Genomic DNA, 115,343 nt, shown 5'->3' on the forward strand with positions numbered 1-115,343 from the left:
GGCGAACACCTTCTCGACCAGCACGTTGGCGCCGAGCAGGAAGGAGAACACCATGCTGAGCGTGGTGATGACCGGCAGCATCGCGTTACGGAAGGCATAGGTGACGATCACCTTGCCGGGCGACAGGCCGCTGGCGCGCGCGGTGCGGACGAAATCGGAGGCCAGCACCGCCAGCATCGAGGCGCGCGTCATGCGCGCGATCGGCGCCAGCGAGAAGATCGCGAGCGTCACCGCCGGCAGGATCAGCTGGCTCAGCGCCGAGCGGAACGCCTCGAAGTCGCGCGCGATCAGCGTGTCGATGAGATAGAAGCCGGTGACCGTCGGCGGTGCGCTATAGAACACATCGAGCCGGCCGAGCGGCGCCGGCGCCCAGCCAAGCCGGAAATAGAACACGTAGACCAGCACGAGCCCGGTGAAGAACACCGGCAACGAGACGCCGGCCGTCGTGGTGATGCGGCAGAGATGGTCGATCCAGGAGCCCGGCCGCGTCGCCGCCAGCACGCCGAGCGGGATCGCGATCACGATCGAGACGACGAGGCCAAGCAGAGTGAGCTCGGCCGATGCCGGCAGGCGATTGCGCAGTTCGGCGGCGACCGGCTGCCCGGTGGTCAGCGAGGTGCCGAGATCGCCATGGGCGAGATCGTTGCTGTAGCGGACGAACTGCTCGATCAGCGGCTTGTCGAAGCCGAGCTTCTTCCTGATCTGGTCGACCGCCTCCTTGGTTGCCGCAGGCCCTGCAAAATACGCCGCGGGATCGCCCGGCAGCGCGCGCGTCAAGAGGAACGTCACGATCACAACCCCGATCAGGGACGGGATCGCGAACAGCAACCGCTTGCCGATCAGGGTCAGCATGGGCCGCTCCTGACGTGAGCGAAAGCCGCAACGGGACTGGCAGGGCTCCCTCTCCCCTTGCGGGAGAGGGTTGGGGAGAGGGGTGCTGCTTGCTCCATTGCGAGATGGAATCGAGCTTGCGCTGAGCCGCCTGCGACGTGGCGAAATCGGTTGGCGCGATCTCGCTTGGTTTCGTCCTTACGAATATGTGGCTTACCCCTCTCCCCAACCCTCCCCCGCAAGGGGGGAGGGAGCCAGAGAGACGTGCTCACCTCACCTGCATACGCCGATACACCGCCAATCATCTCCATACAGCCTCACCCCTTCGCCATGGCGCGGTAGTCGAGGCGGCGGTGGAACCAGTATTGGTAGCCCGAGATGTTCTTCTGCATCGCGACGTTGACGAAGGGCTGATAGAGCGGGATGCGCGGGATGTCCGCGTAGGCGAGATCGACGAAGCCCTTGACGTCGGAATCGTAGGCCGCGGTGTCGCCGGCTGCGGCAGCGGTGCGCGCGCCGTCGATGAGCCTGTCCATCTCCGGCGACTTGTAGCTCATGGTGTTGAAGACGGAATTGTTGCCGTGATAGCACCAGTAGAAGAAGTACTCGGGGTAATCGAGCCAGCCCGAGAACACGTTGGTGAACAGCGGCATTTCTTTCTTGTTCAGCTCGGTGCGCCAGTTGGCGCCGGGCACCTTGTTGATCGTGGCCTTGATGCCGAGCTGCGCGAGACTCTCCTGCACCAGCACGCAGAGCGGCTCATTGACGCCAGCAAAATTCAGGTCGAACGAGATCGTGGTCTCGAAGCCGTTGGCGTAGCCGGCCTCGGCGAGCAGCGCCTTGGCTTTCTCCATGTCGGTGTCGTATTTCGTCGGCTGCGGCCAGGCGACCTCGGTCGGCTTGTCCTTTGCTGCGCCGAACATCGGGTTGGCGAGGCCGAACAGCACCGCATCCATGATCTTCTGATACGGCATCGCGTAGGCCATCGCCTGCCGCACCTTGGGATTGTCGAACGGCGGCTTGGTCACGTTCATGCCGATATACTGGATGCCGTTGGAGAACGGCAGCGAGACCACGTTGAGCTTGCCATTCGCCTTCATCTCCTGGAAGTCCTTGAACGGCAGTTCGTAGGAGATATCGGCATCGCCGCGCTCGAGCAGCGCCCGCCGGTTGCCGGCCTGCGGCACCATGCGCCAGATCACGCGCTTGATCTTCGGCAAGGGACCGCAGACCCAATCGTCGTTGCGCTCCATGATCACTTCGGTGCCGGCGGTCCATTTGGTCACCTTGTAGGCGCCGGAGCCCGCGGTCTGCTGCTTGGTGAATTCGAGCCCCCACGGATCCTTTTCGCTGGCGTTCTTCTTCACCAGCTCGGAGTTGACGACGCAGGGCACGATCACGGCGAGATCGGGGATCGTCAGCCTGTCCTTCCTGAGGAAGTCGACGCGCACCGTCGTATCGTCGATGACGACGAACTGCTCGGGCTTGGTCAGCGAGCCCGCGCTCATCTGGAAGGTCGGGAAGCCGCCGACCGAGACGGCGCGGTCGAGCGACCATTTGACGTCCTTCGCCGTGACCGGCGCGCCGTCGTGGAATTTGGCGTTCTTGCGCAGCTTGAAGGTGACCGACATGTCGTCGATCTTCATGTCCTCGGCGAGTTCACCCTTGAACTTGTCGCGGTCGTAATAAGGCACCCCGCCCGGACCGCTCTTCATCTCGTGGCTGATCAGCCGGTCGTAGCAATTCCACGACACCTCATAACCGGGCACGTTGGTGCCGATACCGTGGATATCGAGATTGTTCGGACCGCCCTCGGAGACGATCAGCAGCGTCTCAGAGCGCGCGTCGGCCTTGGCCGGCGACCAGATCGCGGGCGCGGTCGGCGCCAGCGCCCCCGCTGCCAGTCCGGACACCGATTTGAGGAAATCGCGACGCTTCATGTGATGCTCCAAATGCCTTTTTGGAAAATGGCTTTGGAACAGGGATCGCAAGGTTTGTGCCAACCCTTAACGGAATCTTATTCCGAATTAAGCAATTGAAATTCAAGGCAAAACATTGCACTGGCAGCAAAGTCCGGCCAAGCACGTTGCATACAAAGGCAGACAGTTTGCCCAATATGAGTGCAAACGACAGGTGCTGCTCGCCTTTTCGTGCAACCAGCGACCAGGCGTCACTAGCTGGGACGCGGACTCATTAAGGCGTAGCCACAGGCGGTGCGAGCGCGAGCTGTCAGTGGCGTGGCGGTTAGGGGGGCCATCCCGTTTCACCTGTGAACGCTTGCAGGCGAACCTTCCCCCGGCCCTCCAGTGGCGTCAGTCATGCCGAGCTGGGGAGCCGCTCTCCGCCAGGCGATCCAGCCAACTACTATCGATAGTGCCGCTACGACAAGCGGCGCCACCCCGTGCCCGTATTCGCCGTGGAGTGTGACGGTCGCGAGCGCCGCCAACATCACGGCGCAGCCGAGCGCCGAGCCCCACAGCCGCGTCCGTGCCCGCGCCAGCAGAACGGCGGTCGTGAGTTCCAGCGATCCGGTTACGAAATGGAACCAGTACGGGTATCCCCACCGCAGATATTCTTCGTAGATAGACCCAGGGGCGAAGATGTTGCTGAGCGATCCCACAACGAAGAAAGCTGCAAGCGCCAAGGCCGAGACTAGGCGCCAGGAAATCTTTGACATTTGTCCATCCTTTTCTGATTAGGGCGTCGCGGAGAGACGGCCGGCTCGCGACGCATTCATTCCGAAGGAGATGCGAATTTCCGGAACAGGTCCGAAAGTCGCATCTCATCGCTGATCCGCGGACCTAAGCCGTGGCGGCCTTCTGGGCCGCTGCGAAGACATCGCGGGGAAGCGTTGTGCCGGCGACGCGCTCCGTGCCCGCTACGCCGACGTCCATCCAGCCCGCGTTGACGGCGTCGAACATCGCTTCAGCCGGTCCGGTTTGGCCCTTCGGGATGCCGAACTGCTCGAATGCTGCCGGCCACTCCGCCCGCGGGACAGCGAAGGCGTGGACTTCGCGCTGCATGACATCGCCCAGTTGCGCTGCGACTTCATCCGCGCTGACCATCGAACCAAGTTCGATGGCGCGATGCTCCGACCACGCCGGCCCGGTCAGCAGCGTCGCCACCTCGGCACCGATGTCGTTCGTCGCGACCATGGTCGATTTCCGGTTGGTCGGGTTGTAGTAGACGGGGAGCGTGCCGCCCTTGGCGACGTGCAGGCCGTAAAGGAAGTTCTCGAAAAACCCGCCGGCGCGCACGAAGGCGGTCGGCGATGTCAGTTTGCGAAAGCCTTGCTCCAGCAACGACAGGGCCGTGATCATCCCCAGCCCGCTGGTTCTGTTCGCCCCCATTGACGAGAGCCCGACGACTCGCGGCGGCGGGGCCTTGGTCAGCGCCTCGACATAGTTCGCGATGACGCCCTTGGCTTCCTTGAAGTCCGGCGAGGGGGCCCAGACGGCCGGCAACATTACAAACGCGCCGTCGACGCCCTTGAGCGCCCGCTCGATGGCGGCCGTGTCGTTCCAGTCGCCGTCCACCAGTTCCACGCCCTGGTCCGTCCAGCTTGCCGCCTTCCCGCGGTCGCGAACCAGCGCGCGCACTTTCTTACCTTGCGCCAACAGATGCCTGGCCGTTGCGCCGCCGACTTTTCCTGTAATTCCAGTGACTAGAAACATGCGTATTCTCCGGGTGCTCAATGGCCTATATTCTAGGGTAGGTCTCACATAGAGACCGCAGACCTGCACCGTAAGGAGGCAGTTTTTTGTAACCAGGAGAGAAAAAGGGGACCGGCATGAGCGACGCATTGAGCGCGATCGAGCGATTCAGCCGATATCAATCGGACGACGCCCAGTCAGTAGAGCCCGTGCATTGCCCGGTGCGCGACGTGCTCGACTGCATCGGCGACAAGTGGAGCATACTCATGATCATGACCCTCGCGACGCGACCGCAGCGCTTCGGCGAGCTTCGCCGAGCCATCCGCGACATCTCGAAGCGCATGCTCACACAGACGCTGCGCGACTTGGAGCGCGACGGACTTATCACCCGCCATGTCTTTCCGACCAAGCCGCCGGGCGTTGAATATCGCCTTTCCCCGCTAGGCCAATCCCTGCTGGACCCGATGGCGAGCCTCATCGATTGGGCCGACCGTCGCTATTCGGATATCCATGCTGCGCGCGTCCGCTTTGACGAAGCCCCCTGTGATGTCCCGCGTTAGTGATGTGAAACAGAAGTTCACATCATCGCGTGTGTGAGGTTTGGCGGCGTGCTTCCGATGCAGATACCAGCAGCCGGTTCGTTAGCTGTTGCCGAGAATGGATGTCGGCATTCGTTACGGTGATGGCCGCTGGCGGAACCTCAAGTCTACCCTCCTGCTGCACGACGAGTCAGAACTGACGGCGATCCCGGAATTGCGGCGTTCAATAATAGTCCGGCCAGATCAACTGCTGAAGCTGCACGAAATCGTCGACCCGATTCGGCCACCCCTCGATGCAGATGTGCCGGAGCGGATCGCTGGCCCAGTGCAGCATCAGCAGCGCCATCAGCCGCCGCTTCAGCGCGAATGTCACGTCCGCACGCGCGATGCCAAAGCCGTCGAACAGGCTGCGCACAAGCCGCGGATGGCCGGCGGCCATGAAGGCGCTGGGACCGAGCAGATCGTACTCGCCCCACCCGGTCCGGACATCGCCGAAGTCGAACAGGCCGGCGACGTGCCAGCCGTCGGCCCGGCGCTCCAGCAGGAAATTCTCCGGGATGTACTCGCCGGTCAGGATCACCGGCGGCGCCTCCATCGGGATCAGCTCAGTGGCGTCCCGCAGCAAATCGTCGAGCCCGGCGAGGAATTTCGCCGGCAGGCCGAGCCGCTCGTGCCGCGCCCGGCACTGCGCGATCTGCCCGCGCATGAAGGCCTCCCAGCGCGGCTCGATCGCAAGCAGGCGGCCGGGCGGCACGCGCTGTACTTCGGCAATCACGGCGCCGATCTCGGCGAGCACGCGCTCCCGCTCGGCCTCCGACAGCGACGGCCACACCTCCGAGCCGACGGTGCCGGACAGGCGGGTGATGACGAGATACGGCCAGCCGTCACGCTCGCCCTCCGCGACCAGGTCGGGAATCGGAAAGCCGAGCCGTCCGCGCAATTCCGCCAGCGCGCCGCGTTCGGAGACGAATTGCGGGCGCAGAAACGGTGGAAACAGTTTCAGGATCAGTTCACCATCGAGCCCGATAACGAGATTGGTGCCGGTCGAGAACACATGCGGGGTAGCGCACGACAGCCCATGGCCGTCGGCAATATCGCGCGCGACCGGCAGCCAGCGCGACGTGTCGCTGCGCCAGGCGCGGTAGGTGTCGTAGGTGGTCAGGGATGGAAGGGATATCATTTCAAGGAATCTCGTAGCCCAATCTCTCCCCGTCATCCCGGCGCAAAGGCTTCGCCTTTGTCGCTGGAGGTGCGAGCGGAGCGAGCCTCGGGATGACGGAATTGGTTTGCGCACCTTGGTCAGTGTCATCACCCGCGAAGGCGGGTGATCCAGTATTCCAGAGACGCCAGTGATCGAACCGAGGGGCCGCGGCGTACTGGATCGCCCGGTCAAGCCGGGCGATGACAGCGGTGGATGAGGGCAAAGCCTCGCATTCTCTCAGGATGACGGAGAAGCAGTTGCGTCGCACATGCACCAACCTCACCGGTCCGGATTGGCGCGCTCGAACTGGCGCAGCAGGCGGTTGCCGCGTTCGACGGCGTTGTCCATCGCGGCCTGCGCCGTACGCTTGCCGGCGAACACCTGCTCGAGCTCCTCCTCGATCACATCGCGGATCAGGACGAACGAGCCGAGGCGGATGCCCTTCGAGTTGTCGGTCGGCGGCTTCAACGTGACCTCCTCGATCGACATCGAGGCGCCGGGATTGCGATCATAGAAGCCCTGCGCGCGGGTGAGATCGAACGCGGCGTGGGTGATCGGCAAGTAACCCGTGTTCTGGTGCCAGGCGGCCTGGACTTCCGGCCGCGACAGATAGGCGAAGAACTTCGCCACTCCGGCATATTCGGCGCGCGGCCGGTCGCGCAGCACCCACAGCGTCGCGCCGCCGATGATCGAGTTTTGCGGCGCGCCCTGCACGTCGGGATCGTACGGCATCATGCCGTAGCCGACCTCGAATTTTGAGTTGGCCCTGATGTCGGCTCGGGTGCCGGACGAGCCGATGAAGATGCCGCACTCGCCCTTCTGGAAGCGCGGCTCGGCCAACTGCCCGCGGCCGCTATAGTCGAAGGTCTTGTCGGCCTGCCACTGCGCGAGCTGCGCGATATGGCGCACCAGCAGCGGGTTGTTGAAGATCAGCTGCGCGTCGAGCCCGGAGAATCCGTTGGCCTTGGTCGCGATCGGCAGATTGTGGAAGGCGGAGAAATTCTCGACGTTGATCCAGGACGGCCACGACGTGGTCACCCCGCACATTGCGCCCGCGGCGCGCAGCCGCTTGGCCGCGATGCCGAGCTCTGGCCAGGTCCTCGGAGGCTGGCTCGGATCGAGCCCGGCCGAACGGAACATATCCTTGTTGTAGTAGAGGATCGGCGTCGAGGCGTTGAACGGAAACGACAGCATGTTGCCATCGACATCGGCATAGTAGCCGGCCACCGCGGGCAGATAGGCCGACGGCGCGAACGCTTCCGATTGATCGCGCATCAGCTCGAACACCGGATAGATCGCGCCGCGCGCCGCCATCATGGTTGCGGTGGCGATCTCGTTGACCTGAACGATCGCCGGCTGGCTGCGCGAGCGGAAGGCGAAGATCGCCGCGGTGACGGTTTCGGTGTAGTTGCCCTTGTAGACGGGCACGATCCGGTAGTCGGACTGCGAGGTGTTGAAATCGGCGGCGAGCTTCTCGAGCTGCTTGCCGAGCTCACCCGACATCGCGTGCCACCACATGATCTCGGTCGCAGCTTGCGCGGGCGATACAAGCAGAAGGGCCGCCACGGTGAGTTGCAGGAGTTTGAAAGCGAACTTCACGACGAGCTGTTCCTCGATGCCAGCGCGCAGTCATAAGGCGCCACAACCCCGGATTCAATCGACACCGCAGGTTGAACCGCGGATTTAACGTTTGGCCGATGGGCGAACCACCCACGTTCTGCTAGAAAGCATTGAACCTTTTCCTCCCGCCCTGGACACAAATCACAAGGGGAATTGTAGCCTGTGTACCGCCGCGCCGGCCTTTCGCGGACAATGATGCTTGCCGTCGCGCTGTTATGGACAGCGGTTTCGGCGAGCCTTTCTGCGCGCGAATTCCGCACGGCCGATACCCAGAATGAGGACTATCCGACCGTTCAGGCACTGAATTACATGGACCGCCTGATCGCCGAGCGGACCTCCGGCCGGCACCGCATCGTGGTCTTCCATTCCCGCCAGCTCGGCGAGGAAAAGGAGACGCTGGAACAGACCCGGGCCGGCGCCATCGATCTGAACCGGACCAACGTCGCGCTGATCGGAACCATGGTGCCATCGGTCAACGTGCTGGCGATGCCGTTCCTGTTTCGGTCGCTTGAGCACCTGCAACATGTGCTGGACGGACCGATCGGGACCGAGATCCTGAACAATTTCGAAGCCCATGGCTTCGTCGGATTGACCTTCTACGATTCCGGCGCCCGCTCGATCTACAACAGCGTCCGCCCGGTGCGCTCGCTCGACGACCTCAAGGGGCTGCGGCTGCGCGTGCAGCAATCCGAACAGATGTCGGACATGATCCGCGCTCTTGGCGCCCAGCCGGTCGAAATGCCCTACGGCCAGGTGCTGACCGGGCTCGCCAACCGGCTGATCGATGGCGCGGAGAACAACTGGCCGTCCTTCGTCACCACCGGCCACTACAAATACGCCGGCTACTACACCTTGACCCGGCACACCATGAGCCCGGAAGTGCTGGTGATGTCGCGCAAGGCCTGGGCCAGCCTCTCGCCGGACGAGCAGACCATCTTCCGCGATGCCGCGCAGCGCTCCAGCATCTATATGCGCGACAAGTGGCGGGAGCTCGAGGAGCGCTCGCGCAAGCAGGCGGAACTCGCGGGCGTCAAGGTCGTGACCGACTTCGACCGCAAGCCGTTCGAGGCGGCGATGGCCGGTATCTATGCCAGGGCCGAGCGCGATCCCGCTCTATCAGCGCTGATCGAACGCATCCGCAACATGGAGTAACCGGATCTTGGCTGCACCCAAACAGGACAGGAAGACACGGCGGCCGGCGGCCTTTGGGCCGCAGGGCCGTTTCCGTATCGTCCAGTTGCTGCGTGCGGTGCCGATCCGCTGGCGCATTCTTTCGATCGCGCTGCTCAACTCCGCGGTCGTGATCGTGCTCGCGGTGCTGATCTGGAACGGTTCGAAGGTGCTCGGCTCCGCCTGGGAGGATGTCCGCCAGGTGCGGGAATCCGACAAGATCCTGGCCAAGCTCGAAAGCGAGACCAGCCGGCTGCAGAACCTGATCCACCGCTACATCAACCAGCCGAGCCCGGACCTGTTCGCGGAAATCCTGCTGCTGCGCGAGGCCGTGCTCGGCACGCTGACGAACCGGGCCTCGACCGACCCGATGCTGTCGGGCTCGGTCGAGCAGCTGGAACGCGTCACCAGCCGCTTCCTCGACGGCTTCGGTGAATTGCGCACCTTGCAGACAAAGATCTCCAAGACCTATGACGAACAGGTGCTGACGCCGACCAAGGACATGGCCGGGCTCTATTCGATCATCGAGGGCGCGACCGGGCATCGCGACGCGCTGATCTGGCCCGCGCTCGGCAAGTCCCGCGAAGCGTTCACCTCGCTGCTGGTCGCCGCCAACGCCTACTACCTCTCGCTCGCCTCGTCGTCGGCCGAGGAGGCCCGCCGCAACATCGATACGATCGAGAAGACGATCCCCGTCATGACCGATATGGCCGAGAACGATTTGCAGCGCATGGCGCTGGCGCGGCTCAAGGTCAAGACCGCCGAGCTGCGCGACGGGCTCGGCAAGCTCAGCGAACAGCTCACCAACCGCACCGACCTGTTGCGCAACTCGATCGACGCCAGCCAGGCCGACGCGATCGGCGCGATCGACGATCTCTCGGTGAAGATGCGCCAGCGCGAGCAGAAGGCGCAGGAGACCTTCGACAGGACGCTGTCGTCGATTTCGCGCCGGGTGCTGTCGATTGCCGTGGTCTTCCTCGGCGTCATCATGTCGGCCGGCGTCATGATCGCACTGTCGATCCGGCTGCCGCTCGCGCAGATCATGGCCGCGATGCGCACGATCACCTCGGGCGATCTCGACCGGCCGGTGCAGGGCACCTCGGCCAGGGACGAGGTCGGCGCCATGGCGCGCGCGGTCGAGGTGTTCCGCGAAAACGCGATCGCCAAGCGCAAGACCGAGGACGAGCTGCGCACTGCCAAGGAGAAGGCCGAGAGCGCACTGCTCGAGCTCAATGCCGCGCAGCAGAACCTGATCGATGCCGAGCGCCTCGCCGCGCTCGGCGGCCTCGTGGCCGGCGTCGCCCACGAGGTCAACAACCCGATCGGCATCAGCCTGACGGTGGCCTCGAGCTTTGCCCGCCGCGCCGAGATGTTCGACAACGACCTGAAGACCGAGCCGCTGCGCCGCTCCAAGCTCGATGACTTCGTGCGCGCTTCGCGCGACGCTTCGCAGCAGTTGGTCTCCAACCTGCAGCGCGCCGGCGAACTGATCCAGTCGTTCAAGCAGGTCGCCGTCGACCGCTCGCATGCCGAGCGGCGCCAGTTCAGCCTCGGCGAATCGACCGACCAGATCGTGGCGAGCCTGCGGCCGGTCCTGAAGAAGGCCGCCATCGCGCTGTCCGTCGACGTGCCCGAGGGGCTCCTGATCGACGGCTATCCGGGCGCCTATGGGCAGATTTTAACCAATCTTTTCCTCAACGCCGTCAATCATGCCTTCGCCGACGGCCGCTCCGGCAACATCACGATCTCGGCACGCGGACGCGGCGCCGACGACGTCGAGATCATCTTCGCGGATAACGGGGCTGGCATGACGCCGGACGTGCAGCGGCAGGCGTTCGACCCCTTCTTTACGACGCGCCGCAACGAAGGTGGTACGGGCCTCGGCCTCCATATCGTCTATAACCTGGTCACCCAGCAGCTCGGCGGACGCATGATGCTGGAGTCAAGGGTAGGACAAGGCACCACTTTTCGCATTATCATGCCCAGGATCGCCAAGGGACAGCCCACGATCACTGACGCAGCAGCCGACGGAACCAGTCAATGGCCGAACAGGACGATGTCCTCCAACTGATCGACGATACCGAGAGCCCCCCGGAGGACTCGTCGGCCCGCAAATGGAAGATCGCCGTCATCGACGACGATCACGCCGTCCATGAAGGCACCCGTTTCGCGCTCAGCGACTACAATCTGAACGGTGCGACGCTGGAGATCCTCTCGGCCTACTCCGCGGCCGAAGGCCGCACGCTGATGCGGGACAACCCTGACATCGCAGCCGTGTTGCTCGACGTCATCATGGAGACCGACGTCGCCGGCCTCGAGCTCGTCGAGTACATCCGCAGCGAGATCAAGAACGAGACCGTCCGCATCATCCTGCGCACCGGCCAGCCCGGCCAGGCGCCGGAGCGGCGCGTCATCGTGCAGTACGACATCAACGACTACAAGGCGAAGACCGAGCTCACCGCCGACAAGCTGTTCACCTCGCTGACGGCGGCGCTGCGCAGCTACCAGCAGCTCGAGCGCATGGTGCAGACAAGGCGCGGCCTCGAGATCATCATCGACGCCGCCTCGACCCTGTACGATTTCAAGTCGATGCAACGTCTGGCCGAGGGCGTGCTGACCCAGCTCGCCTCGCTGCTCAATGTCGATTGCGCCGGGATCCTGGTGCTGCGCGACGACGGCAACGCAGCCGCATGCGATTTCTCGGTGTTGGCCTGCTCGGGCTGCTACAGCCGCTTCATCGGCACCACCTCGTCGAGGGCGCTCGATCCGGACCTGCGACACATGGTGGAGGCGGCATTCCAGCGCCGCAAGAACGAGTTCGCCGACCACCGCAGCGTGCTCTATTCGCGCACCGGCAGCGGCCGCGAGGTCGTGGTGCTGCTGCAGGCCGAGCGCCAGCTCTCCGACACCGACCGTGCGCTGGTCGAGATCTTCTCGAGCCGGCTGTCGATCGCGTTCGACAATGTGATCCTCTACCAGCAGCTGCACGAGGCCAACAGCCAGCTCGAGGACCGCGTCGCGCAGCGCACCCGCGCACTGATGCAGGCCAACCGGCGGCTGTCGGCGCAGTGGCTGCGGCTGCAGCGCGCCAACGGCTTCAAGAACGAGATCCTCGGCACCGTCGCCCACGATCTGAAGAATCCGCTCGGCGTGATCCTCGGCCGCACCGAGATGCTGACCGAACTGATCGGCGCCGGCTCGCCGAAGGAGAGCGTCACGTCGCAGGTCGAGCACATCCGGGATGCGACCAAGCGGCTGACCTCGATGGTCGACCACCTGATCTCGGATGCGATGGCCGATGCCTTCGACATCACCATTCGCCGCGAGCCGGTCGATGTCGCGGCCCTCGTCAACGAGGTCACCGAGGCCAATTTGCCCTCGGCCGTCAACAAGCAGCAGAGCATCTCGGTCTCGGGTCCGCAGCATTTCGTCACGATGTGCGACTCCGACCGGATCCGCGAGGCGATCGACAACCTCGTCAGCAACGCCATCAAATACTCGCCGATCGGCGGCAAGATCACGGTCTCGGTCAGCCACGAGGGCGAAGACACCGTGATCCGCATCTCCGACCAGGGCCCCGGCCTCAGCCCCGAGGATCTCGGGCGGCTGTTCGGCCGGTTCCAGCGGCTGTCGGCCAAGCCGACCGCGGGCGAGAGCTCGACCGGCCTCGGCCTCTCCATCGTCAAGCGCATCATCGACATGCATGGCGGCCATGTGACCGCTCAGAGCCCCGGTCCCGGACAGGGGTCGACCTTTACGGTTACACTGCCGGCGACAGAGACATCATGAACCAGAACCCGCATATCTTCATTGTCGACGACGAGGCGCCGGCCCGCGAGATGGTCGGCGATTACCTCAAGATGCACGGCTTTGGCGTGACGCTGTGCGATGGCGGCAAGAGCCTGCGCAAGGAGATCGAGAGCAGCACGCCCGATCTCGTGGTGCTGGACCTCAACATGCCCGAGGAGGACGGGCTCTCGATCATTCGCGACCTCAAGAGCAAGATCAACGTCCCCGTCATCATGCTGACAGCTACTGCCAGCCCGATCGACCGCGTGGTCGGGCTCGAGCTCGGCGCCGACGATTACGTGGCAAAACCCTGCGAATTGCGCGAGCTGATGGCGCGCATCCGCTCGGTGCTGCGGCGGAGCGGCCCCGCGAAGACCGCTGCGCCGGAGCCGGCCGGTGCAAAGGCCGAAAAGGAGCAATTGGTGCGGTTCGGCACCAAATGGCTCGATCTCGAGGCCCAGGCCTTGCGCGACGACGAAGGCAATGAGCACCCGCTGACGGCCTCCGAATTCGGCCTGCTGAAGGTGTTCGCGGCCAATCCGAAGCGGGTTCTGTCGCGCGAGCGGCTTTTGGAACTCGCCAATGCGCGCGACGCGGAAGCCTTCGACCGCGCCGTCGACCTCCGCATCATGCGGATCCGCCGCAAGATCGAATTCGATCCGACCAAGCCGTCGGTGATCCGGACCATCCGCGGCGGCGGCTACCTGTTCTCTCCGACCGGCGATAAGGCATAATCTATTCCGCAGCTGCCCCGACACCCTGAGGAGCCGCGAAGCGGCGTCTCGAAGGGTCGACGGCCACCAGTCGGGCCGTTCAGCCTTCGAGGCTCGCTCCGCTCGCACCTCAGGATGACGGGATGGCACCATCAAATCCATCGATTTGGCTGTGCGGCACGCCCAGAATCCACACAGCAAAGGCTGTCAATCCGCGCAAAAATCCCTAAGTTTCGGCCATGCCGAAAACAGCCTCCACAGACCCCGCCAAATCAGCCCCGAAGACCGCCCCCAAGCCCGTTGCCGCCGAGCCCGTTGCTACCAAGGCCGCGGCGAAGGGCGACCATGTCTTCCTGGTCGATGGTTCGGGCTACATCTTCCGCGCCTATCACGCGCTGCCGCCGCTGAACCGCAAGTCCGATGGGCTGCAGGTCAATGCCGTGCTTGGCTTCTGCAACATGCTCTGGAAGCTGCTGCGCGACATGCCGGAGGACAACCGGCCGACGCATCTGGCGATCGTGTTCGACAAGTCGGAGATCACCTTCCGCAACAAGCTCTATCCCGACTACAAGGCGCACCGGCCGCCGGCGCCGGACGATTTGATCCCGCAATTCGCGCTGATCCGCGAGGCCGTGCGCGCTTTCGACCTGCCGTGCCTCGAGCAGGTCGGCTTCGAGGCAGACGATCTGATCGCGACCTATGCGCGACTGGCGAGCGAGCGCGGCGCGACCACGACGATCGTATCTTCCGACAAGGATTTGATGCAGCTCGTCAACGACAAGGTCGTGATGTACGACACGATGAAGGATCGCCGCATCGGCCGCGACGAGGTGATCGAGAAATTCGGCGTGCCGCCGGAGAAGGTGGTCGAGGTGCAAGCGCTGGCCGGCGACTCCACCGACAACGTTCCCGGCGTGCCCGGCATCGGCATCAAGACCGCGGCGCAGCTGATCATCGAATATGGCGACCTCGATCAGCTGCTGTTCCGCGCCAGCGAGATCAAGCAGCCGAAGCGGCGCGAGGCGCTGCTCGAGAACGCCGAGAAGGCCCGCATCTCGCGCCAGCTCGTGCTCCTCGACGACAAGGTCGCGCTCGAGGTGCCGCTCGACGACCTTGCCGTGCACGAGCCCGACTCGCGCCGGCTGATCGCCTTCCTCAAGGCGATGGAGTTCTCCACCCTCACCCGCCGCGTCGGCGAATACGCGCAGATCGATCCCGCCAATGTCGATGCCGATCCCGGCAACAAGAGCGGCGCCAGCGTGTTCTCGCCGCTGCCGCCGTCGGACGTGACGCCTGCACCCGGAAACGGATCGGCGGCCGCACCTGCAACGTCAGTGTCGAAAGAGCGCGGCAAGCCGAGCGGCGCGCGCGACGACAAGAATTCCAGCCTGAAGGGCACGCCGGCCGCGCTGGCGGAGACCCGCGGCGAAGCGATCCGCAACACCGGCTTCGACCGCAAGGCGTATCACGCGATCGGCAGCCTCGATCAGCTCAAGACCTTCCTCGCCCGCGTGCCCGACACCGGCTATCTCGCGATCGAGGCGATGTCCGAATCGATCGACCCGATGCAGGGCGAGCTCTCCGGGCTCGCACTGGCGCTGGCGCCGAACGACGCCTGCTACGTGCCGTTCAGCCACCGCCAGCCCGGCGGCGGCGCAGGCCTGTTCGATGCGGGCCTCGCACCCGGCCAGATCAAGGCTGCCGACGCGCTTCAGGCGTTGAAGCCGCTGCTAGAGTCCGCTGGAATCCAGAAGGTCGGCTTCAACGTCAAGTTCACCTCGGTGATGCTGGCGCAGCACGGCATCACCTTGCGCAACATCGATGATGCGCAGCTGATGTCCTACGCGCTCGATGCCGGCCGCGGCTCGCATGCGCTCGAATCGCTCGCCGAGCGCTGGTTCGAGCATGCCGTCGTCAACTATGGCGGCCTCGTCGGCAGCGGCAAGGGCAAGCTGACCTTCGATCAGGTCACGATCGACAAGGCGACCGAATATGCGGCCGAGAGCGCCGATTTGATCCTGCGGCTGTGGCGGGTGCTGAAGCCGCGCCTCGTCGCCGAGCGGATGACGACGGTCTACGAGACGCTGGAGCGGCCGCTGGTGTCGGTGCTGGCGCGGATGGAGCGGCGCGGCATCTCGATCGACCGCCAGGTGCTGTCGCGGCTGTCGGGCGATTTCGCCCAGACCGCCGCGCGCGTCGAGGCCGAGATCCAGCAGATCGCGGGCGAGCCGGTCAATGTCGGCAGCCCGAAGCAGATCGGCGACATCATCTTCGGCAAGATGGGATTGCCCGGCGGCAGCAAGACCAAGACCGGCGCGTGGTCGACCACCGCGCAGGTGCTGGATGATCTCGCCGAGCAGGGCCACGAATTCCCGAGGAAGATTCTGGAGTGGCGCCAGGTCTCGAAGCTGAAATCGACCTATACCGACGCGCTGCCGACCTACGTCAATCCGCAGACCCATCGCGTGCACACCACCTACGCGCTGGCGGCGACCACGACGGGCCGGCTGTCGTCGAACGAGCCGAATTTGCAGAACATCCCGGTGCGCACCGAGGACGGCCGCAAGATCCGCCGCGCCTTCATCGCGACGCCGGGCCACAAGCTGGTGTCGGCCGACTATTCCCAGATTGAGCTGCGTCTGCTTGCCGAGATCGCCGACGTGCCGGTGCTGCGCCAGGCGTTCCGCGACGGGCTCGACATTCATGCCATGACCGCGTCTGAGATGTTCGGCGTGCCGATCAAGGACATGCCGAGCGAGGTGCGCCGCCGCGCCAAGGCGATCAACTTCGGCATCATCTACGGCATCTCGGCGTTCGGCCTCGCCAACCAGCTCAGCATCGCCCGCGAGGAAGCTTCGGCCTACATCAAGAAATATTTCGAGCGCTTCCCTGGCATCCGCGCCTACATGGACGAGACCAAGGATTTCTGCCGCCGCAATGGCTATGTGACGACGCTGTTCGGCCGCAAGTGCTATTACCCTGATATCAAGGCGTCCAACGCCTCGGTGCGCGCTTTCAACGAACGCGCCGCAATCAACGCCCGCCTGCAGGGTACCGCGGCCGACATCATCCGCCGCGCCATGATCCGGGTCGAGGGCGCGCTCGCCGAGAAGAAGCTCTCGGCGCAGATGCTGCTGCAGGTGCATGACGAATTGATCTTCGAGGTGCCCGACGGCGAAGTCGCGGCGACGCTGCCCGTCGTGCAAAAGGTGATGCAGGATGCGCCCTTCCCCGCGGTGATCCTGTCGCTGCCGCTGCAGGTCGACGCCCGCGCCGCCAACAATTGGGACGAGGCGCATTAGCTTTCTTGCCTCTCCCGCTTGCGGGGGAGGCCGACGCGCGCGAAGCGCGCGGCGGGTGGGGGCTCTCACCGCTGAAAGATTCTGCGCGGAGACACCCCCACCCCGCCCTCCCCCGCAAGCGGGAGAGGGAGCCCTCACACCATGTTCGCGGCTACATTGCTCCGAGAGCAATTCCAGCATGGCCGCGCGGCGGACGACACGCTAGACATGCGTGTATCCCCTCGCGAGAGCCATCATGCCCCACACATCCGCGTTGCTCGGCTTTGCGCTCGTCTGCCTCGGCATGGTGCTGACGCCGGGCCCGAACATGATGTACCTGATCTCGCGCTCGATCACGCAAGGCCCCGGGGCCGGCATCGTCTCGCTCGGCGGCGTCGCGCTCGGCTTCGTGTTCTACATGCTCTGCGCGGCGTTCGGCATCACCGCGCTGCTGTTTGCCATCCCCTATGACGCGCTGCGCTTTGCCGGCGCCGCCTATCTGCTCTGGCTGGCGTGGCAGGCGCTGAAGCCCGGCGGCCGCTCCCCATTCCAGGTCAAGACGCTGAAGGTCGATGGCCCGCGCAAGCTGTTCGCGATGGGCTTTGTCACCAATCTCTTGAACCCGAAGATCGCGATGCTTTATCTCGCGCTGCTGCCGCAGTTCATCGATCCCGCAGGCGGTAGCGTGCTGACGCAGTCGCTCGCGCTCGGCTCGATCCAGATCGTGATCAGCGTCAGCGTCAACGCGATGATCGCGCTCGCCGCCGGCTCGATCGCGGTGTTCCTCGGCACCCGCCCGACCTGGCTGCTGGTGCAGCGCTGGCTGATGGGCACGGTGCTCGCAGGGCTTGCGATGAAGATGGCGCTCGAGGCAAGGAGGGCGTGAGCTTCTTACCTCGCCCCGCCTGCGGGGAGAGGTCGGATCGCATCGTCAGATGCGATCCGGGTGAGGGGGACTCACCGCGAATTCAATTCTCACCGTCTTTGCGGCACCGCCCCTCACCCCAGCCCTCTCCCCGCAAGAGCGGGGCGAGGGAGAAGATCAATCCAGCTTCGCGTCCATGCCGCGCTTGGTGGCGGGGCGGGCCATCAGCGTCTCGTACCAGCGCTTGACGTTGGGGAAGTCGGCCAGATCGACCTTGTGGCGCGGATGGCGCCAGGCCCAGCCGAGGATGGCGAAATCGGCGACCGAGAGATCCCCGGCGACGAAGTCGCGGCCATCCAGCCGGCGGTCCAGCACGCCGTAGAGCCGCCGCGTCTCGGCCATGTAGCGCTTCAGGCCATAGGCGCGGTCCTGCTCGTTCTCCAGCGCGATGAAATGGTGCACCTGGCCCGGCATCGGGCCGAAACCGCCCATCTGCCACATCAGCCATTCATAGACCGGGATCCGCTCGGTGAGCGGCTTCGGCAGGAACTTGCCGGTCATCTCGCCGAGATAGAGCAGGATCGCGCCGGACTCGAAGATGCTGACACGCTTGCCGCCGGGTCCGTCGGGGTCCACGATCGCCGGGATCTTGTTGTTCGGGCTGATTTCGAGGAAGCCGGGCGCCATCTGCTCACCCTTGCCGATATTCACCGGGATCACCTTGTAGGGCAGGCCCATTTCCTCCAGCGCGACGGAGATCTTGCGGCCGTTGGGCGTGTTCCAGGTGTGCAGCTCGATGGTCATTTCCGCTTCCCATGCAAGTGTTTGGCGCTTGCTTTAGGGGGAACCCGTTGATGGCACAACCCGCGCTTTCCGCACACGGCTGCGCTGAAATGGCGGCGCGGGCACTGTTGACGGCGGGATTTACCCGCTGGAATGTGTTGGAGACCGCCGATAGATTGCCGGCCGCCGCAAACCCCCAAGAAGCCCCCAAAGGGAAAAAGCCTTGTCCAAATCAGCCTCCCGCGCCCGCCTCGCCGAGATCATCCGCAAGCGTTCGTTCGGCCGCGGCGAGATCACGTTGGCGTCGGGCCGCAAGAGCGACTTCTATTTCAACCTGAAGCCGACGATGCTCGATCCCGAAGGCGCAGCCCTGCTCGCCGAGCTCACCTATGAGGCGCTGAAGGACGACAAGCTCGATTTCGTCGGCGGGCTCGAGATGGGCGCGGTGCCGCTGGCCGGCGCCATCGCACAGCTCTCCTGGCTGAAGGGCCACCCGATCGCCGCCTTCTTCGTGCGCAAGAAGCCGAAAGAGCACGGCGCGCGGCTTGCCGTCGAAGGGCTGGCCAAGGGAGAGACCCTGGCGGGCAAGCGGATCGTGATCGTCGAGGACGTCACCACGACCGGCGGCTCGGCGCTGAAGGCCGTGGAAGCCGTGCGCGAGGCCGGCGGCGAGATCGCGCTGGTCTTCACCATGGTCGACCGCGAGGAAGGCGCCACCGAGACGTTTGCCGAAGCCGGACTGCAATTCCGCGCGCTGTACAAGGCCGGCGAATTCTTGAAGGGCTGACGGTTTCTCTCTTCTCCCTCGCCCCGCCCCTGCGGGGAGAGGGTTGGGGTGAGGGGCTGCTTCCACGAGCCGTGAACGTGGTGAGACCTGTACCCCCTCACCCGGATCGCATCTCGCGATGCGATCCGACCTCTCCCCGCAAGCGGGGCGAGGTAAAGAGAGGTTCGCGCAACCTCGCCTTCTTCCTGTGACGCCGTCACCCTCGATCAATCGCTCGTTTACCATCCCGCACTATGGTGAATCCGCCGGGGCTCCTTGTCGCCGCGGCGTAGTGCGTCGGGTGGAGTTGGCGTTGCGTACAGAGTTGAGTGATCGGCGCACGCGGTGCCGCGTGATGCTTGCCGCCGCGGCGTTTGCGGGTTCCGTCCTGGTCGTCCCCGCGCCCGTCTCGGCCGAAGGGCTGTTCGACTTGTTCTTCGGCGGTTCCCAGAAGCAACAGGGCCGGCAGGCCCCGCCGCAGGCCAATTTCTTCGCCGATCCGTTCGGCCTCAATCAGCAACAGGAACGGCAGACGTCCGCGCCCATCTCGGCACCGCGCGTGGCCGGTTCCGGACCCGCATATTGTGCGCGCAGCTGCGACGGCAAATATTTTCCGCTGACCATGCGCGGCAACGCAACGCCGGCCCAGCTTTGCCAGGCCTTCTGTCCGGCGAGCGCGACCAAGGTCTATTACGGCGGCCATATCGACAATGCCGCATCGACCACCGGCGAGCGCTACGCCGACAGTGAAAACGCCTTCGCCTATCGCAAGGCGCTGCGCGCCGACTGCACCTGCAACGGCCGCGACCCCGCCGGGCTTGCGCCGGTCGACCTCGCGCTCGATGCCTCGCTGCGCGCCGGCGACGTGATCGCGACCACCGATGGCCTCGTCGCCTATACCGGCGTGCGTGTCGGCAACGAGCAATCCTTCGACTTCACACCGATCGCCTCCTATCCCGGGCTGACTGCGGCGGTCCGCGCGCGGCTCGGCGAAATGAAGGTCGCTCCCGTCAGCGCCGAGCTCGCCGGCGACGCGCCGCTGCCGGAGACCAGCCGCGATGTCGCGCCGTCGGCGCCGTCGTCTGCTGTTCCTAAGATGACGACACCAAAGCCGGCGAGGCGCGCGGAAGTGAACTGATGGGCTAAGTCGTCATTCCGGGGCGATGCGACGCATCGAACCCGGAATGACGACGTTACAAATTGCTACCGCGCCACGATCACGCCGATCACGTTTGGCGCGGCCATGTATTTCTCCTCGATCGCGGCGCGCGCGGCCGCGCGGTTCTCCGGGTTGAGGATGCCGCGCTTCTCGGCGAGGATCATCCAGCAATAGCCCCACCAATCCGTCAGCATGCCGTGATCGTCGACCAGATCGTAACCGTGCTCGGCGGCGAAGATGCGCGCATGCGCTTCATCGAGCGCGTCGAGCCAGGCGTGATCCTCTGATGAGAACAACTCGTCGCCGAAATCATCGGTGGTGTAGCCCCAGATCGACATGCAGACCGCGTTGAACTCGCGATCGAGCTGGTCGTCGTCGATCGGCTGGCGTCGCGAGGCCTGGTGCAGCCGCGACAGCGACCGCGCGAAATCGGCAATCCGGGTCAGGGCGAATGGATCGAACGCGATGGTGGACATGTAGTCCTCGTGGAGACTGAGAGACCATAGATATTGTGTCGGCACAGGCACCGAATCACAATGATATATCAAAGACTTGCTAAAGTGTTCTTAATTCGTTCTGATGCCATCTTAGGCGTCGCCCCGGCGAAGGCCGGGGCCCATAACCACCGCGATCGGACATCTCACGTGATCGGTGCCCTGAAATGAATGCCGCAGCCTACTACGTTTACATTCTCGCGAGCCGCCGCCATGGGACGCTCTACATCGGCGTCAGCAACGATCTTTGCAATCGGCTGACGCTCCATCGTTCCGGACGCGGCTCACAATTCGTCAAGAAGTACGGGGTCACGCGACTGGTTTACGTAGAGGTCTACGCTTCACCACAGGAGGCGATTGCACGGGAAAAAGCGCTGAAGGAATGGCGCCGCGACTGGAAGCTTCGCCTGATCGAGCAAGATAATCCGGAGTGGAGCGACCTGTCCCATCTTCTCTGACGGCTGTGGTTATGGGCCCCGGCCTTCGCCGGGGCGACGAATTGCGGTGACTGCCGTTTCCTCATGAAAAAGCGGTCGCCATGCTCGCACGGCCCCCAAAAGCAATTCGGGCCGCCGACAAATGTCAGCGGCCCGTTGAAAATTGCTTCGGAATGAAATGCGTCGGAGCTTAAAAATGTGCCCGCCCCACGGGCGACAGGTTCGTTTGTAAAGAACTCGTTAAGTTCTGGGAATCCGTATCACCACGGTGTTCCCGACTGCGCGTGAAACGCCTTGCGCGCCGGCTTAATTCGCCGCCGACAGCAATTTGTCACCGCAAGCATTTGCGTAGAACTTGCCGCCGCATTGCTGCTTGATGGCGGAGCAGCGCGCGGCCGGCGAGGCGTTCTGCGCCACGCTGAAGCTGCAGCTCAGGCCGTCGGCGCTGCGGCCGAGTTTGCCTGCTGCGTAAGCCGCACTGGTCGCCGTGATGCACACCACGAGCAATGCTGCGGCCGCGATCTCGATCACGAGTCTCATCACGCATCCTCCGCCAAATTGCCGCAAGATTTAGGCTTTCATGGTCGATCGTAGCACCGGCAACGACGGTTCCGAAGGCCCCTAAATCGGCCCGGTCCTTGCATAAAATGTCGGCAGCGCTGTGCACGGCAACGTTTCGGGCGGTTTTGATTGCCATGCAACACGCGTATCATCGGGTTGGGGCATGATCCGGACATTATGATCGCATCATGATCCGGAAATCTGAACGGCAGGGATTGGGCGTTGCAGGAACAAACAAACTACCCGGCATTGAACCAGCCGATCGATGAGCTGGCGCTGACCGAGATCAAGGGCGCGATCCTGGCCAAGCTGCGGCTTGCGATCGGCAAGGACGCCACCGTTGCGACCAGGCGCGACTGGTACAAGGCCGCGACGCTGGCGCTGCGCGACCGCATCGTGCACCACTGGCTGACGGCCGAGAAGCAGAGCTACGACGCCGGCGCCAAGCGCGTCTATTATCTCTCGCTCGAGTTCCTGATCGGCCGGCTGTTCACCGACGCGCTGAACAATATGGGGCTGTTGCCGGTGTTCGCGGCCGCGCTCGGCGACCTCGGCGTCGACCTCTCGGAGCTGCGCAAATGCGAGCCGGATGCGGCGCTCGGCAATGGCGGCCTCGGACGGCTGGCGGCCTGCTTCATGGAGAGCATGGCGACGCTGGCGATCCCCGCGACCGGCTACGGCATCCGCTACGATTTCGGCCTGTTCCGCCAGATCATGAACCATGGCTGGCAGCAGGAATATCCCGACGAGTGGCTCGCCTTCGGCAATCCCTGGGAATTCCAGCGGCCCGAGGTGGTCTACAACGTCCACTTCGGCGGCCATGTCGAGCATGTCGATGACCGCGGCCGCGACCTCGCCACCTGGCACCCGGCGGAAACCGTCGAGGCGATGGCCTACGACACGCCGATCGTGGGTTGGCGCGGCCAGCACGTCAACGCGCTTCGGCTGTGGTCGGCGCATGCGCCCGATCCGCTCCAGCTCGATGTCTTCAACAGCGGCGACTACGTCTCGGCCAGCGCCGAGCAGGCGCGCGCCGAAGCGATCTGCAAATTCCTTTATCCGAACGACGAGAGCGCGGCGGGCCGCGAGCTGCGGCTGCGCCAGGAATATTTCTTCGTCTCGGCGTCGCTGCAGGATCTGGTGAAGCGGCAGCTCGCCTCCGACGGCGGCCTGCGCAGCCTCGCGCAGAAGGCCGCCGTGCAGCTCAACGACACCCATCCGAGTCTGGCGGTCACCGAGCTGATGCGCATCCTGGTCGACCTGCACAATTTCCGCTGGGACGAGGCCTGGAAGATCACGGTCGCGACGCTATCCTACACCAATCACACGCTGCTGCCGGAGGCGCTCGAGACCTGGCCGGTCGAATTGTTCGAGCGGCTGTTGCCGCGCCATCTCGAGATCATCTACCGCATCAACGTGGCGCATCTCGCGCTCGCCGAGGAACGCTTCCCCGGCGATATCGAGTATCGTGCCTCGGTGTCGCTGATCGACGAGCGGAGCGGCCGCCGCGTGCGCATGGGCCAGCTTGCTTTCGTCGGCTCGCACCGCATCAACGGCGTCTCGGCGATGCATTCCGACCTGATGAAGGAGACCGTGTTCCACGACCTCCATCATCTCTATCCGTCGCGCATCATCAACAAGACCAACGGCATCACCTTCCGCCGCTGGCTGATGCTGGCCAATCCGCGGCTGACCGCGCTGCTGCGCGAGACCTGCGGCGAGGCCGTGCTCGACGACTTCTCGCTGCTCGAACGGCTCGAGACCCATTCGAGCGACCTCGAATTCCAGAAGCGCTTCCGCGACGTCAAGCATCACAACAAGCTGGCGCTGGCGCGGCTGATCGGCGAGCGCAACAGCATCAAGGTCGACCCGTCGGCGCTGTTCGACGTGCAGATCAAGCGCATCCACGAATACAAGCGGCAGCTGCTCAACATCCTGGAGACCATCGCGCTGTACCACGCGATGAAGGACGAGCCGCAACGCGACTGGGTGCCGCGCGTAAAAATCTTCGCGGGCAAGGCGGCGGCGAGCTACCGCTACGCCAAGCTGATCATCAAGCTGATCAGCGACGTCGCCGAAATCGTCAACAACGATGCATCGCTCGGCGGCAAGCTGAAGGTCGTCTTCCTCGCCGACTACAATGTCAGCCTCGCCGAGGTGATCATCCCGGCCGCCGATCTCTCCGAGCAGATCTCGACCGCCGGCATGGAGGCCTCGGGCACCGGCAACATGAAGCTCGCGCTGAACGGCGCGCTGACCATCGGCACGCTCGACGGCGCCAATATCGAGATCCGCGACAATGTCGGCGAGGAAAACATCGCGATCTTCGGCCTCGAGGCCGGTGATGTCATGGTCCGCCGCAAGCAGGGATTGGACGCCAGCGACGCGATCAGCAACTCACCGCGGCTGGAGCGCGCGATCCGCGCCATCGAGAGCGGCGAGTTCTCGCCCGGCGATCCCGCCCGCTTCGCCTCGATCGGGCACGCGCTGCGCTACCTCGACCACTACATGGTCTCCGCCGATTTCGATTCCTACTACGACGCGCAACGCGGCATCGACGCCCGCTGGCGCGTGCCTTCCGCCTGGACCCGCGCTTCGATCCTCAACGTGGCGCGCATGGCGTGGTTCTCCTCCGACCGCACCATCCGCGAATATGCCGAGGATATCTGGCACGTGCCGGTGCATTCGACGGTCTTGCCGCAGCTTGGCGTTCAGCGCGAGGCGAAGGGCTAATCCCGCGACGCGGAAATCGATTACGTCCGGCGTCATTGAATTCGGCGTCCGTGCCGGGATATTGCATGTCGAGCGTCATTGCGAGCGTAGCGAAGCAATCCATCGCACCCCACATGCGGATCGATGGACTGCTTCATTGTTGCGCTCTTCGCAACGACGGAAGCGCTAGCCGTATTGAAAGATTTGCATGCTCACCAAGACCCCGCACCTGTTCGATGACGCCACTGCCGTGACCGCCGGCGACAGCCGCTGGCAGGGACGGACCAGCCCGGATTACTGGGCGTTCGTCGGCCCGTTCGGCGGCTGCACGGCGGCGACCATCCTGCGGGCGCTGATGCAGCACCCGCAGCGCGCGGGCGATCCGCTGGCACTGACGGTCAACTACTGCGCGCCGGTCGCCGAGGGCGCGTTCGATCTCGATGTCCGCCTGGTCAAAGCCAATCGTTCGAGCCAGCACTGGTCGGTCGAGATGACGCAGGGCGGCGGCGAGGTCGCGACGCTGGCGACCGCGGTGTTCGCCGAGCGCCGGCCCTCGTGGTCGCACCAGCCGGCCGACTTTCCCGGCGCGGGGCCGTTCGAGCAGCTCCGGTCCTATCCGAAGCTCGCGATGACCTGGGCCAACCAGTACGACTTCCGCTTCGCCGAGGGCGAGCCGAAGTTCAGCGGTAGCGCCGCGAAGGAACCGTCGAGCGCCTATTCCAAGATGTGGATTGCCGATCGCGTGCCGCGCAAGCTCGATGCGCTGTCGCTGATGTCGATGTCGGACGCCTTCTTCGGCCGCGTGTTCCACGCGCGGCACGAGCTGGTGCCGTTCGGCACGGTGTCGCTGACGACCTATTTCCACGCCGACGCGGCGGATCTGGACGCAGAGGATACCACTCGCGTGCTCGCCACAGCCGACGCCAAGACCTTCCACAAGAGCTATGGCGACCAGCACGGCGAATTATGGTCGCCCTCCGGCCGCCTGCTGGCGACCACGACGCAGATCGCCTACTTCAAGGCCTAAGCGAAGCGCACATATCCACATTGGTCTGTCGCGACCGGATTGCCTATTTCAAGGGTTGAGGGAACATTGGCGCGTCGCTTCTGTTCCACGCCTTTGGGAGCACCGCCGCATGTCCGAAGCCGACAATTCCAAACCATCGCGCATCGCTTTGCTGGGCGTTCCCATCGAGATCGGCGCATCGCAGGCCGGTCCGCTGATGGGACCGGACGCGCTGCGCACCGCGGGTATCGCCCGCCTGCTCGAGCAGCTCGACTTCCAAGTTGACGACCACGGCAACCTGGCGATCCCGGCTGTTGTCGCCGACGGCCCGGTGCCGGCGAACACCAGATTCTACGACGAGGTGAAGACCTGGACCCGCGCGCTCTCCGAGCGCGCCTACTGGCTGGCGCATTCCGGCGCGATCCCGATTTTCATGGGCGGCGATCACTCGTTGTCGATGGGATCGATCAACGGCGTCGCACGCTACTGGAAGGAAAAAGGCCGGCCGCTGTTTGCGCTGTGGGTCGACGCGCATGCCGACTACAACACGCCGGCCACCACCATCACCGGCAACATGCACGGCATGTCCGCGGCCTTCCTGTGCGGCGAGCCCGGCCTCGACGACCTGCTCGGCGGGCTGCCGCGCGCCTCGATCCCGCCCGATCAGCTCGACCTGATCGGCACCCGTTCGGTCGATCCGCTGGAGCGCAAATTGCTGCGTCAGCGCAATGTCGCGATATCAGACATGCGCCAGATCGACGAGTTCGGCGTCGCCGTGCTGACCCGCCGCGTCATCGAGCGCGTCAGGGCAAAGAACGGCGTGCTGCATGTCTCGTTCGACGTCGACTTCCTCGACCCGGCGGTGGCGCCCGGCGTCGGCACCACGGTGCCTGGCGGCGCGACCTATCGCGAAGCGCATCTGATCATGGAGCTGCTGCACGATTCCGGGCTGGTGCGTTCGCTCGATATCGTCGAGCTCAATCCCTTCCTCGACGAGCGCGGCCGCACCGCGCGCGTCGCGGTCGAATTGATCGGCAGCCTGTTCGGCCTGCAGATCACCGACCGCCAGACGCCAAGCAACGCGGTGCTGCCCGAGATGGGCGAGTAGCACATACCCGGACCCGTCATCCTGAGGTGCGAGCACTTGCGAGCCTCGAAGGATGTACGGCCCGGCTGGTGGCCGGCGACCCTTCGAGACGCCGCTGCGCGGCTCCTCAGGGTGACGGAACGAGGACGTGTCGCGCGGATAGAGGAAGACAACTGCAATAAAAAAGGCGGCCACGAGGGCCGCCTTTTCAAATCGCGGGATCGTTGCGCGCTTTACTCCGCCGCCAGCTTCACTTCCGGCGCGGCGGCGCGGACTTCGGCGTCGACCTGCGCTTCGAACTTGGCAAAGTTCTTCTGGAACATGCCGACCAGTGCACGCGCGGTCTTGTCGAACTCGACCTTGTCGGCCCAGGTCTTGATCGGATCGAGGATGTGCGGCTCGACGCCCGGCAGCGAGGTCGGCACCGCGAAGCCGAAATACTTGTCGGTGCGGAAGTCGGCATTGCGCAAGCTGCCGTTCAGCGCCGCGGTGAGCAGCGCGCGCGTCACCTTGATCGGCATGCGGCGGCCGGTGCCGTACTTGCCGCCGGTCCAGCCGGTGTTGACCAGCCAGCAATCGACATTGTGCTTGGCGATCAGCTCGCGCAGCAGATTGCCGTAGACCGACGGATCGCGCGGCAGGAACGGCGAGCCGAAGCAGGTCGAGAATTCCGGCTGCGGCTCGTTGCCGAGCCCGCGCTCGGTGCCCGCGACCTTCGCGGTGTAGCCGGACAGGAAGTGATACATCGCCTGCGCCGGCGTCAGCTTGGCGATCGGCGGCATCACGCCGAAGGCGTCGGCGGCGAGCATCACCACATTCTTCGGATGCGGCGCGCGGCCGGTGCGCGAGGCGTTCGGGATGAAATCGAGCGGATAGGCCGAGCGGGTGTTCTCGGTCTTCGAGCCGTCGTCGAAATCCGGCACGCGATCATTCGCACCGAGCACGACGTTTTCCAGCACCGCGCCGAAGCGCTTGCTGGCGGCGTAGATCTCGGGCTCGGCCTCGGCGGAAAGCTTGATGCACTTGGCGTAGCAGCCGCCCTCGAAATTGAAGATTCCGTCGGCGCTCCAGCCATGCTCGTCATCGCCGATCAGCGTGCGCTTGGGATCGGCCGAGAGCGTGGTCTTGCCGGTGCCGGACAGGCCGAAGAAGATCGCGCTGTCGCCGTCGGGGCCGACATTGGCCGAGCAGTGCATCGGCATCACGCCCTTTTCGGGCAGGTAGAAGTTCAGCGTGGTGAACACGCTCTTCTTCATTTCGCCGGCATAATAAGATCCGCCGATCAGGACGATCTTGCGGGCGAAATCGATCGCGACGACGTTCTCCGACTTGCAGCCGTGACGTTTCGGATCGGCGCGGAAGCTCGGCAGATCGATGATCGTGAGTTCCGGCACGAAGCTCGCGAGCTCCGACGCCTCGGGGCGAATCAGCAGCGTGCGGATGAACAGCGAGTGCCAGGCGAGCTCGGTGAAGACGCGGGTCTTGATGCGATGCGTCGGATCGGCGCCGCCATAGAGATCCTGCGCGAACAGCGTCATGCCTTCGGCATGCTTGAGGAAGTCGGCATAGAGCGCCGCGAACTGCTCCGACGTGATCGACTGGTTGCCAGCCCACCACATGCTCTTGTCGGTCAGGTCGTCGCGGACCGTGAACTTGTCCTTCGGGCTGCGGCCGGTGAACTCACCGGTATCCGCGCAAAGCGCGCCATCGGCCGAGAGCACCGCTTCGCCATTGCGCAACGAATGCTCGTAGAGCTGCGGCGCGCCATAGTTCCAATGCACGCCTTTGAGATTTTTTAAGCCGAATTTGTCGGCGCCGAAGGCACCGTTATGCACGCCCGTCTCTTGCACGAAGTACCTCCTCGAACCCGCGTATCCTTGTTCGCGCGAATGTCGCTAATCGCGCCCTGCCGCGGTGACCGTCATCAGAATATAGCCTCTCGGCCCCGGTCCGGCGACCTAATAGTGGGGATCGCCGGGCTTGCCAAGCCAGTCGAACGGCTTTTGGTTGATTCCAAGGCGGGCACATCATCTGGCGCAAATACCGCAGCGCGGGACCCTTTCGTTTTGCTTTCGCTTTCGCATTGTTTTCACAGCAGTCGGGCGGCGTTCCACTACCTTTCTCGCTGCGTACAAGGCGTTGCGATGCACAAAAGGTGCCAGCTAGCGGGCCGCGCCTTCGCCGATCAGGGCGAACGGCGCCCAGAATGCCGGGTATGCATTTCGCGCCGAGGATGTGTCGTTGAGATAGGCGAGCATCGCCTGGCGCAACGCCTCCGCGCGTCCCAGTTTGGGATCGGCCTTCAGGCGATCGAAGGTCGAAATGGTCAGCCGCGTTGCGGCCTCCGAATCCACCGACCAGTGCGACACCAGCAGTACTCGCGCGCCCGCATAGAAGAACGAGCGCGCCAGCCCTGACAGGGCTTCGGCACCGGGCTTGTCGCCGGCGATCGTGTTGCACGCAGATAGCACCACCCAATCGGCGTTGAGCTTGAGCTGCGCGACCTCGCTCGAGGTGAGCAGTCCGTCGTCAAGGTCTGACGGCTGATTAGGAATGCTCAACACCAGCGAAGGTTCCGCAACTCCCTTCACATCGCCTGCAACCAGGCCATGCGTTGCGAAATAGATGATTGCGTAGTCAGCCAGTGGCGCGCGCTTCACCACAGTTTCGCTCGCGTCAGCGCCGAGATGGATGTCGGAGGCTTCAGCGCCGAGATCCTTTGCGACCGCATTCAATTCGTCGGCGGTGTCAGGCAGTTGCGGCAGCGCGGCGGCAAGCCGCGCACGATCGACGCCGGCGCCTTGCCAGAAATCGGTGTAGGCCGACGTCACCAGCGCGCGCGAGGCCTGCTTGACCGCGGTGCGATTGGCGCCCGAGCCTTCGCGCGACGGATTGAACAGCGGATCGCCAAAGCCGGTCAGCGGCTTTGTGCTTTGCTCCTTGCGCGCGAAGACGCGCGACGCCTTCAGGCTGGAAGCCGCAGGCAACACCGATACCGCCTGCCGCTTCAACAGCCATGCCGCGTCGCGATAGCCGGCAAATGTTTCGGGAATCGCTGAAGGCGGCGGCTCGGTGACCAGCAAATGGAATGGTAGCGCTGTCAACGCTCCTACAGGCGCGACCAGCAGGCTGCGCTTGTCCCTGACCAGCGCATCGACCGGGCCGAGCAGCGCCGCGTAGAGCTCATTGGCCAGTGCGAGATCGAACAGGCCGGCCTTGCCGCTGGCATCGCTCGCCTTGCCGATATCGAGCCCGCGGCGAAATGCAGCAATTTTGGCAGACAGCGCATCGCCGCCGAGGGAGACCTGCTTCCAGTCGACCGCGTCGCGGGTCAGCGCGAACACGAAGCTTTCCTTGTTAGCGACCGCGAACAGCACCATCGCCTCGTCGGGCGAGAGCAGCGCCTGGATCTCCCGCGCGGTCATCGGCAAGGGATTCGACAGCGCGGCATAGTCGGGGAACTCGATCGCAAAGGTCTTTTGCAGGCCGGCACGCTCGGTCGCGATGGCGGCGAGCCGCGCGCGGCTGCGCGCCTCGGCCGCGGCGTCGCGCTTGGCGCGGTCCTTCGACACCGCCGACAGCAGCGACTTGTCGAGAGCCTCGGCTTCCGCCGCGAGGTCCTGGTCGCGGCGCACCAGCTGCGCGAGACGGTCGGTGCCGGCGGCAAGCCGCACCGCAAGCTTGTTCACGGCCGACGCCGCCGATGACTGCGTGGCGCGCTGGACCACATTCAGCGCAGCGTCGAGCGCCCTGTCGCCGGTCAGCAATTGCTGGCGCTGCGCGGCGAGCAAGACCGGCAGCGCTATGCGGAGCTGCGCCCGGCCATTCGTGATCGAGGTCTCGACGATCGGCAGCGCGTCGGCGCTGCGGCCTTCGGCCTGGTAGAGCCCGGCGAGGTTGTTGAGCGATATCGCAAGATCGGGATGATCGGGTCCCAGCGCGCCTTGCCGGATCGCAACAGCGCGCTGATAGAGCGGCTCGGCATCGGCATAACGGCGCTGCCGATCATAGAGATCGGCGAGATTGTTGAGCGAACGCGCCACATCGGGATGCTCGCGCCCGAGCACTTTCTCGCGGATCGCAAGCGAGCGCCTGATCAGCGGTTCGGCCTCCGCATAGCGCCCCTGCACCTTCTCGACCTGGCCGATATTGTTGAGCAGGGTCGCGACCGCGGGATGCTCCGGACCAGCCGCCTTCTCGTAGATCGCGAGCGCCCGCTTGAACAGCGGCTCGGATTCCGCGTGCCGGCCAAGCTTCTCGTACAGCGTCGCGAGATTGTTGAGCGATTGGCCGAGATCGGGATGGTTTCGACCTAGCGCCTTCTCGCGGATTGCCAGTGCCCGCTTGAACAACGGCTCGGCATCGGCATAGCGCTCCTGCCGCTGATAGAGCGCGGCAAGGTTGTTCAGTTCAGGCGCGGCATCGGCGGAATCAAGACCCGACACTCGGTCGAGGATCGCGATGGCGCGCTTCAACAACGGCTCGGCCTCGGCGTCGCGGCCCTGCGCGCCGTAGATCTGGGCGAGATTGTTCAGCGCCGCCGCGACATCGCGGTTATCGGACCCGTACTTCTTTTCGAGGCTGTCGAGCAGGCCCTGCGCCAGCGGCAGCGCTTCGGCATATTTGCCGGCGCGGCTGAGCGCGTTGATCCTGGCGCTGAGCGCTGCGACGCTGCCCTGCTGTGCGAATGCCGGTGCGGACAGGCTGCTGCTCGCGGCCAGCGCAAGCCACAGCGTGACGACCAGATGGTTGCCTGACTTCATAGGCCTCGCTCCTGGCGCAGCAAGTTCGCGCAAGGAGCAGCGGCCATGCGACATCATGCCTCGCTGCGCTGCCTTCCTCAGTTGCGCTGCCTTGGGTCGCGGCAGCGGCGGCGTCCGTTCAAGACAAGGCCTGAGATTATCGCGATGCTATTGCTTGGCGCGCGCCTCGCCGGCGAGCCGCACGAGCATCTTGCGCAGCAAGGTGCCGTTGGTGACCCTCTCGGGGAAATCGAGCCGCAGCGTGTTGCGGCCGGCCTGCATGTCCATGCCCTCTGGGTCGCTGCCGGTGCAGAGCCAGTCGGCACTTTCCGCGCCGAGCAGCCGCGTGGCGTAGAGGTTCATGGCCTCGCGGTGATCCTCGTTCATATGCGCCACCGCGCCGGGCTCGGCCTCCAGCAGCGCTTCGGCCCCGCCGAGATCGGTCAGGAACTGCGCCGGCTTGAGGTCGACGATACGGCCGAACCCGGCCACCAGATGGGCGCCGCTCGGCTTTATCAAGAAGAACGAAAAATCCTTAAATTCTACAAAGGCTTCCGCCGAAGGATGGGCGCCGAGATAGCGCCGGCGGACGAGCTCCCGCTCAGCCTCCGCGACCTCCTCGGCCTTACCCCCCAGCATGATCCGGGCGCCCTCCAGCGGATCGCCCTCGGCGCGCTCGTCCAGCATCAGCGACACCCGGCTATCGGCAAGGATGTTCTTGGTGTGCAGCGCCAGCCGCGAAATCAGCAGGATTGGCGAGCCGTCGGGATGACTGGCCAGATTGACCAGCGAGCAATAGGGATCGCCGGTCCCGGTCATCAGCGTGGCGAGCGCCCCCTGGCGGCTGCGGCGCAGCAGCGAGCGGGCAAGACGGGCGGGGTCGAAGTCGGCGGTCGGTTGCATGGGTCTATCGGATCATTTTATGGGCGAATCGGGCCGGTTCCGCATGAAAAAAGGGCCTTTTCTCAGGGTCTAAGGGTGCTATATGGGGTCCATCGCTTGGGTCGCAGCGTTTTTGCGGAACTCGGTCACACTTCAGCCCAGCTTGCATTGCTCGTTGACCGCGTTCGAAGCCCATTTCCACGGCGCGTCGCCAGAGTGCCCGCCGCTTAAGCCACTCTCAAATTGTGAAAGCAGCACATGCCCACAATCGCCCTGGTCGACGACGACCGCAACATTCTTACTTCGGTCTCGATCGCGCTCGAAGCCGAAGGCTATCGCATCATGACCTACACGGACGGTGCGTCGGCGCTGGATGGGTTTCGCACGTCGCCGCCCGATCTGGCGATCCTCGATATCAAGATGCCGCGCATGGACGGCATGGAGACGCTGCGCCGGCTGCGCCAGAAGTCCGACCTGCCGGTGATCTTTCTCACCTCGAAGGATGAAGAGATCGACGAATTGTTCGGCCTGAAAATGGGCGCCGACGATTTCATCCGCAAGCCGTTCTCGCAGCGCCTGCTGGTCGAACGCGTCAAGGCCGTGCTCCGCCGCGGCCAGCCGAAGGATCCGACCGCCGCGCCGAAGGAGCCGGACGCCCGCGCGCTCGACCGCGGCCTGCTGCGGATGGACCCGGAGCGCCACACCTGCACCTGGAAGAACGAGCCGGTGACGCTCACCGTGACCGAATTCCTGATCCTGCAGGCGCTCGCCACCCGCCCCGGCGTGGTGAAGAGCCGCAACGCACTGATGGACGCGGCCTATGACGACCAGGTCTATGTCGACGACCGCACCATCGACAGCCACATCAAGCGGCTGCGCAAGAAGTTCAAGGTGGTCGACGACGATTTCGAGATGATCGAGACGCTGTACGGCGTCGGCTATCGCTTCAAGGAAGCCTGATCTGCACTTCCCGGGCGGCTTGTTACCTGACAGGGTCCGCACGGCTGGGGTAAGCTCGGGCCACCATTTGCTTCGCGGGACGACATCCATACCAACCGGCAGCTTTGCCAGTGCTTGATCGAACGCAGCTCGAGCAGGGACTGAACACCGAGGACGCGTCCCAGCTCCTCGATCACGAGGCCGTGGCCGACGACGTTGCGCAGGACTTGGCGCAGGAAAAGGGCTGGCGCCGGCCGCTCGGTTGGCTGCGCCGGGCCGGTCAGTTCTTCTTCGCGCTGTCGTTCTCGAGCCTGACGCGCCGCATCGTCTCGCTCAACCTCGCCGGCCTCGTCGCGCTGGTCGCTAGCATCCTCTATCTCTCGCAATTCCGCGCCGGCCTGATCGAGGCGCGCACGCAGAGCCTCTTGGTCTATGCCGAGATCATCTCGGAGGCGATTGCCGCCTCCGCGACCGTCGAAGGCAATACCGTCACGATCGATCCCGACCGCCTGCTCGACCTGAAGCCCGGCGAGAGCTTCGGCCAGCCGGATGAATCGGCGGATTTCCCGATCAATCCCGAACGGGTCGCGCCGATCCTGCGCCGCCTGATCGCGCCGACCAAGACGCGAGCCCGCATCTTCGACCGCGATGGCGGCCTGATCCTCGACAGCCGCAACCTGTTCGCGCGCGGCGACGTGCTGCGCATGGAGCTGCCGCCACCGTCGGAGAAGTCGTCGCTGTACGACAAGACCAAGGCCACGATCAAGACCTGGCTCAACCGCGGCGACCTGCCGATCTACCGCGAGCTCGGCCCCGAAGGCGGCAAGGGCTATTCGGAAGTCGCGCAATCGCTCGAGGGCATGAAGGGCAGCGCAGTGCGCGTCACCGAGCGCGGCGCGATCATCGTGTCGGTTGCCGTTCCGGTGCAGCATTTCCGCGCCGTGCGCGGCGCACTGATGCTGACCACGCAGGGCGACGACATCGACCAGCTCGTGATGTCGGAGCGCCTCGCCATCCTCAAGATCGGCGGGGTCGCCTCCGCGGTCATGATCATGCTGTCGCTGCTGCTGGCGAGCACGATCGCAGGCCCGGTACGCCGGCTCGCCGACGGTGCCGAGCGCGTCCGTCACCGCATCCAGACCCGCGTCGAGATTCCCGATTTCACCGGGCGCCGCGACGAGATCGGCCATCTCTCCGGCGCACTGCGCGACATGACCAACGCGCTCTACAGCCGCATCGAGGCGATCGAGATGTTCGCGGCCGATGTCGCCCATGAGTTGAAGAACCCACTGACCTCGCTGCGCTCCGCGGTGGAGACGCTGCCTTTGGCGCGCAACGAGAACAGCCGCGCGCGGCTGCTCGCCGTGATCGAGCACGACGTCAGGCGGCTCGACCGCCTGATCTCCGACATCTCCGACGCAAGCCGGCTCGATGCCGAGCTGCAGCGCCAGGACATGGCGCCGGTCGACCTGCGCCGGCTGCTGACGACGCTGACCAGCGTCGCCAACGAGACCCGGCTCGGACACGACGTCGCCGTCGAAGCCCGCTTCGAGGGCCGCGGTCCGACCGACACGCTCTCGGTGCCCGGCCATGATTCCCGGCTCGGCCAGGTGATCTCGAACCTGCTGTCGAACGCGCAATCATTCTCCAAGCCGGGCGACAAGGTGCGCATCGTTTGTCGCCGCAGCCGCGGCGAGGTCGAGATCATGGTCGATGATGACGGGCCCGGCATCGGCGAGGACGCGCTGGAGCGGATCTTCGAGCGCTTCTACACCGACCGGCCGCATCAGGGGTTCGGCCAGAACTCCGGCCTCGGGCTTTCGATCTCCAAGCAGATCATCGAAGCGCATGGCGGGCGCATCTGGGCCGAGAACCGCCTTGGCCCCGTGGACCAAGACGGCAAGCCCACCGTCGCCGGCGCACGCTTCGTGGTCAGGCTGCCGTCGCTATGAGCGACAATTCAAGCGTGCACGCATCCGCCGTTCTGATCGGCGAGCGTGCGGTGCTGATCCGCGGCCCCTCGGGCGCCGGCAAGTCGCGTCTGGCCTTCGACCTGATTCTCGCCGGGCGCACCGGAGTGCTCCCGCCGGCCATTTTGGTGGGGGATGACCGTGTCTATCTCGACACAGCCGGCGAACAATTGTGGGTTCGCCCGGCACAGCAATTGGCCGGCCTGATCGAAATCCGAGGCCTCGGAATCCGCCATTGCCCGTTCGCAAACGAGGCCGTGGTGGGGCTGGTCGTCGACCTCGCGGCCGACGACGCCGCGCGGCTGCCGTCGCCGGAGGCGCTCAAGACTCGCCTTAATGGTGTTTCAATACCGCGAATTCCCGTACCGACCGGCTTCCAACCCCTGCCGCTGGTTGTCGCTGCGCTGACGACAACCTGAAAGTTCATGTTCCCGTAATCTTGCGGCCAATTGTGAGAAGGGAATTGGTAACCATATCACATCCACTATCGCGTCGGATTTTGCCGGCGCAGCCTCCCCTCTCTACCGCCAGGAACAGGGAGACTAGCCAAGATGCCCTCTTGCGCAGGGCCTCTGGATGGTCAAAGTGGCGCGTTCGTGCGGTGCACCAAAGGGCGCCCGCGAGGAGTTTCCGATGATTGGTCTAGTGCTGGTGACCCATGGGCGCCTTGCCGACGAGTTCCGAGCCGCGCTCGAACACGTCATGGGTCCGCAGAAACAAATTGAAGCAATTACGATCGGCGCCGAGGATGATTCCGATCTCTGTCGAAGCGACATCATCGAGGCGGTGAACCGCGTCGATAGCGGCGACGGCGTTGCGATCCTCACCGACATGTTTGGCGGCACGCCGTCGAACCTGGCGATCTCCTGCATGAGCCGCCCGAAGGTGGAAGTGCTCGCGGGCATCAATCTTCCGATGCTGGTCAAGCTCGCCAAGGTCCGCGAGGAGCGTTCGCTGCCCGACGCGATCGCGATGGCCCAGGAAGCCGGCCGCAAGTACGTCACGATCGCCAGCCGCGTTCTCGCGGGCAAATGAGCGGCGAGGCCCCGGGCGAAAACCAGGTCGGCCCGGGCGTGCCGGCGGGCGCCATTTCCCGTGAGCTCTTGATCGTCAACAAGCGCGGCCTGCATGCGCGGGCATCGGCGAAATTCGTCCAGATGGTCGAGCGCTTCAACGCCGAGATCTGGGTCACGCGCGGCGGCGAGACCGTCGGCGGCACCTCGATCATGGGCTTGATGATGCTCGCCGCCGGGCCCGGCACCACGGTCGTGGTCTCGGCAAAGGGCGAGCAGGCGCAGCAAGCACTGGACGCCATCGCCGAACTCGTCGCCAGCAAGTTCAACGAGGAAGGCACGTAAGGGCTGCCCGCCCGCTAGGCCAAGCCATCACCGTCACCCTGAGGAGCGCGCATCGCGCGCGTCTCGAAGGGTCGACGGCCCGACTGTGGCCGTGCATCCTTCGAGGCTCGCAAGAGCTCGCACCTCAGGATGACGGAACGGCAATGGCGACTGTTCAAGACAGTTGGTGGCAACGATGCCGCGGCGCTACTTCGCCGGCGGCACCAGATAGACTTTCCAGACCGTCGACGGGCCGGGATGGCCGTTGAAGAAGCGCATGGTGGTCATCACCAGCGGCTCGGCATCCCTGGCATTCTCCGCCATCCATGCCTCGCACGGCTTCAGGAACACCGGATCGGTGGTGTCGCAGACGCCGATGAAGCCGAGGCGCTTGGCCTCGTCGAGTGATGTCAGCCCCGACGACCACGCCTCGCCCGGCACCAGCGACGCCGGATGATCGGGGCTGTAGAACGTCATCGGCTCGCCGATGTCGGAACGTGCGACGACCACGGCCCAGCGCGAATGGAATTTAGCCTGCCAGGTCTCGGTGAGCTCGCGGGCGAGCTCGGAGCGCGCGGCGTAGGTCGAGGCGCCATTGTGGCTCGACGCCATCTCCTGCGTGGCGATGCTGGGCGCAGCGATCAGCGTGGCAACCGTGGCCACCAACCAGACGGCTGATATCGAGAACAGCGCCATGCGCGGGACGCGCAGCGAGGGGATCGCAACCAGCGCAAGCGGCACCAGGAAGAACAGCGGGATGCCCCAATCAGTCTTGATATAGACCTCGAAAGCCAACGCGCCGAGCGGCGGTCCGATCGCGACGATCGACTGGATGATCCAGACGTTGAGCGCCTGCGGACGATTGACGCCCGGATTGGGTCCGCGCGACCAGATCCGCGCCAGCACGTCCGACGGCCGCCACGGCACCGACCCGAGCAGCAGCGCCACGAGCCCCAGCACGACGGGAATCGCGAGCAGCCCGACATTGTGCACGATGTAGCCGATCACGAGCTGGACGTTGAGTGCGCGGCTCGAGAGCGCGTAGACATCGCCGGCATAGGTGAACGGCAGGAAGTTCACCTCCTCCAGCCACACCAGATGCGGAATCATCGCCACGACCATCGTGCCGATCGCAACCCATGGCGCCGGCGAGCGCAGGAATTGCATCCGCTGCGGATGGATCAGCGCAGCAAGCCCGATGGCGCCGATCATCGTCACCACCCAGTACTTGGTCATCAGCGCCAGCATGGCGGCAAAGCCGAGCCAGAGGCCTGATTTCACGGTGCGCTTCTCGAACGCGTTCAGATAGGCCAGCACCAGGAGCGGCAGCGGCACCAGCTGCGCGAGGTCGGCGTTGTACTTGAAGCCCTTGAAATTGAAGATCGGGTAGAGCGCGAGCATCACCACCATGAAGAACGCACGGCGGCGATCGACGACCCGCAGCGCGATCAGCCAGCACACCACCAGCGCGAAGCTGACGGTTGCCATCGCGAGCGCGTAGGTCGACCAGTTGGTGACCGGGAATATCCTGAACCAGACCCCGGCGATCCAGCCCGACAGCGGCGGATGCTTGCCATAACCAAGCAGGAAGCGCTGGCCCCAGGCATAGGCCTCCGCGACATCCATATGGACGTCCTGCGCGGCCTTGAGCCTGATCAGGATCAGCGTCCAAAAGATCGCGTGGACCAGCGCGAAGCCGATCACGAGCCACAGGCCGGTCCCGGGACTGGTTGCGCGCGAGGCAACCCATGCGGCGATGCGCCGGATCGTCAGCTTGCGGCTGGTGCGCCGGGCGGCAGGGAGGGTGGAGACGGTCGACATGGCCTGTACCTAAAGGCATGACCCGGAAAACTGGAAAGTGGTTTTCCGAAGGGATCATGCCGAATGGAAGCGGAAGCGCGATGAGTGAATGCTCACCAGCAGTTCAGCGCGCTTTAGCGCGTTTTTGTGGCGAGTGAAATCAGCTTGGCGTGAGAACGCCTCAAACCGGCCGATTCACTTTCCGAGAAGCTCCGGCCGGTACTCGAAATGCATGGTATCGTAGTGATACCATTTGCCGCCCCAGATGAATCCGTGGCGCTCGAAAATGTCGACGATCTGCTGCGGCATGCGGTTTTTGTAGGCGATTGTGCTGCCCTTGCCCGCCCACAGCCAGTAATCCGAAACTTTCAGGTTGAGGTCGATCGCAGCGGCGTAGCCATGCATGCTCATCCGGCCGGTATCGGCGACGGCGCGACACGACAGCACACCGGCGATCGGAAAGGCGGCGGCGCGCAGCGCCGGAGCGAGCGCGTCGATCTCGGCCGAGACCTGCTTGAGACGCTCGGCCACGCCGTTGACCCGCGTGACCTGAACCGGCTTGCCCCAGGATCGCGGCAGCCAAATGATCGTCACCAGGTTCCGCCTGACCTCATCCGTATTGCAGTCGCGGTACATCTTCTTGAAGAAGGCCTCGTTGCGGAAACGGCCGGGATCGGCGTTCGGGGCCGGCGGCGCGGCTGGCCCGGACGGATAGGACAACCGCATCTGATCGAGGATCGACGCATTGCGCAGCATCTGATCGAACGGCTTGCCGACGACGCCGTCATCGACCGCCATCACCGTGCCGTCACGCCAGGTGATCGTGGTGTCGTCGTGCCCGGTCAGCGCGTCGGGATAGGCGCGCACCAGACGGTCGAGCAGCTCGCGTCTGTCTTGGGCACGCGCAAGTGCCGGCATCAGTGCGAGCAAGAGCGTCAGTGCGAGCAAGACATGGGCGCACGCCACCCATCGCACAGCCGTTCCGCGTTTCCCGGCCTGATCGATCGCCGCGACATTGGCCTCTTCGATCGCGTTCATCCTCGGATTCCAGCTGTTCGGCGCTACCAGGCGAAGCGAGGGTTTCGGGCCGAAAGACCTAGCAGAAACCTGCCCGAAAATCGATCGCGGCAGCCCTGACTGAAACACCCCGGTGATTCGCCGCCACACCCCTGCAAAATACCGCAATATGGTTGCCCGCGCGGGGGTGCGGATGCTATCCCGCGCCCCATGACAACTGCCCCGATTTCGAACATCCGCAACTTCTCCATCGTCGCCCATATCGACCATGGCAAATCGACCCTCGCCGACCGCCTGATCCAGATGACGGGCGGCCTGACGGATCGTGAAATGGCGGGCAAGGAGCAGGTGCTCGATTCGATGGATATCGAGCGCGAGCGCGGCATCACCATCAAGGCGCAGACCGTCCGGCTGAACTACCGTGCCAAGGACGGCAAGGATTACATCTTCAACCTGATGGACACGCCCGGCCATGTCGACTTCGCCTACGAGGTCTCGCGGTCGCTGGCGGCGTGCGAAGGTTCCCTGCTGGTGGTCGACGCCAGCCAGGGCGTCGAGGCGCAGACGCTTGCCAACGTCTACCATGCGCTTGACGCCGGTCATGAGATCGTGCCGGTCCTGAACAAGGTCGATCTGCCCGCAGCCGAGCCCGAGAAGGTCAAGCAACAGATCGAAGACGTGATCGGCATCGACGCCTCCGACGCGGTGATGATCTCGGCCAAGACCGGCCTCGGCGTTCCCGATGTGCTGGAAGCGATCGTCACCCGCCTGCCGCCGCCGAAGGGCGACGCCGACGCGACGCTGAAGGCGCTGCTGGTCGACAGCTGGTACGACGTCTATCTCGGCGTGGTCGTGCTGATCCGCGTCGTCGACGGCACCATGAAGAAGGGTAGCCGCATCCGCATGATGGGCACCGGCGCCGCCTACGACATCGAACGCGTCGGCTTCTTCACGCCGAAGATGACGCAGGTCGAGGAGCTCGGCCCCGGCGAGATCGGCTTCATCACCGCCGCGATCAAGGAAGTCGCCGACACGAGAGTGGGCGACACCATCACCGACGACAGGAAGCCGGTCACCGAAATGCTGCCCGGCTTCAAGCCGGCGATCCCGGTCGTGTTCTGCGGCCTGTTCCCGGTCGATGCCGACGATTTCGAGACGCTGCGCGCCGCGATGGGCAAGCTCAGGCTGAACGACGCCAGCTTCTCCTTCGAGATGGAAACCTCGGCCGCGCTCGGCTTCGGCTTCCGCTGCGGCTTCCTCGGGCTGTTGCATCTGGAGATCATCCAGGAGCGGCTGTCGCGCGAGTTCGATCTCAACCTGATCGCGACCGCGCCGAGCGTGATCTACAAGATGAAGCTGACCGACGGCACCGAGTTCGAGATCCATAACCCGGTCGACATGCCCGACGTGGTCAAGATCGCCGAGATCGAGGAGCCGTGGATCGAGGCGACGATCCTCACTCCCGACGAATATCTCGGCAGCGTGCTGAAGCTGTGCCAGGACCGCCGCGGCGCGCAGAAGGAGCTCACTTACGTCGGCTCCCGCGCGATGGTGAAATACGACTTGCCGCTCAATGAAGTGGTGTTCGATTTCTACGATCGCCTGAAGTCGGTCTCCAAGGGCTATGCCTCGTTCGACTATCATCTGACCGACTACAAGCCGGCCGATCTCGTGAAGATGCAGATCCTGGTCAACGCCGAGCCGGTCGACGCGCTGTCGATGCTGGTGCATCGCACCCGCGCCGAGGGCCGCGGCCGCGCCATGGTCGAGAAGATGAAGGAGCTGATCCCGCCGCACATGTTCCAGATCCCGATCCAGGCGGCGATCGGCGGCAAGGTGATCGCGCGCGAAACCGTCCGCGCGCTGCGCAAGGACGTCACCGCGAAGTGCTACGGCGGCGACATCACGCGCAAACGCAAGCTTCTGGAGAAGCAGAAGGAAGGCAAGAAAAAGATGCGGCAGTTCGGCAAGGTCGACATCCCGCAGGAAGCCTTCATCGCCGCGCTCAAGGTGGATAGCTGAGAGGATGTGAGGCTATATCCTCGTCCACCGCTGTCATCGCCCGGCTCGACCGGGCGATCCAGTACGCCGCGGCCTCTCGGCTCAAGCACTGCGGTCTCTGGAATACTGGATCACCCGCATGCGCGGGTGATGACACTGAGCAAGCTGAGCAATCACCCCGTCATCCTGAGGCGCCGTCACGAGCTTTCGCCGGCTTGACGACAACGACACCAGTCCCGCCCGAACCGAAAATCTCGAAAACAACCCCATGCAAAGTAGCCTGAGGTGGATAGCTGACGCGCCGCAGCCGGGGCGCCTGTTGCCCATTTTTGTCCCAGCAACAAAACGCACCATGATTTGAATCGCCACGCTGCGGCGGCCCGACTAAGCTGCCGTCATGTTCCGCATTCTGTCTCTCTCGATCGTCATCCTCGCACTGCTGCAGCCGGACCTGAGCGCGGCCGCTTCGTCGAAGAAGCGGCAGAGCGCCCGCTGGCACGGCTACGGCTTCCTGCCCGGCTACCGGCAGCCGCCCAACGAAACCATTCCCGTGCTCGGTCCGCGCGGCGCGGCCCGCGGCTATCCGGATTATTCGCCGCAATATTGGTATGGCGGGGATTGGCACTATTTCGGCCGCCCCGGATTCTACCGCGGCCGCTACAATGGCGGCAGTTTCGGCCCGTGCTGGACCTGGACACCGATCGGGCGGGCGTGGAATTGCGGGTAGAGCATGATCCGGAAAAGTGTGACGCGGTTTTCCGAAAGATCATGCTCAAACAAGAAGCTAAAGCGCGATGATGGTTCAACCCAATCTCATCGCGCTTTAGCCGCCTCGCTGCGACATCTTGCGCACGCAACTCACAATCCGCTGATCCCGGAATGAGAGGCATGTTGCCCGTCATATTGCCCTCGGACCTCAGATAGGCCACCATCCTCCCTGCGCGCACCACAAAAAACAAAGCGCCGGGGAAACGCATGAGCAAGGACGCTCGGTTCGATTATGGCTGGGTCGTCGTCGGCGCGGGCGCGCTGATGACCTGCGTCGGCTTCGGCACCATGCTGTCGCTCGCGGTGTTCCTGCAGCCGATCTCGGATGCGATGGGCTGGTCGCGCGCCGGCATATCGGCAGCGGCGACGCTGGATTTCCTCTGCATGGGCTTTGCTGCGTTTGCCTGGGGCGCGCTGTCCGACCGGTTCGGCACCCGTATCGTGGTGTTGGCGGGCAGCCTGCTGCTCGGCCTTGGCCTCGTGACGGCAAGCCAGGCGCAGAGCCTGTGGCAATTCCAGCTGTGCTTCGGCGTGCTGATCGGGATCGCCGCCGGCAGCTTCTATGCGCCGATGATGGCGCTCGCCAGCGCCTGGATCGACAAGCATCGCAGCCTCGCCGTCGCCCTGGTGTCTGCCGGCATGGGCGTATCGCCGCTGACCGTCGCGCCGTCCGCAAGCTGGCTGATCACGGCCTATGACTGGCGCTTTGCGATGCTCGTCATCGGCATCGTCGCATGGGCGCTGTTGATTCCTGCGTCGTTCCTGGTGCGCCCCGCGCCGCACGGATCGACCGTCGCGACTGGCGCGGCCGCGAATGCGCCACAAGCGGAATGGACCGTGGCGCAGGCGCTGCGCACGCCGCAATTCATCACCTTGGCACTGGCGCATTTCGCCTGCTGCGCGGCGCATTCCGGGCCAATCTTCCACATGGTGTCCTACGCCATGGTGTGCGGCATCGCGCCGTTGACCGCAGTCACGGTCTACAGCCTCGCCGGCTTCTCCGGACTCGGCGGACGGCTGCTGCTCGGCGTGCTCGCAGATCGGCTCGGGGCAAAGCCGGTGCTGGTCGGCGGCCTGCTGGTGCAGGCGCTGTCGATCGCGACTTATCTGGCGGTGGCGCAACTCGGCGAGTTCTACGCGTTGTCGGTGGTGTTCGGCCTCGCCTATGGCGGCGTGATGCCGCTCTATGCCGTGCTGGTGCGCGAGTTCTTCGGCGCACGGATCATGGGCACGGTGTTCGGCGCGGTGTCGGCCTTCGCGAGCCTCGGCATGGCGCTCGGGCCATGGGCCGGCGGTTACGTGTTCGACACGTTCCACGGCTACACATGGCTGCACGCCGGTTCCTTTGCGATCGGCCTCGCCGCGGTCGCGGTCGCGGTCGCGCTGAGCTTCTCCACCAAGCGCCGGCCGTCGCTCGATCTCGGCCGCGCCACGGCCTGAGCGTGCGCGTCTGTCGATCAATCACACATCGGAGCTTGGGATGGATAGCTGATCTGCGTCGGCGCCGTCCCGCCTTGCCCTCCCCTGTTGGATGGGTCACCATCGTGCATCCGCCCAACAACAATGTCAGAAGGGGCCGAGGAAACGCATGAACAAGCCGCAGGGGTTCGACCTTGTCGAGCGGGCACGCGCGCTGGCGCCGCTGATCATAGCTGAAGCCGACGAGATCGAACGGACGCGACGGCTGACGCCTTCCGTCACCTCGGCGCTGGTCGAAAACGGGCTCTATCGCGCGCTGCTGCCGAAGCGTTTTGGCGGCGCCGAGGCGACGCTCGAAGCGTTCATGCAGATGCAGGAGGAGATCGCCAAGGCGGATGCTTCGACCGCCTGGTGCCTCGGCCAGTGCGGCGTCTGCGCCATGACCGCAGCCTATCTCGAGCCCGACGCCGCTGACGAGATCTTCAACACGGCGCCGGGGATTCTCGCCTGGGGCGCGATCGCCCATGAGGTCCGCGCCGAGCCCGGCGGCTACCGTGCCAATGCGCGCTGGGACTTTGCCTCGGGCTCGCGGCAGGCGAGCTGGCTCGGTGCCCATGTCCGCGTTGTCGAGGCCGACGGCTCGCCGCGCAAGAAGGCCGACGGCTCGCCGGAGATCCGCACCATCCTGTTCCCGATGTCATCGGCTGTGATGTACGACGTCTGGGACGTGATCGGCCTGAAGGGCACCGGCACCGATTCCTACTCGGTCGACAACCTCTTCATCCCGGAAAAATTCGCGGCATTGCGCGATGATCCGGCCGCGTGCCGCGAGGCGGGACCGCTCTACAAGCTCTCCACCAACATGGTGTTCAGCATGGGCTTTGCCGCCACCTCGCTCGGCGTCGCGCGCGCCATGCTGGATGCGGCGACCGAGCTTGCCCGCGGCAAGACCCCGCAGGGCCTGAAGGCGATGCGCGACAACAACGCGGTGCAGGGCCAGATCGGCCGCACCGAGGCGAGCCTGCGCGCCGCCCGCGCCTATCTGTACGCGACCGCGAACGACGTCTGGCGCGATCTGTCGCGCGGCGATCCTATCAGTGAGGCGCATCGGATCGCGATCCGCATCGCCTCGACCTGGACCATCCACCAGTCGGCCGCAGTGGTCGACATCGCCTATCACATGTCGGGGGCAACGGCGGTATTCGCAAAGAATCCGTTCGAGCGGCGGTTTCGTGACATGCATGCGATCGCACAGCAGATCCAGGCGCGCGACACGCAGTATGAGGATGCCGGCAAGGCGATCCTGGCGGGGAATCTCTCCGCACCGCCGACGGCGCGCTAAGGCGCGATGAAGTCAGATTGAACCAGGGCGCGTACTCATGAATCCGCCATGTCGGCTCTGCCCCCTAAAACCTGATATCGCCGGGTGACAACGGCATGTCGGTTTTGGGCCAATATCGGAAGTAACGGACATGACGTTGCGGCGTACGCAGAAGCAGCGTTCAATCTCACAGACGAAGAACGCGACGTATGGGTGCGAGCGCCATGGGATGTGTTACAGCCCAACTTGCCGCACGGGCACGATGCCTCATGACTTAGGAGCGCCGCCAATGCTTTCTGAGTTACACCGGCTGTTAGCCACCAGACCGTGTCAAATACGGATCCAAGGATCCAGCTAATCGGTCCGCCACTTGTCTGGCGGACAGCGTGGACTGCTTTTCGGGATAGAGCGAGCCGACGGAATTCACGACCAGCCCGCTACAAGCGGCAAGAACAACTATCGCAATCGCAGCGAGATATTTGGTCCTCATGACGATGGTCCCTTCATCGCCCCATGAACTAACTGGGCACTCTCAGAAATGGTTCCCGCGCGCAACGATGGTATCGATGGGATGCGTCGACCTCCCACTCCGGGTTCCTCCGAATGGAACATCGCGTCGCGATCAGAGATCAAGGAACGAAAGCGCACGCCGGGCTTTAGAGAGATGCGAGACCGCCCCTCGCTGGTAGAAAGTCCGCGCATGTCGCGGATAGCCAAAGGTCGCGACCAAAGACCCGCTGTTGTGAAAACGAGCGCTCGCGCAGATAGCCAAAAGCGGCGGTCTCCCGGTCCATTCAAAAGTCGCTGGCCGTGCCTCCACTGAGGTTACGGAGGCGGTAGCTACGATGTTGGACTTTGGCTGGCTTTGCATTTACGGGAACGAGAGCAATTGCATGAACCATCGCGTTGACCTTCACCACGCGCACAGCCGCGCCATCGTTCGAGAGATCGGCGAGAGATTGGGCGCGTCGCTGAAGCCAGAGCCGGGACTACCAGAGGGACTTAGACAGCAAATCGACCGGCTCCGCGAATTGGAGGAGCAATCACCATCGATCATTCCAGCGGCCGAGCGCTGGGACAAGGTTCGCCGCTGAGACGGCTCGGCCGAATTGGATGAGCAATGCCATCGGTGAAGCGCCGTGCGTCAAGAATTCTGAATGAGTACGGCGAGGCACAAGCCGAATTGATCGGCAAAGCCGTCGTCCTTACAGATGGAAAAGCAGGCACGGTCGAGCACGTTTGGCTGGATGAATTGCACGGGCTTCGGATTTCGATCAAAGGTCATGACGGAAGATGGCCGGTCTCAACCATCAAGATCACGGAGAACTAGCGCGCTGCACGGCGCGATCCTTTCAGATCAGCCCAATCAAGATGAAAAGAGCGATTTCGGCCAGGAAAGTGGCGCTCATGATCGCGACCGTAAGGAACACGTCGCCCGCCGAGAGAGGATTCATGAATGCCTCGCATCTTGCGAAGCCCCAAGAGTAAATCATTCAGGCCAGAAAATGTTTCGGTTCCAACGCAGACGGCGCGAGATGCGGGCCGCGGACATCCGAGGGCGGCCTAAAGGCAGGGCCCGCTTCGGGTCAAACTCAGAAGTCGGAACACGCAATGGTAACGACCGCTTCACCTCAACACCGGGACTTTCGATTAGCCAGCGCGGCACTTCCGAAAAGGGCCAACAAGGCGACATTCGCGAAATGAAAGAGGCCGCCAACTGAGGCGGCCTTAGTGGATAGCTCCCAATTCTTTCAGCTCGGCGCTCTTGTGAGCGCCAACCGATACTGTTAGTCGCAACGGCGGATCCTGCGGACCGAACCGTCGTCGCGCTCGATCGTGACGGTGCGGCATCCACCGCGATATCCGCGATCATATCCGTTGTCATATCCGTAGGCGCGATAAGCGGGTCGATCGTAGTCTCGGTAGTAACGCCGCTCCGGGCCCACTACTACGCCTCCGAGCGGAGTTTCAACGGCAACTTGAGCCAACGCGGGTGCAGTGGAGATCGGCGTGGCGATGGCGAAACCAGCTACCGCCAATACACCAGCCAGTAACAGGGTTCTCATACGAGTTCCTCCCTAGTTATCGCATTGCTTTCCAACATCCGAGGTAGGGCATGGTTCCTGCACGAAATTCATCCAAACGGCGGGCGGCGTCGGAGCGATCTGATGCGATGGGCCGCTTCCAGACATGCCTGCAAATTAGAGCGGTCCTCCGAATAGCCCATTTGACGGGCCTCCAGCTTTCGCGTCAGCGTCGCCGGGACGCTATGCGCTCAATATCGGCCGCGCATTGATCATTAAGAAGATCACCTAGCCTGCCCACATCCTTGATACCGAAGTACACGTTGCAAGGTGTCTCGGCCAAACGGAAGTGAGGCAACCTGCGCCCGACTTTTACGAATCTGCGGTCACGAAAAACTGGTTCGGATTTATATGTGTCGTATCTGAGTTCGCCGAACGAGCCGACGATATGGCGGACGCTTACATTTCCGTAGCACCACAAGCCGGCATAGACGCAAGCGCCGTTGAGGTATCTCAAATCATATGCAGCAAAGCCATCCGTATCGGCGACGCGCTTGAAGTACCTAAGCCATCTGACGAACATTCTTGTCTGATCGATTTTTACGATCATTCGTTCTGTCGTGAGAATATACGCAAATGCCCCGCCTATGCGCAGCGCGAATAACTGAGGTATGAAAGCAAATATGACTATCACACAGACAACTATCCATCGTCCTCTTACGAGCCCTTCAATGGCGTGTTGCTCGGGTGTTAGGGTATAGATTCCGTGGTACGCGAAAAGCGCCAGGAAAAGAGCTCCCCACGTAGGAACGGTCGTTGAGCAGAAGAAAGTACTGAACCATCCTGGCGTGCCAATCCAGACAACCCGCTCGTCTTCACCCAGCTTGGGTGTCACCCCGGAAGCGTCGACCAGGTCTTGAGGCGGATCGAATATCGACAGACCGCGCTGGATCATTGATCGAAAGCTCGCTTGCAAGGCGCGGTCGAGAATCGAAATTGTCCGCGTCTGAACTCTAGCGCAGGCGAGGCAATGATGCACGCTCTGCGTGTATTAACCGTTAATCCTCCATTCTGAATGCCGCTGAGTTGTGTGCAATCAACCGGACAAGGACAAAGGCCAAGCAGCGCAGGGGGAGGGCTGGGGTGGGTATCGCCGCGAATCCCATCGTGGAGAGAGCCCCCACCCGCCGCGCTCCGGCGCGCAAGTGCGCTGCCGAGCGCGTCGGCCTCCCCCGCAATCGGGAGAGGCGAAGCGAGTCTGCGGTCCGACTGATTCAACCTAACTCCATCCCGCTCCAGCCGCTCGGTACGAAAGTAGCACCGGCGACAACGGTCGCGGCACGAATACCGGCCGCAACAACACCCGGTTGTTAAGCTTTTTCTGAGACTTTGCGGGCGGCGCTAATGCCTGGAGTTCCGCCGGTCCCATGTTCACGCTTCGATCGATTGCCGCCCGCCTGATCCTGGCGATTTCACTGACCGTTGCAGTCGCCTGCGCCATCCTCGGCGGCTTCTCCATCAGCCAGCAGCGCGCACTGACCCGGCTCGCGCTCGATCAGCAGCTCAAGCTGCAATATGACAGCGTGATTGCAGCGATCGACTATGAGGGGCGCGCTGCGCTGGCAGTCTCGGCTGTCATCGCCGCCTTGCCGCCGGTCGAGGATGCCATCGCCAGGGGCGACCGCGATGGCCTCGGAAAGCTGCTCAGCGCTCCCTGGGCGTCGATGAAGGCGCAGGGCATCCCGCTGATCTCGTTCTGGCAGACCCCGGCGACGAGCTTCTACCGGGTCCACGCGCCAAAGCTGTTCGGCGATGACGCCTCCGCGCGGCGCACGACGGTGGTGGAATCGATCAAAGCCGGCAAGCCGATCGTCGGCGTCGAGCCCGGCCGCGAAGCGCTTTCGATCTTCGGCATGACCCCGATCATGCACGACGGCAAGACGCTGGCCAATGTCGACGTCGGCGCCGCCTTCGGCAAGGAATTCGTCGACCGCGCCAAGAAGCGCTTCGGCATCGACCTCGCCGTGCATTCCTTCGACGGCCAGAGCTTCAAGCGGGTGTCCTCGACCTTCGGCGACACGGTGGTCGCGACCCAGGACGAGCTCAAGGGGGTGATGAGCGGTTCGGCACTGCTGCGCGACGCGACGCTCGACGGCCATGCGGTGGAGCTCTATCTCGGGCAGATCAAGAACTATGCCGGCGAACCGGTCGCCGTGCTCGAGATCATCAAGGACACCAGCGACTATGAAGCCGCCGCATCAAGCGCGCAGCGCAATCTGATCCTCGGCACGGTCGCGATCCTGGCCGCAGCCGTGTTGCTCGCGTTCCTGCTCGGCCGCGGCCTGTCCCGGCCGCTCACCGCGATCACCGCCGTGATGAACCGCCTGTCCAGCGGCGATACCAGCGTCACGATTCCCGGCAGCGAGCGCCGCGACGAGCTCGGCACCATGGCCAAGGCGGTCGACGTGTTCCGCCGCGGCATGATCGAGACCTCTTCGCTGCGCGACGCGCAGGAAGCCGACAAGGTGAAGGCTGCAGCCGACCAGCAGGCGTTGCAGCGGCAGATGGCCGACCGTTTCGAATCCGACGTCAAGGGCATGGTCGCCGCGGTCGCGCGGTCGTCGAGCGACATGCAGCGCGTCGCCAACGAGATCACCACCAGCGTCAACGGCGCCTCGGAACGGACCACGGCGGCGGCTGCCGCGTCCGAGGAGGCGTCGGCCAGCGTCAATGCGGTCGCAGCCGCCACCGAAGAGCTGGCCTCCTCGATCACCGAGATCGGCCGCCAGGTCACCCATTCCAGCCATGTCGCCGACAATGCAGTCGCCAAGGCCAGGGAGACCACCGAGATGGTGACGAGCCTGGCCGCATCCGCCGAGAAGATCGGCGACGTGCTGCGCCTGATCAGCGCGATCGCCAGCCAGACCAATCTGCTGGCGCTCAACGCCACCATCGAGGCCGCGCGCGCCGGCGAGGCCGGCCGCGGCTTTGCCGTGGTCGCCGCCGAGGTGAAGGGATTGGCGAGCCAGACTGCCAAGGCGACCGAGGAAATCGCCGGCCAGGTTGGCGCGATCCAGTCAGCCACCGGCAATTGCGTCAGCGCAATCGGCGACATCAGCGGCACCATCCGCGAGATCTCGGGGATCGCGACCGCCATCGCGGCTGCCGTCGAGCAGCAGGACTCGGCGACGCGGGAGATCGCCCGCAGCGTGCAGCAGGCCTCCGCCGGGACCGTTGAGGTCTCCGCCAATATCGCCGGCGCGAGCGAGGCCGCCGGCCAATCCCGCGCCCTCACCGGCAATGTGCTGGATACGTCCGGCCAGCTCGGTGATCACGCATCCGCGCTGTCGCACAGCGTCGACACCTTCCTCGCCGGACTGCGCAACGCCGCTTAATCTTACTGTGCCATAGGCACAATACCCGTCATCCGTCACCCTGAGGTGGCCGCTTCTTCAGCGGCCCTCGAAGGGTCGACGGCCACCAGCGGGGCCGTGCACCCTTCGAGGCTCGCAAGAGCTCGCGCCTCCAGCGGCAAAGGCGACGCCTTTGCGCGGGGATGACGGGCCTGGAAGCGTACGCCTCTTGCCTATGACGCAGCAGTACTAGAGCGTGATCACGGCCAGGGCAGCACGGGCGGCGGCGCCGATCGCTCCGCCTTGTCGTCCGGCCCTGACCCGTCCTGCCCCCATTTGCCCATGAACGGCATCTTGAGCAGCCCGGGCAGCGATTGCTTCTCGGGATCATCAAAACCATCGAGGCCGTAGCGCAGCTCCGCGAAGCGCGGACCGTGATTGTAGGTGCCGCCGAGCCGATCCCAGATCGAGAGCAGATTGGAATAATTGCTGTCGGTCTCCGGCTGGTGACGGGAATGATGCATCTTGTGCATGTTCGGTGTCACGAAGACGAGCCGCAACCAGCGATCGAGCCGCTCGGGAAGACGGATATTGGCGTGCTCGAACTGCGCGTTGAGCGCCGACAGCGTCAGATAGGTGACCAGCACCCAGGCCGGCGTTCCGAACACCAGCACACCCGCGATGTGCCAGCCGATCCGCCACAGCGTTTCGCCGGGATGCTCGCGGAAGGCCGTGGTGACATCGACGAAGCGGTCGGCATGGTGCATGCGGTGGAAGCGCCACATCCAGCCGAGCTTGTGCATGGAGACGTGGGCGAAATAGGCGAACAGGTCGAGCCCGATGAGGCCGAGCAGAAGCTGCTCCGGGGGCGACAGGCCAAGCCAGTACGACAGGCCGAATTTCGCATCCCACGTCCATTGCGCGGCCAGCGGCGACAGCGGGCTGAGCAGCAGGTTCACGCCGACGAAGATCACGGTGATGGCGACGTTGCGGCCGATGTTGCGCATCCGCTCGCCGCGGCCATAGCTGAACAGCGGAAACGCGGCCTCGAACAGCAGCACGATCGCGAAGCTCGCGAGCAGGAACGCGATACGCGAGCCGGTCGACGGCAGCTCGACATTGGCCATTTCGCCTGCGCCTGGGTGCCACAAAAGCTTTGCAAAGCCGATCATGCCGATTGCTCCTCTCTTTACAAAACGACTATTCGTTCTTTATAATGATGGCAGACGATCGTCAAGCCGGCCTCGCTCGCCGGCGAGCCGTGGCCCGAATTCGCGACAAGGACCGACAATGCCGAAGGTGAAACCCGAAACGCTCGCGATCCGCCGCGAGGAGATCCTGCAGGCCGCGGAGATCTGCTTTGCCCGCCAGGGATTTCACCAGACCACGATCCAGGACGTGATCAAGCAGTCCGGGCTCAGCGCCGGCTGCATCTACGGGCATTTCACTGGCAAGGAGGAACTGATCCAGGCGATCGGGGAAAGCCGCCATGGTCGCGACAGCGCCCTGCTCGCGCTCAAGGGCCCATCGGATGATGTGCTGCAGAGCCTGCGGTCGATCGCCCGCGCCTTTCTCGGCGACCTGCAAAAGGAAGAGGGACTGCGCGCCCGCCGCGTCGCCTTGCAGCTCTGGGCCGAGGCACTGCGCGACGACGTGGTCCGCGACCAGGTGACCAGCGGAATCCGCCAGCCGATCGCCCTGATCGTGGAGCTGCTGCGGCGTGGCCAGAAGAGCGGCGCGATCGACCGCAGCGTGCAGCCGCGCGGCGCGGCACGGGCGATGGTCGCGATGTTCCAGGGCATCGTGCTGCAGCGGCTGTGGGGCGAAACCGTCTCGACATCGGAGGCGATGCAGGCCTTCGACATCTTCCTCGCCGGCCTTGCCGCCAGGCGCTGACGGAGAACGCGGTGAACATCCACGATCTCATTGCCGGCATCGTCACGGGCCTCGCCGGCGGATTGACCGCAGGCCTGCTCGGCGTCAGCCCCGGTGGCGGCCTGGTGGTGTTCTCGGTGCTGCTGCTCGGCGCCGGCCAGCATGTCGCGCAGGGCATTTCGCTGGTCGCGCAGGTGCCGCCGACCAGCCTGACCGGGATCAGGCGCTATTGGAAAGGCGGCAACCGCACGCCGCTGCGCTGGATCGTGCTCCTGACCTTTGGCTTCGTAGCCGGCGGCGCCGCCGGCGCGCTTGCCGCGAACCATGTCGCCGAGCCCGCGCTGCGCTGGACTTATGTGGCCTATCTCGTCGCGCTTGACGCGATGCTGATCCTGCGCGGCGGGCGCGACACGAAAGAGCACGAGGCCGATGGCGCCGCGCGCGAAATATCCTGGCCGGCGCTGCTCATTGTCGGCCTGCTGGCCGGCCTGTCGTCGGGCTTTCTCGGCATCGGCGGCGGATTGGCAACCGTGGTCGGATTGAGCGCCGTGCTCGGGGTGCCGCAGCATCAGGCGCAGAAGCCTTGTGATGTCGCTGATCCCGACGACAATCCCGTCGGCCTGGATCTATTGGAGCGAGGGCGCGCTCGCGTCATGGCCGGTGCTGGCAGGCGTGATCGTCGGCCTGCTCGCCGGCACCGATCTCGGCGCCCGCGCCGCCAACCGCATCGACCGCGCGACGCTACGGATCGCGATGATCTTCTTCGTGTCGCTGATGGCGGTCTATATGACGTTCAAGGCGCTGTGGTAGAACTAGAACGTAGCTCCTTGCGGAGGCCATGATGGGCAAGCCAGCGAGAACGACCGGCAAGACGGCACGGCGGCCGCAAGCGAACGCTGCAGATACGCTGTTCGACGCCTACCCTGCCCCGGTCAAGGCCAGGCTGCTGGCGCTGCGGCGCCTGATCTTCAAGACCGCGAAGGCGACCAGGGGCGTCGGGGCGCTGCAAGAGACGCTGAAATGGGGTCAGCCGAGCTACCTGACGCCGGAGACCGGAAGCGGCAGCACGATCCGGATCGATCAGGTGAAGCCGGCCGCCGACCAGGTCGCGGTCTACTTCCATTGCCAGACCAATCTGGTCGAGACCTTTCGCGAGCTCTATCCCGAGCTCAGCTACAGCGGCAACCGCGCGATCCTGCTCGATGTCGCCGGCGAGCTTCCGGAGGTAGCGCTGCGCCACTGCGTGGCGCTGGCGCTGACCTATCACCTGAACAAGAAAGTATCGTAGGGCGTGAAAGCGACGGCGGTGTGCTCCCTCTCCCCGTTCTTACGGGGAGAGGGTTGGGGTGAGGGGCCATCTCCGCACGTTCGGTGATAGCTGCGCTCGCGGAGAATCCCCCTCACCCGGAACGCATCTAACGATGCGTTCCGACCTCTCCCCGCACGCGGGGCGAGGTAAGCGGAGCCCGACGCTCGATTCGAGGCAACAATTTCTCGCTCTAGGCTCTGCTACGCCACCAGCGCCGTCGCGACGCGCTGCGCCTTCAGCAGGCTGATCACCTCGGCGTTCGGCCGCGCGCGGCTGAACAGAAAACCCTGTCCCTCGTGGCAGCCTTCGGCGCGCAGGCAGCTCAGCTCCGCTTCGGTCTCGACGCCCTCGGCGGTGATGGTGACGCCGAGCCCCATGCCGAGGCTGACGATCGAACGCACGATCGCCTGCGCGTCCGGGTTCGAGCCGAGGTCGCGCACGAAGGACTGGTCGATCTTGATCTTGTCGAACGGAAAGCTGCGCAGATAGCTGAGGCTCGAATAGCCGGTGCCGAAATCGTCCATCGACATCCGCACCCCGAGCGCGCGCAGCGCATGCAGCGTCGCCAGCACCTGACTGCTCTTCTCGAGCAGCAGCGTCTCGGTGATTTCGAGCTCGAGCCGCCGCGCCGGCAAGCCGGATTGCCGCAACGCGTCGGTGATCAGCGCCAGCAGATTGCCGGTGCGGAATTGCAGCGGCGACAGATTGACCGCGACGCGCACGTCATCGGGCCATTGCGCCGCATCCATGCAGGCGCGATGCAGCATCAGCGCGCCCAATGGGTTGATCAGGCCGGTCTCCTCCGCCACCGGGATAAACTCGCCGGGCGAGATCATGCCGCGCTCCGGATGCGGCCAGCGCACCAAAGCCTCGAAGCCGGTGATGCGTCCGCTCGCGAGATCGACCAGCGGCTGGTAATAGGGCCGCAGGCCTTCGTTCTGGATCGCATCGCGCAAATCGATCTCGATCTTGCGGCGGCTCTGGGCGCGCGCATCCATCTCGGCCTCGAAGAACGAGAAGGTGCCGCGGAATTCGCTCTTCGCGCGCGACAATGCCATGTCGGCGCTCTTCAACAGCTTTTCGGAATCCTCGCCATCGCCGGGCGACATCGCGATCCCGATGCTGGCGCCGATCACCACCGAATGCCCCTCGAGCAGGTACGGCTCGCCGATCGCGTCCAGGATCCGCCTTGCCAGCAGCACCGCGTCCTCAGGCCGCATCACGCCGCCCTGCACGATGGTGAATTCATCGGAGTTGAGGCGCGCCAACGCATCTTCCTCGCGCAGCGTCGAGCGCAGGCGCTTGGCGACCCCGCGCAACAGCTTGTCGCCGATGCCGTGGCCGAGCGTCTCGTTGACCGCCTTGAAATTGTCGAGCCCGAGGATCAGCACCGCAACCTTGTCGGTCGAGCGGCGGGTGTGCTGCAGCATCTCGTCCATCTGCTGACGCAGCAGGTTGCGGTTGGGCAGGCCGGTCAGGCTGTCGTGCTGGGCCATGAAGGCGAGCCGCGCCTCGGCGCGCTTGCGCTCGGTGATGTCCATCAGCGCGAGCAGCATCGCCGGCTGGTCGCCATGCATCAGCTGGCGCGAATAGATCGCAAGGTCGATCAGCGTGCCGTCTGCGCGCACATGCTTCCAGGTCCGCGCCGCCTGTTCGTCGCTGCTGCGGCCGGCGGCCCAGGGCAATTCGGTGTCGAACGCCTGCAGGCTCCTGATCGTCATTCGCTCGAATTCGGCACGGACGTAGCCGTAATGCGCGATCGCGGCGTCGTTGACGGCGAGGATCCGTTCGCCGTCGAGCGCACACAGGATCATCGGCACCGGATTGCCGTCGAACAGCAGGCGGAACGACGCTTCGCGCTGCTTCAGTTCGGTGATGTCGACGCGCAGGCCGACGATGCCGCCATCCGAGGTCAGTCGCTCCTCGATCAATACCACGCGGCCGTCGGCCAGCACCTGCTCGTGCCGTTCGCCCGGCTGGTACATCTTCTTGACCCGTTCGGAGATCCACTCTTCCTCGCGGCCTTTGGCCTCGGGATAATCGCCGCGCGCGACACCGATGCGGATAGTGTCTTCCAGGCGCGCACCGTGCTCGAACAGATCGGAGCTGCGCTTGTAGATTTCCGAGTATTTCTTGTTCCAGAGCGTGTAGCGGCCCTCGGGGTCCAGGAACACGATGCCCTGCGGCAGGATGTCGATCGCCTCGCGCAATCGCGCGTTCGACTTGCGCGCCTCGGCGATCGCGGCCTCAGCCTGCGCGCGCTGGCGCACCAGCTCGCCGATCTCGACAGCTGGGCGGCGCGAGCTGCCGGACACTTTCGGCACCGCTTGGGGCCGGCGCCCCCGGGAGCGGGCCAGTTTGGCCTGGCTTGGTTTCTTGATCTTCTTCGGCCGCATCATCGGTATCGCACGCCCCACGCGCATTCCAGCTCGGCGATACTTCTGCGATAAGTCTCTGAAAAATTGGTATCTCTTGGCGAAGCGCTGCGCTGTATGAGATATCAGGGCATGCCTGCTTTGCAGGCGAGTTCACGCCACGCGCGAGTTGCCGGCGGTGTGCAAGCGACGAACAGCGCAGATTTGCAGCGCGGAAGCACCGAAGCGTGGTGAAGGAAGCGTAAATCGGCGCGCGAATGCCCAATGAATGCGCCGAATGCGCTGCAAGCGCATCAATGTTTGCCAGCATGTGACAGGGTTATCGCAGGGTTAAGCCGCTGCGCGCTTCTGCCCGCCTGCGTGCCATGCCGGCTAGAGCATTTTCGGTTCTGATTGAATCAGAACCGAAGCTCTAGGTTATTGTCTTGACGCGTTTTCTTCACGCGAACCGGTGTCCACTTCGCTCGAAAACGCTCTAGTTGGTGATCTGGATCCGCGTGCCGCCGCGGCCGTTGCGCTCGACCAGCCCATAGAGCTGTGCTGCGTGCGAGGGATGCAGGCGCACGCAACCATGCGAGGCCGGCCCGCCGAGACGCGTGAGCTCGTAGGTGCCATGGATGGCAAAGCCGCGATGGAAGAAGATCGAGTGCGGCATCGGCGAGTTGTAATACTTCCGCGAGTACCAGCGGCGCGCCAACATCTGCGGACGGAAGACTCCGCTCGGCGTGCCATAGCCGCGGCGGCCAGTTGTAGCGCGTCGCGCCGTCGACGCTGACCGCCATGCGCTGGGACGATTTGTCGATGTGAACGACGATGTCGGCCCGCGCCGGAGACAATGCCAATGTCGACGCGGCGATCGCGGCGGCAAACGCCAGCCGTACGCATGCGCTTGTCATAATGACGCCTACCCTGAATTATTGCGGGCATGATGTCGCCTGCAACGTGTGCTTGTAAAGTGGCGTTGCTCACATGCGCGCCAGGAAGCCGCGGGTAATCTTAATCCGTCTTGTGGGCGATCAAGCAAATGGGATGAATGCGCGGTCCGCCTGCTTCGAATCCATGCTAGCCTCGCGCCGACAGAGTGATCCGAATGACACCCCGCCTTCGTCTGATCCCGCTCCTGATCTCAATCCTCGTCGCCTGCACCGTATCCGCGCGGGCGCAGGACAAGGGCTCGCTCGCTCCGCAGCCATTGCCGCCGCTCGCTAACCCTAACGATCCAAAGATCGGGGCGAAGGAGCTGTTCGCACGCAAGGTGCTGCCCGCGGCGATGCCGACGCGGTCGATCGGCGGCTACACCAAGGGCTGCCTTGCCGGCGCGGCGCAGATGCCGCTCAACGGCGACAGCTGGCAGGTGATGCGCCTGTCGCGCAACCGCTACTGGGGTCACCCCGACATGATCGCGCTCTTGAAGCGGCTCGCGGTCAACGCGCACAAGGATGCCGGCTGGCCGGGCATCCTGGTCGGCGATATCGGCCAGCCGCGCGGCGGCCCCGCGCTGACCGGTCATGCCAGCCACCAGATCGGGCTCGACGCCGATATCTGGCTGACGCCGATGCCGGATCGCAAATTGTCGCGCGAGGATCGCGAGGAGATGTCGGCGGTGATGATGGTGCGCGACGACCGGCTCGACATCGATCCGCGCGTGTTCACGCCGGCTCATGCGCTCGTCATCCGCGATGCCGCGCGGGAGCCGGCAGTGCAGCGCATCTTCGTCAATCCCGCTATCAAGAAGGCGTTGTGCCGCGACGCCAGGGGCGACCGCAGCTGGCTATCGAAGGTCCGACCGTGGTGGGGTCACGACTACCATTTCCACATCCGCATGCGATGTCCGTCCGGCAGCCCCGAATGCGAGGGACAGAAGCCGCAAGCGGAAGACGAAGGCTGCAAGCCGTCCGACCTCGCCTACTGGTTCAAGGATTCGGTGCTGCATCCAAAGCCGCCGCCGAAGCCGCCGAAACCGCGGCCGCCGATGACGCTGGCGCAGCTACCGGCGGACTGCAAGGCGGTGCTGAACGCGCCCGACGCCAAACAGTAGCATCCAAGGCAATAACATCTTCGTCAGGCGGCTATGCCGGCCGGCTCGAACTGCGTTATGATCTCACGCCGTCGCGCCGTAAGCGCGTTCGAGCGATGGGATCGGGGCCGCTGATCTGTTTCATCCGTCATCATCTTAATGGACCAGACATGCGCAAATCGCTCCTCACCGCATCGCTCCTGCTCGTCTCAGTTCCCGCTTTCGCAGCGGAAGAGCCGAGCGGCTGCGACAAGTTCAAATGGTCGATCGACCGCGCACGCGCCGCGCTAACCGCGCCGGATCGCGCCAAGCTCGCCTCGGGCAGCGAGCAGACCGCATTGCCATCGACCGCCATCACGTTGGCGCTGGTCACGCCCAGCGACGCCAAACTGCCGACTCCGCCGGAGCGCGCGCCGAAGGACGGCACCTTCGCCGGCTTCACCAGCTTCAAGGCCGCGCCGAAGGCCGGGCTTTATACCGTCAGCCTCTCGGCCGGCGCCTGGGTCGACCTGGTGCAGGACGGGCATTTCCTGAAGCCGAAGGCGTTCAGCGGGGCGACCGATTGCGACGGTATCCGCAAGACCATGAAATACGACCTCGCCGCCAGCCCCTTCGTGCTGCAGGTCAGCGGCTCAAAAGAGAACTCGCTGTCGATCGCGATCCAGCCGTCGGATGAATAGGACGACCCGTTAGACAAACGGTCGCCTTTACCGTAAGCCTCAGCCTGCTATGTTTGCAGTGCGATATCCCTGAGGACCGTAAGTCCTTCGGGGACCAGCGGAAGAGCGCTTCCGTCCGTCGCAGGCCAGACTTCACCCAACGCCTGATTTGCGCGCGCTGGTTCGCGCGCGAGCTCGCACGGAGCGCTTTCCATGTCACGACTTGCCGGACTTTTCACTGCCTTCGTCATCCTGCTCGGCGCGATCCATTCGCCCGCGAGCGCCGAGGACAAGACGCTCACCGTCTTTGCCGCGGCCTCGATGAAGAACGCGCTCGACGACATCAATGCGGCCTACACCGCCAAGACCGGCGTCAAGATCAGCGCCAGCTATGCCGCAAGCTCGGCATTGGCAAAACAGATCGAGCAGGGCGCGCCGGCCGACGTGTTCGTCTCCGCCGACACCGACTGGATGGACTACGCGATCAAGCAGAAGAACATCAATGAGCAGACCCGGGTCAACCTGCTCGGCAACTCGATCGTGCTGATCGCGCCGAAGGATTCCAAGATCGACAACGTCAACATCGGACCGGGCTTCGATCTCGCCAAGCTCGCCGGCGACGGCAGGATCGCGACCGGCGACGTCAAGGCGGTGCCGGTCGGCAAATATGCCAAGGCCGCGCTCGAGAAGCTCGGTGCATGGCAGGCGGCGGAGCCGAAATTCGCGATGGCCGACAGCGTACGCGCGGCACTGACGCTGGTGGCGCGCGGCGAAGCCGTGCTCGGCATCGTCTACTCGACCGACGCCAAGGTCGAGCCCGGCGTCAAGATCGTCGGCACCTTCCCGACCGACAGCCATCCGGCCATCATCTATCCGGTCGCGGCGACCACGACCGCGAAGCCGGAGACCGCGGAATATCTCGCCTTCCTGCGTTCGTCGGCGGCGAAGACGATCCTCGAGAAGTATGGCTTCAATTTCCTGATCAGCCCGACGACCTGAGCGTGTTTGAGATCTCGCCGACCGAATGGACGGCGATCCTGCTGTCGCTGCGGGTCGCCATCATCGCAACGCTGGTGGCGACCCCGTTTGGAATCGCCCTCGCCTGGCTGTTGGCGCGGCGCGACTTCTGGGGCAAGTCGCTGCTCGATGCCGCTGTGCATCTGCCGCTGGTGCTGCCGCCGGTCGTCACGGGCTATCTGCTGCTGCTGACCTTCGGCAAACGCGGCCTGGTCGGCGGCTGGCTGGCCGATCATCTCGGCATCGTGTTCGCTTTCCGCTGGACTGGCGCGGCGCTGGCCTGCGGCGTGATGTCGTTTCCGCTGCTGGTGCGGCCGATCCGTCTCTCGATCGAGGCGGTCGATCGCCGTCTCGAGCAGGCCGCCGAGACGCTCGGCGCCGCACCGTGGCGGGTGTTCGCAACGGTGACGCTGCCGCTCGCGCTGCCGGGCGTGCTGGCCGGCATGGTGCTCGGCTTTGCCAAGGCGATCGGCGAGTTCGGCGCGACCATCACCTTCGTCTCCAACATTCCCGGTGAGACCCAGACCATTTCATCGGCGATCTATTCGCTGATCCAGACGCCGGACGGCGACACCGCCGCGGCCCGGCTCGTCATCATCTCGGTCGTGCTCGCGGTCGGCGCGCTGGTCGGAGCCGAGGTGTTCGCGCGCCGCGCCACCGCGCGCCTGCACGGGCAATAGCGATGCTGCGCGTCGACATCACCAAGCAGCTCGGCGAGTTTACGCTTGCGGCATCGTTCACCAGCGAGGGCCGCGTCACCGGCCTGTTCGGCGCGTCCGGCTCCGGCAAGACCTCGCTGATCAACACGATCGCGGGACTGTTGCGCCCGGACCGCGGCACGATCGTGATCGATGGCGAGACCGTCGACGACACCACCGCCGGCATCCACGTGCCGACCTGGCGCCGCCGGATCGGCTACGTCTTCCAGGACGCACGGCTGTTTCCGCATCTCGATATCAGGCAGAACCTCGATTACGGTCGCCGCATGAACGGTCTCGCCGATGATCCCGCGCAACACAAGCGCGTCGTCGACCTGCTCGACATCGGCGCCCTGCTCGACCGCCGCCCCGGAAAGCTGTCCGGCGGCGAGCGCCAGCGCGTCGCGCTCGGCCGCGCGCTGTTGTCGAAGCCGCGGCTGTTGCTGCTGGACGAGCCGCTGGGCGCGCTCGACGAAAGCCGCAAGCTCGAGATCCTGCCCTATCTGGTGCGGCTGCGGGACGAGGCCGGCGTCCCCATGGTCTATGTCAGCCACGACGCGGCCGAGCTGCGCCAGCTCGCCACCCAGATCGTGATGCTGCGCCGCGGCCAGGTGACCGCGTTCGGCGGTGTCAAGGTGCTGACATCCGGCGCCTAGAGCTTCGGTTCTGATTGAATCAGAACCGGAGCTCTGGATTCTTGTTTTGACGCGTTTTCTTCACGCGAACCGGTGTCCACTTCGCTCGAAAACGCTCTAGCTGGCCGTTTTTCCGAAAGTCGGCATAAGATAGCCAATCTTGTCTGCTAGGCCCGCATCGGGACATCCGATCGGGCATGGGGAAGGGCACATTGTGCGACTGACAGGCTGGGTATTGCTGCTGATCGGCGCGGTGCTGTGCGCCACGATTTCGTGGGCCGCGCTCGGCTTCCTGCTGATGGGCGTCGGCCTGATCGCGCTGCAGGTCGCCGAACGCCGCCGAAGCCCGGCAGATGATACCGCGCCGGCAGCCGCGGGATTTACCCCTCCGCGCCTCAGTGCCGGGCTGCGGCCGCCGACCCTCGCCCCGGTCACCGGCCAGGACGCCGGACCTCAGCGTCAGCCGCGCCGGGTGGCTTGGCCCGACAAGAACGGCGCGCCCTACGACCGGGAGGCGTGGCGACGGCTGGTCGAGAGCGATCCTGATCTGGCCCAGATCGCGCATGTCCTCGCCGACTATGGCCCGCAATATGTCGACGAGCTGGCGGCCAGCTATCTCGCCGCCCCCGACAAGAGCCGCCTGGGGGGCGATCGTCGACGGCATAATCGCGCGCGCCCGCAGCGGTCAGCCGGTCCCGCCGGCCCCACCGCTCGAGGCATCGCGGCCACCGCCGGTGGTCGAGGTATCGCGGCCGCCGCCGGTGCCGGTGCCGCCCCGGCAGGAGCCGAAGGTGGTGGTCGCCCCTGTCGCCAAGCCAGCGGCGCCGCCGATACCGCCGAGCAATCCCGCCGATGCGCTGGAATCGTCCCTGCTCGCCACCGTCGAGGAGGCTTCCGCCAGGCTCGCCGCCGAACGCGCGGGTCTCTTCAAGCCCGGCAGGGAGCCCAGCAAGGCAACCGAGAACCGGCCGCCGACGGCGAACCAGCGGGAACCGCTGTTCGGTCGCGCGCCCCGGGACACGAAGCCCGCCGCGCCGCCGCCGATGCCGATCCCGGCTGAGACTCCCGCCGATCTCGAAGCATCGTTGATCGCCGCCGTCAGCCAGGCCGCCGCCAAACGGGCGGATACCCCCAAGCCTCCACCGATACCGGAGCGCGCGCCGATCGCGGCGAAGCCCGAGCAGGACGCCCGCGCCGTCGCGCCCAACCAGCCGAAGCCCGCGCCGCCGGCGCCGTTGCCACCTCCGCCCGCCATCATACCGCTCGCGAAGCGACCAGCCGGAAAGACAGCGGCCGACGATCTCGATGAGACGCTGCTCGCGGCGCTGGCCGAGATTTCCGGCCAGAAGTTCAAGGACGAACCCAAGCCGGACTCGCCCGGCCCGCCGGCCGACGACGGCCTGTCCGAGATGATCAAGAAGTTCGCGCCGGATTCGCAGTTCTTGCGCAAGCAGTAGCGCTCAGACCCCCGCCACCGACGCCCAGATATCGGCGAGCTTGCGCCGCACGGTCTGCATCCGCGTCTGTGGCGCGACCTCCTCCTCTTCCTCCGGCAGCCGCAGGCCGACGACGTTGACGCGGCCGCCGCTGATGCTGCGCGCCACCAGCACGATCTCGTCGAGCGCAAGCTCGGCGCCTTCCTTCGGCGCGCGGTCGAGATTGATGTCGAAATAATCCGCAAGCGTCAGCTTGGCCTGGTGCTCATCGACCTTGACGCCGTAGATCTCGGCGAGCTCGCCCAGCGTATGCTCGCCCGAGACCATGAAGTCGCCGAGCAGATGCGGATCGGGCGTGCTCGATGGCGCCATGTCGACGAAGAAGCGGTCGAGCGCCTCGGCGCGCTCCGGCGGCGCCAGCAGATAGATGTAGTCGCCCGGCGCGACCGGATCGGCCTCGACAGGCGTCAGGATCCGCTCGTCGCGGATCACCAGTGTCGGCTTCGACCACGACGGAATCAGCCCGCGGCGGAAATACAGGCTCTTGGGCCGCACCGGATAGCCGACCAGCTGCTGCTCGAGCTGGCCGGGCAGGTCGAGCTCGACGCGACGCGGGCCGCGTTCGGCGCGCGGCAGCGCGACATGCAGCCGCCGTGCCGCCGGTCCCAGCGTCCAGCCCTGCAGCAACAGCGAGATGATGACGACGACGAAGGCGACGTCGAAATACAGATAGGCCTTCGACAGGCCGACCAGCATCGGGATCGAGGCCAGGAAGATCGCGACCGCGCCGCGTAGCCCGGTCCAGGCGATGAAGATCTTTTCCCGCCAGTTGAACTTGAACGGCGCGAGGCAGATCAGCACCGCCAGCGGCCGCGCCACCAGCATCAGTGCGAATGCCACCAGCACCGCGCCGCCGGCGCTGGAGAGCAGGCGATGCGGTGACACCAGGAGGCCGAGCAGCACGAACATCACGATCTGCGCCAGCCAGGTCGCGGCGTCGAGGAACGTCACCACCGAATTATGCGCGCGGGTCGGCCGGTTGCCGATGATGATACCGGCGAGATAGACCGCGAGGAATCCCGAGGCATGCACGATCTGCGAGCCGCCGAAGATCACCAGTGCCGCTGTGGTGACGAACGGCGCATGCAGGCCCTGCGGCAGCGCCACATAATTCAGCGCCAGCACCACCAGCCGGCCGCCGATCACCCCGATGATGGCGCCGAGCACGGCTTCCTGGATGAACTCCATCGCGATGTGCGAGGCCGAGCTCTGGCCGATCGAGATGAACTCGACCAGCATCAAAGTGAGGAAGATCGCGAACGGATCGTTGGTGCCGGACTCCGCCTCCAGCGTCGCGCCGACGCGCGGGCGCAGGCGCAGGCCCTGGGTATGCACCAGGAGGAACACCGCCGCGGCGTCGGTCGAGGCCACCACGGCACCGACCAGGAGCGACTCGGTCCAGTTGAGGTCGAGCACATAGCGGGCGACCGGCGCCGTGATCAGCGCGGTGAGCAGCACGCCGGCGGTCGCCAGCACCATCGACGGCACCAGCACGGTGCGGATGCTGGCAAACCGCGTCTTCAAGCCGCCGTCGAACAGGATCAGCGCCAGCGCCACCGAGCCGACCAGATAGGTGGTGCGGACGTCGTCGAACTGCAGCCGGCCGGGGCCGGAATCGCCCGCCAGCATGCCGACCAGCAAGAACACCAGCAGCAACGGGGCGCCGAACCGCAATGCCAACAGGCTCGACAGGATGCCGGCCATCACCAGCACCGCGCCGAGCAGGATCGCTATACTGACGGAGTCAAGGGATGCCATGCGCCTTCGGGGGTCTCAAATACTTGCAATTGCATCCTTATCGTCGCCACACCGGGACGCCAAACGATTTCTGCCATAAGCGGCAATGTGCCCGGTCCCGCTGCCCCGAGATCCTTTTCCGTTCCGATAAAATCGGAACGGGGCTCTCGATTCTTGTTCTGACGCGTTTTCTTCACGCGAACCGGTGACCACTTCGCTCGAAAACGCTCTAATGCGCCTCGACACTGTGGTGTATCGATGGTCGCGCGCGCGCCGTTGTGGGAATCTCCCAACACCTTCGAATCACATTTGCCTGACCCGCACTGCAAGTTGAGAATTTGCCGATGGACATGAGCTGGAAGGACGTCCTGGAATCGATCCAAATGGCCGCGCGCTCGGTCGGCGCCGAGGTCGCCTCGCCCTGGTTCTATCTGCAGTTCGGCATCATCCTCGCCGCCGCGGGCCTCGCCTACGCGGCCGATACCGCCATTCACTCACGGGTCGAATTGTCGTCGCTGGCGAGCCGGTGGCCGCTGCCGCTCCGGCACTTTGCCCGCGTGATGGTGACGAGCGCCTCGACCGCCGTGTTCGCGGTGCTGATGGTGATCTCGCGCATCGTGATGTGGCACGCCACATGGCCGAGCCGCAGCTACCTGATCGCGGTCTCCGCCAAGCTGGCGCTGGCCTGGCTCGTGATCCGCCTCGTAACCTCGGTGATCGACAACGCCTTCATCGTCAAGACGGTGTCGATCGCAGCCTGGGTGGTTGCGGCGCTCAGCATCGTCGGCCAGCTCGATTGGGCGGCCGACACGCTGGATTCGTTCGCCGTCGTCATGGGCGGTCTGCGGCTGTCGCCGCTGCTGCTGATCAAGGCCGGCGCGGTGCTGATCCTAGCGTTGTGGCTGAGCAATATCGCCAGCAATTTCATCGACGGCCAGATCACCCGCTCGACCGACCTGACCCCGTCGATCCAGGTGTTGTTGGTCAAGATCATTCGCATCGGCCTGATGGTGGTCGCGGTCGCCATTGCCTTGAGTGCCGTCGGGATCAACTTGTCGGCTCTGGCGGTGCTTTCCGGCGCCGTCGGCGTCGGCATCGGTTTCGGCCTCCAAAAGATCGTCGCCAACTTCATCTCGGGGATCATTCTGCTGGTCGACAAATCGGTGAAGCCGGGCGACCTCGTCACCATCGGCGACAGCCAGGGCCGCATCAGCGCGATGAAAACCCGCTACATCTCGGTCGCCGCCGGCGACGGCCGCGAGTTCCTGATCCCGAACGAGGATTTGGTGACGCAGAAGGTCACCAACTGGACCTATACCGACAAGAATACGCTGGTGAAGATCGCCTTCGCCGCCAATTACGACGCCGATCCGAGACTGGTCTGCAAGCTCGCGATCGAGACCGCCGCGGCCCACGCCCGCGCGCTCAAGGGCAAGCCGCCGAACTGCATCCTGACCGAATTCGCCGAGCTCGGCATGAAGTTCTCTCTGACCTTCTGGATCGCCGATCCCGACGGCATGGACAATGTGAAGAGCGACGTCATGCTGGCGCTGTGGGACGCCTTCAAGCAGCAGGGCATCAGGGTGCCCTATCCGGTGCGGGAACTCCGGATCCGCGGCGGCGCGCCGCCGGTCGAGAGCGTGGTCGAGGTCTCCAGCTAGCATTTGAACACAGTTTTTTCGGACAAGGAGCGGCCGCTGTTCCGGATTGGGCCGCAAAATCAAGCAGTTTGGGCATTGTCCCCATGCCCAACCTTGGCTTGCACCGGGCGCGCCGATCATTAAATTAGAGCCTGAAATCAGCCCCTTGCCCCAAGAAACGCCCCGCCCATGAGCTATATCGACGCCACCGACACCTCGCTTCGCAAGACCGGCCAGATCAAGCTGCACGGGCAGAGCGGCTTTGCCGGCATGCGCAAGGCCGGTGCGTTGGTGTCGAAATGCCTCGATGCGCTGACCGACCTCGTCAAGCCAGGCGTCCCGACCTCCGATATCGACGACTTCGTCCGCAAGTTCGCCTTCGACCACGGCGCCTATCCGGCGACGCTGATGTATCGCGGCTATCGCTACTCGACCTGCACCTCGATCAATCACGTGGTCTGCCACGGCATGCCGGGCGATCGTCCGCTAAAGGAAGGCGACATCGTCAATGTCGACGTCACCTTCATCGTCGACGGCTGGTACGGCGATTCCAGCCGGATGTATGCGATCGGCGCCATCGCGCGGAAGGCCGAGCGGCTGATCGAGGTGACCTATGAGGCGATGATGCGCGGCATCGCGGCGGTGAAGCCCGGCGCCACTACCGGCGATATCGGTCACGCCATCCAGAGCTATGTCGAACCGCAAGGCATGAGCGTGGTGCGCGACTTCTGCGGCCATGGCCTCGGCCGCCTGTTCCACGACGAGCCGAACATCATCCATATCGGTCGCCCCGGCGAGGGCGTGCCGTTGAGGCCCGGCATGTTCTTCACCATCGAGCCGATGATCAATCTCGGCAAGCCGCATGTGAAGATCCTGTCCGACGGCTGGACCGCGGTGACCCGCGACCGTTCGCTGTCGGCGCAGTTCGAGCACTCGGTCGGCGTCACCGCCGACGGTGTCGAGATCTTCACGCTGTCCGAGCGCCATGGCGAGAAGCCCTGGGTTCAGGTGTAGGCAGGTCGAAACGTTCCTGCGGCAAGTTCGGTGTATCTCTCCCGCTTGCGGGGGAGGTCGCATCTAATGCGATGCGGTTGCTACTCAATCTAACGTCATCACGCTTGATCAATAATCGCTTCGCGTCCGCTCGACGATCTCCTCGGGCGTGTGGTTCTCGCCGATCGACATCGCGCAGATCCGCGACAAATGCAGATAGGACAGCCCGGTCTCCTCCGCCCAGGCGTTGAATTGCGCCTGTACCTTGGCGAGATCGCGCTTCGACTTGACCTCCTCGGCAATATCGAGGCCGGCATCGCGCAGGCAGGCGACGACGTCGCGCGAGGTGACGAAGCCATCCCAGCCGAGAAAGCGCAGCAGCATCTGCCCGGTGTTGCCGCCGAGCCGGCTGCCGCGCTTGGCCAGCAGATCAAGCAATCCGACCTCATCCGACGACGGCCATGCCGCGAGGAATTTGCCGAAGCTGCCGTGCTCGCGCGCGATCTCCTGCACGAAGCGGCCATTGTCGCGCACCGACATGATCTTGGCGCCGTTGCGCACGATCCTTGTGTCGCTGGTCAGCTTCTCCCAGAATTCATCTGATTTGAAGGCGAGGTTGGCGGGCTGAAAGCCGAGGAACGCCTGCTCGAAACCCTCCCATTTGGCGTCGATCACGCTCCAGGCGAAGCCTGCGCAGAACACGCGCCTGGCCATCTCGGCCAGCACGTGGTCGTCGCCGAGCTTTGCCAGCACCTTGGCGCCCGCCGGCGGCCGCAGCAATTTCGCCAGTGCCTTCGGCCCGCCCTTGCGCTTCTCGGCGCGCGCGCGGATCACCTTGAATGACGTCACGCCGTCCTCCCCTTTTCGATCTCGAACCGTTGCAGCGAACGGTAATTCGCCCGTCGCATCGTGGCAAACCGGGGAAGTGGGCGCCTCACACACGATCGTCGTTCTGGCAAAAGCCAGGACCCATTTGCGGTGGCATCACCCGCGAAAGCGGGTGATCCAGTATTCCAGAGACGCCACCGCTTGAATCGAGAAGCCGCGGCGTACTGGATCGCCCGGTCCCGTCTACGCCAAGGCTTCGACGGGGCTTTCGCTCTCAGGCGCGCCGAAGCTTTAGCGGAGGCGCCGAGCCGGGCGATGACCGTGGGTTGCATCGCCCCTTGCAAAACCCGGCAGGCACGGCATGGTTGTGGCCGATGCCCGCCAAAGCCAGTGACAGCACCGATCAGCCCGACGAGACGCCGCATTACCATGGCCATCGCGAACGGCTGCGCGAGCGTTTCCATGCGGCCGGCCCCGACGCGCTGACCGACTATGAGCTGCTGGAGATGGCGCTGTTCGCCGCCATCCCGCGCCGCGACACCAAGCCATTGGCCAAGGCGCTGCTGAAGAAGTTCGGCTCCTTCGCCGAGGTGGTGCACGCGCCGGTGGCGCGGCTGCGCGAGGTCGACGGCATCAAGGACGCCTCGATCAACCAGCTCAAGCTGCTGGCCGCCGCTGCGGGGCGGATCGCCAAGGGCGAGATCAGGCGCAACATCGCGCTATCGTCCTGGAACGACGTCATCGACTATTGCCGCACCGGCATGGCGTTCGCCGACAAGGAGCAATTCCGCCTGCTGTTCCTCGACAAGCGCAACCAGCTGATCGCCGACGAGGTGCAGCAGACCGGCACCGTCGATCACACCCCGGTCTATCCGCGCGAGGTGATCAAGCGCGCGCTGGAATTGTCGGCGACCGCGCTGATCCTGGTGCACAATCATCCGAGCGGCGACCCGACGCCGTCGCAGGCCGACATCCAGATGACGAAAGCGATCGTCGATATCGCAAAACCGCTCGGCATCGCCGTGCACGATCACATCATTGTCGGCAAGAATGGGCATACGAGCTTCAAGGGCATGCGGCTGATTTAGCACTGCACTCAACAAGCCCCCCGCTGTCGTCCCGGCGCAGGCCGGGACCCATTGCCACAGGGGTGAATTGTTGAAGCGGGCTGCGGCCCCAGCATCGCCAACCAACTGATATCTGGAGTTATGGGTCCCGGCCTTCGCCGGGACGACGGTGTTGGTCTGATTCAATGTGAAGCAGCTTTTCCGGTGTCATCACCCGCGAAAGCGGGTGATCCAGTATTTCAGAGACAGTCGTGTTTGAACGGATGGGCCTCGGCGTACTGGATCGCCCGGTCAAGCCGGGCGATGACAGCGTGGTTGAAGACACAGCTCCGCATTCTCACGACATGGTGCGCAATTGGGCACCCGGGGGCATCGCGAAGCGAGAGCCCGGAATGACGATGGCGTCATACGAACCACGCGCGATGCCACTAAAATAACCAATGCAACGTTTTCCGCGCGGCGGCGTTTGTTGCAGATTGATTTGATGGTTTGGGGGACCGATGTCCGATTTTGTCGTTGAGGAAGGCCTGCCCTATCCGCTGGGCACGCATTGGAGCGGCCATGGCACCAACTTCGCGGTGTTCTTCGCCAATGCCAGCAAGGTCGAGGTCTGCCTGTTCGACGGCGAGCGCGAGACCCATCGCCTCGAGCTGCCCGAATATACCGACCAGGTGTTTCACGGCTTCATCAACGGCGTGCAGCCGGGCACGTTGTACGGCTTTCGCGTCTCAGGCCCCTACCAGCCCGACGGCGGTCACCGCTTCAACCCGAACAAGCTGCTGCTCGATCCCTATGCGCGCGCCCATGCCGGCAGCCTGACATGGAATCCGGCGGTGTTCGGCTACAAGATGGAAAGCGGCGACGATCGGACGTTCGACGAGCGCGACAGCGCGCCGTTCATGCCGAAATGCGTCGTGTGCGATCCCAATTTCGACTGGGCACAGGAGCCGCAACGGCAGGAAGCCCACTGGGACGAGACCGTCGTCTACGAGACCCACGTCAAGGGCTTTACCAAGCAGCATCCCGGCATCACCGAGAACCTGCGCGGCACCTATGCCGGCCTCGGCTCGAACGCCGCGATCGACTATCTGAAGGCGCTCGGCATCACCTCGGTCGAGCTATTGCCGGTGCACTCCTTCATCAACGACAGCAATTTGCTGGAAAAGCATCTCACCAATTACTGGGGCTACAACACGATCGGCTTCTTCGCGCCGGACCCGCGCTACGCCGCCGATGTTCCCAACAGCCTGCGCGAATTCAAGGAGATGGTGTCGCGGCTGCATGGCGCCGGCCTCGAGGTCATCCTCGACGTCGTCTACAACCACACCGCCGAAGGCAATGAGCGCGGCCCGACGCTGTCGTTCAAGGGCATCGACAATGCGAGCTACTATCGGCTGTTGCCCGACAAGCGGCGCTACTACATCAACGACACCGGCACCGGCAACACGGTGAACCTGTCGCATCCCCGCGTGATCCAGCTGGTGATGGACAGCCTGCGCTACTGGGCCGGCCACATGCATGTCGACGGCTTCCGCTTCGATCTCGGCACCATCCTGGCGCGCGAGGTCTATGGCTTCGACGAGCAGTCCGGCTTCCTGAAGGCTGTCAACCAGGACCCGCTGCTCGCGACCGTCAAGCTGATCGCCGAGCCCTGGGATTGCGGCCCCGGCGGCTATCAGGTCGGCGGCTTTCCGGCGGGCTGGGCGGAATGGAACGACAAGTACCGCAACATTGTGCGCGACTTCTGGCGCGGCGAAGCCACGCCCGGCGCGCTGGCGCCGCGGCTGCTCGGCTCGCACGACGTGTTCAACCGCGAGGGACGCCGCACCTGGGCCAGCGTCAACTTCATCACCGCCCATGACGGCTTCACGCTGAACGACTGGGCGAGCTACAACAACAAGCACAACGAGGCCAACGGCGAGAACAACAACGACGGCACCTCCGACAATCATTCCTGGAATTGCGGCACCGAGGGCCCGACCGACAATCCCGATATCCGCACCTTGCGGGAACGCCAGAAGCGCAACATGCTGGCGACCCTGCTGGCCTCGCAGGGCACGCCGATGCTGCTCGGCGGCGACGAGTTCGGCCGCACCCAGCGCGGCAACAACAACGCCTATTGCCAGGACAACGACATCTCCTGGTTCGACTGGAATTTGTCCGACGACGCGAACAAGCAGCTCGCCTTCACCAAACGGATGATCAAGCTGCGGCGCGATTACCCGATCCTGCGCCGCAGCCGCTTCCTCTCCGGCGATCGCGACGCAGAGCTCAACATCCGCGACGTTGTCTGGATCAGCACGTCGGGCGTCGAGATGACGCGGGCCGATTGGACCACCGGCTGGATCAAATGTTTTGCCGCGCTGCTCGACGGCCGCGCGCGCAAGACCGCGATCGCACGCGAGGGCGAGGACGACACCGTGCTTGTCATCCTCAACAGCTACGAGGGCGAGGTCGACTTCAAGCTACCGACGACATCCGCCGGCTCGCACTGGTCGCTGCTGCTCGATACCACCGCGCCGGAGCGAGCGGCGGGCGCGCAGTTCGCGTTCGACAGCACTTACAAGGTGACGGGCCGCTCTTTCGTGCTGCTGACAGCCGGCGAGGTGAAGTAGCCTTGTAGATGCGGTAACGGGCCAGCCTAGGGCCGGGTAGCCGCAGGCGACGCTCTAGGTGGAGAGAGCAGATCCCCACCCGCTTTGCTCTGGCGAGCAAAGCGACCTCCCCTTTTCAAGGGGAGGTTGGAGCCGTGCACCTCCGCTCAGACCGTGCACGCTGCACGATCTTCGGCAGATAGGCATCGCTACGGCTTCAGCCGGATTCCGGTCCGCCTTCTCCTTCCCCCTGAAAGGGGGAAGGTCGGGATGGGGGTCAGCCGCGGGCGACGCTGCAAGCGGAGAGAGCAGATCCCCACCCGCTTTGCTCTGCCGAGCAAAGCGACCTCCCCTTTGCAAGGGGAGGTCGGAGCGGTGCACCCCACTCAAACCGTGCACGCCTGCACGATCTTCGGCAGAAAGCTCTGGCAAAAATCCAGATAGGTTCTGACGATGGTCGATTGGTGACGGTGCGGCGGATAGAGCAGGTTGAGCGACCATTCCGGCAACGGATACTGCGGCAACAGTCGGACCAGGCGCTTCTCGCGGATCGGCGCCGCCGCAAGGAAGGGCGGCAGCTCGGTGACCACATCGCCACGCAGCGCGCGCCTGTACAAATGCTCGTAGTCGTTGGTGGCCAGCAACGCCCTGGGCTCGACAACATGCCCGCCCAAGTCCCAGCGCGCCTGCTCATCGATGCGCGAGGCCCACGTCGCGCATGGCAGATCATGCAGCGCATCCGGATGTTTTGGCACGCCGAGGCGCTTCACCAGTTGCGGGCTGGCCACGAGGATATTGCGGGACGAGAGCAGGTGTCGCGCCACCATGGCCTCGTGAACGATCGCACCGACACGAAGTGCGACATCGATGCCGTCCTCGACCAGGTCGACACGACGCTCGGTGGTGTAGAGGTAAATCTCGATATCGGGATAGCGCCGCTGGAACGCGGCCAGCAACTCCCACCACGGCTCGAACGTCGGCGGCAATGACAGCCGCAGGCGTCCCTTCAGATGGGCCTGGTCGTTCACGATCACCTGCTCGGCCTCGAGCAGCGTCTCGATGCCACGGCCGGCATGTTCGTAAAGCCTGGCGCCGGCATCGGTGAGCCTGGCGCCGCGCACCGAGCGCTCAAGCAACTGGACCTTGAGCTGCCGTTCGAGATCGCGGATGCGGCGGCTCAATGTCGGCAGCGGCATTCCAAGGCGGGTGGCTGCCGCGGACAGGCTGCCCGCCTGCACGACCGCAACAAACATCCTGACGGCGTTGAGATCCATCCGACGTTCCTACCATATTCGGTAGGATATCTGCCAACCTTGGTCATTTATTTTCGTATTTGGATGGACTACCAGCTCGCGCGGAGAGGACCTCATCCGGAGCCCCTATGAAAACGAGCATCTTGGCAGCCATGTCATTTGCATTGGCGGGAACCATCGCGTCCGCACAAACACCACCATCGGCCCCGCAGCGCGTCACCATCGACACCTACAACCGCGCCCAGACCGATACCTATTTCGCCGGGGTGGCCGGCAGCGGCGGCTTCGGAAAATTCCGCCATGGCCGCGAGCTTGCTGCTCCGGTGCAGCAGGGCATCGTCCGCCCCAACCGCGACACGCTGTACTCGCTTGCGGTGTTCGATCTCGATGCCGGTCCGGTGACAATCGAGCTGCCCGGCGGCGCCAGGCGTTTCATGGCGATGCAGATCGTCAATGAAGACCAGTACACCCTTGCGGTCCATTGCGGCGCCGGCCGCCACACCCTGACCCGCGAGACGGTCGGAACGCGCTACGCCGTTGCGGTCGTCCGCTTCCAGGTCGATTTTGCGAACGCCGAGGAGGTCCGGCAGGTTCACGCCCTGCAGGACGCGGTGAAGGCCAGCCAGGACCGGCCCGGCGCATTCGAGATCCCGAACTGGGATGCGGCAAGCCTGAAGACGGTGAAAGCCGCGCTGTTGCAGCTTGGCGCCACGGTCTCCGATACGCGGCGGATGTTTGGTGCCAACGAACATCAGGTCGATCCGGTGCGACACCTGATCGGAAGCGCGATGTTGTGGGGCGGCAATCCGGAGCGGGACGCGCTTTATCTTCCGATCACGCCCGCGCGCAATGACGGCGGCACCATCTACCGGCTGACGGTCAGGGATATCCCGGTCGATGGTTTCTGGTCGCTCACCGTCTACAACAGTGAAGGCTACCTGCAACCGAACCCGGCCAATGCCTATGCGGTGAACAGCATCACCGCAAAGCAAGCCGCCGATGGCGCGGTCACCATCCAGTTCGGCGGCTGCGACGGCAAGGTCGCCAACTGCCTGCCGATCACGCCGGGGTGGAATTACACGGTACGGCTGTTCCAACCGCGCGCCGAGATCCTCGACGGCAGCTGGAAATTTCCCGAGGCGCAGCCTGCGGACTGAGCCGCGTCCGGTACCGCGATCCTCCACCCAAGGTCCCTCCCCGCGACCCCGCCGGCCAATTGACATTCGGCCGCGGGGTGCCAGACTTTGGCAAAAATACAGGGTGGAGACCTCTGGATGGCCAATCTTTCGGCCTCAAATCACGTCGCCCGTGTTTTATCGGCGGCCAATCAGGTGGCCGGCGTCGACACCGAGACGCGAATTGCCGCGTCCTGGCGGCGCTGCCTGGTCAATCACAATCTCGATCCGGCCCGGCGCGGGCCGCCGCAGACGCTGACCGAAGCCGAGGTCCGGCACATCGCCGAGCCGATGGAGGACCTGATCCAGGTCGCGATCCCGGAGCTCGAGGACCTCGCCCGCGTGCTCCACCATAGCGGCTACTGCGTCAACCTCGCCGACCCCAACGCCACCATGCTGGTGAGTCGGCTGCCCGAGGGCGACTACGCGCGGATGTTCCTGGAATGGAAGATCTACACCGGCTCGAACTTCGCCGAGACGTTTGAGGGCACCAACGGGCTCGGCACCGCGCTCGCCGAGCAGCGGCCGATCCTCGTGCATGGCGACGAGCATTTCCGCGAGCAGTGGCACATGTTCACCTGCGCGGTGTCGCCGCTGTTCGATCATGCCGGGCGCCTCGCCGGCGCCGTCAACATCTCCTCATGCCGCAGCGACCTCGGCCGCAGCGCGCATGAACTGGCGCTCGCCGTCACCACGGAGGCGACGCGGCGGATCGAGCAGTCGTTCTTCCGCCGGCGCTACCGCGCTTCCTGGATCGCGACCCTGCCCGGCGATGGACACGGCATGCTCGCCTATGACGACGACCGCCGCGTCGTCGGCGCCTGCCGCACCGCGCGCGGCGTGTTCGGATTGACCGATGCGATGGTCGACGACGGCATCGAGCTGTCGCGTCTGATCCAGCTCGACGATCGCGCGACACGCGCCGCGGACGAGTCCGTCACCTTGCGCCGGGCCGATGGCACGCCATGGGGACGCGGCCACCTGGCGCCGCCGGTGCGGGCACGTTCGCTGCGGCCTCTGCCGACACAGCCGCGTGAAAAACCGGCCGGGCAGTTCGGCGGCCTGCACAGGCTCGCCGGCCGCGATCCCGTGCTGATCAAGGGCGTGAAGCGGCTGATGACGGTCGGCAATCTCGATCTGCCGATCCTGCTGCGTGGCGAGACCGGCGCCGGCAAGGACGTGTTCGCGCGCGCCATCCACGCCGCCAGCAGTCGCGCCGGCCGCAACTATGTCGCGCTGAACTGCGCGGCGATGCCGGAGAGCCTGATCGACGCCGAGCTGTTCGGCTACGAGGCCGGCGCCTTCACCGGCGCGCGGCGCGAGGGATCGAAGGGACTGATCGTGCAGGCGAGCGGCGGCACGCTGTTCCTCGACGAGATCGGCGACATGCCGCTGGCGTTGCAGACGCGGCTGCTGCGCGTACTGGAGAATCGCGAGGTCTGGCCGCTCGGCGCGCTGAAGCCGGTTGCGGTCGACATCCGCCTGATCAGCGCCACCCATCGCGATCTGGCGCAGATGGCCGAAGACGGCAGCTTCCGCTCCGACCTGTATTACCGGCTGCGCGGCATGGAGGTTCGGCTGCCGGCGTTGCGCGAGCGTGCCGACAGGCGCGATGTCATCGCGCAGATCGCCGACGAGGAGGCGCCGCACTGTCGTATCTCAGCTGACGCTTGGGTGCAGCTGATGGCCTATCCGTTCCCCGGCAACATGCGCCAGCTCCGCCATGTGCTGCGGCTCGCCGGCGCCACTGCCGAGGGCGGCGTCATTACCGAGGCCGACCTCGATTTGCCGGCGTTCAGCGCTGGAAGCGCCGAGGCGGATCATGCGGGAAGCGAGCGCGCGATGATCGTGGAGGCGCTGCGCGCCAGCGGCGGTCGCGTGACCGAGGCGGCGAAGGCGCTCGGGCTCAGCCGCGCCACGCTGTATCGGAAGATCAAGGCGTTGAAGATCGGGTTCGACGGCTAGACCAAATATTTCATTCGAGCAAAGTTCCCTCGGATCGGGGCGTCGACCCGTATGGCGCGATATCGCCTTGCCAGGAAAGGTGATAGCCTACGGCTTTTCTGCAACGCCACGGAGCGGGTCCTATGACACGGTTTCCCCTCGCTGTGGTCGTTGGCCTGGTTGCCGCGACCATTTCGCAGCCTGCTACCTCACATTCCGAAGAACAACGATTGGGCAAGGTGCATTTTACCACGTCCTGCAAGCCGGAGGCGCAGGAGCTGTTCGATCGCGCCATGCTGTATCAGCATTCGTTCTGGTACAGCGCGTCGCGCCGCACCTTCGAGGAGGTGCTCGAGGCCGACCCGCAATGCGCGATCGCCTATTGGGGCATCGCGCTCAGCTATCTCTACAATCCGCATGCGCCACCGCCGCCGGACAACCTACCGCTCGGCCTCGCGGCCGTGAAGAAAGGCCAGGCGCTGGGTGCGCAGACGCCGCGCGAGCAAGAATACATCAATGCGATCGCCGCGATGTATGTCGACTCTGACAAGGTCGATCACCGCACCCGCGTGCAGCGCTTCCTCACCGCCGAAGAGCAGGTCGCGACCCACTATGCCGACGATGACGAGGCGCAGATCGCCTATGCGATCACGCTCAACGTCGCGGCGTCCCCGACCGACAAGACCTATGCCAACCAGCTGAAAGGCGCGGCGCTGCTCGAGCCGATCTTCAAGCGCCAGCCCGAGCACCCGGGCATCGCGCACTATCTGATCCACCTCTACGACTATCCGGCGCTTGCGGAGAAGGGCCTCGACGCGGCGATGCGCTATGCCAAGATCGCCGAACGCGCGCCGCATGCCCAGCACATGCCGTCGCACATCTTCACCCGCGTCGGCTACTGGAAGGAATCGATCGCCTCGAACAAGGAGTCCGCGCGCATCGCCAAGGAAGATGGCGAACAGCAGGATCAGGCGCACGCGATGGACTATCTGGTCTATGCCTATCTGCAGCTCGGCCAGGACAAGGAGGCGCGCGCGGTGGTCGACGAGCTCGGTAAGATCGAGTTCAAACAGGATCGGTTCGCGGGCCCCTACGCGGTGGCGGCAAGCCAGGCCCGCTATGTGTTCGAGCGCGGCGACTGGAAGGGAGCTGCCGCGCTTGAGGCGCGTCCGACCAAGTACGCCTACGCTGACGCCGTCACCTATTTTGCCCGCGCGGTCGGCGCCGCGCGCTCGGGTGATCCGGCGGCCGCCAAGGCCGACATCGGGAAGCTCGTCGAGCTGCGCGACAAGCTCAAGGACGCGAAGGACGCCTACTGGTCGAACATCGTCGACATCCAGCAGCAGATCGCGAGCGCCTGGGTGCTGTACGCCGAAGGCAAATATGACGAGGCGCTCGGCGCGATGAATTCCGCCGCGGAGGCGGAAGACAAGACCGAGAAGCATCCCGTCACCCCCGGACCGCTGGCGCCGGCGCGCGAGCTCTATGCGGCAATGCTGCTCGATCGCGGCAAGGCGAAGGAGGCGCTGGCCGCCTACGAGGCCGCGCTCAAGAAGGAGCCCAACCGGCTGGCGGCCTATCTCGGCATGATCAAGAGCGCCAAGGCGTCCGGCGATCAGGCCAAGACCCAGGAATGCGCGGTGCAGATCGCCCGGCTCACTGCGGATTCCGACGTATCGAGGCCGGAGCTGATCGAATTGCGCCAGACAACCGGAAGCAAGCTCTGATGCTGCGGATACCATCGCGCAACAATGGATGGCGCAACGGTGCGGCGGCGCTGCTCGGCGCCGTCGGACTATCGCTGTGCCATATGCCGCCGCTCGGCGCGATGGAGATCCTCGGTCAGGCCGGCGTGCTCGGCGAATGGGAGCTGACCGGGCATCTGACCGAAAGCGAGCCGGGCGCACGAAAGCAATTCTCCGGACCGCTGAAGATGAAGCATGTGGGGATCTGCACCCAGGACGGACCGGAGGAGCGGGCCGGAGAGATCCGGCTGCAACTCGCGGGGCCGGATTCGCAGGTGACGGCCGAGCTGATGCTGGACGGCGCGCCCTGCACCTACAGCGCCCGCAAGACGCATGCCTATGAGGGGACGCTGTCGTGCGCGGGGCGCGCGCCGGTCCCGCTGATGGTGTGGCTGAAATAGAAGTTGCGGGACGCGCGCGATCGCTTCATCGCACGCGTCACGGCGGCAGATCAGCCGCGGTGCTTTTTCTTTAGCTTCTTTCCGGGTGCGCCTTTCGCAGGCCACGCAGTTACCCGCGGCGGCGGTCCCGCGTGGCCGGATTTGTCCTTATGCTTCTTTTTCTTACCCGACGCCGGCTCGCCGCCGAACTTCGCGCCGCTGTCGCGGTAAGGCTTGCCGCGGTGCTTTGGTCCGGCCGTCTCGCGCGGCACGTCGCCGTGACCAACACCGCCATCGCTATCGACCACCTCGCGCCGGGGCGCGTGTGATCCCTTGTCGGACGCCGCCTGCCCTTGCGGCGCGCCGGTGAGCGGCTCGATGCGGATGCTGTCTTCCTTGTCCGGACGCTGGACCTTGACAGCGAAGGATTCGGCAACCCGCTCGGAAATCTCGAACTCGGTCGTGGTATCCATGATCCTGATCGCGCCGATGTCGCGCTTGTCGATGCCGCCGCGACGGCAGATCATCGGCAACAGCCAGCGCGCTTCCGCATTCTTTTTTCGTCCGATCGCCGCGCGGAACCAGACGCTGGCTTCCGCCATGCCGTGGCGCGACGATGATGTTCCGCTCTTCGATCGGGCTCTCGCGGGCCGGTCATCACCGCGTGAACTGCGCGGATCGTCCCGGCCGCGATCGTCACGCGATCGGCCCTTGCCCTCGCCGGGATCGCTGATGTCTTCGGGCGACGGAAGCCGCGCACGATAGAGCCGCGCCAGCGCCGCGGCGATCTCCTCCGGCGAGCGCTCGGCGAGCAATGCCTGCGCCAGCACCAGATCGTCGGGGCTCGACTCCTCGGTGAGCACCGCATCCTTCAGCATGCGTTCGTGATCGAGCTTGCGGATTTCATCCGGCTGCGGCGCGGTGCCCCAGACCGCATCGATGCCGGACAGATTGAGCAGCAATTCCGCACGCCGTCGACGCGCCGGCGGCACCAGCAGGACGCTGACGCCCTTGCGGCCGGCACGGCCGGTGCGGCCCGAGCGATGCTGCATAACCTCGGCGTCATTGGGCAGATCCGCATGGATCACGAGGTCGAGGCTCGGCAGGTCGATGCCGCGCGCCGCCACGTCGGTCGCCACGCAGACGCGGGAGCGTCCGTCGCGCAACGCCTGCAGCGCCTGGGTGCGCTCGTTCTGGGTCAATTCGCCGGACAGTGCGACCACGGAAAAGCCGCGCTCCAGGAGCGCCGACTGCAAATGCCTGACGGCTTCGCGCGTGTTGCAGAACACCAGCGCGCTCGGCGCGTCGAAAAAGCGCAACACGTTGACGACCGCGTGCTCGACATCCCCCGCAGCGATCCGGATCGCGCGGTAGTCGATGTCGGCATGACCACCCTCGTCGCCCGCGACCTCGATCCGGAACGCCTGCTGCTGATACTGCTTCGCCAGCGCGACGATGCCGCGCGGGAACGTCGCCGAGAACAGCAAGGTGCGCCGCGCCTCCGGCGTGGCCTCGAGGATGAACTCCATATCCTCGCGAAACCCGAGATTGAGCATCTCGTCGGCTTCGTCGAGCACGACAGCCTTCAATTCCGAGGTGTCGAGGTGGCCGCGGCGCAGGTGGTCGCACAGCCGGCCGGGCGTCCCGACGACGATATGCGCGCCGGCGGCAAGCTCGCGCTGCTCGCGGCGCGGATCCATGCCGCCGACGCAGGAGACGACGCGTCCATCGGCATATTGATAAAGCCATGCGAGTTCACGATGGACCTGCAAAGCAAGCTCACGCGTCGGCGCGACGATCAGGGCAAGCGGCGCAGCCGCCCGCTCGAACCGCTCGGCCCCGTCCAGCAGATCGGTTGCGATCGCAAGCCCGTAGGCGACGGTCTTGCCGGAGCCGGTCTGGGCCGAAACCAGCAGGTCGCGGCCGACGGCTTCGTCGGCAAGCACGGCGACCTGAACGGGGGTCGGCTGATCGTAGCTGCGCTCGGCGAGGGCCCGGGCGAGCGGCGGGCTGGTGGTCGAAAATGACACGAGAAGGGGAATCCTGGTTGGCGCAGAACGCCGCACCAGGCGGCGTCAAGCCGCGAGGTCCGGCAGGCGGCACGGCCGCGCGTGGCGATTGTGATTTCGGCTGCTTTACGCCAAGCGCGGGCAAATCACCATGCCCCATGGACCGCAAATTGGGCCGTAAATGCGGTGCCCGGGCCAAATTTGATCCCGCCACGTGCCGCGAGAGACGATCAGCCCCTCGGCCGTGAGCGGCGCAGCCATTCGCTCAGGTCGATCCGGCCGAGGCGGGCCTCGCCCAGCGGCACCAGCGAGTGCTGCTCGACCCGGCCGCCCCAATAGAGCGCCTCAGGGTCCCTGATCACCTCGCGCGGGTCGCCGACGGCCTTCAGGTAGCGGGCCACGATTTCGTTGAATGGCGCGCGGTCCGGACCAGCGATCTCGACGATGCCGTTGCGCGGGGCCTCGAGCGCCACATCGGCCACCATGGCCGACACGTCCTCCGCCGCGATCGGTTGGAACAGGCCGGGTGACAGCCTGACCGCCTTGCCATCTCCACCCGCATCGGCGATCGCGCCGACGAATTCCATGAACTGCGTCGCGCGGATGATGGTGTAGGGAATACCGGAGGCCTCGATCAGCTTCTCCTGGGCCACCTTGGCGCGGAAGTAGCCGTTCTCGGGCGTCCGGTCGGTGCCGACGATCGAGAGCGCGACATGGTGCCAGACACCGGCCGGCTTCTCCGCCGCCAGGAGGTTGCGGCCGGAGGTCTCGAAGAATTCCATCACCGCCTTGTCCTCGAACGATGGCGAATTGGCGAGGTCAATCACCACGGCCGCGCCGGCCAGCGCCTGGTTGAGCCCCTCGCCGGTGATGGTGTTGACGCCACCCTTCGGCGAGGCGGCGACGACGTCATGGCCGCGCTGGCGCAGAATGGTAACGGTCTTGGACCCGATCAGTCCGGTGCCGCCGATCACAACGATCTTCATGATTGCTTCTCCCTTGTTGACGAGAGATCCCGCGACGCGCCTGTCCTTCAGATTGCCGCCGGCAACCGCGATGAGCGCACCGACGCCGTCATCGATCGCGCCTGCACGCGCGACGGCGCTTATAGCATGCGCTCGCGCATATGATGCGCGCGTCGATTTGATCAGGATTGGTCAGCGATGCTGATTGACTATCGAAGGACGGCTCGCCGCTGGCGCGGCGAAAACACGGAAGAGCGACGATAGTATCGTCGCAATCCAACCGATCGCCGACTCCGTCAATCGATCAGGAAAACTCGTTCCAGCTGACGCGGCGCGCGTCGAGATCGCCGAGCACGACGGGGTCGTGGATGTTGCGCACGCTCTGGAAGCCAGAGCGCAGATAGATCAGCGGATCGACCGTGGTCACGGCGCGCACGTGCTGGACTTCGCCGATGAACACCGAATGGGTCCTGGTCTCGAGCTCCTGCGTCAGCACGCAGTCGAACGCCGCGACGGCATCCTCCAGCACCGGGGCACCGGTCGCGCCCGTGGTCCAGCGGCCGAACGCAAAGCGGTCATCGCCGTTGACGCCCTTTTGGCCGGAGAAGGTCAGCGCCAGCATCGCGTGGTCTTCGTTCAGGAAGTTGATGACGAAATGGCGCTCCTCGCGGATCCTTGTATGCGCGCTGGCGTTACGGTTAACGCAGACCAGGACCGAGGGCGGATTGTCCGAGAGCGAGCAGGCCGAGGTCACCGTCAGGCCGGTGCGCTGGCCCGGCTCGCGGCCGACCGTCACCAGCGCCACCGCGCCCGCGCAATGGCGCATCGCCTGCTTGAAACTCTGTGCGTCGACCGTCATGCCCTGACCCTGAACCGATAAAATCCCCTTGAAGATATGCGACGCGGGGTGCGAGGCAAGCCCCGCACCCCGCGCAGCTGTCATGCAGCCTTCTCGAACTCGGCGCCGAGATGCTTGAGCCGCGGCATCACCTCGTTCTTGAGCAGCTCCAGCGAGTGCCGCCAGGCCTCCGGCCTGTGCTTGTAGTCGAAGCCGAACACGCAGAGGACGCCGAAGCCGCCGACCTCCTGGTAGATCTTCTCGATCTTCTCGGTAACGGTCGCCGGCGAGCCGACGATCCAATTCCGGCGCGCGCAATATTCGACGGTGACGTCGCTATCGGGCACGTCGGGCGCGTGCTTCAGATAGTCCTTGAAGCCGAAATGACCGAGCAGCGGCAGGAAGTACTCGCCCATCATCCGGCCCATCATGTCGCCGGTCGACAGCCTCCACGCCTCCTCGTCGGTGTCGGCGACGAACACCTCGCGCACCAGCCGCCAGTCCTTGCGGCTCGGCTTGCGCCCGGTCTTGGCCGCGCCGGCCTCGACCGAATCCCAGTGGCTGCCGACATAGGCCGGGTTGAGGTTGAGGCTCATCGGAATGAACCCGCGCTCGCCGGCGAGCTTCAGCGTGTCCGAGTTCTTCGATAGTCCCGCGACGCCGATCGGCGGATGCGGTCCCTGCAGCGGCTTGATATGGGGCTTGAGGAAATCGAACATCGTGTCCGGCTTCGACACTGTCCAGAACTTGCCCTTGTGCGTCCACGGGCCCGGCTCCGACCACATCTTCAGGATGATCTCGAGTGCCTCGCGGGTCATGTCGCGGTTCTGGCCGGACATGCCGTCGACATTGAACATCGCCCAGTCGCTCGGCAGGCCGGAGGCCGCGACGCCGAAATTGAGCCGCCCGTTCGAGAGATGGTCGAGCATCGCGACGCGGTTCGCGAGTTCGGCCGGGTGATGATACGGCAGCAGGAAGCCGCCGGGTCCGATGCGCAGATTCTTGGTCTGCAGCAGCGCTTGCGCGACCAGCAGGTCGGGCGACGGGTGCGGCTCCCAGGGCGCGGTGTGATGCTCGCCGATCCAGGCCTCCTGATAGCCGAGCTCGTCGAGCCAGCGCAGCGTCTGCAGGTCCCAGTCGTGGCCCTCCTTCAATCCGCACTCCGGCGGGTGCGAGGGCATGGTGAAGTAGCCAAGCTCCATGTGCATTTCCTTCCTTCTGGCTTTGCGGTTCAGTCATGCAATGCGTCTTGCCGCGCATTCGAAAGATGCGTTGAGCAAGCGCTGTGCCAGCGCGGAAATCGCAGGAGAGGAGGAGGAAAGACGGCGTTTTCGGCCAAGTATGAGCCATGCCTCGGGCTCAGCGAGGCCCTTGCCGTCTCATCGTCGCGAGACGGTGTCGCAACGATGAGACGGAACGCGGTGTCGCAAATCAGCCCGCAGCGCGGCGCGGCAGCGCACTGGTGTCCGGCTCCGACGGCGGGGGAAGCTGCATCAAAATGGTCTGGCCCATCGAGGCGATCTCGATGCCCTCTTCCTGGAAGCGCCGCTTCATGCGGCGGTTGAACTCGCGCTGCACCGACCAACGGCCGCCATCGGTGCAACGGATCTGGCCGACGATGGTCACGACCGAGCCGTCGACCTTGTCGACGCCCCACAATTCGAGATCGCCGCGGATCAGCGCGCGATACGCCGCCTCCTGGCGCATCCCGGCGACGATGTCCTTCAGCACTTCGCCGGCGCGGTCGGTGTCCTCCTTGTAGGAGACGTTGACACTGACCGCGGCATTGCCGGCGCCGCGGCTGGCATTGGTGATCGTGGTCACCGCGCTGAACGGCACCACATGCACCGAGCCGTCGCCGGCGCGCAGCCGCATGGTGCGGATCGAGACGTTCTCGACCACGCCCGAGAGCCCCGACACCGTGACATTGTCGCCGACCTGCACGGTGTTCTCGATCAGCAGGAACAGCCCGGTGATCAGGTCCTGCACCAGCTTCTGCGAACCGAAGCCGATCGCGATGCCGACGATGCCGGCGCCGGCGAGCAGCGGCGCGACATTGACGCCGATCTCGCTGAGCGCCGTGAGCCCGACCACCGTGACGATGATGCAGAACAGCGCGGTGCGCAGCATCGGCTGGAAGGTGCGCAGGCGCGCGGCGCGGGCGAAGTGCCCTTCGCGCGACAGCGATTCGATCTGCCGGTCCATCAGCGCATTGGCGACTTCCCAGATCACGGCCGCGGCGAATGCGGCAATCCCGATCGTCACCAGCGCCGAGATCAGGCGGCTGCCGATCTGGCCGCCATAGAACCAGACGATGGCGTCGACGCCCCAGACCTCGAGCAGCGCGACGAAGCCGATCAGCGCGATCACCGCCGTGACCACCTTGCGCAGCAGCGGCAGATAGCGATTGGCGCGGGTCTCCAGCCCGGGGAAGCGGTGCAGCAGCTCCGGGCTGATGCGGAAGCCGCGATCGATCAGGCTCAGCACCACCATGATGACGAGGCGGGTGACCAGCAGCACCGCGACGGTGCCGACGAAATATTGCAGCAGCAGCGAATAGCCGTTGCGGATGTTGAGCGCCCACACCGCCCACAGCGCGAGGTCGAGCGCGATCGCCAGCACATGCCAGAGCGACGCGAGACGATTGCGCGTCCGCGCCGCGATGCCGGTGCGGCCGGCCGGCGCGCGGATCGCTTCCGCGACCTGCCGGCGGCACTGCAGGATAATGACGACGACGAAGAGATGCACGATCAGCATCACGAGCCGGAGCAGCGCGGCGTAGCCGGCGCGATGCAGCCCGAGCAGCAACGCGACATTGGCAAAGGCGATGCCGGAGACGCCGACGGCGACGATGCGCCGCGCCCAGATCTCGATATAGGCCGCGGTCTCGGCACGGACGCGGAACAGGCCGAACGGACCGGCCAGCGCGCGCACCGCGCAGATCAGCACGCGCGAGAACACATAGGCGTTGACGACCGCCAGGATCACGAGCCGCGTGGTCGACTGGTCGCCGATCTCGGTGCCGAGCAGCGCGGTGGCGACGCCGCCGAACACCACCACCGGCAGCAATTCGAGCACGAGGCGGCCGAGCACGAAGGGCAGCCGGACCAGCGACTGCCAGGCCCGCGCCAGGCCGAGCCGGCGGCGATGCAACTCGCCCTCCGGGGTGACGTCGGCGACCGACGACGGTGGATCGGCGCTGGCCAGCGCCTGCACCGGCACCCGCGCAGTCTGCGGCAGCCGCGCTTCCAGGAATGCGACCGGCCGCTTGATCAAACGGAACACCACCCATTCGGCTGCCAGCGCGCAGCCGAACACCAGCGCCAGCTTCCAGGCGATATCGATCAGCAGGCCATAGGCAGCCGGATCGTTGGCGGTGCGCACGAACCAGTAATAGAACGCCGGAAAATGCGTCAGCGTGCGCGCGACGTCGGCGACCTCGCGCGACATCTCGCCGACCTGCTCCGAGACCATCAGCAACAGCTGCGCGCCGAGACTATCGGCGGTGAGCGGGATCGGCGACTGCTGCTCGGGGGCCGGCGCGGGCTGCGCCACCTGCGGCGAGGCATTGGCGATCGCCCGCAGCGTGTTGATGATCTCGCCGCGCTTCTTGTCGTCCTGCAGCGTGTCGAGCGCGCGCCTGGCCTGCTCAGGGGTCAGCGCGTCACTGGCCGCGGGTTGCGGCGGCGCCGGCTTGGCGGCCGGCTGCGCGAGCGCGGGAGAAAGGAACAGCGTGAAGACGAGAAGGATCGCAAAACGAAGTTTGTGCGACACGAGGACCTCATAAAAATAATCGCGCGACGGAAGATTCCTCGAGAGAATCTGCCTCGCGCTCGCATCATGTCGGATTACTCCTTTTCGCCCCGATGATGTGTCGGAAGTTTGCCGTTGCAGCGGCCATCTCTTGGCATTTCTCTTGGCATTTGTCTTGGCATTTGCCGCAACACAATCGTCACAAGCGTTGAAGTGCGTTTACGCGTGCCGGTGTTCCAGGCTTCGCCGGTCTATCGACCCACCACACGTCAGGGATGAAGTGGGACAATCTTTCGCTTGACGTCTGCGGGCGGCCATGATGTTCTTATTTTGTTCTTTTTTGCGACTGCGTTTCGAGGTGATCATGCACGACGTCTTTGCAGAGAATGGCCCGGTTAAGCTCTTCATTCACAATGACAACGACACACCGCTGGAATTCATGCGCAACCTGCTGCGCACGGTGTTCGGCAAGTCCCGGAAGGAGGCAATTGCCGCCTCAGCGAGGATCGAGGCCGAGAGCGGAATCGCGTGCGGGCCCTATCCCGCCACGGTCGCCCAGGCACTCCTGGAGTCCGCGCAGCAATTGATCCGCAGCAATGGCCATCCGTTGCTGATCACGGCCGCAGCCGCCGATGCGGCCCGGCCGTGCGACCTTTGTGGCGCGCTGGACCCCGTGACGGACGTTTTTCTCGGCCGCAAGACAGTCTGCCTGTGCAGCAACTGCCTGCTCGCCGCCAGGGCCAGCTCGGAAAACCTGCCGGGCGAGGAGTTCCGATATGCCTTCGTGGCCCTCGATTGGCATTTTGCCGGAGTGCCCCGCAACCAGATCCTGACCCGGTCGCGGCAGTTTCCCGGTCACATGCGCGCCGATGTTCAGATCGCAATCGACAGGCTGTTCGACGCACCGATCCATTTCTTCGGCCTTCATGAGGCGCACCGCTACGAGACCCTCGATTTCGCCGCGCTGATGGAAGACAGTCGCAATGCGCCGGCGATCGCGCCGCCGCAGTATCACGACGTCGACGTCGGCGCGCCCGAGCCGGTCAAATGCCTCACCAATGGCTTGTGGCTGTGCCGAGCCGAAGACCTGCGTTACGCGGTGCTGCTCAGCTACCACCGAGACTATCGCAGCGAGCCGGGCCTGCGGATCGAACTCGCGGTGCCCGCAGGCGCCGCCGGAAACACCCTGGTGCAACGGACCTTTGCCGAGTTGGAAGCTGCCGTGCATGCGGCGCGATCCTATCGCGGCAAGATCCTGTCGCTGGAGGATGCCACAAACTATCGCGGCCGCGCACAGGGTGTGACCGTGCATCGCTTGCCGACGGTTGCTCGTGATGACGTGATCCTGCCGGACCGGACGCTGCGGCTGCTCGACCGCAATGTGCTCGGCTTTGTCGAAAGCCGCGATCTGCTGCGCGGGCTCGGGCAGTCGACCCGCAAGGGCATCCTGCTCTACGGGCCGCCCGGCACCGGCAAGACCCACACCATTCGCTATCTCGCCACCAACCTGCCCGGCCATACCACGCTGATCATCACCGCAGAGCAGGTCGGCCTGCTTGGCGCCTATATGAGCCTTGCCCGCCTGCTGCAGCCGACCATGGTCGTGATCGAGGATGTCGACCTGATCGCGCGCGACCGCGAGAACATGGGCGGACCGTGTGAGGAATCCCTGCTCAACAAGCTGCTCAACGAGATGGACGGCCTGAAGGAGGATTGCGATATCCTGTTCGTGCTGACCACCAACCGACCGGAAGAGCTCGAAAGCGCGCTCGCCGGCCGGCCCGGCCGCATCGACCAGGCGATCGAGGTGCCGCTGCCCGACGAGACCGGGCGCGGCAAGCTGATCCGGCTCTATGGCAAGGGCCTGCCGCTCGACGAGGCCATCATCGACCAAGCGGTGGCACGCACGGCAAGCGTCAGCGCCGCCTTCATCAAGGAGCTGATGCGCCGCATCGCTCAGGCGAGCATCGCACGCGGCGACGGCCGGGACGTCACCGCTGTAGACATCGACGGCGCGCTGAACGAGATGCTGTTCGACGGCGGCCGGCTCAACGTCAAGCTGCTCGGCGGAGCGCAGGGAATGAGCGCGGGGTGATGGGACGCGCATCGCCACTTGATGCTATCTCAAAAATGAGATATTCCTTCGAATGTCGTGGCGTGTGGAAATCCTCAATGAGGTCGTCGCGGCCGAGATCGCGGCGTTGCCGGTTGACATGCAGGCGCGTTTCCTCCGTCTCTCCGAACGTATCATTCCCGCCGGGCTGGAAAGCTTGGGAGAACCGCATGTCAAGCACCTGGTAGGGAAGCTTTGGGAGTTGCGGCTGACAGCGCGCGAGGGAATTGCGCGGGCACTCTATGTGACGGCCACCGGTCGCCGGGTCGTAGTCGTGCGCGCGTTCGTCAAGAAATCTCAGAAGACGCCACCAGCGGAGATCGAGTTGGCGTTGCGGCGAGCAAAGGGAATTGCATGACCATTCCGTTCGAAAAGCTCAAGGCGCGCCTGCTGGCCAATCCCAAGGTCAAGGTCGAATACGACGCGCTTGCACCCGAATTCGAGATCGCCGCAGAACTGGTGAGAGCGCGCCAGCGCGCAGGACTGTCGCAATCCGAACTTGCCGCCCGGATGGGCACCAGTCAGTCGACCGTCGCTCGCCTCGAAAGCGGCCAAACGCTGCCGAGCACCAAGACGCTGCTACGATTTGCCAAGGCGACTGGCAGCAAGTTCCAGATCCGACTCTCGGCGGCGTAACGGCAAGCAACAGACGATCCGCCCGCCCATCGGCGCCGCTGGCTGATTATCCCCGCTGCACAGGCGGCAACAGCAGCGCGCGATCACCGGCCACGACCCGCGCAAGCTCGTCGGACATCCGCGACAGGACGCGGTCCCAGGCCTGCGGTCGGTCCTGGCGGAACAGCCGCATGGTCGGATACCACGGCGTGTCGGCGCGGTCGCGCAGCCAGCGCCAGTCGAGCGCATAGGGGCACAGCAGCCAGACCGGGCGGCCGAGCGCGCCGGCAAGATGCGCCACCGACGTATCGACGGCGATCACGAGATCGAGCGCGCTGACGGCTGCTGCGGTGTCGGCAAAATCGCCGAGCGTCGGCGCGAGGTCGACGATATCGGAACCGAGACGCCGCAGCACCGGTGCATCGTCCGGCCGCGGTTCCTTCTGCAGGCTGTAGAGCTGGACACCAGGAGTAACCAGCCGCGGCAGCACGGCGTCCGCCGGCAGCGAGCGCTGGCGGTCGCCCTTGTGCCTGGGATTGCCGGCCCAGACCACGCCGACCTTCAGCCCGGCGGCGCCGGCGAGCGCCGCGCGCCAGCGCGCCAGCTTGACGGCATCCGCCTGCAGATAGGACACGTCAGCGGGAATCGTATCGACGGTGGTGCGGAAGATCCGCGGCAGGCTCAGCAGCGGCAGCTGTAGATCGAACGGCGGCAATGACTCGCCGCGGGCGAACACCGCGACATCGGGCAGCATCGGCCGCAGCAGTGAGACCAGCGCCGGCTGCACCTGCAGGATGATCCGGCCGCCTCTGCCCGCCAGCATCGGCACATAGCGGACGAAATTGATGGCGTCGCCGAGCCCGTATTCGGCAAACAGCAGCAGCGTGCGCCCGGCGAGCGGCTCACCCTGCCATTCCGGCTCGTCGAACACGGGATCGCCGTCACTGAGCATCTTGGTCTTGCGGCGCCACTGGTACTCTTCAAAACCCTCCTCGAACTCGCCGTTCATCAAGAGGAAATGCGCGTGGTTGTAATGCGCGAGCGGCTGATCGGGATCGAGCGCGATGGCCTTGCGCGAGGCCACCAGTGCGGCATCGATGTCGCCGGCATTGCGCAGCGCGACCGCGAGATTGGCATGGCCCTTGGCGTAATTGGGCTCGAGCTCGATGGCGCGCCGATGTGCTGCGACCGCCGCCTCGACCAGATTCTGCGCCTCGAAGATGATCCCGAGATTGGTGTGCGCAGCCGCATAGTCCGGCTTGAGCGCCAGCGCGAGCTCGGCGCAGGCGATGGCGTCGTCGACCTGCCCAAGCTCGAAGAGGCAGGCGCCGAGATTGTTGAGGATGACGTGGTCGGACGGGTCGCGGGCCGAGACCTTCCGATAGATGCGGAGTGCCTCCTCGCGCTCGCCCGCTTCGTGCAGCACCATCGCCAGCAGACGCTGCGGCGTGAGGTTTTCCGGATCGAGCGCCGTCGCGCGGCGAAATTGCACGATCGCGTCGTCGAGCAGGCCCTGGCGGTAGAGCGCGCCGCCGAGACCGCAATGCAGCCCGGCATTGTCGGGATCCGTGCCAAGCCCGCGGCGATAGGCGGTGGCGGCGTCGCCGAGCTTGTTCTGATCGGTCAACACATTGCCGAGATTGAGCCAGACGCCGCGATAGGCCGGGTCCCGCGCGATCACCTCGCGATAGGCCTGCTCCGCCTCGACCGGCCGCCGCTGCCCGGCCAGCGCAACGGCGAGGTTGAACTTCGCCCGCGTCAGGCCGGGATCGAGCGCGATGGCGCGGCGGAACGCCGTCTCGGCCTCGTCGAAGCGCGACAGATCGCACAGCGCAACGCCGAGCTTGATGTGCAGGCCGGCATCCTTCGGCCGCAGCGTCACGCCGCGCTGGAACGCCGCCGCCGCGCCCTCGTGCTCGCCCTTCACCGCGAGCGCATCGCCGAGCGTGGCGAATGCCGGCCCATGATGCGGATCGAGGCTGAACACCCGGTTCAGCAGCACCGCGCCCTCCGCCGCGCGATCGGTCACGAAGGCGATGACGGCGGACAGATGCAGCGCCGGAACATGGTCGGGATCGGCGGTGAGGATATCGCCGCACAGCATGCCGGCCTCCGCCGCGCGGCCCGCGCCATAATGCGCCACCGCATCCAGCAACATCCGATCAACCACCACACTGCCCACGATACCGCCCTCGCCCTTCGCAATCCCGATAGGGATTAAACGGGCGGCGCCGCCAAATCCGGCACGAATATCCCGATTGAAGAATCATGACCCGGGTGCAGGCCCTGATCTCTTCTCCTTCCGCCCGAAAGGGGGAAGGTCGGGATGGGGGTCAGCCGCAGACGACGCTGCAAGCGGAGAGAGCGGATCCCCACCCGCTTTGCTCTGCCGAGCGAAGCGACCTCCCCTTTTCAAGGGGAGGTAAGAGGGCGACCAGGAGCGATGATGCGCCCGCCATGCGCCCTCTTGACGTCCGGCCCATCATGTAACATATGAAGTTACATGATACGCGACAGCCGTTTGTCTGGTGTGCTGCACGGCCTGCTCCACATGATCGGAGCGGGCGAACCGGTCACGTCGGAGCAACTTGCCCAGGCGATGGCCACCAACCCGGTGGTCGTACGCCGCGTGATGGCGGGCCTGCGCGAGAAGGGGCTGGTCCGTTCGGAGAAGGGCCATGGCGGCGGCTGGACGCTCGCGCGCGATCCCGCCGACATCACGCTCGCGGACATCTATCGCGCGGTCGGCGCGCCTACGATCGTTGCGATGGGCCATCGCTCGGAAAATCCCGGGTGCCTGGTCGAACAGGCGGTCAACGACGCGCTCACAGGTACGTTTCGCGAGGTCGAGGCGATCTTCCTGAAGCGGCTCGGCGCGGTGACGCTCGATGCCCTCGCCAAGGATTTCAAGCGCCGGCTCGCCAAGCACAAACAGAGCCTTGAGGACCAGATCCATGCAGTCAAGTGAGCAGGCGAAACCTCTGCCGTTCAACGATCCCGCGCACTGGGACAAGATGGTTGCCACCTACGAGGCGCAGTCGCAGCCGTTCACGACGCACTTCGCCGACGCCGCGGTCGCAACACTCCCGATCGGCCGGTCATCCAAAGTGCTCGACGTCGCCACCGGCACCGGTGCGGCAGCGCTTGCCGCCGCCCGCACCGGCGCAGACGTCACCGCGATCGACTTCTCCGCCGGCATGGTGGCGCGGGTCCGTGCGCATGATGTCGCGAACATCGAGGCGCGGCAGATGGACGGCCAGGCGCTCGACCTGCCGGATGCTACATTCGATGCGGCGGTGTCGGTGTTCGGCGTGATGCTGTTTCCCAACTGGCGCGCCGGCTTGCGCGAGATGGCGCGCGTGACGCGATCAGGCGGGACGGCCGCGATTGCGGTCTGGAAAAGCGCCGACGGCGCCGCGGTGCATCTCTTGCTCGCGCAGATCATCCGGCGGCTCTATTCCGACAACGTCACGCCGATGCCCTGCACGGGCCTCGCCGAGCTCGCCGATCCCGGCCGCCTCGCTGCGGCAGTCATCGCCGCCGGCTTCTCCGTTCCGGCGGTCGCCGAGATCACCCACGACTTCAAGCTCAATGTCGGCAATCCCGGCGATGTCGACAAGCTGTTCGAATTCATGCCGCATTGGAGCGGGCTCGACGCGGACCAGAGCGCCGCGGTCGCGCGCGCCTTCCGGAGCGAGATCGAGCGCGGACGGGTCGGTGACATCTTCGCGATTCCCTCGACCGCACTGGTCGCGACGGCCCGGCGGCTCTGATCGCAGTGCGGAGTTTGGCGGGCTCGGTGAGGCGGGTCCGTGGCCGTGCCGTTCTCGCCTCAGCGCGTATCGTCGTCCTGCTTCTCTCCATCGCTCGGCGGCTGCAGGCCGGGGCTGTTGGCCCAGCGGTCGAGTTCCTCGATGACCCGCCGGTGGCTCGGCCGTAGCGTCGACGGACCACCAGGCTCCTGCGACAATTTTCGGGGCAGCTTGACCTGTTCTGGCATGGCGAGGCTCCAGAGCTGGGCGGCGTGCGGGCCATTCGCAGCGATCGCTACGCAATGCGTAAGATCGCCGGCCGCAACGAAGGCGTGGAAATTATTTGCGGTCTGCCGGCTTCGCTGGCGCTCCGACCGGCTGCACGGGAGCCGCCTGCTCCCATGGCGCCGGCAGGATGACCCGCGCCGGCGGCAGGTTCTGCGCGGCGCGCTGCACATTTGCATTCGCCGGCCGCGGCTCGTCGCTGGCGCTATCGGCGCGTGCGATGGCGATCATGATGCCGAGCGCCAGCGCGACGAATCCAAGTCCTGCGCCGATCGACGCGACGGGCCGGACAAAGCCGGTCCAAGGACTGCCCATGGCGGCAAGATGAGATGAGGTCATCGCAACTGCTCCTCACGCAATACACATCGTTCGGAGCCGTGCGGGAAACTAAAGCGCGATGTCGCGCTTTAGCTCCTTACTTTGAGCATGATCTTTTCGGAAAACCGCTACGCACTTTTCCGGATCATGCTTTGGCGCCTCGCACGGCTCAAGGCAGCTCGTCAGGTCTTGATGTCGGCCGGCAGCTTGCCGCCATTGGCGGCGAGCTTGGCCATCACCCGCTGATGCAGCCAGACATTCATCGTGGCGGTGTTGTTGGTATCGCCGGTGTAGTGCAGCTCCTTCGCGAGCTCCTTGCGCGCTGCAAGGCTGCTGTCGAGGCCGAGCGCCTTCATCAGATCGACGATCGAGCTGCGCCAGTCGAGCTTCTCGCCGGTGGCCGCGGCGGCCTTGTCGACGATCGCCGCGACGTCGACGGTTTGCGCCGCGGGCGCTGCCGATGCAGCCGACGTTGACGGTGCTGCCGGCGAGGCACCCGGCGCAGCCGTCGTTGTGGTCTCAGCGGCGGTCCCAGCCGTCTTAGCCTGGGCGCCATGGCCGAAGATTGCACCCATGATGCTTCCAAAAATGCTCATGATCTCTCACTCCGTGCGCCCGAGACAGCGTTTGCCTCATGGCGGGTTCCAGTGACGGAGCGGACGATAGGCAGGCCATTGGCCGAGCGGAAGATGACCATCGTCACTATCGGAGTGCGGGACCACGTGGTGCAGTTGGCGGGGAAAGTGTGCCGCTCGCCAAGCGGCCGCGTGAGAGCCTTTCATCGTACGCCCCACGTGCGATGAAGTCAGCCGCCCCGGCCCGATTCGCCAGCCCCGAGAAGTCGGGGCGGCTGACACAAACCTGCGCCGAAGTTTCCTGAGCTAAAGCTGGCGGCGGCGAATGGTCTGCGCGAGTTCGACAAAGCATTCCGCAATGCCTGTGCCGGTTTTCGCGCTGACCGATTTGACGCTCGACTTCGCGAGCTCGCCGATCGCGCCGGCGCTTCCCGCGGCCTCCGGCAGGTCGATCTTGTTCAACAGCGCCCGGTACGGCCGGCCCGGAAATCGCTCCTCGAAACCGCGGACCAGCTCGACCATGCGGCTCACCGTCTGCGGCCGCGTGACGTCGGACACGATGATGGCGGCGGATGCGCCGGTGACATAGACGGTGTCGAAGATCTGCGTGCCGAAATCGCCGTCGGTGTCCCACAGCACGAGGCGCATCGGATCGCTGCCGTCCGCCGGCACCACGTCATGGCTCAGGATCTCGACGCCCAGCGTCGATTTGTACTGGCCCTCGAACCGGTTGTAGATCAGCCGGTAGAGGATCGACGTCTTGCCGACCCCCATATCGCCGAGCAACATGACTTTTGCGGTGAGCATCAGCGCGACACTTCGCCTCGATAGACCGTCTCGAACGCCACCCGGCGGTTGCCGCCGGCGGTGGTGTCGGGCCGGTCAGTGATCGGCATCGTCGCGGCGCGCGACACCAGGATCAGCCGCGACGGATCGACGCCAAGCGCGGCCAGCCTGCGCTGCACCTGCTCCGCCCGCTTGCGCCCCAGCGTCCGGTTGGTGCCTTCCGTGCCGCTCTGGTCGGCATAGCCGACGATGCGCACCCTGAGATCGTTGTTCGCCAGCACGCCGGCCAGTTCGCGCAGCTGCTGCTCGGCCTGATCGTTGTCGAGGAATTCATCGGAATTGTAGACGAAGAAGATCGCGGAGGCGGCGATGAACCGGTCGAGCCGCGCCGTCGGTCCGTCGGCGACGGACTGCAGCTTCGCAACCTGCTCGCCCAGCTTCGTAGACTGCTCGCCGAGCTTGTCATATTGCGCGCTGAGCGCCGCATGTTTCTGGTCGCCCGACTGGGCCTGCGCGCTCATCGCCTCGCGCATCTGGTCGAGGCTCGCCTGCAGGCGCACCATACCCTGCTGCAGGCCCGCGATGCCGGCCTGCGATGCCGCGACCTGCTCCGGTGCGGACACCAGGCCGATGCGGTTGACGATCTTGTACGGCGCCGCCGCAGCGGCGAGCACGTCGAGCAGTGGTGCGGTCTCCAGCTGACTCGGCTCAATACCCGAGACCGCCACGCTACGGCTGCCGTGATCGAAGTCGAGCCGAAGCGGAAACGAGGCCAGCAACGGCTGCTTGGTGGCGAGCTGCTCCAGCGCCGTATGGGTCCGCCGCTCCAGCAGGCTGCGCGTCACCGACGTCACCGCAAGCCAGAGCAGCAGCGCGGCGATAGCCGCGAGCACGGCGATCAGGATGACCTTGCCGCGCCGGCTCGCGATCCTGCGCGGGGCGTCATCGGTCTCGATCGACGCGGCGAGCGTGGCGAGCATCGGCCCATCGCAGTCCGCGCCGCGGTCGATGCGCTCGATCGCATCGAAGAACAGCGAATTGATCCTGGCATTGTCGGCGGGACGCAGCGGCCCGAGGCACTCCGCCGCCAGGATGAAGCGGGGCGAGGCGCGCAGCGCGAGCTGCCGCCCGCCGAAATCAAGCGTCTGCAGATTGCCTTCGCCGGCGAGCGCCTGCACCGAGAATTCCAGGATCGCCGCGACCATCGCACTGAGCAGGTCGGCGCGTTCGTCGGCGGTCGCGTCGCGCTTCCAGTCCGCGATCAGGCGGCCATTGCCACGCTCGATGATCAGCAGGCGGTTGACGCGCGGCGGGTTGTCCGCGAGCACGAATTCGCTGATCGGGCGCCCCGTCACCAGCGACTTGACGCGCCCCACCCACAGCTGGGCCGAGGTCAATGCATTGATGCGCTGCTCGAGCGAGGCAACCAGTTCCCGGAACGAATTCGCCACCGCGGCACTGACCAGCCGGCCGACGATCGGATAAAGCGCCTCGATCATCTGCTCGCGCGAATTCTTGATCTCGCTCCGGATCGCGGAGACCACGACCGGCGCGATCGCGCTGGCGAGCTCGCGCGGCCGGTTGACCTCGGCGCGCTCCAGCGCCTCCACTAGGATGCCGGCGGTTGCCGTCTCCAGGCGGTCGGCGTTGCCGACATATCGCTGCAGCGAGTCGAGATTGGCCTCCAGCGACGTCAGACGCGTCGCCTCGGGCTGAAACAGCAATGTCTTGAGCTGCTCGATCTCGCGGTTCTGGCCGGCAGCAGCTGCCATGCTATGTGCCCGAGCGGCCCGATCCCAATCCGCTGATCGCCGCGCCGAGCTGGGTGATGGCCGCGCCGACATCCTTCAGCGAGTCGAGGCGCTTCTGCTCGGTATCCCGCTCGAGGTCGGAGAGCCTCGCCTGCAGGGCGGTGAGCTCGTTGGTGAAGTCCGCCTGCATCTGCTTGAGCTGCGCCTGCATCTCCTCGCGCAGACCCGAGAGGTTGGTCTCGAGCGAGCGTTGCGCGCCGCCGAACAGCAGATCGCGGACCTGATCGATCGCCGCCATGCCATGCGCCGCCGGATCCACGCCGTTGCCGGCCGCCGGAGCGTTTGCCAGTCCATCGGTGGTCTGGCGCTCGATACCCTTCATGGTCATTCCCTGCTTACTACTCATGGCCGCGCAATCCGGACGTGCGGTGTCAAAAAGCAAATCCGGAACAATCCTATAGCCAATTTTACGGGCGCGGCCCAGAGAAAGGCGAGCAATCTCAGCCGGATCAACCGCGTGGTTGTGCTGCTTGAGGCAATTATTTCTAGTAAGTTATTGCCTTTATTGCCAGTTCCGTACGGTTCTTGACCTGGCATTTCTCCAGAATGGTGCTGACATAGTTCTTCACGGTTCCTTCGGCCAAATGCAGCCGCTCGCCGATCTCGGTGTTGCTCTTGCCCTCGACGATCAGCGTGAGAATTTCATTCTCCCGCGCCGTCAGCCCGTCGCGAACCGGCAGCTTCGCCGAGACGCGCGGGCCGCGCAGCCGCTTGAACTCGTCGAGGATGCGCGCGGCGACACTCGGCGACAGCCCGGACTGGCCGTTGATCACGGCGCGGATCGTGCCCGCGATCTCCTCGATCCTGGCGTCCTTCAACAGATACGCCTTGGCGCCTGCGCTGACTGCCTCGAAGATCAGATCGTTGGTCTCGAACGTCGTCAGCACCACGATATGGGTCTGCGGCAGTTCGCGGAGAATCCGCTGGGTCGCGGCGATGCCGTCGACCCGCGGCATCTGCAAATCCATCAGGATGACGTCCGGCCGATAGCGCCGCGCGAATTCGATGGCCTGCTCGCCGTCGGCAGCACCAGGCAGGATCTCGAAATCGTCGTTCTGCTGGGCGAGCAGTGTCGCGATACCTTCCCTGATCAGCGTCTGATCCTCGGCGATCAGCACCCGTACCTTCTCAATCCTGCTCACGGGCTTCCGTCATCCTCTCGAAGGTCTTCTCGCTCCAAAGCGTGATCCGATCGAATCGGATCATGCTCTTATCCTCTTGTTGGTCGCGTTTACTTTACGCGAACCGGTAGCCACTTTGCTCGAAAAACGCTCTCAATGCGCGGGCCGTGACATCAATCGGCCAGCACGCCGGCAGACGCTGTCGGCGGCGCCGCCACGGGGAGCGAGATTCGGACCAGCGTTCCCTGGCCGGGCGCGCTCTCCACCGCGCAGCTTCCGCCGACAAGTTCAGCAAATTCGGCCATGCCAATCAATCCGAAATGTCCTGGAGTAGGCTCCGCGGGATCGAAGCCGCGGCCGTCATCGCGGATCTCGACAACGAGCTTGCGGCCGACCGCGGCCGGCTCGGCGAAGGCGTGAAAGGAGACGCGGCGCGCCTGCGCATGTGCCTGAACATTGCGCAGCGCCTCAGAGAGGATGCGTTGAACGGTCAGACCGCAGTCGCGCAAGCCGGGCCGTGCCTGCTCGTCGATCTGGATCGAGACCCTGACGCCGCTGCGAGCGGCGAAATCGCTCAGCAGTCCCTCGACATCGGGATCAAGCTTCAGATCGTCGGGCGTGCGCAGGCGATCGATGGCTTCGCGTGCGCGCGAAAGGCCGCTCGCCGCCGCGTCTTCCGCGGTCGCAAGACTGTCCGCCACGCGTGCGGGATCGGCCGACAAATAGTGCCTGATCAGCCGGATCTGGGTCAGCAGCGCCACGATCGAATGCACCAGCGTATCGTGCAGATCGCGCGCCAGCCGAAGCCGGGTCCGCGCCAGCGAGGCAAACCGCACCTCGGCGCTCGCCGCCTCGAGTTGCTGCTCCATCAGGCGCCGGGCCCGGCGCTCGCTGCCGAGCAGCGTTTCGACCTGACGGCCCGCGAAGTCCGGCATAGCGATGACGAAGTAGTGTGACTGCGCGCCATTCCACCGCACCACCGCCGTTATCGGCTGCGTGATCCCCGGCGAGGCGCCGCGCACACCGGCCAGCGCGATCATGTCCCGCTGGCCCGCGGCCAGCGCCGCCAACTCGGCTTCCATGCCGACCAGCAGGATGCACTCGCAGCAATCGACGCCGATGGCGGGAAGCCATTCGACCAGCCGCCCGATCTTCCGCTGCATGCGCCGGTCGGCAGCGATGACGGCGAGACCGATGACATCGGCTTCTGCGGCCGCAAGCAAATCCGCGCTCAGATCGATCATGCGTTGCCCATCAGCTCAGCGAGCAGCCCACTCTGGCGTAAGCCCGCGGCGGTCGCAAACGAATATGACTTTCGTCACAACCGATCCTGACTTTCGTCAGATGCCGCCGCCGCTCGAAATGCGGTTGTCTCCCTAGAATGAGCAACGGCGCAATCCATGATGTGCCACATGCCGTCGCCGATGGCGACGCCAGCCGGGCCGCGCCCTTGCAGGGCCGCGCCGGTCGACCGGAGCTTGAGCTGACAATGAGGGCCGCGCCACGGAAACCGTCGCGCATCGAGCTGCGCATGTTGGCGGAAGTAGAGAAGCCCGCACGGCGTCGGCGCCTCAGTGCGACCCAGAAGGTGGCGCTGCAGGAAGCCCTCGCCGGCCGCCTGCAGCTCTATCCGCGCGGATATGCCGCGCGCAAGACCGGGCCGTTCCACTCCCGGCGTGCCATTCTCGGACTGGTGCGCGCCGGCCTGATGAGCCTCAGCGCCACGGCGCGTTATGCGGCCGTGACCAAGCGCGCGCGGGAGATTTATGCAGCTCCGACGGCGGACGGCGTGGTCCAGGGCCGATGAGTTCGGATTGAGCTCTCATCGCGCCCTGGGCTCCTGTCTGCGCATGATCTCCGCGCAAACGCGTTCCGCGTTTGTCGCGAGGGAAACCGCCATGCGCTTTGCGCTAACGCGGCCCGTCGGGTCCGGATCATGCTTCTCGTTTGAGCATGATCTGTTCGGAAAACCGCTGTGCACTTTTCCGGATCATGCTTTAGCCCTTGAGCGCAGTTACCACGACTTCGATCAGTGCGCCGCCGCCGAGATCGGCCACACCGACCGTTGCTCGCGCGGGCAGATTGTCGCCGAAGAACTCGGTCCAGACCGCGTCCATCTCCTTTTTCTTCGACAGGTCGGTCACGAAGATCGAGGCGCTGACAACGCGCGAGGGGTCCGTTCCGGCCTGCTTCAAATAGCCCGAAATCTTGCCGAGGATGTTGCGGGTCTGCTCGCCCATCGAGACGCCGGTGTCGTCGGCGATGGTGCCGCCGACGAATACGAAGCCATTGGCTTCGACGGCGCGATGCATGATCGGCGTGCGGATGCTGCGGGTGATGGTCATGATGTCCTCGTCTTCAGGGTTGGGAAGTCTGGAAGCGCTCGATGCCGAGCTCGCCGATCCGGGTCTGGGTGCCGCCATTGGCGATCAACTCCGCCATCACCGCGCCGGCGGCGGGTCCGAGCTGAAAGCCATGCAGCGAAAAGCCGAGCTGGTGATAGAGCCCCTTGTGGCGGGCACTCGGCCCCAGCACAGGCAGCTCGTCCCTGGTGCGCGCCTCGATGCCGGCCCAGGCGCGCATGATGGTCGCGGCGCGCATCACCGGAAACAGCTCGAACACGGTGCGCGCACTCACCGCGAGGCTGTGCCAATCGAGCACCGTCTCGTTGCGGTCCTGATCCGGTGTTGCCAGATGGCCGCCGCCGATCAGCACCGTGCCATTGGCGAATTGCTTGAACGACAGCTTGCGGCCGCGCAGGATCACGACGGGATCGATGAAATGCGGCACGCGTGAGGTGATCATCAGCATCGGCGCCACCGTCTCGACCGGGACCGGCTCGCCGAGACTGGCGGCGATCCGCCCGGCCCACGCGCCGGCGGCGTTGACGAGCACCGGCGCGGCGTAGCTGTCGGCGCCGACATCGACATGCCAGAGCCCGTCATGCTGCCGGATATTGCCGGCGGCGATGCCCTCGCGCACGGTCGCACCGAGCATTTCGGCCTTGCGCCGAAACGCCGTGGTGGTCTGCGCCGGATTGGCCGCGCCATCGCGCCGTGAGACCACGCCGCCGGGACAGCTGTCGGCCACGGCAGGCACCAGCCGTCGCAGCTCGGTTGCGTCGATCAGCTCCTCATGGGTGAAGCCGAGCGCGTTCAGCTCCGCGACCCGGGCGCGGCAGGTTTCCAGCTCCGCGGCGTTTTCGGCGACCAGCACCTGGCCATGGCTTTCGAAGCTGCAATCGTCGTCGACCAGCTGCTCGATCCGCTCCCATATGTCCATCGAACGAATCGAGAGCGGGATTTCGGCGACATGCCGTGCGAGTTGCCGGACCCCGCCGGCGTTGACGCCGGAGGCGTGTCGGCCGGCATAGTCCTTCTCGATCAGCACCGGCTTCATGCCGGCCAGGCACATGTGAAGCGCGGTCGAGCATCCGTGGATGCCGCCACCCACGATGATGGCATCCGCAAGCTTCGTCATCCGCGCACCACGGCTTTGACGTCGGCCTCGGTCCGCGGCATGGCGGCAAGCTCCGCCAAGGTGATCGGTTTCACCGGCGCACGCAGCCGGTAGTAACCGATCTCCTGCGGGCTCTTGCCGCGCGCCTGTGCCATCAGCTCGGTGACAGTGAGACCGCAAAGACGCCCCTGGCACGGGCCCATGCCGGTGCGCCGATAGGCCTTGAGCTGGTTCGGACCGGTCGCACCGATGGCGACGGCATCGAGAATGTCCTTGGCCGTCACCTCCTCGCAGCGGCAGACGATCGTGTCCGCCGACGGTATCCGGAACTGCGGCGCCGGACGGAACAGCACGTCGAGAAAGGCGCGGCCGCGCTCGGCCTGGGCCAGCGCCGTCTTGAGCACATTGTCAGCAGCGAGTTTGGCAACGGAGGCAGGCGCCAGCGCCTCGACCGCGGCGCGCGCGGCGATGCGGCCACGCGCCACCGCAACGGTGGCACCGCCGATGCCGGCGCCGTCGCCCGCGATGGCGATACCTTCGACCGACGTGTTGCCGTCGGCATCGAGCACCGGCGACCAGCACAGCTGCCGATCATCCCAGCGATGCTCGATCCCCGCCGCCATCGCCAGATTGACGTTCGGCACGACGCCCTGATGCAGCAGCAGCAGCTCCGCCGGAATGGTCTCACGCCGCCCGCCGGCAACGTAGCTCACGCTGGCAAGCTGGCCCTCACCGGAAGCGGCGAGCTCGCTGACTCGGGTGACGACGGAGACCTTCGCCTTCACCTCGCGCATCATCGCAAGCCCCTTGGCGAAATAGGGCGACATCACGAATCCCAAAGCGTGAGGCAATGCCGCAAGATAGTTGCGGCGTTCCGTCGTATCGAGAATGCGATCGATCCGGCCGCCGAGGCGAAGGATCTGAGCCGCCAGCAGCCACAGCAGCGGCCCCTGGCCCGCGATCACGGTCGGGCCATCAGGCACCAGGCCCGACGACTTCAACATCGTCTGGGCCGCCCCCGCAGTCATCACCCCCGGCAGCGTCCAGCCGGGAATTGGAAATGGCCGCTCCAGCGCGCCGGTCGCGAGAATCACCCGCCGCGCCTTGATGAAGCACGACGTGCCGCCGACCGAGACGCCGATCTCGTGCTGACGATCGAGGCTCCAGACCGTTGCGCGGTGAATAATCTCGGCACCGCTCGACTTCACCTCCGCGACGAGATCGGCGCCCGCCCAATAATCGGCCCCCAGTTGCTCGGGCGCCTTCACCGGCGTCGACGCGATGCTGCGCCAGACCTGGCCGCCGGGGCCCGGATTCTCGTCGAGCAGCAGTGTCGACAGGCCGGCCCCGGCCGCCATCGCGGCCGCGGCAAGCCCCGCGGGGCCCGCTCCGATCACCACGACGTCATAATTGTCGCGACGCGGCGTCGTGGTCATCGGCCGATCTCCCTCTTGCCCTTCTGGATTTCGATCTGCATGCCCTCAGTGACCGGCACCAGGCAGCCCTGGCGGTTGCCGACGCCATCGATGGTGACGAGGCAGTCGAAACAGACGCCCATCATGCAATAGGGCAATCGCGGCGCACCGCTGACTGCGGTGGCGCGGCGCACGTCGCGGCCAGAGGCCAGCAGCGCCGCGGAAACCGTGTCCCCGGCGCGCGCCTCGATGGCGGCGCCATCGACAAAGATCTGCACGCTCGGCCGCTTGTCTTGATCGGATCGTTTGAACATTGGATGCCTCTTCAATGCTGGCCTGCGCGCGGCGCGCCGAAGCGGCGGGCCGAGAACGCCCCCACCAATTCGGGCGCGAGCGCGCCGTCGGCGACCATCCGCGCGACGTCGAAGGCATGGTTGGATGCCAGCGTCACGCCGGAATGGCAGCAGGCGACGAAGGCGCCGGGCGCGCTCTCCGACTGGTCGTAGATCGGAAAGCCGTCCTGCGTCATCACGCGGATGCCGGCCCATGTGCGTATGACATTGAGGCGCGCGAGATGCGGAAACATGCGCTGCGCGCGATCCGCCATCACCGCGCTCACCGCGTGATTGACCGCGCGATCATCGAGCTGCTCTTCCCGGCTGTCGCCGATCATCACAGTGCCTTCGTCGGTCTGGCGCACGGTGGTCAGCGGGTGCGGCAGGAACGGCACGGTGCGCTCGGTCACGACGATCTGTCCGCGCGTCGGCTCCATCGGCGCATCGAGGCCAACCATCGGCGCCAGATTCTGATTGGCGTTGCCGGCCGCGAGCACGACTTTTGCCGCGCGGATTTCGCCCTGCGGCGTCGCGAGCCTGAATTCGCCGCCCTCGCTGACGATCGCGGTCACCGGCCGCTCCGGCAGATAGTCGACGCCGAACAGTTTCATGCCGGTATGAAAGGCGCGGAACGTACGCAGCGAATTCACGTGACCGTCGAGCGGACAGAAGCTGCCGCCCGAGACTTCCGGGCCGATCAGCGGCAGCATCTTCTTAACGGCGGACGCCGACAGCATCTCCATCCTGTAGTCGGCCGCGCCGACCTGGTTGTGCATGCGCGTGACGAGCTGGCCGCGCTGCGCGAACTCGTCCTCGCCGAGCGTCAGATGAAATCCGCCATTCTGCTGCAGGGCGACGTCGAGGCCGGTCTGGTCCTTCAATTCGGTCGCAAGCCTGCCCCACGCTTCCGATGCCCGCACCGTCCAGCCGGTATAGGCCGGCATGCCGAGCCCCTTGCTCTGCACCCAGACCAGCGCAAAATTGGCGCGCGAGGCGCGCTTGGCGATATCACCTTCGTCGAGCACAGCCACCGTCTTGCCGAGCCGGCCCAACCCCCAGGCAATTGCGGAGCCGAGCAGGCCGCCGCCGACGACAGCGACGTCATAATCCTTGTGCATGGGTTCTCCTATCGCCCCGGATCGCTCTTGCCGGCGAGCACGCGGTCGAGCCCGTAGAAGCGGTCAAGCAGGATCAGCGCCGTCATGGTGATCGCGATCACGCTCGCGGATACCGACGTCACCAGCGGATCGATGTTGTCCTGGATGTAGAGGAACATGCGGACCGGCAGCGTCTCGGTGCCCGGCGCCGCCAGGAACACGGTCATGGTCAAATCGTCGAACGACTGGATGAAGGCCAGCGCCCAGCCGCTGATCACGCCGGGCAGGATCAACGGCAGGGTGACGCGGCGAAACAGCGTCCAGCCGCCGGCGCCGAGCGAGACCGCCGCCATCTCGATCGAGCGGTCCATGCCGATCGCCGCGGCCAATGTCAGGCGCAGCGCGAACGGAAACACCACGATCACATGGGCAACCAGCAGCGCCGCAAAACTTCCGCCCATGCCGATCGAGGTGAAGAAGCGCAGGAAGGCGATGCCGAGCACCACATGCGGGATCATCAGCGGCGACAGGAACAGCGCCACCAGCGCATCGCGGCCACGAAACCGGTAGCGTGCAATCGCCAGCGCCACCGGCACCGCGAACAACAGCGCGACGAAGGAGGACAGCATGCCGAGCCCGAGGCTGACCCAGAAGGCGTGAACGAATTCCGGATAGTTCGCGATCGCCCTGAACCAGCGCAGCGAGAAGCCGTTGGTCGGCAGCGACAGGAAGCCCTCGGGCGTGAAGGCGACCAGGCAGACCACGACGATCGGCGCCAGCATGATCACAACGAAGATGGCGTGAAAGGCAAGCGCCAGCGGGCCGTTGGTTCTCATCGGAACACCTCGGCATAGCGCCGCTCGATGAGAGCGTTGCTGCCGACGACGATCAGCGCCAGCGCCACCAGCAGCAGTACCGCGACCGCAGCACCAAGCGGCCAGTTCAGCGTGTTGAGGAATTCGTCATAGGCCAGCGTCGCCGCGACCTTGAGCCTGCGGCCGCCGATGATCGCAGGCGTGGCGAATGCGCTGGCCGACAGCGAGAACACGATGATCGCGCCCGACAGCACGCCGGGGATGATCTGCGGCAGGATGATGCGGCGGACGATGGTGAAGGCGCCGGCGCCGAGCGACATCGCGGCATTCTCGATCTGCGGGTCGACGCGCTGCAGCGCCACCCAGACCGAGAGCACCATGAACGGCATCATGACATGGGCAAGTGCTATGACGACGCCGGTTTCGGTGAACATGAAGGGCAGCGGTGCGTTGATCAGCCCAAGCGACATCAGGAGCTTGTTGACGAGCCCATTGTTGCCGCCGAACAGCAGCGCCCAGCCGAGCGTGCGCGCCACCACCGAGATCAGCAGGGGGCCGAGGATCAGCAGCATGAAGAAGCCCTTCCAGCGTCCGCTCATGCGGTTGAGGATGTAGGCCTCCGGCGCGCCGAGCACGGCGGTGATCACCGTTGCCAGCAACGCGATCCGGAATGTCCGCCAGAACATCTCCGCGTAATAGGGATCGCTCGCGATCTCGCGCCAGTTCTTCAGGATGAAGACCGGCTCGATACCCTTGTATTGGCCCCAATCGTGAAACGAGAGCATCACGGTCATAGCGAGCGGAATCACCAACACGCCGCCGAACAGCATCAACGCGGGCGCGGACAATAGCCACGGCGCGGTCGCAGCGCCCTGATCGGACGATGCCGCGACGGCTCGCGGCGCGGTGTCGACGGCACTCATGCGATGCCTCCACTCGGACGCACGCTCATGTCCTCCGGCCGCCAGGCCAGGCGAACCGCCTCGCCCTCGGCCGGCTGCGGCTTGCCGTCGTTCTGACGGACCACGAGCGCGGGCCCGCATTCGGTCTCGCACTGGAACAGCCAATGATTGCCCTGGAAAATCCGGGTGACGATTTTGCCGGCGAGCCCGGCGTCGGCAAAGCTGATGCGTTCCGGGCGAAGGCTGATCGTCACCGGGCCGGCCACAGTCGCCGGTGCCGGCGCGTGCCAAGAGCCGGCGACCAGCCGTGCCGGCGTCGCCGTCCGATCAATGGTCGCGGCGAAATCATTGGTCTTGCCGAGAAACTGCGAGACGAAGGCCGAAGCCGGCCGCTCATAGGTCTCCTGCGGCGTGCCGATCTGCTCGATGCGGCCCTGGCTCATGACCACGATGCGATCCGACAGCGACATCGCTTCGTTCTGATCATGCGTGACCAGAATCGTGGTGGTGCCGAGCGTGCGCTGGATCTGGCGCAGTTCGATCTGCATTTCCTCACGCAGCTTGGCGTCGAGGTTTGACAGCGGCTCGTCGAGCAGCAAGACGCTCGGCTGGATCACCAGCGCGCGGGCCAGCGCCACGCGCTGCTGCTGGCCACCCGACATCCGGCGCGGATAGCGCTCCTCAAAGCCGGCAAGCCCGACCATCGCGAGCGCCGCAGTGACGCGCTCGGCGCGCTGGCTCCGCGGCACCCGCCGCATCTCGAGCCCGAAGGCGACGTTCTCGGCCACGGTCATGTGCGGAAACAGCGCATAGCTTTGAAACACCACGCCGAGGCCGCGCCTTGCCGGATGCACCGCGGTGAGATCACGCCCCTCGAGGCGGATCGCGCCCCGCGACGGCTCGAGGAAGCCCGCGATCATCTGCAGCGTCGTGGTCTTTCCGCATCCGGACGGACCGAGAAACGAGATGAACTCGCCCTTGCGGACCGCGAGGCTGAAATCGTCGACGACGGTCTTCGAATCGAACTGTTTTGCGACGTGCTCGAGTTCGAGAAAGGACATCGATGTGCTTTCCGGATATTGAAGGAGCCGGGATTGATGGCGCGGGTGGGAGGCGGCCCTCGCGAGAGCTCAGCGCTCGACTTCGCGATTCCAGCGCTTGGTCCAGTCCTCGCGCTTCTCGTTGATCGCCGTCCAGTCGGGATTGTAGAGCTTCGCCGCGCGCTCGCCGATCGGCGCCATCTTGCCGAGCCCCTCCGGGATCACCAGCGATTTCAGCACCGGCCCGTAGCCATATTCCTTCAGCAGCACGAGCTGGATCTTCGGATCAAGCAGCATCTTGATGAAGGCGCCGGCGAGCGGCGACGCGTTCGGCTTGGCGATCGGGCACGCGGTCGTGAGCAGCGTAGCGGCACCTTCCTTCGGGTAGACGAAGTCGACGGGGAAACCGGTGCTGGCAAAACTCTGCACGCGGCCGGTGCCCCATACCGCGAGCACCGCCTGGCCGGACTGGAACAGCTCGGTCATCTTGCCCGGCGACGGCTCATAGACGAGCACGTTCGGATTGATGTCGTTCTTGAAGATCTTGAAGCCGGCATCGACATTGGCTTCGCTGCCGCCGTTCATCCGCGCCAGCATCAGCAGCGCTTCCAGGCCGTAGGTGTTGTTGATCGGCGGAATGACGAGCTGCTGCCGGTATTTTGGATCCTTCAGATCGTTCCAGGACGTCGGCGGCGCCCAGCCCTTCTCGGCAAACACCTTGGTGTTGTACATCAGGCCGGTCGCGACGATGCCGATCGCAACCGCGCGATCGTCCTTGAAGCGCGCCGTGTCATAGAGATCGACGTTGGAAAGACCATCGAGCTTGCCGCAGAAGCCAAGCTGGATCGCCTGGTACATCGGACCGTCGTCGACGATCGCCACATCGATCTGCTGGTTGCCCTTCTGGGCCTGCAGCTTGGCGAGCGTGTCGGTCGAGTTGCCGGCGACATATTGAACCTTGACGCCGTTGGCTTGCTCGAACGCGGGGATCACCTCGTCGCGCATCGTCTTCTCGTACGAGCCGCCGTATCCCGCGACGTAGAGCGTCGTCGGCTGGGCCGAGGCCTGCACGACACCGAGACCAGCGCCGCCAGGCTGGCTGCGCACAGAAGGCGAAGAGTCTTCATCGTCCAAGCTCCCATTTCGCTGCGCAGCGGCGTCCCGGCAGTCGATGACCGGGAGGCGGCGCGGTGGTTGGCCTTGCGCCCGTCCAGAGCTCGGCCGAGCAATAAAACGGTATCGAAAAACCGCCAACGTCCTTTCAGCCATTCCAATCTGCTGAAAAAACATGCGGCATCCAGACTTGATGAAAAAGATCGCAGCCCTCGCTTTCGCCGTCCAATGAATAATGGCAGGCTCCATATGCCGAAATATTATGAAGGACGAACAAGGTGGCGCGGATCAATCCACGGCAGGTCGAGGCCTTCAGGGCCATGATGCTGACCGGCAGCGTGACCGAGGCGGCCAAGCTGATGGCCGTGACCCAGCCGGCGGTGAGCCGATTGCTCCGCGATTTCCAGGCGCTGCTGAAGATGGAGTTGTTCGAGCGGCGTGGCAGCGGGCTGGTGCCGAGCACGGCGGCCACGGCACTTTATATGGAGGTCGAACGCTCCTTTGTCGGCCTCGAGCGCATCACCGCGGCTGCCGAAGAAATCCGCAGCCGTCGCACCGGCACGCTGCGCATTGCCGCGCTGCCTGCGCTGTCCAACGGCTTCCTGCCGCGGCTCACCGGACATTTCCTGAAAGAGCGGCCCAATTTCAACCTCGCCTTCTTCGGCGTGATCTCGCCGATCGTGATCGACTGGGTGCTGAACAATCAATGCGACATCGGCTTTGCCGAGGCCCCGATCGCGCATTCCGGCCTGCCATGCGTGCGGATGCCCGCGCTGCCGCGCGTCGCCATTCTTCCCGCCGGCCACCGGCTCGCCAGCAAGGCCACGCTCGAGCCGGGCGATTTCGAGGACGAGACGTTCATCTCGCTGTCGGCGGGCTCGACTGGCCGGCACCTGATCGACCAGGCCTTCAGCCGCCACGATGTCCGCCGGATCCTGCGCGTCGAAACGATGCTGTCAGAGATCATGTGCGGGCTGGTCTCGTCCGGCCTTGGCGTTGCGCTCTGCGATCCGTTCACGGCGCGGGAGTTCGAGAGCCGCGGCGTCGTGGCGCGCCGCTTCCTGCCGCGGATCGATTTCGAATTCGCCGCGGTGTTCCCACCGCAGCGGCGCCCCTCGCCCGTCGCGCTCGAACTGGTGGAAACCCTGCGGCAAGCGCTCGTGGCGCTGGATGAGGAAACCGCCGGTCCGGAGCATCACGCCGAGCGGCGGAGCGCCGATCACCTAATTATGAAGTCTAGCTGATAAGTTAATCTTTACAGTTTACCTTCATATCGGTTAATCAGCCGACATGAATAGTTCACCCGCCCGCGCCGGCTCAGCGCGCACCTCCGCGCTGGCCGAAGACCTTCGTTTGCTGATCGGCACGCTGAAGCGCCGGCTTCGCGAGCAGGGGCAACGTGAAGACCTGCCGCCGTCCCAGGTTGCGGTCCTGCTTCGTCTCGAAAAGCACGGGCCCGCGACCGTATCCAGCCTGGCGCGATCGGAGGGAATGCGCCCGCAGTCGATGAGCTCGGCGATCGCAGCGCTCGAGGCCGCCGGCCTGGTCCGCGGCGCGTCCGATCCTGATGACGGAAGGCAGACCATCATGTCGCTCACCGACACCTGCCGCGAGCGGCTGCGCACCGGCCGCGCGGCGCGGCAGGACTGGCTCTCGCGCACCATCGCCGCGCGGCTGACGCCGCGGGAGCAGGAAGAGCTCGCCGCCGCCGTCGGCCTGCTGAAGCGGCTGGTCAACGATTGATGCGGCCGCGCCGATCGCGCGAAACATCCGCTGGACAAGGAAACGATGATGGCTCTGACGACGCTCGATCCGGTCACCGCCCTCATCGTCGTCGATCTGCAACGCGGGCTCGTCGGCTCGCCCTTCATGCATCCGTTCGCAGACGTCGTGGCGCGGACCTGCGCGCTCATCAGCGCATTCCGGCAGCGCGGACTGCCGGTCGTGCTGGTCAATGTTGACGGCGTTGCGCCGGGACGCACCGAGCGGCCGCGCCAAGGTGGACATTTTCCCGACGGCTGGACCGACCTGATCCCGGAGCTCGAGCGGCAGCCGGACGACATTGTCGTGACCAAGCGGACATGGGGCGCGTTTGCGAGCACCGATCTCGAGAACCAGCTGAGAGCCCGCGGCGTCACGCAAGTCGTGATCGCCGGCGTCGCGACCGGCACCGGCGTCGAATCCACCGCGCGGCAAGCCTATGAGGCGGGCTTCAACGTCACGCTGGCGACCGACGCCATGACCGATGTGCGGCCGAACGCGCATGCCTACAGCATCGAACACGTGTTCCCGCGGCTCGGCGAAGCCGGCTTGACGCAGGCGATCATCGACCTCCTTGAAAGGACCAACGCGCATGAACTGGCTTGACCTCGTCGCCTACTTCTTTGGCGGCGCCTTCCTCACCAACGCCATCCCGCACGTCGTCGCCGGCATGATGGGCGAACCGTTCCAGAGCCCGTTCGCGAAACCGCCGGGCGAAGGCCTGTCTTCATCGACCGTCAACATCGTGTGGGGCTTCTTCAACCTCGCCGTCGGATATCTCTTGGTCTGCCGCGTCGGCGACTTCGGCTTGAGGACCACCAGCGACGTCGCAGCGCTCGGCCTCGGCGGCCTCCTGATCGGCCTGTTGCTGGCGCGGCGGTTCGGACGGTTTCACGGCGGCAATGAACCGCACCGAACATGAGACGCGTCTTTCGATCGCTGGCGAGCTTCAACTACCGGGTCTGGGCAGCCGGCGCGCTGGTGTCCAACATCGGCACCTGGATGCAGCGCGCCGCCCAGGACTGGCTCGTTCTCACCCAGCTCACGCAGCATAGTGCATCCGCCGTCGGCATCGTGATGGCGCTGCAGTTCGGACCGCAGCTGCTGCTGATGCCGTGGACCGGATATGCCGCCGATCATTTCAACCAGCGCAAGCTTCTGATGGCGACGCAGGCGACGATGGGCGCGCTCGCGCTGATGCTCGGGATTCTCACCGTCACCGGACTGGTGCAGCTCTGGCATGTCTATGTTTTCGCCTTCCTGTTCGGCTGTGCCGCCGCGCTCGATGCCCCGGTGCGCCAGACCTTCGTTGCCGAGCTGGTCAGCGACACCAACCTCTCGAACGCGATCGCGCTGAACTCGACCTCGTTCAACGCCGCGCGCATGATCGGCCCCGCGGTTGCCGGCCTCATCATCGCCTCGGTCGGCACCGGCTGGGCGTTCCTGTTCAACGGCGCATCGTTCCTCGCGGTGCTGACGTCGCTGACCCTGCTGCGCACCTCCGAGCTGCGGCCGAATGCGCGGGCCCATCGCACCAAGGGCAGCGTCATGCAGGGCTTCCACTATGTGTGGTCCCGCCCCGATCTCCGGGCGACGCTGATCATGCTGTTCCTGATCGGCACCTTCGGACTGAACTTCCCGATCTTCATCTCGACCATGGCGGTCGGCGTGTTCCACACCGATGCGCGCGGCTTTGGGCTGCTGTCGTCGATAATGGCGCTCGGAACCATGTCGGGTGCGCTGCTGGCCGCAAGCCGCGACCAGCCGCACTTCGCCTCGCTGATGCTGGGATCGGCGATCTTTGGGCTGGGCTGTACGCTGGCGGCATTGGCGCCGAGCTATTGGCTGTTTGCCGCGGCACTGGTCGTGATCGGCGTCGCCGCGCTGACCGTCACCAACACCTCGAACGCGCTGATGCAGCTTTCGACCGAGCCCGCGATGCGTGGACGCGTGATGGCGCTGCGGCTCGGCGTGGCGCTCGGCGGCACGCCGATCGGCGCACCGATCGTCGGCTGGGTCGCCGATCATCTCGGCCCGCGCTGGGCGCTCGGGGTCGGCGCCGCCGCCGGCTTTGCCGCCGCGATCGTCGCCATTGCTTTCCTGTCGCAACGGGATGTCGAAGCAAGCCAACTGCCGCCCGCGGTGAAGCGGTAAGCAGTTCGGTCAAGCCGACGCTTAAAATCACAAAAGAACCTCGATCAGACGGGGACCGGGATCTTTCATCGCGCTGGCGAACTGGTTCGCGAATTCCTCGACCGACGTTGCGCGGCTCGCCTCTACGCCCATGCCGGACGCGAGTTTGACCCAATCAAGCTCGGGATTGTGCAGATCGAGCATCGAAAAGGCCTTGGGTCCGGGATCGCCGGCTCCGACCCGCCCGAGCTCGATGTTGAGAATCGCGTAGGAGCGGTTGGCAAAGATCACCGTGGTGACGTCGAGCTGCTCCCGGGCCTGCGTCCACAACGCCTGCAGCGTATACATCGCTCCACCGTCACCGTGGAGACAGACGACTTTCCGGTCCGGGCAGGCGACCGCAGCGCCTGTGGCGAGAGGGATGCCCTGCCCGATCGCACCACCGGTCAGCGTCAGATGATCGTGCGGCGCGATCGTGGCTGCAAACCGATGCATGCCGCCGCCTGCCGTTGCGCCTTCGTCGGAAATGATGGCCCCATCAGGAAGATAATGGGCGATGACCTGTCCGGCCGTCCGCGCATCAAGCGGACCGGCCGGAATGTCCGGCTTGTTCAATGCGCCGACGTGCAGCGGCCGACCTGCAGCCTTCACTGCGTCGGCGAGGGCCTCCAGGGCGACGACGCCATCCTCATGCGCGTGGGCGAGATAGAGAATCCGGCAATGCTCGGGCGTGCACCAGGACGGCTTGTTCGGATAGGCGAAGAAGCTGACAGGAGGCTTGGCGCCGACCAGGATGAGCTGCTCCGTCCCGCTCATGAACTCGACAATTTGCTCGGCAAAATAGGGAATGCGTTCGACCTGCACGCGGCCGGCTCCGCGCTGGCAACGCGGCGCGAAGGTATCGCAGGCGATCCGTGCGCCGGTCGCCGCAGCGATCCGGCCGGCCGCGTTGAGCCCGCGCTCCTTCAGCGCGGCCCCGCGGATCAGTATCATGGTTTTCTTTCCAGATCGGAGCGCGGCCGCAGCCTGGTCGATCGCCTCGGTCGAAACCTCTGCCGGCATCGGCTTCGGCAAGGCCGGCGCCGGGCGCTCGGCTTCCAGCCAGGCGGTGTCGGCGGGCAGGATCAAGGTCGCGATCTGACCGGGATATTGCAGCGCCGCCTCAACGGCACGAGCTCCGTCCGCAGCGACAGTCTGGGCACTTGCCGACGAATGCACCCACGCGGAGACCGGCCGTGCGAACCCATGGACGTCGGAAGCGAGCGGCGCGTCATATTGCGCGTGATAGGTCGCGTGGTCACCGACGATATTGACGATCGGTGTCGCCGCGCGTCGCGCGTTATGGAGATTGGCCAGTCCGTTCGCGAGTCCCGGCCCGAGATGCAGCAGCGTCGCGGCGGGCTTCTCTGCCATGCGACCATAACCGTCGGCCGCGCCGGTCACCGCGCCTTCGAACAGGCCAAGCACGACCCGCATGCCCGCGACCCTGTCGAGCGCTGCGACGAAGTGCATCTCCGACGTGCCGGGATTGCCGAAACAGACCTCGACACCCGATTCGACGAGCGTCCGCAAAAGACTTTCCGCGCCGTTCATGCCGTTTCTCCGTCGTGCGGTTGATCGCCTGGCTCGTTATGATGTTCCCACCCGGGCGTCCGGTTTCGTCTTGTCAGACGAAGGCGCTCAATCCCGTGATCGACTTGCCGACGATCAGGGTGTTCATCTCGCGGGTGCCCTCATAGGAATAGATCGCCTCGGCATCCGCCACGAAGCGGCCGATATGGTTCTCAAGCAGGATGCCGTTGCCGCCGAGCAGCTCGCGCGCGTAGCCGACGGTCTCGCGGCATTTGACGGTGCAGAACGCTTTCGCGAGCGAGGCGTGCTCGTCCAGCATCACGCCTTCATCCTGCAACTGCCCGAGCCGCAACATCATCGCCTGCGTCGCGGTGACGTTGCCGAGCATCCTGACCAGGAGATCCTGCACCAGCTGGAAGCCGCCGATCGGTCTGCCGAACTGCTGCCGCTCGGTCGCGTAACGCAGCGCGTGCTCATAGGCACCCATCGCACAGCCGACGGCGAACCACGCCACCCCGGTCCGGGTCATGCGCAGCACCTTGGCGGTATCCTTGAAGGTGTTGGCGTTCTGCAGGCGGTCCGCCTCGGGAACGCGGCAGTCCTTCAGGGTGATCAGGCCGTTCTGCACCACGCGCAGCGCCATCTTGGTCTTGATCTTCTCGACCGAGAAACCGGGATTGTCCTTAGCCACGACAAAGCCCTTGACCTGGTTGGAGCCCTCTTCGCGCGCCCAGATCACGTTGATGTCGGCAAAGGTGGCGTTGCCGATCCACTTCTTCTGGCCGTTGAGGATCCAGACGTCACCCTCGCGCCGGCAGGTCGTGAGCATCCCGCCTGACGTGGCGGAGCCGACCAGCGGCTCCGTGAGACCAAACGAGCCGATCTTCTCGAAGCGCATCATCGCCGGCAACCAGCGCTGCTTCTGCGCCTCATCGCCGCACAGATAGATCGAGCCTGCCGAGAGCCCGGTGTGGACGCCCCAGAAGGTTGCCACCGAGGAATCGACCCGCGCCAATTCCATCGCGACAAAGCCGTTCAGAAGCCAGCTGCCGCCGGCCGCGCCGTAACCCTGATAGCCGACGCCGCCGATGCCGATCTCGGCCATCTTCGGGATGATCGCGAACGGAAATTCGTCGCGCGCCCAGAACTCCTCGATCACGGGCGCGACCACGTCTTCGGTGAACTCACGCACGCGCCGCACCAGCGCGCGTTCCGTCTCGTTCAGGACGTTGGCAATCCCGTAGAAATCGCCGTTGATCGGCGGCGGCGCGTAGTCCGGCTTGGCGGCCCGTGTTGCCTGCGCGTTTGCCATGGTGTCCTCCCTGATGCCTGGCGATGTTTCGCCTTGATATCTCGCGCTCCCGGCAGAACGCGACGTCCTGCCGGGATTCGTCGTGTCGTGACGTCAGGTCGGCTTGTTCGGACGGACGCTGCTGCGGAACTCCTCAAAACTTTCCTTCATGCGGTCCTGGATGATCTTGACCGCGTCGGTGGTCGACTGCCGCGCGGTCGACGCGCTGTCCTGGGCGCCCTTCACCGCAATATCGAACATCTTCCGCGCGAATTCGGTCTGCAACGCGAGGTTCTCGTGGACCTTGCCAAGCGGCTTGTATTCGCGCGCCAGCGTCGAGGCCTCGCGCAGCCCGGCCTCCAGCACCTCGCGCTGCTTCTGCGCCACCGATTGCGCGCCTTGCGCCGCGACCTTCGCGCTCTGGCCGAGCGCTTCGAGGTTCTTCTTCTGGGCCTGCAGCAATTCGTCCACGTTCAGCTTCGGCAAGCCGAGATCACTACCGAACTTCCGCAGCATATCGATGTATGAGCTGTTATCCGTCATGATGTCCTCCCTGTGGTTACGATTTTTGCCGCCCGTCTCCGGACGTTGGAACGAGATCCCTGAGGTAACTGGTGGTGCGCGTGAGCAGCGATGACGACACGGCCTGACGGCTCTCGTCAGCCAGGAATGCCTCGATCAGGCCGGCGGTTTCCTTTGGCCGCGTCACCATGAACAGGTGCCCGTCGTCGATCATGTGCAGCTCGGCGTTCGGGATCAGGCTTGCCATGATCTGACCGTTGATCGGAGGCACCAGCGGGTCGTCACGGCCCATCAGGATCAGCGTCGGCTCCGGCAACGACCACAGCCATGGCAGGCTGGTCCAGCCGGTCATCGCGAGCAGCTGATAGAAGTAACCCATGCTGCGCACGCCATGCATCGCCGCCGCATGCCGGCCGATCAGGGACGGGTCATCGCGAAACGCCCCGCCATAGATGTCGGCGGCGACCGTCTTCATGTAGCCCTTGTCGGTGTAGCGGCGCGGCGTCGCCATCTTCCACAGCACCGCAGGGCTCGCCGGCACCATGGTGAAACCCGGCGCGGTCGCGGCAAGCACCAGCCGCCGGCAGCGCTTTGGAAACTGATGCGCGAACTGCTGCGCAATTCCGCCGCCCCAGGACACGCCGGCAACATCGACCTCGGCATGGCCGAGCTCTGCGACAAGATCGGCGGCGAGCCGCGCCAGCGTTGACGGGCGATAGGGCCATGCCGGCCTTGGCGACCCGCCGACGCCGGGCACATCGAAGATGATGGCGGTCGTATTGGTGAGCGCTTCCAGGAACGGCCGCGCCAGCTCCCAATTGGCACCGATCCCGTTGAACAGCAGCAGCGGCGGCCCGCTGCCGTCACCGTGCCGGATCGCGACCTGGAGCAGCTGGCCGTCGATCGTGATCTGCCGTGTCTCGATCGCGCCGCGCTGCGCAACGGCTATCGACCCGGCCTTGTCAGCGCTGGTGAGATCTTCAGTCAAAGACGTAGGTTCCTGGAGCCGCAGCAAGGGTCGGATAGCGCGTGCTGCCGAGCACGGCCGGCGCATTGACCTCGTCGCCCGAGCGCGGCTGCAGCCAGTCGCGCCAGTCGAGCCACCAGCTCCCCTTGCGCTTTTCGGCCGAAGCCATGAACGCATCGGGCTTGTCGGTGGAGATCGGCCCGATCATGAAGGACGCCTTCGGATTGCTCGGCGGATTGATCAGGCTCTGCAGGTGCCCGCTGCTCGACAGCACGAAGGTGGTGCCTTCGCCCATGATTTGCG

At 65.1% G+C, this 115,343-nt stretch carries 101 protein-coding genes and 2 pseudogenes (2 of these 103 only partly in view); 53 read left to right on the plus strand and 50 right to left on the minus strand.

From position 1 onward, the window contains the following. The 4 genes from V5279_RS41655 to V5279_RS41670 form a co-directional block, all read right to left on the minus strand. Positions 1-852 carry the 5' portion of an ABC transporter permease gene (locus tag V5279_RS41655; protein WP_166299435.1) on the minus strand. It extends 162 nt beyond the left edge of the window, so only the first 852 of its 1,014 coding nucleotides appear in the window; the start codon lies at positions 850-852; its stop codon lies beyond the left edge, outside the window. A 296-nt stretch (positions 853-1,148) separates the two neighbouring features. Beyond that, entirely contained in the window at positions 1,149-2,771 is a 1,623-nt protein-coding gene (locus V5279_RS41660; protein ID WP_338692608.1) for an ABC transporter substrate-binding protein, read from the minus strand. A gap of 323 nt (positions 2,772-3,094) precedes the next feature. Beyond that, on the minus strand, positions 3,095-3,508 hold the full coding sequence (locus V5279_RS41665) for a DoxX family protein (protein ID WP_338692610.1): 414 nt from the start codon (positions 3,506-3,508) through the stop codon (positions 3,095-3,097). Between the two features lie 124 nt (positions 3,509-3,632). Then, positions 3,633-4,448 carry an NmrA family NAD(P)-binding protein gene (locus tag V5279_RS41670; RefSeq protein WP_248114253.1) on the minus strand — a complete coding sequence of 272 codons (816 nt, stop codon included), beginning with the start codon at positions 4,446-4,448 and terminating at the stop codon, positions 3,633-3,635. 173 nt (positions 4,449-4,621) lie between these two features. On the opposite strand from V5279_RS41670, the gene V5279_RS41675 reads away from it, so the two are divergent. Then, positions 4,622-5,044, plus strand: coding sequence for a winged helix-turn-helix transcriptional regulator (locus V5279_RS41675; protein ID WP_166299437.1), 423 nt, complete (start codon positions 4,622-4,624; stop codon positions 5,042-5,044). A gap of 202 nt (positions 5,045-5,246) precedes the next feature. Here the strand turns inward: V5279_RS41675 and V5279_RS41680 are convergent, their stop codons facing one another. Together V5279_RS41680 and ugpB are read right to left on the minus strand one after the other, a co-directional pair. Further along, the gene (locus V5279_RS41680) at positions 5,247-6,203 is read right to left on the minus strand and encodes an aminoglycoside 3'-phosphotransferase/choline kinase family protein (protein ID WP_338692614.1); all 957 of its coding nucleotides are present in this window, start codon (positions 6,201-6,203) and stop codon (positions 5,247-5,249) included. Between the two features lie 300 nt (positions 6,204-6,503). After that, positions 6,504-7,742 (minus strand): sn-glycerol-3-phosphate ABC transporter substrate-binding protein UgpB, encoded by a 1,239-nt coding sequence (gene ugpB / locus V5279_RS41685; RefSeq protein WP_338701687.1) that lies wholly within the window; start codon positions 7,740-7,742, stop codon positions 6,504-6,506. A 297-nt stretch (positions 7,743-8,039) separates the two neighbouring features. Here ugpB and V5279_RS41690 point away from each other — a divergent pair, with 297 nt between their 5' ends. From V5279_RS41690 to V5279_RS41715, 6 genes are all read left to right on the plus strand, one after another. Next, positions 8,040-8,996 (plus strand): TRAP transporter substrate-binding protein, encoded by a 957-nt coding sequence (locus V5279_RS41690; RefSeq protein WP_338701689.1) that lies wholly within the window; start codon positions 8,040-8,042, stop codon positions 8,994-8,996. 97 nt (positions 8,997-9,093) lie between these two features. Beyond that, positions 9,094-11,085 (plus strand): HAMP domain-containing sensor histidine kinase, encoded by a 1,992-nt coding sequence (locus tag V5279_RS41695; RefSeq protein ID WP_338701691.1) that lies wholly within the window; start codon positions 9,094-9,096, stop codon positions 11,083-11,085. Then, positions 11,055-12,803, plus strand: coding sequence for an ATP-binding response regulator (locus tag V5279_RS41700; RefSeq protein WP_338692616.1), 1,749 nt, complete (start codon positions 11,055-11,057; stop codon positions 12,801-12,803). The genes V5279_RS41695 and V5279_RS41700 overlap by 31 nt, the downstream gene beginning before the upstream one ends. Then, a complete protein-coding gene (locus V5279_RS41705) occupies positions 12,800-13,537 on the plus strand; it encodes a response regulator (protein ID WP_338692618.1) in 738 nt (245 codons plus the stop codon). Before V5279_RS41700 ends, V5279_RS41705 begins: the two co-directional genes overlap by 4 nt. Positions 13,538-13,755: 218 nt before the next feature. After that, a complete protein-coding gene (polA, locus tag V5279_RS41710) occupies positions 13,756-16,818 on the plus strand; it encodes a DNA polymerase I (protein ID WP_338692620.1) in 3,063 nt (1,020 codons plus the stop codon). A 235-nt stretch (positions 16,819-17,053) separates the two neighbouring features. Continuing rightward, positions 17,054-17,683, plus strand: a complete 630-nt coding sequence (locus V5279_RS41715; protein ID WP_338692622.1) for a LysE family translocator — start codon at positions 17,054-17,056, stop codon at positions 17,681-17,683. 156 nt (positions 17,684-17,839) lie between these two features. Here V5279_RS41715 and V5279_RS41720 read toward each other — a convergent pair whose 3' ends face one another. Continuing rightward, positions 17,840-18,466 carry a glutathione S-transferase family protein gene (locus V5279_RS41720; RefSeq protein WP_338692624.1) on the minus strand — a complete coding sequence of 209 codons (627 nt, stop codon included), beginning with the start codon at positions 18,464-18,466 and terminating at the stop codon, positions 17,840-17,842. Positions 18,467-18,668: 202 nt separating this feature from the next. Between V5279_RS41720 and pyrE the strand changes: the two genes are divergently transcribed. Together pyrE and V5279_RS41730 are read left to right on the plus strand one after the other, a co-directional pair. Continuing rightward, entirely contained in the window at positions 18,669-19,232 is a 564-nt protein-coding gene (gene pyrE, locus V5279_RS41725) for an orotate phosphoribosyltransferase (protein ID WP_338692626.1), read from the plus strand. A gap of 334 nt (positions 19,233-19,566) precedes the next feature. Further along, entirely contained in the window at positions 19,567-20,349 is a 783-nt protein-coding gene (locus tag V5279_RS41730) for a DUF2865 domain-containing protein (RefSeq protein WP_338701693.1), read from the plus strand. A 65-nt stretch (positions 20,350-20,414) separates the two neighbouring features. On the opposite strand, the gene V5279_RS41735 is transcribed toward V5279_RS41730, so the two are convergent. Next, complete coding sequence (locus tag V5279_RS41735) at positions 20,415-20,846, minus strand: hypothetical protein (RefSeq protein ID WP_029082964.1); 432 nt, start codon at positions 20,844-20,846, stop codon at positions 20,415-20,417. 185 nt (positions 20,847-21,031) lie between these two features. On the opposite strand from V5279_RS41735, the gene V5279_RS41740 reads away from it, so the two are divergent. After that, positions 21,032-21,322 (plus strand): GIY-YIG nuclease family protein, encoded by a 291-nt coding sequence (locus V5279_RS41740; RefSeq protein WP_029082965.1) that lies wholly within the window; start codon positions 21,032-21,034, stop codon positions 21,320-21,322. Positions 21,323-21,607: 285 nt separating this feature from the next. On the opposite strand, the gene V5279_RS41745 is transcribed toward V5279_RS41740, so the two are convergent. After that, a complete protein-coding gene (locus V5279_RS41745; RefSeq protein ID WP_338692629.1) occupies positions 21,608-21,841 on the minus strand; it encodes a hypothetical protein in 234 nt (77 codons plus the stop codon). A 243-nt stretch (positions 21,842-22,084) separates the two neighbouring features. Between V5279_RS41745 and V5279_RS41750 the strand changes: the two genes are divergently transcribed. The 3 genes from V5279_RS41750 to rocF all read left to right on the plus strand — a co-directional run bounded on the left by V5279_RS41750 (position 22,085) and on the right by rocF (position 26,688). Then, a complete protein-coding gene (locus V5279_RS41750; RefSeq protein ID WP_338692631.1) occupies positions 22,085-24,595 on the plus strand; it encodes a glycogen/starch/alpha-glucan phosphorylase in 2,511 nt (836 codons plus the stop codon). A gap of 187 nt (positions 24,596-24,782) precedes the next feature. Next, entirely contained in the window at positions 24,783-25,601 is an 819-nt protein-coding gene (locus tag V5279_RS41755; protein ID WP_338692633.1) for a thioesterase family protein, read from the plus strand. Between the two features lie 109 nt (positions 25,602-25,710). Continuing rightward, positions 25,711-26,688 (plus strand): arginase, encoded by a 978-nt coding sequence (gene rocF / locus V5279_RS41760; protein ID WP_338692635.1) that lies wholly within the window; start codon positions 25,711-25,713, stop codon positions 26,686-26,688. A 212-nt stretch (positions 26,689-26,900) separates the two neighbouring features. Here the strand turns inward: rocF and V5279_RS41765 are convergent, their stop codons facing one another. The 3 genes from V5279_RS41765 to V5279_RS41775 all read right to left on the minus strand — a co-directional run bounded on the left by V5279_RS41765 (position 26,901) and on the right by V5279_RS41775 (position 32,312). Continuing rightward, positions 26,901-28,517 (minus strand): phosphoenolpyruvate carboxykinase, encoded by a 1,617-nt coding sequence (locus V5279_RS41765; protein ID WP_166299449.1) that lies wholly within the window; start codon positions 28,515-28,517, stop codon positions 26,901-26,903. 312 nt (positions 28,518-28,829) lie between these two features. After that, positions 28,830-31,430 (minus strand): CHAT domain-containing tetratricopeptide repeat protein, encoded by a 2,601-nt coding sequence (locus V5279_RS41770; protein WP_338692638.1) that lies wholly within the window; start codon positions 31,428-31,430, stop codon positions 28,830-28,832. Between the two features lie 147 nt (positions 31,431-31,577). Then, a complete protein-coding gene (locus tag V5279_RS41775) occupies positions 31,578-32,312 on the minus strand; it encodes a HugZ family protein (protein ID WP_166299451.1) in 735 nt (244 codons plus the stop codon). Positions 32,313-32,549: 237 nt separating this feature from the next. Between V5279_RS41775 and V5279_RS41780 the strand changes: the two genes are divergently transcribed. The 5 genes from V5279_RS41780 to V5279_RS41800 all read left to right on the plus strand — a co-directional run bounded on the left by V5279_RS41780 (position 32,550) and on the right by V5279_RS41800 (position 36,558). Further along, the gene (locus V5279_RS41780) at positions 32,550-33,251 is read left to right on the plus strand and encodes a response regulator transcription factor (protein WP_016843287.1); all 702 of its coding nucleotides are present in this window, start codon (positions 32,550-32,552) and stop codon (positions 33,249-33,251) included. Positions 33,252-33,433: 182 nt separating this feature from the next. Continuing rightward, positions 33,434-35,182: a stimulus-sensing domain-containing protein gene (locus tag V5279_RS41785; protein ID WP_414645975.1), complete on the plus strand. Its 1,749-nt coding sequence runs from the start codon at positions 33,434-33,436 to the stop codon at positions 35,180-35,182. Beyond that, positions 35,179-35,619: an HPr kinase/phosphatase C-terminal domain-containing protein gene (locus tag V5279_RS41790; protein WP_338692652.1), complete on the plus strand. Its 441-nt coding sequence runs from the start codon at positions 35,179-35,181 to the stop codon at positions 35,617-35,619. The genes V5279_RS41785 and V5279_RS41790 overlap by 4 nt, the downstream gene beginning before the upstream one ends. Before the next feature lie 214 nt (positions 35,620-35,833). Then, positions 35,834-36,235 carry a PTS sugar transporter subunit IIA gene (locus tag V5279_RS41795; RefSeq protein WP_021076632.1) on the plus strand — a complete coding sequence of 134 codons (402 nt, stop codon included), beginning with the start codon at positions 35,834-35,836 and terminating at the stop codon, positions 36,233-36,235. After that, positions 36,232-36,558 (plus strand): HPr family phosphocarrier protein, encoded by a 327-nt coding sequence (locus V5279_RS41800; protein WP_166299454.1) that lies wholly within the window; start codon positions 36,232-36,234, stop codon positions 36,556-36,558. The genes V5279_RS41795 and V5279_RS41800 overlap by 4 nt, the downstream gene beginning before the upstream one ends. A 186-nt stretch (positions 36,559-36,744) precedes the next feature. Here V5279_RS41800 and V5279_RS41805 read toward each other — a convergent pair whose 3' ends face one another. Together V5279_RS41805 and V5279_RS41810 are read right to left on the minus strand one after the other, a co-directional pair. After that, the gene (locus tag V5279_RS41805) at positions 36,745-38,358 is read right to left on the minus strand and encodes a glycosyltransferase family 39 protein (protein ID WP_338692666.1); all 1,614 of its coding nucleotides are present in this window, start codon (positions 38,356-38,358) and stop codon (positions 36,745-36,747) included. A gap of 174 nt (positions 38,359-38,532) precedes the next feature. Then, positions 38,533-39,624 carry a M15 family metallopeptidase gene (locus V5279_RS41810; protein WP_338692668.1) on the minus strand — a complete coding sequence of 364 codons (1,092 nt, stop codon included), beginning with the start codon at positions 39,622-39,624 and terminating at the stop codon, positions 38,533-38,535. On the opposite strand from V5279_RS41810, the gene lepA reads away from it, so the two are divergent. From lepA to V5279_RS41840, 6 genes are all read left to right on the plus strand, one after another. Beyond that, positions 39,565-41,376 (plus strand): translation elongation factor 4, encoded by a 1,812-nt coding sequence (gene lepA / locus V5279_RS41815; protein ID WP_166299456.1) that lies wholly within the window; start codon positions 39,565-39,567, stop codon positions 41,374-41,376. The genes V5279_RS41810 and lepA overlap by 60 nt on opposite strands. A gap of 376 nt (positions 41,377-41,752) precedes the next feature. Next, on the plus strand, positions 41,753-42,082 hold the full coding sequence (locus V5279_RS41820) for a hypothetical protein (RefSeq protein ID WP_338692671.1): 330 nt from the start codon (positions 41,753-41,755) through the stop codon (positions 42,080-42,082). A gap of 248 nt (positions 42,083-42,330) precedes the next feature. Next, on the plus strand, positions 42,331-43,563 hold the full coding sequence (locus V5279_RS41825; RefSeq protein ID WP_338692673.1) for an MFS transporter: 1,233 nt from the start codon (positions 42,331-42,333) through the stop codon (positions 43,561-43,563). 148 nt (positions 43,564-43,711) lie between these two features. Next, the gene (locus V5279_RS41830; RefSeq protein WP_338692675.1) at positions 43,712-44,884 is read left to right on the plus strand and encodes an acyl-CoA dehydrogenase family protein; all 1,173 of its coding nucleotides are present in this window, start codon (positions 43,712-43,714) and stop codon (positions 44,882-44,884) included. An 872-nt stretch (positions 44,885-45,756) separates the two neighbouring features. After that, positions 45,757-45,957 (plus strand): hypothetical protein, encoded by a 201-nt coding sequence (locus V5279_RS41835; protein ID WP_338692677.1) that lies wholly within the window; start codon positions 45,757-45,759, stop codon positions 45,955-45,957. Between the two features lie 26 nt (positions 45,958-45,983). Further along, positions 45,984-46,193, plus strand: coding sequence for a PRC-barrel domain-containing protein (locus V5279_RS41840; RefSeq protein ID WP_166299461.1), 210 nt, complete (start codon positions 45,984-45,986; stop codon positions 46,191-46,193). A gap of 457 nt (positions 46,194-46,650) precedes the next feature. On the opposite strand, the gene V5279_RS41845 is transcribed toward V5279_RS41840, so the two are convergent. Then, positions 46,651-46,929, minus strand: coding sequence for a hypothetical protein (locus tag V5279_RS41845; protein WP_338692680.1), 279 nt, complete (start codon positions 46,927-46,929; stop codon positions 46,651-46,653). A gap of 184 nt (positions 46,930-47,113) precedes the next feature. Continuing rightward, positions 47,114-47,842 carry a hypothetical protein gene (locus V5279_RS41850; RefSeq protein ID WP_338692682.1) on the minus strand — a complete coding sequence of 243 codons (729 nt, stop codon included), beginning with the start codon at positions 47,840-47,842 and terminating at the stop codon, positions 47,114-47,116. A gap of 472 nt (positions 47,843-48,314) precedes the next feature. On the opposite strand from V5279_RS41850, the gene V5279_RS41855 reads away from it, so the two are divergent. Beyond that, complete coding sequence (locus V5279_RS41855; protein WP_338692684.1) at positions 48,315-50,282, plus strand: methyl-accepting chemotaxis protein; 1,968 nt, start codon at positions 48,315-48,317, stop codon at positions 50,280-50,282. A 218-nt stretch (positions 50,283-50,500) separates the two neighbouring features. Here V5279_RS41855 and V5279_RS41860 read toward each other — a convergent pair whose 3' ends face one another. After that, positions 50,501-51,412: a sterol desaturase family protein gene (locus V5279_RS41860; protein WP_338692686.1), complete on the minus strand. Its 912-nt coding sequence runs from the start codon at positions 51,410-51,412 to the stop codon at positions 50,501-50,503. Between the two features lie 118 nt (positions 51,413-51,530). Between V5279_RS41860 and V5279_RS41865 the strand changes: the two genes are divergently transcribed. The 3 genes and pseudogenes from V5279_RS41865 to V5279_RS41875 all read left to right on the plus strand — a co-directional run bounded on the left by V5279_RS41865 (position 51,531) and on the right by V5279_RS41875 (position 53,403). Then, a complete protein-coding gene (locus V5279_RS41865) occupies positions 51,531-52,136 on the plus strand; it encodes a TetR/AcrR family transcriptional regulator (RefSeq protein WP_338692688.1) in 606 nt (201 codons plus the stop codon). An 11-nt stretch (positions 52,137-52,147) separates the two neighbouring features. After that, positions 52,148-52,925: pseudogene (locus tag V5279_RS41870) on the plus strand (sulfite exporter TauE/SafE family protein). A gap of 28 nt (positions 52,926-52,953) precedes the next feature. Then, positions 52,954-53,403: a DUF1801 domain-containing protein gene (locus tag V5279_RS41875; protein ID WP_338692690.1), complete on the plus strand. Its 450-nt coding sequence runs from the start codon at positions 52,954-52,956 to the stop codon at positions 53,401-53,403. 221 nt (positions 53,404-53,624) lie between these two features. Here V5279_RS41875 and V5279_RS41880 read toward each other — a convergent pair whose 3' ends face one another. Together V5279_RS41880 and V5279_RS41885 are read right to left on the minus strand one after the other, a co-directional pair. Then, the gene (locus V5279_RS41880; protein ID WP_414645976.1) at positions 53,625-55,820 is read right to left on the minus strand and encodes a putative bifunctional diguanylate cyclase/phosphodiesterase; all 2,196 of its coding nucleotides are present in this window, start codon (positions 55,818-55,820) and stop codon (positions 53,625-53,627) included. 454 nt (positions 55,821-56,274) lie between these two features. Continuing rightward, entirely contained in the window at positions 56,275-56,499 is a 225-nt protein-coding gene (locus V5279_RS41885; protein ID WP_338692692.1) for a L,D-transpeptidase, read from the minus strand. Positions 56,500-56,889: 390 nt separating this feature from the next. Here V5279_RS41885 and mepA point away from each other — a divergent pair, with 390 nt between their 5' ends. From mepA to V5279_RS41915, 6 genes are all read left to right on the plus strand, one after another. Continuing rightward, positions 56,890-57,837, plus strand: coding sequence for a penicillin-insensitive murein endopeptidase (mepA, locus tag V5279_RS41890; RefSeq protein WP_338692694.1), 948 nt, complete (start codon positions 56,890-56,892; stop codon positions 57,835-57,837). A gap of 149 nt (positions 57,838-57,986) precedes the next feature. Then, positions 57,987-58,496 carry a hypothetical protein gene (locus V5279_RS41895; protein WP_338692696.1) on the plus strand — a complete coding sequence of 170 codons (510 nt, stop codon included), beginning with the start codon at positions 57,987-57,989 and terminating at the stop codon, positions 58,494-58,496. Positions 58,497-58,688: 192 nt separating this feature from the next. Further along, positions 58,689-59,474 carry a molybdate ABC transporter substrate-binding protein gene (gene modA, locus V5279_RS41900; protein WP_338692698.1) on the plus strand — a complete coding sequence of 262 codons (786 nt, stop codon included), beginning with the start codon at positions 58,689-58,691 and terminating at the stop codon, positions 59,472-59,474. Positions 59,475-59,476: 2 nt separating this feature from the next. Beyond that, entirely contained in the window at positions 59,477-60,172 is a 696-nt protein-coding gene (gene modB, locus V5279_RS41905) for a molybdate ABC transporter permease subunit (protein WP_338692700.1), read from the plus strand. A 2-nt stretch (positions 60,173-60,174) separates the two neighbouring features. After that, entirely contained in the window at positions 60,175-60,846 is a 672-nt protein-coding gene (modC, locus tag V5279_RS41910) for a molybdenum ABC transporter ATP-binding protein (RefSeq protein ID WP_338692702.1), read from the plus strand. Positions 60,847-61,388: 542 nt separating this feature from the next. Continuing rightward, entirely contained in the window at positions 61,389-62,282 is an 894-nt protein-coding gene (locus V5279_RS41915; RefSeq protein WP_338692704.1) for a hypothetical protein, read from the plus strand. A 3-nt stretch (positions 62,283-62,285) separates the two neighbouring features. Here V5279_RS41915 and V5279_RS41920 read toward each other — a convergent pair whose 3' ends face one another. Next, positions 62,286-64,079 carry a potassium/proton antiporter gene (locus tag V5279_RS41920; protein ID WP_338692706.1) on the minus strand — a complete coding sequence of 598 codons (1,794 nt, stop codon included), beginning with the start codon at positions 64,077-64,079 and terminating at the stop codon, positions 62,286-62,288. Between the two features lie 323 nt (positions 64,080-64,402). Here V5279_RS41920 and V5279_RS41925 point away from each other — a divergent pair, with 323 nt between their 5' ends. Together V5279_RS41925 and map are read left to right on the plus strand one after the other, a co-directional pair. Continuing rightward, positions 64,403-65,719, plus strand: coding sequence for a mechanosensitive ion channel family protein (locus V5279_RS41925; protein WP_338692708.1), 1,317 nt, complete (start codon positions 64,403-64,405; stop codon positions 65,717-65,719). Between the two features lie 168 nt (positions 65,720-65,887). After that, positions 65,888-66,712, plus strand: coding sequence for a type I methionyl aminopeptidase (gene map / locus V5279_RS41930; protein ID WP_029083114.1), 825 nt, complete (start codon positions 65,888-65,890; stop codon positions 66,710-66,712). A gap of 108 nt (positions 66,713-66,820) precedes the next feature. Here the strand turns inward: map and V5279_RS41935 are convergent, their stop codons facing one another. Further along, the gene (locus V5279_RS41935) at positions 66,821-67,540 is read right to left on the minus strand and encodes a DNA-3-methyladenine glycosylase I (protein WP_338692711.1); all 720 of its coding nucleotides are present in this window, start codon (positions 67,538-67,540) and stop codon (positions 66,821-66,823) included. Between the two features lie 353 nt (positions 67,541-67,893). Between V5279_RS41935 and radC the strand changes: the two genes are divergently transcribed. Both radC and glgX read left to right on the plus strand, forming a co-directional pair. Then, positions 67,894-68,607 carry a RadC family protein gene (radC, locus tag V5279_RS41940; RefSeq protein ID WP_338692713.1) on the plus strand — a complete coding sequence of 238 codons (714 nt, stop codon included), beginning with the start codon at positions 67,894-67,896 and terminating at the stop codon, positions 68,605-68,607. 479 nt (positions 68,608-69,086) lie between these two features. Continuing rightward, on the plus strand, positions 69,087-71,201 hold the full coding sequence (gene glgX, locus V5279_RS41945; RefSeq protein ID WP_338692715.1) for a glycogen debranching protein GlgX: 2,115 nt from the start codon (positions 69,087-69,089) through the stop codon (positions 71,199-71,201). Positions 71,202-71,566: 365 nt separating this feature from the next. Here the strand turns inward: glgX and V5279_RS41950 are convergent, their stop codons facing one another. Beyond that, positions 71,567-72,454 (minus strand): LysR family transcriptional regulator, encoded by an 888-nt coding sequence (locus V5279_RS41950; protein WP_338692717.1) that lies wholly within the window; start codon positions 72,452-72,454, stop codon positions 71,567-71,569. A gap of 131 nt (positions 72,455-72,585) precedes the next feature. Here V5279_RS41950 and V5279_RS41955 point away from each other — a divergent pair, with 131 nt between their 5' ends. From V5279_RS41955 to V5279_RS41970, 4 genes are all read left to right on the plus strand, one after another. Continuing rightward, positions 72,586-73,590, plus strand: a complete 1,005-nt coding sequence (locus V5279_RS41955; protein WP_338692719.1) for a DUF1254 domain-containing protein — start codon at positions 72,586-72,588, stop codon at positions 73,588-73,590. Positions 73,591-73,707: 117 nt separating this feature from the next. Further along, positions 73,708-75,573: a sigma-54-dependent Fis family transcriptional regulator gene (locus V5279_RS41960; RefSeq protein ID WP_338692721.1), complete on the plus strand. Its 1,866-nt coding sequence runs from the start codon at positions 73,708-73,710 to the stop codon at positions 75,571-75,573. A gap of 122 nt (positions 75,574-75,695) precedes the next feature. Further along, entirely contained in the window at positions 75,696-77,279 is a 1,584-nt protein-coding gene (locus V5279_RS41965; RefSeq protein WP_338692723.1) for a hypothetical protein, read from the plus strand. Continuing rightward, on the plus strand, positions 77,279-77,698 hold the full coding sequence (locus tag V5279_RS41970) for a hypothetical protein (RefSeq protein ID WP_338692725.1): 420 nt from the start codon (positions 77,279-77,281) through the stop codon (positions 77,696-77,698). The genes V5279_RS41965 and V5279_RS41970 overlap by 1 nt, the downstream gene beginning before the upstream one ends. Positions 77,699-77,748: 50 nt before the next feature. Here the strand turns inward: V5279_RS41970 and V5279_RS41975 are convergent, their stop codons facing one another. The 5 genes from V5279_RS41975 to V5279_RS41995 form a co-directional block, all read right to left on the minus strand. Then, positions 77,749-79,707, minus strand: a complete 1,959-nt coding sequence (locus tag V5279_RS41975) for a DEAD/DEAH box helicase (RefSeq protein WP_338692727.1) — start codon at positions 79,705-79,707, stop codon at positions 77,749-77,751. A 209-nt stretch (positions 79,708-79,916) separates the two neighbouring features. Next, positions 79,917-80,672 (minus strand): SDR family oxidoreductase, encoded by a 756-nt coding sequence (locus tag V5279_RS41980; RefSeq protein WP_338692729.1) that lies wholly within the window; start codon positions 80,670-80,672, stop codon positions 79,917-79,919. A 283-nt stretch (positions 80,673-80,955) separates the two neighbouring features. After that, a complete protein-coding gene (locus tag V5279_RS41985; RefSeq protein WP_338701697.1) occupies positions 80,956-81,510 on the minus strand; it encodes a flavin reductase family protein in 555 nt (184 codons plus the stop codon). An 80-nt stretch (positions 81,511-81,590) separates the two neighbouring features. Continuing rightward, complete coding sequence (locus tag V5279_RS41990) at positions 81,591-82,691, minus strand: LLM class flavin-dependent oxidoreductase (RefSeq protein ID WP_338701699.1); 1,101 nt, start codon at positions 82,689-82,691, stop codon at positions 81,591-81,593. A gap of 229 nt (positions 82,692-82,920) precedes the next feature. Further along, a complete protein-coding gene (locus tag V5279_RS41995; RefSeq protein ID WP_338692731.1) occupies positions 82,921-85,263 on the minus strand; it encodes a mechanosensitive ion channel family protein in 2,343 nt (780 codons plus the stop codon). A 343-nt stretch (positions 85,264-85,606) separates the two neighbouring features. On the opposite strand from V5279_RS41995, the gene V5279_RS42000 reads away from it, so the two are divergent. From V5279_RS42000 to V5279_RS42010, 3 genes are read left to right on the plus strand one after another with little or no spacing between them, the layout of a single operon-like run. Then, the gene (locus V5279_RS42000) at positions 85,607-87,337 is read left to right on the plus strand and encodes an ATP-dependent Clp protease adaptor ClpS (RefSeq protein WP_338692733.1); all 1,731 of its coding nucleotides are present in this window, start codon (positions 85,607-85,609) and stop codon (positions 87,335-87,337) included. 52 nt (positions 87,338-87,389) lie between these two features. Then, complete coding sequence (locus V5279_RS42005) at positions 87,390-87,713, plus strand: type II toxin-antitoxin system RelE/ParE family toxin (protein WP_338692735.1); 324 nt, start codon at positions 87,390-87,392, stop codon at positions 87,711-87,713. Beyond that, positions 87,710-87,991, plus strand: coding sequence for a helix-turn-helix domain-containing protein (locus V5279_RS42010; RefSeq protein ID WP_166299501.1), 282 nt, complete (start codon positions 87,710-87,712; stop codon positions 87,989-87,991). Before V5279_RS42005 ends, V5279_RS42010 begins: the two co-directional genes overlap by 4 nt. Positions 87,992-88,037: 46 nt before the next feature. Here the strand turns inward: V5279_RS42010 and V5279_RS42015 are convergent, their stop codons facing one another. Beyond that, complete coding sequence (locus tag V5279_RS42015; protein WP_338692739.1) at positions 88,038-90,128, minus strand: tetratricopeptide repeat protein; 2,091 nt, start codon at positions 90,126-90,128, stop codon at positions 88,038-88,040. Between the two features lie 345 nt (positions 90,129-90,473). On the opposite strand from V5279_RS42015, the gene V5279_RS42020 reads away from it, so the two are divergent. Together V5279_RS42020 and V5279_RS42025 are read left to right on the plus strand one after the other, a co-directional pair. Continuing rightward, positions 90,474-90,938, plus strand: a complete 465-nt coding sequence (locus V5279_RS42020) for an Rrf2 family transcriptional regulator (RefSeq protein ID WP_166299503.1) — start codon at positions 90,474-90,476, stop codon at positions 90,936-90,938. Beyond that, complete coding sequence (locus V5279_RS42025) at positions 90,925-91,743, plus strand: class I SAM-dependent methyltransferase (protein ID WP_338692742.1); 819 nt, start codon at positions 90,925-90,927, stop codon at positions 91,741-91,743. The genes V5279_RS42020 and V5279_RS42025 overlap by 14 nt, the downstream gene beginning before the upstream one ends. A gap of 59 nt (positions 91,744-91,802) precedes the next feature. Here V5279_RS42025 and V5279_RS42030 read toward each other — a convergent pair whose 3' ends face one another. The 8 genes from V5279_RS42030 to V5279_RS42065 form a co-directional block, all read right to left on the minus strand. Beyond that, entirely contained in the window at positions 91,803-91,970 is a 168-nt protein-coding gene (locus V5279_RS42030; protein ID WP_166299507.1) for a hypothetical protein, read from the minus strand. A 91-nt stretch (positions 91,971-92,061) separates the two neighbouring features. Continuing rightward, positions 92,062-92,346, minus strand: a complete 285-nt coding sequence (locus V5279_RS42035) for a hypothetical protein (protein ID WP_338692745.1) — start codon at positions 92,344-92,346, stop codon at positions 92,062-92,064. 161 nt (positions 92,347-92,507) lie between these two features. Continuing rightward, positions 92,508-92,921 (minus strand): DUF3597 domain-containing protein, encoded by a 414-nt coding sequence (locus V5279_RS42040; RefSeq protein WP_166299511.1) that lies wholly within the window; start codon positions 92,919-92,921, stop codon positions 92,508-92,510. Positions 92,922-93,206: 285 nt separating this feature from the next. Next, positions 93,207-93,707 (minus strand): Rab family GTPase, encoded by a 501-nt coding sequence (locus V5279_RS42045; RefSeq protein WP_166299513.1) that lies wholly within the window; start codon positions 93,705-93,707, stop codon positions 93,207-93,209. Beyond that, entirely contained in the window at positions 93,707-95,458 is a 1,752-nt protein-coding gene (locus tag V5279_RS42050; protein WP_166299515.1) for an OmpA family protein, read from the minus strand. Before V5279_RS42050 ends, V5279_RS42045 begins: the two co-directional genes overlap by 1 nt. Before the next feature lies 1 nt (position 95,459). Then, a complete protein-coding gene (locus tag V5279_RS42055; RefSeq protein ID WP_338692751.1) occupies positions 95,460-95,843 on the minus strand; it encodes a hypothetical protein in 384 nt (127 codons plus the stop codon). A 139-nt stretch (positions 95,844-95,982) separates the two neighbouring features. Then, complete coding sequence (locus tag V5279_RS42060; protein WP_029083136.1) at positions 95,983-96,639, minus strand: response regulator transcription factor; 657 nt, start codon at positions 96,637-96,639, stop codon at positions 95,983-95,985. Positions 96,640-96,791: 152 nt separating this feature from the next. Continuing rightward, a complete protein-coding gene (locus tag V5279_RS42065; protein WP_338692753.1) occupies positions 96,792-97,862 on the minus strand; it encodes a sensor histidine kinase in 1,071 nt (356 codons plus the stop codon). Positions 97,863-98,149: 287 nt separating this feature from the next. Here V5279_RS42065 and V5279_RS42070 point away from each other — a divergent pair, with 287 nt between their 5' ends. Next, positions 98,150-98,425: a hypothetical protein gene (locus V5279_RS42070; RefSeq protein WP_338692755.1), complete on the plus strand. Its 276-nt coding sequence runs from the start codon at positions 98,150-98,152 to the stop codon at positions 98,423-98,425. A 190-nt stretch (positions 98,426-98,615) separates the two neighbouring features. Here the strand turns inward: V5279_RS42070 and V5279_RS42075 are convergent, their stop codons facing one another. From V5279_RS42075 to V5279_RS42115, 9 genes and pseudogenes are all read right to left on the minus strand, one after another. Then, a complete protein-coding gene (locus V5279_RS42075) occupies positions 98,616-98,963 on the minus strand; it encodes a RidA family protein (RefSeq protein WP_338692757.1) in 348 nt (115 codons plus the stop codon). Between the two features lie 13 nt (positions 98,964-98,976). Continuing rightward, entirely contained in the window at positions 98,977-100,098 is a 1,122-nt protein-coding gene (locus tag V5279_RS42080; protein ID WP_338692759.1) for an FAD-dependent oxidoreductase, read from the minus strand. Then, positions 100,095-101,513 (minus strand): NAD(P)/FAD-dependent oxidoreductase, encoded by a 1,419-nt coding sequence (locus V5279_RS42085; protein ID WP_338692761.1) that lies wholly within the window; start codon positions 101,511-101,513, stop codon positions 100,095-100,097. Before V5279_RS42085 ends, V5279_RS42080 begins: the two co-directional genes overlap by 4 nt. After that, positions 101,510-101,806, minus strand: a complete 297-nt coding sequence (locus V5279_RS42090) for a (2Fe-2S)-binding protein (RefSeq protein ID WP_338692763.1) — start codon at positions 101,804-101,806, stop codon at positions 101,510-101,512. The genes V5279_RS42085 and V5279_RS42090 overlap by 4 nt, the downstream gene beginning before the upstream one ends. An 11-nt stretch (positions 101,807-101,817) precedes the next feature. Then, on the minus strand, positions 101,818-102,945 hold the full coding sequence (locus V5279_RS42095) for an FAD-dependent oxidoreductase (RefSeq protein WP_338692765.1): 1,128 nt from the start codon (positions 102,943-102,945) through the stop codon (positions 101,818-101,820). Positions 102,946-102,953: 8 nt separating this feature from the next. Beyond that, the gene (locus V5279_RS42100) at positions 102,954-103,760 is read right to left on the minus strand and encodes an ABC transporter permease (RefSeq protein WP_338692767.1); all 807 of its coding nucleotides are present in this window, start codon (positions 103,758-103,760) and stop codon (positions 102,954-102,956) included. Then, positions 103,757-104,662, minus strand: a complete 906-nt coding sequence (locus V5279_RS42105) for an ABC transporter permease (RefSeq protein WP_338692769.1) — start codon at positions 104,660-104,662, stop codon at positions 103,757-103,759. The genes V5279_RS42100 and V5279_RS42105 overlap by 4 nt, the downstream gene beginning before the upstream one ends. Further along, complete coding sequence (locus V5279_RS42110) at positions 104,659-105,702, minus strand: ABC transporter ATP-binding protein (protein WP_338692771.1); 1,044 nt, start codon at positions 105,700-105,702, stop codon at positions 104,659-104,661. The genes V5279_RS42105 and V5279_RS42110 overlap by 4 nt, the downstream gene beginning before the upstream one ends. Positions 105,703-105,771: 69 nt before the next feature. Then, positions 105,772-106,808, minus strand: a pseudogene (locus tag V5279_RS42115) (ABC transporter substrate-binding protein). A 264-nt stretch (positions 106,809-107,072) separates the two neighbouring features. Between V5279_RS42115 and V5279_RS42120 the strand changes: the two are divergent. From V5279_RS42120 to V5279_RS42140, 5 genes are read left to right on the plus strand one after another with little or no spacing between them, the layout of a single operon-like run. Continuing rightward, positions 107,073-108,038 carry a LysR substrate-binding domain-containing protein gene (locus tag V5279_RS42120; protein WP_166299537.1) on the plus strand — a complete coding sequence of 322 codons (966 nt, stop codon included), beginning with the start codon at positions 107,073-107,075 and terminating at the stop codon, positions 108,036-108,038. A gap of 46 nt (positions 108,039-108,084) precedes the next feature. Beyond that, positions 108,085-108,537, plus strand: a complete 453-nt coding sequence (locus V5279_RS42125; protein ID WP_338692773.1) for a MarR family winged helix-turn-helix transcriptional regulator — start codon at positions 108,085-108,087, stop codon at positions 108,535-108,537. A 48-nt stretch (positions 108,538-108,585) separates the two neighbouring features. After that, on the plus strand, positions 108,586-109,161 hold the full coding sequence (locus V5279_RS42130; protein WP_338692775.1) for an isochorismatase family protein: 576 nt from the start codon (positions 108,586-108,588) through the stop codon (positions 109,159-109,161). Further along, positions 109,148-109,477: a hypothetical protein gene (locus V5279_RS42135; protein WP_338692777.1), complete on the plus strand. Its 330-nt coding sequence runs from the start codon at positions 109,148-109,150 to the stop codon at positions 109,475-109,477. The genes V5279_RS42130 and V5279_RS42135 overlap by 14 nt, the downstream gene beginning before the upstream one ends. Further along, positions 109,474-110,709, plus strand: a complete 1,236-nt coding sequence (locus V5279_RS42140; RefSeq protein ID WP_338692779.1) for an MFS transporter — start codon at positions 109,474-109,476, stop codon at positions 110,707-110,709. Before V5279_RS42135 ends, V5279_RS42140 begins: the two co-directional genes overlap by 4 nt. 27 nt (positions 110,710-110,736) lie before the next feature. Here V5279_RS42140 and V5279_RS42145 read toward each other — a convergent pair whose 3' ends face one another. The 5 genes from V5279_RS42145 to V5279_RS42165 all read right to left on the minus strand — a co-directional run. Continuing rightward, positions 110,737-112,281: an acetolactate synthase large subunit gene (locus tag V5279_RS42145; RefSeq protein ID WP_338692781.1), complete on the minus strand. Its 1,545-nt coding sequence runs from the start codon at positions 112,279-112,281 to the stop codon at positions 110,737-110,739. Between the two features lie 73 nt (positions 112,282-112,354). Beyond that, complete coding sequence (locus tag V5279_RS42150) at positions 112,355-113,572, minus strand: acyl-CoA dehydrogenase family protein (protein WP_338692783.1); 1,218 nt, start codon at positions 113,570-113,572, stop codon at positions 112,355-112,357. A gap of 93 nt (positions 113,573-113,665) precedes the next feature. Beyond that, positions 113,666-114,094 (minus strand): phasin family protein, encoded by a 429-nt coding sequence (locus V5279_RS42155; RefSeq protein ID WP_029083155.1) that lies wholly within the window; start codon positions 114,092-114,094, stop codon positions 113,666-113,668. A gap of 16 nt (positions 114,095-114,110) precedes the next feature. Beyond that, the gene (gene phaZ, locus V5279_RS42160; RefSeq protein WP_338692786.1) at positions 114,111-115,061 is read right to left on the minus strand and encodes a poly(3-hydroxyalkanoate) depolymerase; all 951 of its coding nucleotides are present in this window, start codon (positions 115,059-115,061) and stop codon (positions 114,111-114,113) included. Further along, a protein-coding gene (locus V5279_RS42165) for an alpha/beta fold hydrolase (RefSeq protein ID WP_338692788.1) crosses the window boundary here: on the minus strand, positions 115,054-115,343 show its end. It continues 1,414 nt past the right edge of the window; the window shows 290 of its 1,704 coding nt (coding positions 1,415-1,704); the start codon falls outside the window, past its right edge; its stop codon occupies positions 115,054-115,056. The genes phaZ and V5279_RS42165 overlap by 8 nt, the downstream gene beginning before the upstream one ends.

The sequence above is a fragment of the Bradyrhizobium sp. 26S5 genome (assembly GCF_036923295.1).
Classification (GTDB): domain Bacteria; phylum Pseudomonadota; class Alphaproteobacteria; order Rhizobiales; family Xanthobacteraceae; genus Bradyrhizobium; species Bradyrhizobium septentrionale.

Bases quoted from the DNA above. Each gene is read 5' to 3' on its own strand.
- V5279_RS41790 (WP_338692652.1), top strand. From the start codon at position 35,179: ATGAGCGACAATTCAAGCGTGCACGCATCCGCCGTTCTGATCGGCGAG.
- V5279_RS41830 (WP_338692675.1), top strand. From the start codon at position 43,712: ATGAACAAGCCGCAGGGGTTCGACCTTGTCGAGCGGGCACGCGCGCTG.
- V5279_RS41950 (WP_338692717.1), bottom strand. From the start codon at position 72,454: ATGGATCTCAACGCCGTCAGGATGTTTGTTGCGGTCGTGCAGGCGGGC.
- V5279_RS41770 (WP_338692638.1), bottom strand. From the start codon at position 31,430: ATGAAGTCAGGCAACCATCTGGTCGTCACGCTGTGGCTTGCGCTGGCC.
- V5279_RS42035 (WP_338692745.1), bottom strand. From the start codon at position 92,346: ATGACCTCATCTCATCTTGCCGCCATGGGCAGTCCTTGGACCGGCTTT.
- modC (WP_338692702.1), top strand. From the start codon at position 60,175: ATGCTGCGCGTCGACATCACCAAGCAGCTCGGCGAGTTTACGCTTGCG.
- V5279_RS42095 (WP_338692765.1), bottom strand. From the start codon at position 102,945: ATGCACAAGGATTATGACGTCGCTGTCGTCGGCGGCGGCCTGCTCGGC.
- V5279_RS42140 (WP_338692779.1), top strand. From the start codon at position 109,474: ATGAGACGCGTCTTTCGATCGCTGGCGAGCTTCAACTACCGGGTCTGG.
- V5279_RS42125 (WP_338692773.1), top strand. From the start codon at position 108,085: ATGAATAGTTCACCCGCCCGCGCCGGCTCAGCGCGCACCTCCGCGCTG.
- V5279_RS42085 (WP_338692761.1), bottom strand. From the start codon at position 101,513: ATGACCACGACGCCGCGTCGCGACAATTATGACGTCGTGGTGATCGGA.
- V5279_RS41800 (WP_166299454.1), top strand. From the start codon at position 36,232: ATGAGCGGCGAGGCCCCGGGCGAAAACCAGGTCGGCCCGGGCGTGCCG.
- V5279_RS41875 (WP_338692690.1), top strand. From the start codon at position 52,954: ATGATGGGCAAGCCAGCGAGAACGACCGGCAAGACGGCACGGCGGCCG.
- V5279_RS41850 (WP_338692682.1), bottom strand. From the start codon at position 47,842: ATGATCCAGCGCGGTCTGTCGATATTCGATCCGCCTCAAGACCTGGTC.
- V5279_RS41675 (WP_166299437.1), top strand. From the start codon at position 4,622: ATGAGCGACGCATTGAGCGCGATCGAGCGATTCAGCCGATATCAATCG.
- mepA (WP_338692694.1), top strand. From the start codon at position 56,890: ATGACACCCCGCCTTCGTCTGATCCCGCTCCTGATCTCAATCCTCGTC.
- V5279_RS41955 (WP_338692719.1), top strand. From the start codon at position 72,586: ATGTCATTTGCATTGGCGGGAACCATCGCGTCCGCACAAACACCACCA.
- V5279_RS41965 (WP_338692723.1), top strand. From the start codon at position 75,696: ATGACACGGTTTCCCCTCGCTGTGGTCGTTGGCCTGGTTGCCGCGACC.
- V5279_RS41835 (WP_338692677.1), top strand. From the start codon at position 45,757: ATGAACCATCGCGTTGACCTTCACCACGCGCACAGCCGCGCCATCGTT.
- V5279_RS41825 (WP_338692673.1), top strand. From the start codon at position 42,331: ATGAGCAAGGACGCTCGGTTCGATTATGGCTGGGTCGTCGTCGGCGCG.
- V5279_RS41745 (WP_338692629.1), bottom strand. From the start codon at position 21,841: ATGAGACTCGTGATCGAGATCGCGGCCGCAGCATTGCTCGTGGTGTGC.
- V5279_RS41925 (WP_338692708.1), top strand. From the start codon at position 64,403: ATGGACATGAGCTGGAAGGACGTCCTGGAATCGATCCAAATGGCCGCG.
- V5279_RS42030 (WP_166299507.1), bottom strand. From the start codon at position 91,970: ATGCCAGAACAGGTCAAGCTGCCCCGAAAATTGTCGCAGGAGCCTGGT.
- V5279_RS41970 (WP_338692725.1), top strand. From the start codon at position 77,279: ATGCTGCGGATACCATCGCGCAACAATGGATGGCGCAACGGTGCGGCG.
- V5279_RS41735 (WP_029082964.1), bottom strand. From the start codon at position 20,846: ATGTCCACCATCGCGTTCGATCCATTCGCCCTGACCCGGATTGCCGAT.
- V5279_RS41680 (WP_338692614.1), bottom strand. From the start codon at position 6,203: ATGATATCCCTTCCATCCCTGACCACCTACGACACCTACCGCGCCTGG.
- polA (WP_338692620.1), top strand. From the start codon at position 13,756: ATGCCGAAAACAGCCTCCACAGACCCCGCCAAATCAGCCCCGAAGACC.
- V5279_RS41720 (WP_338692624.1), bottom strand. From the start codon at position 18,466: ATGACCATCGAGCTGCACACCTGGAACACGCCCAACGGCCGCAAGATC.
- V5279_RS41885 (WP_338692692.1), bottom strand. From the start codon at position 56,499: ATGTTGGCGCGCCGCTGGTACTCGCGGAAGTATTACAACTCGCCGATG.
- V5279_RS41845 (WP_338692680.1), bottom strand. From the start codon at position 46,929: ATGAGAACCCTGTTACTGGCTGGTGTATTGGCGGTAGCTGGTTTCGCC.
- V5279_RS41840 (WP_166299461.1), top strand. From the start codon at position 45,984: ATGCCATCGGTGAAGCGCCGTGCGTCAAGAATTCTGAATGAGTACGGC.
- V5279_RS42070 (WP_338692755.1), top strand. From the start codon at position 98,150: ATGTTGGCGGAAGTAGAGAAGCCCGCACGGCGTCGGCGCCTCAGTGCG.
- V5279_RS42150 (WP_338692783.1), bottom strand. From the start codon at position 113,572: ATGGCAAACGCGCAGGCAACACGGGCCGCCAAGCCGGACTACGCGCCG.
- V5279_RS41960 (WP_338692721.1), top strand. From the start codon at position 73,708: ATGGCCAATCTTTCGGCCTCAAATCACGTCGCCCGTGTTTTATCGGCG.
- V5279_RS41660 (WP_338692608.1), bottom strand. From the start codon at position 2,771: ATGAAGCGTCGCGATTTCCTCAAATCGGTGTCCGGACTGGCAGCGGGG.
- V5279_RS41820 (WP_338692671.1), top strand. From the start codon at position 41,753: ATGTTCCGCATTCTGTCTCTCTCGATCGTCATCCTCGCACTGCTGCAG.
- V5279_RS41775 (WP_166299451.1), bottom strand. From the start codon at position 32,312: ATGCAACCGACCGCCGACTTCGACCCCGCCCGTCTTGCCCGCTCGCTG.
- radC (WP_338692713.1), top strand. From the start codon at position 67,894: ATGCCCGCCAAAGCCAGTGACAGCACCGATCAGCCCGACGAGACGCCG.
- V5279_RS42000 (WP_338692733.1), top strand. From the start codon at position 85,607: ATGCACGACGTCTTTGCAGAGAATGGCCCGGTTAAGCTCTTCATTCAC.
- V5279_RS42105 (WP_338692769.1), bottom strand. From the start codon at position 104,662: ATGAGTGCCGTCGACACCGCGCCGCGAGCCGTCGCGGCATCGTCCGAT.
- V5279_RS41795 (WP_021076632.1), top strand. From the start codon at position 35,834: ATGATTGGTCTAGTGCTGGTGACCCATGGGCGCCTTGCCGACGAGTTC.
- glgX (WP_338692715.1), top strand. From the start codon at position 69,087: ATGTCCGATTTTGTCGTTGAGGAAGGCCTGCCCTATCCGCTGGGCACG.
- V5279_RS41915 (WP_338692704.1), top strand. From the start codon at position 61,389: ATGTCCTCGCCGACTATGGCCCGCAATATGTCGACGAGCTGGCGGCCA.
- V5279_RS41920 (WP_338692706.1), bottom strand. From the start codon at position 64,079: ATGGCATCCCTTGACTCCGTCAGTATAGCGATCCTGCTCGGCGCGGTG.
- V5279_RS41880 (WP_414645976.1), bottom strand. From the start codon at position 55,820: ATGCGGCCGAAGAAGATCAAGAAACCAAGCCAGGCCAAACTGGCCCGC.
- V5279_RS42065 (WP_338692753.1), bottom strand. From the start codon at position 97,862: ATGATCGATCTGAGCGCGGATTTGCTTGCGGCCGCAGAAGCCGATGTC.
- ugpB (WP_338701687.1), bottom strand. From the start codon at position 7,742: ATGTGGTGGCACGCGATGTCGGGTGAGCTCGGCAAGCAGCTCGAGAAG.
- V5279_RS42050 (WP_166299515.1), bottom strand. From the start codon at position 95,458: ATGGCAGCTGCTGCCGGCCAGAACCGCGAGATCGAGCAGCTCAAGACA.
- V5279_RS42005 (WP_338692735.1), top strand. From the start codon at position 87,390: ATGTCGTGGCGTGTGGAAATCCTCAATGAGGTCGTCGCGGCCGAGATC.
- V5279_RS42100 (WP_338692767.1), bottom strand. From the start codon at position 103,760: ATGAGAACCAACGGCCCGCTGGCGCTTGCCTTTCACGCCATCTTCGTT.
- lepA (WP_166299456.1), top strand. From the start codon at position 39,565: ATGACAACTGCCCCGATTTCGAACATCCGCAACTTCTCCATCGTCGCC.
- V5279_RS42145 (WP_338692781.1), bottom strand. From the start codon at position 112,281: ATGAACGGCGCGGAAAGTCTTTTGCGGACGCTCGTCGAATCGGGTGTC.
- V5279_RS41690 (WP_338701689.1), top strand. From the start codon at position 8,040: ATGCTTGCCGTCGCGCTGTTATGGACAGCGGTTTCGGCGAGCCTTTCT.
- V5279_RS41665 (WP_338692610.1), bottom strand. From the start codon at position 3,508: ATGTCAAAGATTTCCTGGCGCCTAGTCTCGGCCTTGGCGCTTGCAGCT.
- V5279_RS42080 (WP_338692759.1), bottom strand. From the start codon at position 100,098: ATGACGAAGCTTGCGGATGCCATCATCGTGGGTGGCGGCATCCACGGA.
- V5279_RS42045 (WP_166299513.1), bottom strand. From the start codon at position 93,707: ATGCTCACCGCAAAAGTCATGTTGCTCGGCGATATGGGGGTCGGCAAG.
- V5279_RS41855 (WP_338692684.1), top strand. From the start codon at position 48,315: ATGTTCACGCTTCGATCGATTGCCGCCCGCCTGATCCTGGCGATTTCA.
- V5279_RS41985 (WP_338701697.1), bottom strand. From the start codon at position 81,510: ATGACGGTCGACGCACAGAGTTTCAAGCAGGCGATGCGCCATTGCGCG.
- map (WP_029083114.1), top strand. From the start codon at position 65,888: ATGAGCTATATCGACGCCACCGACACCTCGCTTCGCAAGACCGGCCAG.
- V5279_RS42155 (WP_029083155.1), bottom strand. From the start codon at position 114,094: ATGACGGATAACAGCTCATACATCGATATGCTGCGGAAGTTCGGTAGT.
- V5279_RS42110 (WP_338692771.1), bottom strand. From the start codon at position 105,702: ATGTCCTTTCTCGAACTCGAGCACGTCGCAAAACAGTTCGATTCGAAG.
- V5279_RS42055 (WP_338692751.1), bottom strand. From the start codon at position 95,843: ATGAGTAGTAAGCAGGGAATGACCATGAAGGGTATCGAGCGCCAGACC.
- V5279_RS42010 (WP_166299501.1), top strand. From the start codon at position 87,710: ATGACCATTCCGTTCGAAAAGCTCAAGGCGCGCCTGCTGGCCAATCCC.
- V5279_RS42130 (WP_338692775.1), top strand. From the start codon at position 108,586: ATGGCTCTGACGACGCTCGATCCGGTCACCGCCCTCATCGTCGTCGAT.
- V5279_RS41865 (WP_338692688.1), top strand. From the start codon at position 51,531: ATGCCGAAGGTGAAACCCGAAACGCTCGCGATCCGCCGCGAGGAGATC.
- V5279_RS41805 (WP_338692666.1), bottom strand. From the start codon at position 38,358: ATGTCGACCGTCTCCACCCTCCCTGCCGCCCGGCGCACCAGCCGCAAG.
- V5279_RS41700 (WP_338692616.1), top strand. From the start codon at position 11,055: ATGGCCGAACAGGACGATGTCCTCCAACTGATCGACGATACCGAGAGC.
- V5279_RS42020 (WP_166299503.1), top strand. From the start codon at position 90,474: ATGATACGCGACAGCCGTTTGTCTGGTGTGCTGCACGGCCTGCTCCAC.
- rocF (WP_338692635.1), top strand. From the start codon at position 25,711: ATGTCCGAAGCCGACAATTCCAAACCATCGCGCATCGCTTTGCTGGGC.
- V5279_RS41810 (WP_338692668.1), bottom strand. From the start codon at position 39,624: ATGGTCGATATGGGCGACGATGGAGAAGTTGCGGATGTTCGAAATCGG.
- V5279_RS42090 (WP_338692763.1), bottom strand. From the start codon at position 101,806: ATGTTCAAACGATCCGATCAAGACAAGCGGCCGAGCGTGCAGATCTTT.
- V5279_RS42135 (WP_338692777.1), top strand. From the start codon at position 109,148: ATGAACTGGCTTGACCTCGTCGCCTACTTCTTTGGCGGCGCCTTCCTC.
- V5279_RS41730 (WP_338701693.1), top strand. From the start codon at position 19,567: ATGCTTGCCGCCGCGGCGTTTGCGGGTTCCGTCCTGGTCGTCCCCGCG.
- modA (WP_338692698.1), top strand. From the start codon at position 58,689: ATGTCACGACTTGCCGGACTTTTCACTGCCTTCGTCATCCTGCTCGGC.
- V5279_RS42015 (WP_338692739.1), bottom strand. From the start codon at position 90,128: ATGTTGCTGGATGCGGTGGCGCATTATGGCGCGGGCCGCGCGGCGGAG.
- V5279_RS42040 (WP_166299511.1), bottom strand. From the start codon at position 92,921: ATGAGCATTTTTGGAAGCATCATGGGTGCAATCTTCGGCCATGGCGCC.
- V5279_RS41715 (WP_338692622.1), top strand. From the start codon at position 17,054: ATGCCCCACACATCCGCGTTGCTCGGCTTTGCGCTCGTCTGCCTCGGC.
- V5279_RS41740 (WP_029082965.1), top strand. From the start codon at position 21,032: ATGAATGCCGCAGCCTACTACGTTTACATTCTCGCGAGCCGCCGCCAT.
- V5279_RS42075 (WP_338692757.1), bottom strand. From the start codon at position 98,963: ATGACCATCACCCGCAGCATCCGCACGCCGATCATGCATCGCGCCGTC.
- V5279_RS41705 (WP_338692618.1), top strand. From the start codon at position 12,800: ATGAACCAGAACCCGCATATCTTCATTGTCGACGACGAGGCGCCGGCC.
- V5279_RS41895 (WP_338692696.1), top strand. From the start codon at position 57,987: ATGCGCAAATCGCTCCTCACCGCATCGCTCCTGCTCGTCTCAGTTCCC.
- V5279_RS42025 (WP_338692742.1), top strand. From the start codon at position 90,925: ATGCAGTCAAGTGAGCAGGCGAAACCTCTGCCGTTCAACGATCCCGCG.
- V5279_RS41780 (WP_016843287.1), top strand. From the start codon at position 32,550: ATGCCCACAATCGCCCTGGTCGACGACGACCGCAACATTCTTACTTCG.
- V5279_RS41980 (WP_338692729.1), bottom strand. From the start codon at position 80,672: ATGAAGATCGTTGTGATCGGCGGCACCGGACTGATCGGGTCCAAGACC.
- V5279_RS41755 (WP_338692633.1), top strand. From the start codon at position 24,783: ATGCTCACCAAGACCCCGCACCTGTTCGATGACGCCACTGCCGTGACC.
- V5279_RS41860 (WP_338692686.1), bottom strand. From the start codon at position 51,412: ATGATCGGCTTTGCAAAGCTTTTGTGGCACCCAGGCGCAGGCGAAATG.
- V5279_RS41990 (WP_338701699.1), bottom strand. From the start codon at position 82,691: ATGGAGCTTGGCTACTTCACCATGCCCTCGCACCCGCCGGAGTGCGGA.